Origin of the sequence: Streptomyces stelliscabiei (assembly GCF_014873495.1) — a bacterium.
GTDB lineage: Bacteria > Actinomycetota > Actinomycetes > Streptomycetales > Streptomycetaceae > Streptomyces > Streptomyces bottropensis.
The window spans coordinates 5,616,503-5,731,845 of record NZ_JADBGF010000001.1; the positions used below are offsets into that span (position 1 = coordinate 5,616,503).

Genomic DNA, 115,343 nt, shown 5'->3' on the forward strand with positions numbered 1-115,343 from the left:
CGTCCAGAGCCCATTCGGCGGACTGCGGCTTCCAGCCGAACTGGGCGCACCAGTCCTCCAGCGGTAGGCCCGGAGCGGGAGGTCCCGCCCATACCGTGGGCCAGTGCACTCGCTCGAGTTCCCTCAATTCGTCCGCCAGTTGGGCGGGAGACCGGTTGCTTCTCGCGGTCGCCACTGTTCGTCACCTGCCCGTCGTATTCCTCGAAGACTGTCTCAACGGTGATCCTCGGCGCGGTGGCAGTGCAGTTCGATCCGCGAGTTCGCGAGGTAGGGGCGTTCCTCGGAGCCCATGTCGAGCAACATGGTGAGTTCGATCAGCGGTGATCCCGGGCCGTTCAGCGGCCACAGCGCCAAGCGCTGGGGCCGTGATGCGCTGTTTCGGGGACTGTGCTGCGGCATCACGGGGAAGCCGAGGGAGTTTCCCGCGCCCTGCCACTGAGGGGCTCCCAACTCGGCCGTGATGGCGCCCGCGTAGGCCTGCGAACGCTCGAAGGCCAGCTCGCGCAGCCGTGGGTTCTCGTCGAGGGTCTCCCCTCGAACCGCCCAGACGGTCGAGCTGATGGAGGTGATCGGCTGCCTGGAGGTCCCGTTGCGGACGAAGTGAAAGCGTCCTCCGGGTGCCGTCCGCACGTACTGCCGGTTGCTGTGGAGCCAAAGGGGCACCCAACTGAGGCCCCCGTACCACTGCTTCAGATCCTCCTCGTCCTCCGGCATCGCGGACCAGCGGCCGGGCCAGCCGCTGATCCTGAGCGCGAGCAGTTCGTCGAGCACCTGCCGCGGGCTGCGGCCGGCGATCAGGTGGGCCATGAGGTGCACCTCGTCCTTCGGCGCCCGGCTCCCATCAGAGCTACTGTCCCGGCCAGTTCGGCGGCGGCCCCTGGGTCCAGCCGCTCGGCGGCTGGGGCGGCTGGAGCGGGGGCATCCACTGGGCCTGTGCGGCAGCCGGAGCGTACGGCTGCTGAGGTGACTCGGTGTACGACTGTTGGGGCGCCACGGGGGGCTGTACGGGGGCGTACGGCTGCTGCGGAGCGACATACACCTGATCGGTCGTGATGGCGGGAGCGGGGATGTGCTGCGGCGGTGTGTCGAAGCGGGGCAGCGGCTGCGTGCTCACCCGGTCCAGGAGGACGACGTTGGGGTTGCAGTCGCCGGCGTGCACCTGGACGGCGCCGCCGGGCTGCCGTTCCACCACCAGCAGGTTGAACTCGGCGAGCGACTGGAGCTGCGTGGGTTCGAGGGCGTACTCGTAGACACGTTGCCGCCCGGTCGCCAGGCTCGTGCTGTCACTGTCACCGGTCGTGTGGGTGGTGGACTCGTTCGTGGTGTGGGTGACGCTCGTGGAGGTCCCCGTCGTCTCGCTGTAGCTGCCGCCCGAGTTGGTGGATTCCGACGTCGAGAGCGGGTTGAACCAACCCTGGTAGGTCGTGGAGCTGCTGCTGCCCCAGTTCCGGCCGTAGGTCTCCGAGTGGCTGGTGGTGGTGCCACGGCTGGTGGAGGAACCGATCGTCTTGGCGACGGACGTGTTGACGGTCCGGCCCTCGGTGTCCGTCAGCGAGTGCAGGACGAAGGAGTGGTGGCGGCCCAGGAAGTCGGCGGCGATCGTGGCTTCCTGGTGGTTGCCGAGCCGCATGAAGGCGACCGTTCCGCCGCCGATGAGTTCCTGTCCGGAATCGCGCAAATGCGAGTGCACAAGGGTCAGTTGGGCGCCCCTGCGCTCGCACAGCTGGGCCAGCTGTTCGAGATGGCGTCGCTGGAGGCCCTGCTCGCCGAGCATCACGACGACACACGGAGCCTCCTCCTGGAACGAGGAGAGCCGCCGCATCACACTCTGCAGGGCGAGGTCGGCCAGCAGTTCCGCGCTCGCTGAACCCGCACCGAAGTCCAGGGCGACGCAGGTCAGATAGCCGGGCCCACGCCCCTCACGGGCCGTTCCCAGCTGCTCCAGCGGGTGCACGAAGGACGCCAGCCGGATGAGGCTGTCCCGCATCTGGTCCTTGTTCTTGTCGCTGAACAGATCGTCCGCGATGCGGTTGCGCTCCTCCCTGCTCAGCGCCTTGGCGTCGTCGGCCTCGCCCACAAGGACCCGCAACCCGGCACCGAGCCGCGCCAGGGACACGTCCTCGCCCAGCGCGCCGCACAGTTGGGTGAGGATCCGGGTGTACACGGCACGATCGGACCGGGCCGACTCCGGGCTGTCCCCGTGCATGGCCTCGACCAGCGCCTGCACCAGTTCGTGCGGCGCGAGCCCGCCCACGATGCCGCTCTCCGTCATACGGCTGGGCAGCAGCTGCACATCCACGGGCACGCCGCCCGCCTCGGCGAGCACGGACAGCTCCCGGCACACCAGGGCCTGGGTCAGGTCCAGCACGATCAGCGGCCGCTGGGCCAGCGTTGACGCGCCGAAGACCGTGAGGAAGCCCTCGCGGCCGCGCTGGCTGCCGCCGAAGACGTCCAGGCGCCGGGTGCCCGCTCCGAAAGGCAGCGCGCCCCAGGCGTCCAGACCGGCGATCCACTGCGTCTGCTGGGCCTCGTGGAGCGTCCAGCGCTGGTGCCACGACTGCCAGTCGTGGTGGAAACGTTCCTCCAGCGCCTTCGCCTGGGCGGTGCGGGCACGGGTGGCGGCGGTGTACCGCAGCGAGGCGTAGAGGGCGCGCACCACCAGGATGCCGACGACGACACCGCCGATGGTGAGCATCACCGTGAAGAGCAGGCTCAGCAGGTAGAACACCACGGCGACGACGATGCCGATCCGCAGCGCGGAGCTGATGCGGTCCTTGCGGTCCAGTCGGGCGGCCTGCACACGGTTCTCGTAGCTGCCGTCCAGCTCCGCGCGCTGCGGCTCGGCTTCGACGAACGGCTGACGCAGCGACTCGGGGTCGCGGTAGGTCCAACCGACGCGCTGGCCGGCGTCGAACAGTCTCAGATACGGGCCGAGCGGCCCGGCCTCGGTGTTCTCGATCGTCATGGGAGGGCTCCAGGCCGGTCAGGCGACGAAGGTCTCGATCGCGCGTATGCGCTTGTGCAGCGGCGGATGTGTGGACATGAGGCGCGCCATCGTTCGCTGCTTGCGGATGGCGTCGTCGGCTCCCGCCGCGTGCCACGCGGTGAACACGGAGACCAGGAGGGGGCCGTAGCCGATGAGGCCCGCGAACCGGTCGGCCCGCAGCTCGCCCTGGCGACCGGACCAGGCGAGCAGGAACGGTACGGCGTAGAGGGCCAACGCGGCCGGGAAGGTGAACAGCAGGGCGATGGCCAGTACTCCGAGGAACATCACGAACAGCCCGGCGAGGATCTCGGAGATCGCGGCGAGGACGCGGATCACGAGCCTCAGGGTGCTCATGACGAGCCGGGCGGGCAGAGCGTACCAGTGGCCGAGCAGCCCGGCCCACGCGTGGCCGCCGACATGATGGCCCAGCTCGTGGGCGAGTACGGCGGCCAGTTGCTGGGGCGGGAGGTTGCGCATGGCGCCGCGTGTGACACCGACGATGTGGCCTGCGGCGGCTGAGGCGTTCAGCTCGTCGGTGTCCTCCATCCACAGGTCGTACCGGGATCCGTCGACGCCGGCCCGTTGGGTGACCTCGTACCAGATCGGCTGGAGTACGGCGAGTTCGCTGCCCATGGGCTCGCGCATCTTGAAGTACAGCTTCGCCAGGCCACGCTCGGTCGGCCGGTTGAACACCAGGGCGCCCGATGCCAGCCACGCCACGACGAACGCCACGTCCACACCGCTCGGCATGGACAGCGATATCAGGAACATCACCAGCAGGCTGCCCAGGAAGAGGGGGATGTTGAGCAGCAGGGTGGTCACGGAGGAGGAATCGGCCCCGCGACGGACCTCGGGGGTGCCGGCCGGAGCGTATGCAGGGGGGAACTCGGCACCGGGGGTGCTGGTGGGGACGGGGGAAGGCGCTGGGGGTGGCGGTGCGAAGTGCGTGGGCTGGGGCGCCTGCGGAAGAGGTGGCTGCGGAGCCGCGTACAGCGGGTGGTGGGGAGCCTGGGGCGGCATCTGCGCTGTGCCGTACGGCGGTTGAGACGCGTGTGCGGGCGCCGGATAGTGCTGTTGGGGATGTGGCGGGTGCGGGTACGAGTGGGGTTGCGGATACGGCGGTGGCGCGAACTGCTGAGGTGGAACCGGCTGCTGGGGCGGGACCGCCTGGTAGGGCGGTGGCGCCGGAGGAGGGTGGGCCGGGCCCGGCGCGTACGCCTGCGGGGGCTGGACCGGGGCACTGTACGGCGGCATGGCCTGCGGCGCACCCGGAGCCGGGTACGCGGGCGGTACCTGGTGCGGCTGGCCCTGGGGAGGGTAGCCGTGGGGGAAGTCACCGTGGGGAGGGTGGCCGGGGCCGACCGGCCGGCCCGGTTGGTGCGGATCGACAGGATGGGTCACGTAAGAGGTCCGCCCCTGGGAAGAATGTGGGCCCAAGGGGCGTCCACATATGGACAGTTGGGATATGACCGTCCGAGGGCGGCAGCACGTACGCCTCTGGTGATGGAACTCGCCCCCGTGACCGCCGAAGCGGCAGCCAGTCATTGATTCGCAGCCGAAACATGCTGCACGAAATCGCCCCCCGAGTCCAGTTGCAACCGCGGGAAACGAAGTCACATTTGCAAGGCTTGGCCTGGGCTCCGCACGCCTCTAGGGTATAGGCGCAAGATCGATAACGGGGGAGACGTTGCCAACCGCACTGCTTGCGCACGATTCCGGTCAAGCACAGGATGACGCCCCTTTCTTCACACTGCCGGACATCTCCGGCAACTGGGGTGGTTCGCTCGTTCGCCAGAGTGAAGCCGACGTAGGGGCCGTCTCCCGCGACACCTTCGAGCGGTACGGCAGGAAGCCTGACCCTTCTGACCCTGAGCCCCCGGTCTGGGGCCGCTGTGACGCGGTCCGGTCGCATACGGCCGGGACGCAGCGGTGGATGCGCGCCGATCAGCGGGCGGGAAGGGTCTGCACCCGATGAACACCGCGTCGTACGACGAGACATGGCAGCGCTTCGTCGGTATGGAGGCCTGCCTGCTGCGCGAGGTCCCGCGCCAACGCCGCACGGACGACCGGCTCGACGGTCCAGGCGACGACCTGCACGCCCAACGGCTCGCCGCCCTGGTCTCAGCGCACCACGCACGACGCCCCGACGACCCGACGGGCGGAGCGGTGTTCGTCGGTTGGGCGCGCCGCGCGGCGGACCGGCCCATCGACGTGATGGTCGGAGGGAGCACGCTGCTCGGCGGTCGCGCCGACGCGGAGAGCGGCAGCACGCTGCTACGACTGCCCGCCGGCGCACGCGGGTCGGCCCAGCCGACGGGTACCGCGGCATCCCTGTTCGCCGACTTCCCGCACTGGAGCGCCGTCGCGGGTGTGACCGACGGGCTGCTCGTCGACGCGGAGCCCAACGCCACGGGGAGCGGCGCCGCACGGCAGCGGCCCAGTCTGGAGGACTGCCTCCTGGCGGTCTGGCAGGAGCCTTTCGCCTGGATGGTGTTCGCCGAACCGGTGCCCACCGACGAACTCGACGATCTGACCGGCGACATCGCCGACGCACAACGCCGCGCGATGTCCAAGGCGGACGGCTCGCCCGAGTACGCCATCGCGGCGGCCCGGTTGGAGCGACGCCACAAGGACCTGGCCAAGGCGGCGGCCACCGGACTGTGGCGCATACGGCTGCTGGCCGGCGGCCGTACGTCGGAGGACGCGACCCGTGTCGCCGCGCTCGTCTGCGCGTCGGCGGACCTGGAAGGGCTGCCCTACGCGCTCCGGCCGACCGGGCGGGTCGGGGACCTGCCCACGGTGCTCGGCGGAGCTCTTCCCGCCCCGGAGGAGTACCCCTTCCGTGCCGGATCCGACCTGCTGGCATCCCTGGCCAGGCCGCCCGCCCAGGAGATTCCGGGCGTACGGTTCGCGCTGCGCCCGGAGTTCGACGTCACCCCCGAGACCACCGGCCGTCCGGCCACAGCCGACACCCCGCCTCCGGTCCGGCTCGGTTCGGTGCTCGACCGCAACCGCAGCCCCGTGGGCGACCTGGAACTGACCCGCTCCACCCTCAACCGGCACACCTTCGTGTGCGGGGCGACCGGCGGCGGCAAGTCCCAGACCGTGCGCGGCCTGCTGGAGGCCGCGACCCATGCGGGCATCCCATGGCTGGTGGTGGAGCCGGCCAAGGCCGAGTACCGGTTCATGTCGGCTCGGCTCGGCGACACGAGCGAGGTCGTCGTCATCAAACCCGGCGACCCCGACGCGCTTCCGGCCGGCCTGAACCCCCTGGAGCCCTCGGCCTACGCCAACGGCGAGCACTTCCCCCTCCAGACGCACCTCGACATGGTGCGCGCGCTGTTCCTGGCCTCCTTCGACCCGCAGGAACCGTTCCCGCAGGTCCTGAGTGCCGCGCTGACCCGCTGCTACGAGGACCTGGGCTGGGACCTCACCCTCGGCGAACCGCTCGTCCCCGGCACCGAGCCCCGCTATCCCACCCTCGAGGACCTGGAGCACACGGCCTTGCAGGTCGTGACCGACATCGGCTACGGCAAGGAGGTCGCCGACAACGTCCGGGGTTTTATCAAGATCCGCCTGGCCAGTCTGAGGCTCGGCACGACGGGCCGCTTCCTGGAGGGGGCTCGCCCGCTCGACTTCGGCGAACTCCTGCGGCGCAACGTCGTCTTCGAGATCGAGGACGTCGGCGACGACAAGGACAAGGCGTTCCTGATGGGCACGATCCTCATCCGGCTCGTCGAGCACCTGCGCATGGAACAGCGCGTGACCCGTCGACTGTCCCTCCCCCTGCGGCACTTGAGCGTCTTCGAGGAGGCTCACCGGCTGCTCCGCCGTTCGGAGGAGGGCGGCGCGAGCGCCCACGCGGTGGAGATGTTCGCCGGTCTGCTGGCCGAGATCCGTGCGTACGGCGAGGGCCTGATCATCGCCGACCAGATTCCCTCCAAGCTCCTTCCCGACGTCATCAAGAACACGGCGGCCAAGGTGGTGCACCGCCTCCCGGCCCAGGACGACCGTGAGGCGGTCGGCGCGACCATGAACATCACGGCTGCCCAGTCCGAGTACCTGGTCACCCTGCGGCCGGGCGAGGCCGCTGTCTTCACGGACGGCATGGACTATCCCCTGCTGGTCCGGATGCGGGACGGGACGGATCGCGAGGACGCGGGGGCGATCCGGTCGGCGTCTGCGGCCGCGCTCACCGGGGAGCGCAGCCGCGCGTGCGGCCCCTGCTGCACCCCTGAGCCGTGCACCCTCCGCGACCTGCGCAGGGCGCAGCGGTTGATGGACGTACCCGAGCTCCGGATCGCGCTGTGGGCCGAAATGGCCGTCGCGGCTCACCTGTTGGCTTGGACGACTCCCCTGCCGGGCCAGGCGATGCGGCAGGCCCTCGAACCGTACCGGGCCGGGGAACGCCGCCTCCTCGACTGCGCTGTCGGTCAGGCCGTCGACCGTGCGGTTCACAGCCGTGTGGGCGCGCCCGCGGCGCCGGAGGCGCTGGCCGAGCATGTGGCCGCGATGATGCGGGGTCAGCTCGACGGACAGGATCCGTGTCCGCAGGCGGAGCCTCGTTTCAAGGCGGCGAAGGGTACGAACACCCGGCTCTACTACCACGGGCGTCTCGCGACGCCGTCCGTGCTGGAACGGATCGTCGGGTGTGCGGATCCGTCGTCGGGCTGGTCGGAGCAGTTCGCCCGGGCTCTCGCCTGCTTCGAGCGGGTGCCGAGGCGGACGCGGGGAGAGCGGCCGTCAACAGGGGGCGCGGAGTGATCGCGGACATCGGGGAGTCCAGCACGTGAGCGAGTTTCAGGGGGCCGAGCGTCCGCCCGCACCGGAGATCGCCGCTCCGCAGTCATGGGAGATGGCGGACAGGGACGCACCGACGGAGCCGGAAGACGCGGAGTCATTCCACGACTCGGGCGATGATGCGGCTGGCGACCAGCGACTGGAGCCGATTGAGCCTGCCGAGTCGGCTGAGCCGATTGAGTCCGCTGAGTGGGCCGAGCCGGCCGAGCCTGCTGAGTCCATTGAGCCTGCTGAGTTCGCCGAGCCGACCGAGGCCGCTGAACGGGCCGAGCCGGCCGAGCCTGCTGAGTCCATTGAGCCTGCTGAGTTCGCCGAGCCGACCGAGGCCGCTGAACGGGCCGAGCCGACCGAGGCCGCTGAACGGGCCGAGCCGGCCGAGCCGACCGAGCCGGCCGAGCCGACCGAGCCGGCCGAGCCCGCTGAGTCCGCCGAGCAAATCGAGCCCGTCGAAGCGGTGGAGCCGTGGGAACCCGTTGAGTGGGGGCAGTCGGAGTATCCCGCAGAGTTGGCCGAGGCCCTCTCAGAGTCAGGGGAGGAGCCCGAGGAGTCGTCTGGCGCGGCGCAGGGTTCCTGGGAGTCTGCGGACTCCGGCGAGCAGGACGGCGAAGGCGACGGGGGAAGCCTTGAGTCGGAGGAGCCGGTCGAGCCGGAGGAATCTGCGCAGCCCGTGGAGTCCGAGGAGCCGGATGTCGAAGAGGCCTATGACAGTCCGCAATTGGATGAAAAGTCCACGGGCTCGGTCGGTGCACCGGACCCCCCGCAGTCGGCGGAGGTAGCCGAGCCCACGTCGCCCACCGAGGTCGCACAGCCCGTCGAGTCCGCGGAATCCGCCGAATCGGGCGAGCCCAGCGACGCCGGCGACAAGATCCAGAAGATGGTCGATCGTCCGCCCATCGAGAACATGTACTTCGATGACGGGGAGGAGATCGAAGGGCTGACCTACGGTGACCCGATCAACGAGGCCCCAGAGGGCAAGGTGCCGCTCTTCGACGGCCCGCCCACGCGTGAGCAGACCGCGCAGGGCAGCCTGAACGACTGCGGTGTCATCGCGTCGCTCGGGGCGATCGCGGGGCACCGCCCCGAGGCCATCGAGAACGCCGTCCAGGAGAACCCCGACGGCACCTACACGGTGACCCTCTACGCCACGGAACGCGGAGCGGACGGCACCTGCCGGGCCACCGACCAGCGGATCGAACTCGTCGTCGAGCCGGAACTTCCCGTCGTCGAGGACGATCCCAGTACGCCGGTCTTCGCGCAGATGGAAGGGGCGGCGTGGGCTGCGGTGCTGGAGAAGGCGATGGCCGCAGTCGACCAGACCTGGGACGACGAGCGCACGAACGACTGGGACGCGGAGTGGAAGGCGGACACGGATGTCCCCGACGGTCCCACGCCGGTCGGCTACGAACGGCTCAACCAGGGCACCAGCGTGTGGGAGCAGACCGAAATCCTCGCCCAGCTCACGGGCAGGGACAGCGTCATCCGTGGGTTCCCGCAGGGCGAGGGCGCCGGCCCCGCGCTGGAGGGGTACCTGCAGCAGCAACTCGCGGACAGCAAACCGATCTTGGCCTCGACACGCCTGCTCGACGAGGCCGCAGACGAAGAAGAACTGCCCTACGAGCTGGTTCCGAACCACGTGTACGAGGTGGTCGGGGCGCAGGACGGCATGGTCCACTTGCGGAATCCTTGGGGTGTCAACGATCCGGAGGAGATGTCGACCGAGGAGTTCATCAGGAACTTCAGCGACCAAGGGTGGGGTCTCTTCGGCACGCTCGTCTAGGACATTCGAACAACCGAGGAAACACTCCCACTCGGGGTATTTGGAGAGGAGATACGTATGACGCGGGACAAGTTGGTGATCCGCTCCGGGCAGCTTACGAGGACCGCAGGAGGAAAGGTCGGCGGTGTGAGCAGCACGTCGGCCACCGAGTCGCGACCGGCCCGCGTGAAGCTGGCCGTTGTCGACGCGGACGGCACGGAGCGCAAGGAGCGCCTGGAGCCGAACGACACCTTCCCCGTGGGCTCGGAGATCTGGCGCCTGGTGGACATCACGCACTTCGCCGGCGGCAGGTGGACGGCCGTGGCTGTTCCTGCGGACGCACCCGTCGCGGACACCCCGCCCGAGGATCCCTCCTCTGCGGAGGCCCTCGACGAATGACGTGGACGGAAATGCCGCACGGTGAACTGGTGATCCACTCCGGGCGGGTCACGACCACGGTCGGAGGAGGCTGGATCGGCGGGCTGGTAGTGCCCGCACGACAGGATCGGAACGGGCCGAGGTGCGGCTCGCCATCAGTGGAGGTGGATGGCACCCATAGGGATGCTTCCTGCATGGCAATCGAGGATCTGACGCTCTTGGGCGGCGCCGTCGTTCAGGTGGCTGCGGGAAAGATCGGCGGAATCGGAAGTCTTCCGCGGACGGCCGAGAGGGCGGCTGTGGTGCAGTTGTCCGTCACGCGCACCGGTGGTGACAGGCGATCGGAAAAGCTTTCCGTGGGTGATTCCTTCCCGTTGGGCGAGGAGACGTGGGAGGTCACGGGTGTCAACCACCCCAACGCCACCTCCTGGAACGTCGCTCTGCGCCTGGTGTCCTGGGCCGGGGCATGGGGAGGGAACTGACACAGGAGGACGCGTCCGGATTCCTGGGGCGCGGCCTGGACTTCGCGGACAACTCGGGACGGCTGCAACACTGGTTCGACCTGGCGCGGATGGTCCGGGCCACGGGTGGGTCCAGAGCGATTCGGGAGACATTCTGCTGGGAGAGCCGGACGCGCGTCGCCCGGCTCTGGGGGAGCCAGGACAGCCGGCTGGTCAACGGATTCATGGGCCGGCCCTGGGCGCGGTTGAGTTGCGATGCGCTGGACCGCAGTTGGTGGGTCGTCGCGGAAGGCAGGGTCGAGCTCTCCGAGCCGACCCGGGAACCCGGCGATGCGACAGGACGCGAACTGATCACGAAGACCACTGCCTACGGCTCCCGTCCGAACGAGCGGTACCAAGAGGCGGTCGACCAGCGCATGTTGGTCGTTCGCCTGCACGTCACCCGGCTGTACGGCGCGCTCAGGCCGGAGGACGAGTGGGATGCGGGAGAAGAACCGACCTATTGGTAGGGCGTCGGTCGGCGGCAGATTCCATGACGACGGTGGGGCCGCATGCGTGCATCGCACGACCAGGCGGATTCGCACGACCACGCGGTCATGCCGCGGGGGTCGGACTCGAAGACTCATATGAACACGCAGAGGTGGAGCGGTGACTGGTACGGAAGCAGGATCCGAGGAGCCCGAGTTCTACTTCGCGGACGTCGACGCCTTCGTCTCCGGCTACCTCTCACCGACGATCCGCCGCCGTATCGACGGCTCGTCGGTCACCTGGTGTCCTCAGTGGTGGCAGCACCCCGAGGCCGGCGCCAGGCTCACCGCGCTCTGGCTGGCCTGGGAGCACCTGCGCAGGGAGCCGGCCCTCGGCATGTCGACGTGGTGGCTGTACCACTTCGACCCGCATTTGAGGGTGCTGATGGACACGGACACAGGCCCCTTCGCGGCCTGTTCGCCCGAGGAGGGTCACACGGCGCACCCGTTCGCTCCACTGCCGGTGGACCCGATGCCGACCCCTGAGGCCGATCCCGCTCTGCCTTCCCTCGGCCCGCCACCGACTCTTCCGCCCCCGCCCCCGTTCAGGACCGCGACGTGACCCAGCGCACAGTACTCGGTCACTGAACCAGCACCGCCCGTGCCGCGTCTCACCAGGGGAAACGCATAGGTCGCCACAGGGGAGGCACGCATGGCCATGGTCGGGCTGTTCTGGATCGCCGAGGACGGTGGGGTGTACGTCGGGGCGCAGCCGGAGGGGTTCGGGCCCGGGGTGCGGCTGACGCGGGACTGGGTGGAGGGGCTCGGGACCGGGCAGAGCGCGGTGTGGGGCTGGTCGGAGATCCGGTCGGTCGCCGTGCGGTACGTGCGGATCAGGTCCGCGGCCCGACTGCTCGCCACCACGGCCGTCGACCTCGTGACCAACGCCGTCGTGGGCGGCGGTGAGGCCGCGGCCGCGTTCGAGGTGCACCTGGAGACCGTCGACCGGACGGTCGAACTGAACACGCAGTCCGCCGCCGCCCTCGGCGGCTACGTCCAGTCCGAGTACGACCTCTCCGTCGTGCTGCTGGAGCGCTTCGTGGCGGGTACGGCGGAGGTGGAGACCCTGGCGAACTGGGGCCGCACTTGCGCCGCCGAGGGCACCCCGCGCCGCGAGGAGCGGGAGGCGCTGCTGCGGGAGTGGAGCGGGGGCTGAGCCGCCGACGGGGCTTCGAACCACCGATGGACGCCGAACCGCCGGCGAGCGGAGGGAGGTCGCCGGGTACCCGGTTCCCTCGTCCGCCGTCCCGCATGATGACCACGGGACGCCGAGACACCGGAGGGACACATGACCGCACCGGACACACCGCACGGTGCTCCACGGGACAACACCCGCGACGCCGCACACGACACAACGCGCGGCAACGGTATCTCCGTGACCCACGACCTTGAGGCGGACGACTGGTCGAACGAGGAGACGGCTGCGTACGAGGTGGCGATCGAGGCCCTCAACGGGGCGGTCGGCGCGTACAGCGCGCGGATCGCGGCGGAGGAGGCCAAGGATGTCCCCGACGCCGCCGTCATCGAGGCCGCGCGCGCCGCGCAGGGGCGGCTGGCGAAGGAGCGTGAGCGGCTGCGCCCGGCCGACCGTGAGCAGATCGCCGAGGCCCGTGCCCGCTACGCCCGGCTCGCCCGCGAGATTCCGGCCGGAACTCGCATGACCGACCCGGCCGAACACACGACCCGTCCGGGCGACCGATGACGGAGCCGCCCGCGCATGTGATCGACCCCGCCGAGGTGGCGGCGAGATGGTGGCCGGTGACCTGAACCGCCACGGCGGCTTCGCGGACCCCGGCAGTGACCGCTAACGGCCCACCGGCGTACGCCCCGGCTCATGGCCCAGAACGACATCCTGATGGCCGCCTGCGCCACGCCGACGGCCTGGGCCTGGGTGGCCCAGGCCCAGGCGTACGTCCGGGGGCATGGGCCGCACGTGATCGTCCGTTGTCATGGGGTGCCACAGGCGATGAGCAACCAGGGTGTCGTCTGCCACGCTTCGAGCAACCGGACCGGACCGGGCCCGCCCGAGCCAGAGCCGAAGCCCGAGGCGATACCGGTCCCCCGTGCCCCGCTCCCGGCCGAGCGGCACCACCGCAGGGACCGACCGGCCCCGACCCCAACGGCGCGGCAGATGGCAGCCACCGCCAGGGCCATCCCTGCCCCCGGCCTCGCCCCCGCCCCACCATCGCCCGACGTGAGGTCCGCCACCCCTCTCTCTCCGCCCCCCGACCGGGCGAGGTCGCGGCCCTCCGGGAACCGGCCCGCCCCCGGCCGCCACGCGCCCACCCGCACCCGTCCACAACCCGCAGCCGCCCACCCCGCTGACCTGCCACCCCGCCCCTCCGAACGCCCGGGGACCCCGGTCGCGAATCCCTCCGCCCCCAACGCCCGCCCACGTCGAAGCCGTTGATCGACAGCCGTATGACGGTCCAGCCGCCGACGCGCTACGCGTGAAGACCGAGCGGCGACAGAGGAAGCCCTTTGCTTTACCCTCTTCACACCGAGACCACACAAGGCTGTTGTCATCTCGTTAAGTGATTAGTCCTTGACGCTGAGGTGGTCACCGCGTTGGCTTTCAGCCACATGGGTCGCAGTTGCTGCACCCACGCCCGGAAGGCCCTTGATGTGAACGCCCGTACCACCCGCAATACCCCCGGCACTCGTATACGTCGTCGCACCACCGCTCTGCGCCGCACCGCCACCGCCCTCGCCGCGTCTGCCGCGGCCGTCTCCCTCGCCGCCTGCGGGGTCGTGGACGTCGGGGACAGCGCGGAGGCGAGTCCCACGAAGGGCGACGACATCACGGTGGGCGTGCTGTTCCCCGACAAGGACACCAAGCGGTACGAGCAGTTCGACTACCCCAACATCAAGAAGAAGATCGCCGAGCTCACCGACAACAAGGGCATCACCAAGTACGCCAACGCGGAGAAGGACCCGGAGACCCAGAGCGGCCAGCTGGAACAGATGGTGAAGGACAAGGTCGACATCATCATCGTCGACGCCGTGGACGCCAAGACCATCGCTCCCGCCGTACAGAAGGCCGACGACGCAGGCATCCCCGTCATCGCCTACGACCGCCTGGCCGAGGGCCCGATCGACGGCTATGTCTCCTTCGACAACGAGCTCGTCGGGCAGGTGCAGGGCCGCTCGCTGGTGGAGGACCTGGGCGACAGCGCCGCCAACAAGATCGTCATGATGAACGGGTCCCCCACCGACCCGAACGCCGCCATGTTCAAGGAGGGCGCGCTCTCCGAGCTCCAGGACAAGGTGACGATCGCCGAGACCTTCGACACCAAGGACTGGGACCCGGTCGTCGCGAAGGCGAACATGGAGAAGGCCGTCGCCAAGCTGGGCGTCGACAACATCGACGCCGTCTACGCGGCGAACGACGGAATCGCCGGTGCCGTCATCGACGTGCTGAAGACCGCCGGTGTCACCAAGGTGCCGCCGGTCACCGGGCAGGACGCCGACCTGGACGCCGTGCAGCGGATCCTCACGGGCGACCAGTACATGACCGTGTACAAGTCGTTCCCGACACAGGCCGCCGCAGCCGCCGAGATGGCCGTCGCCAAGGTCCAGGGCCGCTCCATCGAGTTCGACGCCCTCGCCAAGGACAGCGTCGACTCCCCGACCACCAAGAAGATCCCGGCCCAGCTGGTGCCCCCGGTCGCGCTGACCAAGTCGAACATCAAGGACACGGTCGTCGCCGACGGCATCTACACGGTCAAGCAGATCTGCACGTCGGCCTTCAAGGCCAAGTGTGACGCGGTCGGCCTGAAGTAGCCGCCGACCGTCCCCGTCCTCCGGCCCGGCAGGGTCGCCGCCGCCCGTGCTTCGGCCGGCGGTGCTCCTGCCGGGCCGTGGCTTTTCCGGCCTTTTCCCGGGGCCGCCCCTCGCCGGTCGTGCGGTTCTTCCTGGTCCAGGGTGACAGCTTGTCATGTCGTGATCACGGGGGGCGACTGTCGCATGCCTCAGGGCAGTGGGGACACCTGCACGTCGGGTGCGCGCATCGCCGCCGCGCGACGCACGGGACGTATGGAATACGCGGGTTGCGCGGGTTGCGCGGGTTACGTGGGTTACGTGGGTTACGCGGGATATGTGGAACGGGCGAGATCGGTGCCCGCCGCCGCGCTGCCCACCACGACGCGGTCGCCATTCCGGCCTACCGCGACGCGGTCGCCACTCCGGCCCGTGCGGCCCACCGGCCCCGGCGCCGCCCGGCGGACGGCCCTCCTCGGCCCCACGCGCGTACCCGCCCCCTGATCCGGCGCGCCCCCATCTCCCCTATACCGAGCACCTACCGGCAGGACGAGGGCGAGGCCGGCTGCGTCCTGACGGACTACGCGCGCGAGGAGCCGGGAGAGGACTACTGGGTCAGTACCAGGCACCCACCAGGCCACCACCGGCGACTGCTGGGCTGTCACCGGGCCGGTACTCCGTCGGGACAGCCCCGCAGGCCCGCAGGCCCGCCGACCCCTCATGCCACCCGCGTGAACTCGATCGTCACCTCCGGCGGCCCCCCGGCCACCCCCCGGTAGATGCCCTTGTGCGGGGTCACGTCGTCGTAGTCGCGGCCGCGGCCGACGACGACGTGGGACTCGTCGGCGGGGACGCGGTTGGTGGGGTCGTAGCCGGTCCAGTCCCCCGCCCAGTACTCGATCCAGGCGTGGCTCTGGCCGGCGACGGGCCGGTGGAGTTCGGCCTCGCGTTCGGGGTGGAGGTAGCCGGAGACATAGCGGGCGGGCAGGCCGAGGGCGCGGAGCATGCCGAGGGTGAGGTGGGCGATGTCCTGGCAGACGCCGGCCCCCTGCTCCCACGCCTCGGCCGCGCTGGTGTGCACCCCGGTCGCGCCCGGCACGTACGCGACGTGGTCGGCGACCATCGACGACACCGCCGTCGCCGTCCCGTGCACGTCGAGGCCGGCGGACGCCTCCCGCGCCCGGTCCAGCAGTCCGGCCGGGAGCGTCGTACGGCCGGTCGCGGCCAGGTACTCCAGCAGGCGGGAGCCGGCGGTCGCCCGGTGGACCTCGGCCCAGCCGGGCGCGTCCGGCACCGGCTCCGGCGGGGCCGTCTCCACCAGGCTGGTCGCGGTGATCGTCAGGTCGGAGTGGGGCTCGATGAGGTCGAAGCCGGTGACCTGGGTGCCCCAGTAGTCCCAGTACGACCAGGTCGGCGTCGAGGGGTTCACCAGCACCCGGGCGTCCAGGGTGGTCTGGCCCGGCAGCGTCAGCGGGGTCATGCGGACCTCGTTGTGGGAGGAGGCCGCGGGCTGCGCGTACGCGACGCGGGTGATGTGCCGGATGCGCAGGCGCCGGGTCGCCCGTACAGCCGATCCAGGCAGGTCCATCGTGCTCACGCGCCTTCCTGGGCCCACTCGACGGGGCCCTGGTACGGGAAGAACTTCTCGGCCACCGCCTCCGCCGAGGCCATGCACGCCTGCTGCAGATCCCGCAGCAGCGTCGGCAGGCCGGCCTCCAGGGACTCGGAGTCGAGGTATTCGAGGTGGGTGCGCAGGGCGCCGATCGGACGGCGGGCCGGGTCCTGACGGGGACGGCCGAGCGCGGCCAGGCACTCCTCCGCCGTGGTCAGCGCGTGCAGCGCCGAGCGCGGGAAGTCCCGGTCGAGCAGCAGGAACTCGGCGACCTTGGGGCTGTCGCCGAAGCCGCCGTGCACACGCGCGTACGCCTCGTCGGCGCCGCTCGCGCTCAGCAGTGTCGGCCAGTCCGGCGCGTGCGCCGCGTCCAGCACCCGCACCGACAGCAGCCGTACGGTCATGTCCACCCGCTCCAGGCTGCGGCCCAGCACCACGAAACGCCAGCTGTCGTCCCGGCTCATCGTGGAGTCGGCGAGCCCGAAGAAGAGGGCCGCGCGCCGTCGTACCAGCTCCAGATAGGCGTACGGGCCGCCCGTGCGGCGCGCGGCCGTCCGCTGGTCGGCGAGGGCGTGCCAGGTGGAGTTGAGGCACTCCCACATCTCGGAGGAGACGGCCTCGCGGGCACTGCGGGCGTTGAGCCGCGCGGCCCCGAGCGCGCCCTCGATGGAGCCCGTCGAGCCGGCGTCGAAGGCCAGCCGGTCCAGTACCTGCTGCATGTCGCAGTGCAGCTCGGGCGCGTCGACGCCGAGGATCGCGTACAGCGAGCGGCAGGCCGCGTCCTCGTCGCGCCAGGGGTCCTCGAGGAGGCGGTGGAGGTAGGCGTCGAGGATGCGGCCCGTCGCGTCGGCCCGTTCCACGTACCGTCCCGTCCAGGTCAGGGCCTCGGCTATCCGGGAGAGGATCACGTCGTTCACTGCTGCTGCGCCCCTTCCTGCACGAGGGTGCGGGTGCCGTCGGGGCCGAGCTGGCGCGGCGCCTTCTGCGGCAGCGGACCCGGTCCGCCGGTCTCCTCGACGTGCTGCTCGGCCGGCCCCTCGGCGAGCACCCAGGTGTCCTTGGAGCCGCCGCCCTGGCTGGAGTTGACGATGAGGTTGCCCTCCTGGAGGGCGACGCGCGTCAGCCCGCCGGGCAGGACCCACACGTCGCTCCCGTCGTTCACGGCGAAGGGCCGCAGGTCGATGTGGCGCGGGGCCATGCGCTCGCCGGCGAGGGTGGGGGAGGTGGACAGCGCCACCGGCCGCTGCGCGATCCAGCCGCGCGGATCGGCCCGCACGGCCTCCCGGGTGCGCTCCAGCGTCTCCCGGTCGGCCTTCGGACCGATGACGATGCCCTGCCCGCCCGCGCCGTCGACCGGCTTGATCACCAGCTGGTCGATCTGGTCGAGGACGGCCTCCAGCTGCCCGGGTTCGTCCGGCCGGAAGGACTCCACGTTCGGGAGGACGGGTTCCTCTCGGAGGTAGTAGCGGATGAGGTCGGGGACGTAGGTGTAGAGGAGCTTGTCGTCCGCGATGCCGTTGCCCACCGCGTTCGCGAGGGTGACGTTCCCCGCCATCGCCGCGCCCATGATCCCCGGGCAGCCGATCACCGAGTCGGGCCGGAAGTGGAGGGGATCGAGGAAGTCGTCGTCGAGCCGCCGGTATACGACATGGACGGGCATCTCCCCGCGAGTCGTCCGCATCCACACACGGTTCCCCCGGCAGACGAGATCGTGCCCCTCCACCAACTGCACGCCCATCAGCCGGGCCAGCAGGGCGTGTTCGAAGTAGGCGGCGTTGCTGGGGCCGGGGGTGAGGACGACGACCCGCGGGTCCCCGATGCCGCCGGGCGCGGCGGCCCGCAGCGCGGCGAGCAGTCGCTGCGCGTAGCCGTCGACGGGCACGACGTGCTGCTCGGCGAAGAGGGACGGGAACACCCGGGTCATCGCGCGCCGGTTCTCGATGACGTACGACACCCCGGACGGCACCCGGACGTTGTCCTCCAGCACCCGGAAGTCACCCGCCTCGTCCCGTACGAGGTCGATGCCGGCGACATGGATACGGACCCCGCCCGGCGGCTCCACGCCGTGCGCGGCCCGGTGGAAGTGCGGCGAGTTGAGGAGCAGCCGCCAGGGCACGACTCCGTCCTCGAAGGCCCGGCACGGCCCGTACGCGTCCGCGAGGTAGGCCTCCAACGCCCGTACGCGCTGCGCCACTCCGCGCTGGACGAGGTCCCACTCCAGGGCGTCCAGGATGCGCGGCACCAGGTCCAGCGGCCAGGGTCTCTCCTCGCCGGCGAACGCGTACGTCACGCCCCGGTCGGTGAACGCGCGGGCCATCTGGTCCGCCCTGAACCGCAGTTCGCCCGGATCGATGGGCCGGAGCGCCGCCAGCACCGGCTCATAGGCGGTCCTGACCTCACCCGGCCGCTCAAACATCTCGTCCCACGCGTCGGCCAACGCGTAGGCGTCAAATATGTCCGCCATGGCCCGACGGTAAGCGCGCTCCGTAACACCCCGGTCACCGGTGCGTTTCCGCCGGCTTGCGGCGACGATCGCGACCTGCGGAAACGGAGGGTTTGACGTACGGCCGGGCGGGGCAGCCGGGGTTCTGCGATCCGGGAGCACGCGCCCGGCTCCTGCCCGGTGTCGGACGGCGTCCGGGCGACGTCACGCCTTGCCGTGCCCGCCTTGTCATGCCCGCCCGGAACGTGGCCTCGGGCGCGTGCACACCCCTCCCGTCCGCCCCGTCCGCACGAATTTCAGCTTGTTGCAGGGCGCACTGCCTGAGGGGTGGAGATAGTCGGACGCAAGAGCTGTTATCGGGACGTAGGCGTGGCGGAGCCGTGTTGCGGTGCCCGTGCGGGCCGCGCATAGTTGCGCTGCGAACAGGTCGGAACCGGGGGTGAAGTGGGTGATGGCCGGGCACGCGACCGAGGAGCATCCGCACGGGGCCGACCGGCTCTGCGCGGCCGGGGACCGCGTGTACTCCCGAGCCGTACGCCGGGGCCGCGTCCCGCGCGAGGACGCCGACGCCGTCCCCTGCCTCCTCGAACTCGCCCTGCTGCACCCCGACCCCGACGACATGGGCTGGCTGGTGCCCACCTCTCCGCAGGAGGTCATGACCCGGCTGCTGCGCGGCGTCCACGCCGAGGTCAGCGCGAGCCAGGCCCGGATGGGCGCGGCGGTCGACGCCGTCGAGTGGTACGCGGGCCTCGGCAGTTCGCGGGCGCGGTCGTCGGCGGAGAGTACGGCGATCCGGGTGCTCGACGGGCTGGCCCGGATCCGGGCGGCGATCGACGAGGCCACCGACCGCTGCACCGTCGAGGTGCTGACCGTGCAGCCGGGCGGCATCCGGCGCGAGGACGAGCTGCGCGAGGGGCTGCACCGGGCGCTGGCGATGTGCCGCCGTGGGGTGCGGATGCGGGACCTGTACACCCATGTGGCCCGGCACGGGCAGGGCCTGCACAACTACATGGAGCTGATGGGGGAGTCGGCGGAGGCCCGCACCCTGGACGAGGTCGTGGAACGCCTCATCGTCTTCGACCGCACGGTGGCCTTCATCCCCGCCAACACCGACCGCACCATGGCCCTGGAGATCCGCCACCCCGCGCTGGTCGAGTACCTGGTCACGGTCTTCGAACGTCTCTGGCGCCTAGGGGTCCCGCTGGCCGCGTCGCTCCCCTCCACCGGTGTCGCGGGCATCACGCACCGGGAGCGGTCCATCGCGGCGCTGCTGGCGGAGGGTCACCAGGACGCGGTGGTCGCCGAGCGGCTGGGCATCAGCGTCCGCACCTGCCGGGCCCACATCGCCCGCCTCTCCGAACGCCTCGGCGCGGCCAGCCGCACCCAACTGGGCGTCCGCATAGCCGAGGCCGGCCTCGACGGTCCGCCCCGCTCGACCCCACCGGACGACCTGCCTGCCCCCGCTGCCGCCGAGTCGGACACGACTCCTACAGCTCCGTGCCCTCCTGCTTGAGGATGCCGGACTCCGCGATGCGGTAGCCCAGCTGTGCCCGGCTCCCACTGCCCAGCGCCGTCGCCAGCTTGGCGATGTGGGCGCGGCAGGTGCGGACGTTCATGCCGAGGCGGCGGGCGATGGCCTCGTCCACGTGGCCCTCGACGAGCAGCTTGGCGATGGAGTGCTGGATGTCCGTGATGCCGTCGGGTGCCGTCTCGTAGGGTGCGCCGGCGTTCAGTGGGACGGAGCGGCCCCACATGAACTCGAAGACCTTGATCAGATAGCGGACGAGACCGGGGTGGCGCAGCTCCAGGGCGACCTGCCGGTCGTCCCGGGTGGGGATGAAGGCGACGGTCTCGTCGCAGATGATGAGCCGCTCGACGAGTTCGTCGATGGTGCGGTACTCCACCTTGTCGTTGACGAACTGGTCGACATAGGCCTGCGTCTCGGGGCTGTACCGGGCCGTGTGCTGGTAGAGGGTCCGGATCCGCACGCCTCGATCCGTCAGGGCTCTGTCGCGTTCCAGACCTTGCTTGAGGATGTGTTCGAGGCGGCGACCGCTCGGTTGCACCGTGAGCATTTCGACCCGGCATTGGACCGTGGCCAGGTCGAGCGCCGCGTTGATGCGGTCGAGGCCCTCCAACACCGTGATGGCGTGGGTGGCGGCGGTCGCCTGGGCACTCATGGCCATGAACGGCTCGAATGCGTCGGCCAACTGGATGGAGAGCCGTCTGCGGTCGGTGATCTCCTGCTCGATGGGGTTGAGTCGTTGAGCCAGTGCGACCGAGGGTGGAACGGGACGTAGCCAGTTCACGTCGTCAATGTCGGGGTGCAGCAGACCGAATTCCATCAGGCAGGGGGCGGCTTCGACATCGGCGCGCGCAATGCGGCCTGTGCGCAAGGCGGTGGAGTAGACACGGCTGCCCTCCTCGCACAATTCGGTCACCGCATGGGGATGTGTCGCGTTAGTCCTATTTATCACCAAATCTCCACCCCCCAGGGTCCTGAACGTGCAGGAACATGATGCATCGATTGTGTGGCCATGACGTGCCCGAATGAGTCATCGTCGTACCCGACGGGGGAAGAGGGGACCTTCAAGTGAGGACGAAGCCGATTATGCGTAACAAAATGCTTCGCTCGGTGCTTGTCGCCGCCTTCTCCGCCGTTGTGGCCTTCGGGACTCTGAGTGGCCTTGCTGGTGCGAAGGGTGATGACCGGACCGACGGCAGCCGGGGTTCGGTGCACATTTCCGCTGCCGCCAGCGACGAACACGACAGCAGCTGGGGTGTGACGCCCGCACTGCCGGCCGACAGTAGCTGGGGCTGACCGATGACCACTCCTCCCGACGACCGTTCCTTCCGCCGCGAAATGGCCACCGCCTACCGCTCCGGTTGGCACTTCATCGACCTGGCCACCGCCATCCCCCACAGCGGTGACTCGTTGATGGTGACCGTGTTCGGCGAACCGGTGGTGGTGACGCGGGACGAGGACGAGGACATCCGGGCGTACCGGTGTCTGCGGCGACCGCGCGGCGCGCCGCAGCCAGTACGGTGTGCCGTTCGGTACGGGATGGTCTTCGTCAATCTCGACCAGCGCGACCACCGGCTCGCCGAGCCGGAGACACCGGCCTCCACGGCCGTAACAGCCACCCCCCGCAGTGCCTGAAGCGATTCCCCCGTCGTTTCAAATCGCTCAGGCGCTTCCCCCCGGCAGCGGCGTCACCGTGACCTGAACACGGTGACGCCGCTGCAGGCTTACGGGGACATTTCTGGATGTCCGCCGGTATCGGAGCAGGCCCGCTCGCTCGTTCATCTGTCCGAAAAAAGGTCAACCGGCAGCGGACGGTGACCGTCGGGGACGTCAGCCGCGCCCCAGCGCCCCGGTCAGTTCGATCTCGATGACGACGCGGAGCGGGTTCGGCCGCGGCTCCCTGCCGTAGCGCTCCGCGTACCGCCGCTCCGCCTCCGCGACCCGCTCCCGGTCCTCGTACACCCGGCCGAGCCCCTCCAGCGTGGCCCAGCGCGCGCCCTCCAGCTGGCACACCGCCACCCGCGCGCCCCCGGCGCCCGCCGCGCGCACGTGCCGTGCCTTCGCGCTCCCCGTACGGGTGATGACCCGAGCGATCCGGGCCTCGGGGTCGTATGTCACTCCGACGGGCACCACGTGGGGGCTGCCGTCAGCGCGGAGGGTGGTCAGGGTGCAGAGGTGGCGCTCCCGCCAGAAGGCGAGGTACGCGTCATCGGGCTCACCGGGGTCCACTCGATAGGTGCTCACGGCCAGGAATCTAGCGGGGAAACGGGTTACCCGGCCTCCGGGCCTCCGGGAACCTCCGGAACCCTCCCCGGCCCCACCTTGAGTGGAATAGACTCAACTTTGTGTACGTTACTTGAGTCACCCGAGCCGACGACGCCAGGAGGGAAACGCGAACGTGGACGCCGAGCTGACCAACAGGAGCCGGGACGCGATCAACGCGGCCAGCAACCGGGCCGTGTCCGAGGGACACGCCGACTTCACCCCCGCCCACCTGCTGCTGGCTCTGCTCCAGGGGCAGGAGAACGAGAACATCACCGACCTGCTCGCCGCCGTCGACGCCGACCAGGCGGCCGTACGCGCGGGCGCGGAGAAGATCCTCGCCGGTCTGCCCAGCGTGACCGGTGCCACCGTGTCGCCGCCCCAGCCCAACCGCGAGCTGCTCAGCGTGGTCGCCGAGGCCCAGGCCAAGGCGAAGGAACTGGGCGACGAGTACGTCTCCACCGAGCACCTCCTGATCGGCATCGCCGACAAGGGCGGCCAGGCCGGGGACGTACTCTCCCGGCAGGGGGCGAACGCCAGGAAGTTGCAGGAGGCGTTCCAGAAGGCAAGGGGAGGACGCCGGGTGACCACCGCCGATCCGGAGGGCCAGTACAAGGCCCTGGAGAAGTTCGGGACCGATTTCACCGCCGCCGCGCGGGAGGGGAAGCTCGATCCCGTCATCGGCCGTGACCAGGAGATCCGGCGCGTGGTGCAGGTGCTCTCCCGCCGGACCAAGAACAACCCCGTCCTCATCGGTGAGCCCGGCGTCGGCAAGACCGCCGTCGTCGAGGGTCTGGCCCAGCGGATCGTCAAGGGCGACGTGCCCGAGTCGCTGAAGAACAAGCGGCTGGTCTCGCTCGACCTCGGTGCCATGGTCGCCGGGGCCAAGTACCGGGGCGAGTTCGAGGAGCGGCTGAAGACCGTCCTCGCCGAGATCAAGGACTCCGACGGTCAGATCATCACCTTCATCGACGAGCTGCACACGGTGGTCGGCGCGGGCGCCGGCGGTGACTCCGCCATGGACGCCGGCAACATGCTGAAGCCCATGCTGGCCCGCGGCGAGCTGCGCATGGTCGGCGCGACGACCCTCGACGAGTACCGCGAGCGCATCGAGAAGGACCCGGCGCTGGAGCGCCGCTTCCAGCAGGTGCTCGTCGCCGAGCCGACCGTCGAGGACACCATCGCGATCCTGCGCGGCCTCAAGGGCCGCTACGAGGCCCACCACAAGGTCGTGATCGCCGACGCGGCCCTGGTCGCCGCCGCCACCCTCTCCGACCGGTACATCACCTCCCGTTTCCTGCCCGACAAGGCCATCGACCTCGTCGACGAGTCGGCCTCCCGGCTTCGGATGGAGATCGACTCCTCTCCCGTCGAGATCGACGAGCTGCAGCGGTCCGTGGACCGGCTGCGCATGGAGGAGATGGCCCTCGACAAGGAGACCGACGCCGCCTCCCGCGAGCGTCTGGAGCGACTGCGCCGCGACCTCGCCAACAAGGAGGAGGACCTGCGGGGCCTCACCGCCCGCTGGGAGAAGGAGAAGCAGTCCCTCAACGCGGTCGGTGAACTCAAGGAGAAGCTCGACGAGTTGCGCGGCCAGGCCGAACGCGCCCAGCGCGACGGCGACTTCGACACCGCCTCCAAGCTGCTCTACGGCGAGATCCCCACCCTGGAGCGGGCGTTGGAGGAGGCCTCCGAGGCCGAGGAGGAGGCCGCCGCGTCGAAGAACACCATGGTCAAGGACGAGGTCGGCGCCGACGACATCGCGGACGTCGTCGCCTCCTGGACCGGCATCCCGGCCGGCCGCCTGCTGGAGGGCGAGACCCAGAAGCTGCTCCGGATGGAGGACGAGCTGGGCCGACGCCTCATCGGCCAGACCGAGGCCGTACGGGCCGTGTCCGACGCCGTACGCCGCTCCCGCGCCGGCATCGCCGACCCGGACCGCCCCACCGGCTCCTTCGTCTTCCTCGGCCCGACCGGTGTCGGCAAGACCGAGCTGGCCAAGGCCCTCGCCGACTTCCTCTTCGACGACGAGCGGGCCATGATCCGCATCGACATGTCGGAGTACAGCGAGAAGCACAGCGTGGCCCGGCTCGTCGGCGCGCCCCCCGGGTACATCGGCTACGAGGAGGGCGGCCAGCTGACGGAGTCCGTCCGCCGGCGCCCGTACTCGGTCGTGCTGCTGGACGAGGTGGAGAAGGCGCACCCCGAGGTCTTCGACATCCTGCTGCAGGTGCTGGACGACGGCCGGCTCACGGACGGACAGGGCCGTACGGTCGATTTCCGCAACACCATCCTGATCCTCACCTCGAACCTCGGCAGCCAGTACCTGGTCGACCCGGTCACCACCGAGGTGGTGAAGAAGCAGCAGGTCATGGATGTGGTGCGGGCCTCCTTCAAGCCGGAGTTCCTCAACCGCCTCGACGACCTGGTCGTCTTCTCCGCCCTGGACAAGGCGGAACTGAAGCGCATCGCCGCGCTCCAGATCGACCGGCTGTCCAAGCGTCTGGCCGAGCGCCGCCTCACCCTGGAGATCACCCTCGAGGCCCTGACCTGGCTCGCGGACGAGGGCAACGATCCGGCGTACGGCGCCCGCCCGCTGCGCCGCCTCGTCCAGACCGCCATCGGCGACCGGCTGGCCAAGGAGATCCTCTCCGGCGAGGTGAAGGACGGCGACACCGTCCGGGTGGACACCTTCGGGGAGGGCGAGGGGCTGATCGTGGGCCCGGTCCCGTCGATGGAGAAGAAGCCGTGACGGGGGCCGATCGGGGGTACCCGAAAGGTTCCCCGCCACGCTCGTAGCTGAATCCCCCGGCGGATCCGGCCAAGGGCGACGAACCGCGCGGGGCTGGGGTTGCCACCCCCCGCCCCGCATGGGAGAGGATGGCGGAATCCGTACGAAGGGAAAATCACGGTGAGCATCGACCCGTCCTCGATTCCGAACTTCGGGGGCCAGCCCGAGCCGCAGCCCCAAGGGCCGGCGGGCCCCGTCGTTCCGGATCAGGACCTTGTGAAGCAGCTCCTGGACCAGATGGAGCTGAAGTACGTCGTCGACGACGAGGGTGACCTCGCGGCGCCGTGGGAGGAATTCCGCACGTACTTCATGTTCCGTGGCGAGGGTGACCAGCAGGTCTTCTCGGTGCGCACGTTCTACGACCGCCCGCACCAGATCGACGAGAAGCCGTCTCTGCTGGAGACCATCGACGACTGGAACCGCCGCACCCTGTGGCCCAAGGTCTACAGCCACACGCACGACGACGGCACGGTCCGCCTCATCGGCGAGGCCCAGCTGCTGATCGGCACCGGCGTCAGCCTGGAGCACTTCGTCTCGTCGACGGTCAGCTGGGTGCGGGCCGCCATCGAGTTCGACAAGTGGCTCGTCGAGCAGCTCGGCCTGGCCGAGGACGTCGACGAGAAGACCGACGAGGGCGACAAGCCCAAGGACGGCGACGACGACGCCGCGGAGTAGTCGCCGTCGAACGCCCGCAGACCTCCGAGAGCCCGGCCAGGGCGCCCGCCGCACGGCGGTGTGCCAGGGCCGGGCTCTCGCTGTCGGTGCGGACCGTCGGTGCGGGCCGTCGGTGCGGTCGGAACGCGCGTGCCGCGGTCGCGACGACGTCGGGGTCCCTGCCGTCAGAACGCCGACTTCAGCCGCTTCGCCGCCTCCTCCAGCACCTCCGTGCGCTTGCAGAACGCGAACCGCACGAAGGGGGCGCCGGCCTCACGGTGGTCGTAGAAGACCGCGTTGGGGATGGCGACGACACCGGCCCGCTCGGGCAGCGCCCGGCAGAAGGCGAAGCCGTCCGTCTCGCCGAGGGGGCGGATGTCGGTGGTGACGAAGTACGTCCCCGCCGTCCGGAACACCCCGAAACCGGCCTCGGCCAGCCCCGCCGCCAGCACGTCCCGCTTGGCGAGCATGTCCGCCCGGAAGGCCTCGAAGTAGCTGTCCGGAAGCGCGAGGGCCTCGGCGACGGCGTACTGGAACGGCCCGGACGCCACATAGGTGAGGTACTGCTTCGCCGAGCGCACCGCCGTCACCAGCTCGGGCGCGGCCGTCACCCAGCCGACCTTCCACCCCGTGAAGGAGAAGGTCTTGCCCGCGGACCCGATGGTGACGGTCCGCTCCCGCATCCCCGGGAAGGTGGCGAGCGGCAGGTGCTCGGCCCCGTCGAAGACCAGGTGCTCGTACACCTCGTCCGTCACCACCAGCAGATCCCGTTCCACGGCCAGCTCGGCGATCGCGGTCAGCTCCGCGCGGGTGAGGACGGTGCCGGTCGGGTTGTGCGGCGTGTTGATCAGCAGCAGCCGGGTCCGGTCGGTGACCGCGTCCCGCAGCTCGTCCAGGTCCAGCCGGAAGCGCCGGGCCCCGTCCGCGTCGCCGGACCCCTCGGACGGCCGTAGCGTCACCGGTACGCGCGTGCCGCCCGCCATCGCGATGCAGGCCGCGTACGAGTCGTAGTACGGCTCCAGGGCGACCACCTCGTCGCCCGGCTCCAGCAGCCCCAGCAGGGCGGCCGCGATGGCCTCCGTGGCACCCGCCGTGACCAGGACCTCGGTGTCCGGGTCGAACTCCAGCCCGTACCGCCGCCGCTGGTGGTCGACGATCGCGGTCCGCAGCTCGGGGACGCCCGGCCCCGGCGGGTACTGGTTGCCCCGGCCGTCCCGCAGCGCCCGTACGGCGGCCTCGCGGATCTCTTCGGGGCCGTCGGTGTCCGGGAAGCCCTGGCCCAGGTTGATCGACCCGGTCCGCAGGGCGAGCGCCGACATCTCGGCGAAGATCGTCGTCCCGAACTCGGCGAGCCGCCGGTTCAGCGCCGGACGAGGGGTGCGGGCGGAGCGTGCGCTGGAGGTCATGGCCGTCATCCTGCGCCGAACCTCTGGAGTTCCTCAACTCGGCTTTGACCGGTGAGACGGGAGGGCATCCCCACGTCACGCACGGCTCATGGGGGGCCTGCAGGGGGAGTGAAAGGCAGGTGCCGAGATGGAGGTTCTCTTCTTCGTCTTCATGGGCGCGGTCGTTCTGGTCAGCATCGTGTCGAGCCTCGGCCGCGGGGGTTCGCGGCCGGGCCGCCGGCGTTCGCACAGCTGGTGGGCGGACGGCGGGTCGTCCCACCACAGCAGTGGGGGAGGGGTCTCCTGCGGCGGTGGCTCGTCCTGCGGTGGCGGGTCGTCCTGCGGCGGTGGTGGCGGTGGCGGTGGCTGCGGCGGCGGAAGCTGACGGCGGCCGACGGACACGGGTGAAGAGGGGGGTGGGTGACCGTGGACGAAGACATGCAGCTGTGGTTCGTCGTCTGGGCGGCGTTCGGTGTTGTCATTGCGGTGCTTCTCGTGGTGACCCGCAGGCGTTCCGGGCGTCGTGAAGGGCGTCGCAGCTGGTGGGCGGACGGTGGGGGATCGTCCGGTGGTTCGTCCGGTGGTTCGTCCTGTGGGTCGTCGTGCGGGGGCGGGTCCTCCTGCGGCGGTGGCTGCGGCGGCGGCGGGGACTGACCGATGATCGTGGCACTTCTGACGTTCGGCGTCCTGGTGTTCGTCGCGCTCGTGGTGATGGCGGCGATGGCGGTGCCGGTCGTCGTGCTGATCGCGCGAGGCGGTGCCGTTGGTGCGCCCGGCCCGGGCACCGCCCGGGCACCGCGACGCCACGACGGCTGGTGGGCGGGCGACACCCGGTCCGCGTGGCCGGACGGGCGCGGTGACGGGGACAGCCAGGGCGGCGGCGATGGGCAGGGTGATTCGTCGTCGTGCGGCAGTGGCGGTGGCGCGTCCTGTGGGGGAGGCTCATCCTCCTGCGGCGGCGGCGGCAGCGGCGACTGACCGCCGCTGGACGAGGACAAGCTCTGGACTTGCTCAACTCGGCTTTGGGCGGTCCGCGGCGGGGGAATCCCCGCGACACGCGAACGAGTGACACGCAAGTGAGCGAGGCGCCCACGGGGGGCCGCTTCGGGGGACTCGGAAGAAAGAGGGGAGGGTGACGCCATGAACGCGATCGCGGTGATCGGCATCATCCTGGTGGTGGTCTGTGCGGTACTGGCGCTCATCGTGGCCGACAGCCGCCGCAGGACGCGCGCCGCGCGGGCGGGGGCCCGGAGCGGACGGCCGTCCGGCCGGGGCGGCAGCGCCCACCGCAGCGGCGGCCGCGGCGGCAGCGGCTCGTCGAGCGGCAGCGACAACAGCTGGTGGGTGCTGGGGGCGGCGGGCGTCGGCGACAGCGGCTCGTCCCACTCCTCCTCGGACCACGACCGGGGTTCGTCGTCCGGGGGCGGGGGATCGTCCTGCGGCGGCAGCTCCTCCTCGTGCGGCAGCAGCAGCTCGTCGTGCGGCAGCAGCAGCGGCTCGTCCTGCGGCGGGGGGTCCTCCTGCGGCGGCGGGGGCGGATGCGGTGGAGGCAGCTGACACGGGGCAGCTGAGCTCCACGACACGAGGCGCCCGCCGGGAGGACTTCCCGGCGGGCGCTCGCGTGTGTAGGACCGCCCGGACGGGGCAGGCGGGCCCCGGGCGCCCGCGCGGTCCCTGCCGGGCGGCGCACGGGGTAGCACTTCTGTTCACGCCTGAGCACGCCGGTTGGGCCCGGTTGTCCGAAGGGCGCTTGGCGAGGTTCGCGCGCCTGGCTCGATGGGCGCGTGGGGAGCGTGTGGACCGACGGGGCGCACGCCTGGTTGAACAGTTGAGCTGGGCAGCCCTCGGGGGGATGGAAAGCACGCCAAGTTGGGTAAAAACGCTGTGGTTACGCCACAGTTCATGATTCCCTATAAATCGCCAACGCAGCCCCCGGACGTCCCTCCCGGCAGGCCTGACACGGCTGACCGGACCGACTGGGACGTCGTCCTCACCCGACCTGGCTGACCGGGCCACGATTCCCGGCGCCGACCGGGGCGCGCCGGACCCACTCCTCTTCACTTTGCGTCGCTGCGGAGCCGATCCATGCTCACGACCCTGAACACCGCCTACACCGACACGCGCGCGGCAGACCTCGCCTGGGCCCTGGGGCGCGAGCCGTTGCCCGCGCTCGCCACGCTCGATCTCGAACTCAGCGGCGCGAAGCTGCAGTTGCGGCTGCTCGGCGCGTCCCACCAGGTGCTCCTCGAGGAGGAGCGGGGCAGCCACTGTTCGGAGACGGTCGCCTGCATCCCGGGGTCCAGCACGCCCCTACCGCTCGGCGTGGCGAAACGGGTGGGCGACTGGGAGTACGAGTTCGCCGCCCGCGTCGAGGTGCTGTCACCCGGGTCCTTCGCCGGCCGCGCGCAGGAGTTGCTGGCCCTCGTCGCCGACCACCCGCACGGTCTGGCCGGTGTCTTCCCCGGCAGCCCGCACGCCTTCACGGCGATGCTCGCGCAGCGGTACGAGGGACAGGTGCACTGGCGTACGTGGCACGCGTATCCCCAGGACGGGCAGTTGGTGGCCACGAGAACGAGGGTGGGGGTCAGGGTGTCGGTGACGCTGTGAGGGGCGCCCAGTAACCCGGGGGTGCGGGTGGGTCGGCGGGTGCGGGTCCGTCGGGGCTTCTCGCGCAGCTCCCCGCGCCCCTGAAAGGCAGGGCTGCGCCCTGGGCTTTCAGGCCCGCGGGGCCGTGGTCTTTGAAGCCCGCAGGGCCGTGGTCTTTCAGGCCCGCGGGGGCCGTGTCTTTCAGGGGCGCGGGGAACTGCGCGACCAGCCCCCACGCACTCGCACCCGCCACACCACCCGAACGCCCGAGCGATCAGGCACCCGGCCCAGCGTCGCAGACCACCCGTGTGGGTGACCCAGCGGAGCGTGACCGTGACGGTAGCGTGCCAGGAGTGATCGAGCCGCACGCCCCCGCACCCCCCGGCGCCCCTCCCCCCTGGCGCGGCGACGGAGGCCCGGGCGCCCAGGCGTGGTTACCGGTCCGCCCGGGAGTCGGCCGCTTCCTCGTCCTCGCCGGTGTCTTCGTCTGCGCCGCCTGCGGACTCGTGTACGAACTGGAACTCGTCGCCCTCGCCTCGTACCTGATCGGCGACTCGGTCACCCAGGCCTCCGTGGTCCTCTCGGTCATGGTCTTCGCCATGGGGATCGGCTCCCTCGCCGCCAAACGCCTCCGCCCCCGCGCCGCCCTCGGCTTCGGCGCCATCGAGGCCGCCCTCGCCCTGGTCGGCGGCTGCAGCGCCCTCGTGCTGTACGCGGCGTTCGCCTGGACCGGCGACTGGGGCGGCATGTGGGCGAGCGGCTCCCGCTACCTCCTCGTCGCGTTCTCCCTGGCCATCGGCCTGCTGATCGGCGCCGAGGTCCCGCTGCTGATGGAGCTGATCCAGCGCATCCGCCGCCAGGACGCGGCCGGCACGGTCGCCGACCTCTTCGCGGCCGACTACGTGGGCGCGCTGGTCGGCGGCCTCGCCTTCCCCTTCCTCCTGCTGCCCTGGCTCGGCCAGCTGACCGGCGCCCTGCTCACCGGCACGATCAACGTCCTGGTCGGCGGCGCCCTCGTCCTCGGCCTGTTCCGCCACGACATGTCCCGCCGCGACCGCCGGCTGCTGCTGGTCACCAACCTCGCCGTCCTCGGCCTGCTCGCCACCGCCGCCGTACACGTGGACGACTTCGAGCGCGCGGCCCGGCGCGCGGTGTACGGCGGCGACGTACGGGTCGCGCTGCAGACCGACGTCCAGGAGGTCGTCCTCACCGGCGGCAGGGACGGCCGGCCGCTCGCGCTCTTCCTCGACGGCCGCCTGCGCATCAGCGGCCGCGACGAGCAGCGCTACCACCGGGCCCTCGTCCACCCGGCCATGAACGCCGGGCCCCACGCCCGCGTCCTCGTCCTCGGCGGCGGTGACGGCCTCGCCGCCCGTGAAGTGCTTCGCCACGACGGCGTACGCCGGGTGGACATCGTCGAACTCGACCCGGGAGTGGTGCGCCTGGCGCGCACGGACCCCGCGCTCTCCGCCCTCAACAGCCGCGCCTACGCCGACGACCGCGTCCGTGTCACCGCCCAGGACTCCTTCGCCTGGCTGCGCGCCGCCCGCCCGGTGCGGCCGTACGACGTCGTGATCGCGGACCTCCCTGATCCCGGCATCACGGCGAGCACGAAGCTCTACTCGCAGGAGTTCTACGGCCTGGCCCGTGCGGTCCTGGCCCCGGACGGCCGCATGGTGGTGCACGCGGGCCCGGTGTCGTCGCGGCGCAAGGTCTTCTGGACGGTCGACGCGACCGTGCGCGCCGCCGGCCTGCGCACCGCGCCCTACCAGGTCACCGCCGCCGCCCCGGGCTTCGTCACCGGCCCCGACCGCACGGCCCACACCTCCCGCGCCCCCCACGACTGGGGTTTCGTGCTCGCGACCCGGCCCGACGCGGGCCGCCGCCCGCCACCGGACCCCGGCACCGGGGCCAGGCGACTCGACGCCCCCGACCGGATGGCGGATCTGCCGCCGTCGACGCTGGTGCACCCCAGGTACGTCGGCTGAGGCAGTCGAGGTGTGCGGGGCAGGTGCGCCATGCGGGCCGCGTGGGGCGGAACACGGGCGAGAACGCGTATGTACGGGTGCGGTGCCGTGCCACCTGGGTAGGCTCGGTTTCCATGGAGCATGAGGTGTTCGTTCCGGTTCCCGTCGGCCGCCTCCGGGAGGCGCTGTCCGACCCCGAACGGGTGGCCCGAGCCGTCCCCGGGCTCCAGCAGGAGGCGGCCGCCCCACCCGTCGCCGGCCGCGTGAAGGTACGCGTCGCCGGCCACACCATCACCTATCGCGGCACCCTCCGCGTCACCGCCCGGGACGACGGTTCCTACGCCGTGGAGGGCGACGCCACCGAGGCCCGGGGCTCCGGCGCGGTGAAGCTCACCCTCACCCTCCGCCTCACCCCGGCCACCGAGGGCACCACCCTCGTCTGCGCCGGTACGGCCACCGCCGACGGCCGTATCACCGAACTCCCGGCCGACTCGGTGTCCTCGGCGATGACACGGCTGCTGGGGAGGTTCGCGGAGAATTTGGCGACGACGACCGGGACCGACACCAAGACCGAGGCCGACACCGGGACCGGCACCGAGGTCGAGGCCGACACCGGGACTGACACCGAGGTCGAGGCCGACACCGGGACTGACACCGGCACCGAGGGCGAGGCCGACACCGGGACCGAGGCCGGCACCGGCGCCGAGACTGAACCCAGGCCCACGGCCGACGCCGCCGCAGAAACCGGGCCCCCGCCCCCCGTCGAGCCCGAGCCCGAGCCCCCCGCCTCCGTCTTCGAGACCGAGGTCCCGCCCTCGCCCCTGGAACCCTTCGACGAGGGGGACTTCGTCGCCGGGGGCGAACCGCCGGCGGAGGCCGCGCACGCCCGCCGGACGATGATCGGCCGGAGCGCCGAGGAGGTGGACCACGCGCCGCCTCGCGGCCGTTACGCCCCGGTCCCCGCCCCCGAGCCCGTCTCCGCGAGCGCCACCCTCCGCTGGGCGGCCCCCGCGGCGGCCTTCGCCGTGGCCTCGGCCATCATCGTCAGCCGGGCCCTGCGCAAGCGCCGCTGACGACACCCGCCGTGGGCGACCAACTCGGCGGCGGGGTGGGCCAGTAGGGTCGAGGGGTGAGTAGCGAAGAGATCACGTTGGCCGCGGGTGACGCGACGGTGGTGCTGGCGCCGGGAAACGGCGGCCGGGTGGCGGGCCTGCGGGTCGCCGGGGCCGAACTGCTGCGGCAGGGCGAGCGGTTCGGGTGCTTCCCGATGGTGCCGTGGTGCGGACGCCTCCGCGACGGACGGTTCCGCGACGGCGGCAGCGTGCGGCAGATGCCCCGCAACGCCCCGCCCCACGCCATCCACGGCACCACCCGTGAGGGAGCCTGGCGCGTCGCGAGCCACAGCGGCACCGAGGCCGTCCTCACCTACGACCTGGTCGAGCCGTGGCCCTACCCCGGCCGCGTCACCCAGGTGGTCACCCTCACCCCGGACGCCCTCACCCTCACCATGTCCGTGGAGGCGCACGACTCCTCCTTCCCGGCCCAGATCGGCTGGCACCCCTGGTTCAACCGGAGCCTGGCCGACGGCGGCGAGGACGTACGGGTCGACTTCACCCCCGCCTGGCAGGAGGAGCGCGGCGCGGACCACCTGCCCACCGGCAACCGCGTCGACCCCCGGCCCGGCCCCTGGGACGACTGCTTCGGCATGCCGGACGGCGTGGACGTCACCCTCACCTGGCCGGAGCGCCTGGAACTGAAGGTCGCCTCCCGCGAGGAATGGGTCGTGGTCTACGACGAGCAGGCGGAAGCCGTGTGCGTCGAACCCCAGACCGGCCCGCCGGACGGCCTCAACACCCACCCCCGCCTCGTCACCCCCATCGACCCCCTCGAAGCCACGACCACCTGGACCTGGCGCCGCCTGTGAGCGGGGCGCGGGGCCGTACGGCGGGCGGACAGGTCCGCACAGGTCCGTACGGCGGGCGGACAGGTCCGCACAGGTCCGTACGGCGGGCGGACAGGTCGCCTTTAAGCTGACTGCCATGACTGACGTGGACGTACGTGGATCTTTGCTGCAGCAGATCAAGGACAAGGCCGTGGTGCACGGCAGGGTGACCCTGTCGTCGGGTCTGGAGGCGGACTACTACGTCGACCTGCGCCGCGTCACCCTCGACGGCGAGGCCGCCCCGCTGGTCGGTCAGGTGCTGCTCGACCTGACCGCCGACCTCGACTTCGACGCGGTCGGCGGTCTCACGATGGGCGCCGACCCCGTCGCCGGCGCGATGCTGCACGCGGCCGCCGCGCGGGGCCGCAGGCTGGACGCGTTCGTCGTCCGCAAGGCGGCCAAGGCACACGGGCTGCAGCGCCGCGTCGAGGGGCCGGAGATCAGCGGCCGTCGCGTCCTCGTCGTCGAGGACACCTCCACCACCGGCGGCTCCCCGCTGGCCGCCGTCGAGGCCGTCCGCGAGGCCGGGGCCGAGGTCGTCGCCGTCGCCACCATCGTCGACCGGGCGACCGGCGCCGCCGAGAAGATCGAGAAGGGTGCCGGGGTCCCGTACCTCTTCGCGTTCTCGAAGGACGAGCTGGGCCTGGACTGACGACGGCCGGTACCGGGGGGAACGCCCGAGGTCAGGGGTTACCGAAGAGTTCTGGACGCCCTGACCGGAGCATCGGGTCCCGTCTGGAAGGATGGGGCCGACGATGACGTCGCAACCCTAGGTCAGGGCTCGTAAGCACAACGCCACCCGCACATACAAGGAGCGGACCATGCCCATCGCAACCCCCGAGGTCTACAACGAGATGCTCGACCGGGCGAAGGCAGGCAAGTTCGCCTACCCGGCCATCAACGTGACCTCGACCCAGACGCTGCACGCCGCGCTGCGCGGCTTCGCGGAGGCGGAGAGCGACGGCATCGTCCAGATCTCGACCGGCGGTGCCGAGTTCCTGGGCGGCCAGTACAGCAAGGACATGGTGACGGGCTCCGTCGCCCTGGCCGAGTTCGCGCACATCGTGGCCGAGAAGTACCCGGTCACGGTCGCGCTGCACACGGACCACTGCCCGAAGGACAAGCTGGACGGCTACGTACGTCCGCTGATCGCCGTGTCGGAGGAGCGGGTCAAGGCCGGTCGCAACCCGCTGTTCCAGTCCCACATGTGGGACGGCTCGGCGGAGACCCTCGCCGACAACCTCTCCATCGCGCAGGAGCTGCTCGCCCGCGCCGCCGCCGCGAAGATCATCCTTGAGGTCGAGATCACCCCGACCGGTGGCGAGGAGGACGGCGTCTCCCACGAGATCAACGACTCCCTCTACACGACGGTCGACGACGCGATCCGTACGGCCGAGGCGCTGGGCCTGGGCGAGAAGGGCCGCTACCTGCTGGCCGCGTCCTTCGGCAACGTCCACGGTGTCTACAAGCCGGGCAACGTCGTCCTGCGCCCCGACCTCCTCAAGGAGCTGAACGAGGGCGTGGCCTCCCGCTTCGGCAAGGAGTCCCCGTTCGACTTCGTCTTCCACGGCGGCTCCGGCTCCACCGAGGAGGAGATCCGCACGGCCCTGGAGAACGGCGTCGTCAAGATGAACATCGACACCGACACCCAGTACGCCTTCACGCGTCCGGTGGCGGCCCACATGTTCCAGAACTACGACGGCGTCCTGAAGATCGACGGCGAGGTCGGCAACAAGAAGACGTACGACCCCCGCACCTGGGGCAAGCTCGCGGAGGCGTCGATGGCGGCCCGCGTCGTCGAGGCCTGCGGCAACCTGCGTTCCGCCGGCACGAAGATCAAGTAGCCGACGGGGACCGGGCGGCCCCGCCGCCGCCCGGTCCGGGGCTCCGGCCGCGTGCCACCGCACCGGCCCGTACCCGCCCGCAGCCGCGCACGCGACTGCGGGCGGTGTCGTCCCCGGCCCGCCCCGGCCCGTACCCCCGTCACTCGGCTGCCGCCGGGCCCGTTCATGCTCCGCACCTGGCCCGAACGGCCCCCGCGCGGCATGATTCCCTCCATGGCCGACGTACGTCTTGCCTCCGCCCAGGGCAAGTGGATCCTGCTGACCACGGTGCTCGGCTCCAGCATGGCCCTGCTGGACTCGACGGTCGTCAACGTCGCGCTCCCGCGCATCGGCCTCGACCTGGACGCCGACCTCGCTGCCCTCCAGTGGACCGTCAACGCGTACATGCTCACGCTCGCCGGACTGATCCTCCTCGGCGGCGCGCTGGGCGACCGTTTCGGCCGCCGTAAGGTGTTCGTGGTGGGCGTGGTGTGGTTCGCCGCGGCCTCACTCCTGTGCGGCCTCGCCCCGAACGTAGGCGTGCTCATCGCCGCCCGCGCCCTCCAGGGCGTCGGCGGGGCCCTCCTCACCCCCGGTTCGCTCGCCCTCATCCAGGCGTCGTTCCACCGCGACGACCGCGCGAAGGCGGTCGGCCTGTGGTCCGGCTTCGGCGGCATCGGCGCGGCCGTCGGCCCGTTCCTGGGCGGCTGGCTGGTGGACGGCCCCGGCTGGCGCTGGGTCTTCCTCCTGAACGTCCCCCTGGCCCTCCTCTGCGTCCCGGTCGCCTTCCGCCACGTACCGGAGTCGGGGGACGGCCGTGCCCATGACCGGGGCTTCGACATCCTGGGGGCCGTACTCGGCGCCGCGTCCCTGGCGTTCCTCACGTACGCGCTGATCGAGGCCAGGGAGGGCACGCTCGCGGTCGCGGTCACCGCACTCGCCGGCGTGGCGACGGCCGTGGCCTTCGTCCACGTCGAGCGCCACCGGCCGGACCCCATGATGCCGCCGCAGATGTTCGCGTCCCGCCAGTTCACGGCGGTCAACATCGTCACCCTGTTCGTGTACGCGGCCTTCGGCGGTTTCTTCTTCCTCGTCGCCCTCCAGCTCCAGGTGGTCGCCGGGTACTCCGCCCTCGGCGCCGGCACGGCCCTGCTGCCCATCACCGTCCTGATGCTGCTGCTCTCCGCCCGCGCGGGCGCCCTCGGCGAACGCATCGGCCCCCGCATCCCCCTCACCGTCGGCCCCCTGCTGTGCACGGCGGGCGTCCTGCTGATGCTGCGGGTGGGCCCCGACGCCGAGTACGCCACCGATGTCCTGCCCGCCCTCCTGGTGATGGGCCTCGGCATGGTCACCCTCGTGGCCCCGCTGACCGCGACCGTCCTCGCCTCGGTCACCACCGACCACGCCGGTATCGCCAGCGGCATCAACAACGCCGCCGCCCGGGCCGCGGGTCTGCTGGCCGTGGCCGCGCTCCCGCTGATCGCCGGCATGGGCCCGGAGGCCTACCGCTCGCCCACTCAGTTCGACAACGCGTTCGACAAGGCCATGCTCGCCTGCGCCTTGGCCCTCCTGGCCGCCGCGGCCCTGGCCTACTCCGCGGTCCGCCGCCCCGCCCCCGACTGCCACCACCCCGAATGCCGCACCCACGGCTGCGTGACGGCCCCACCACTGGAGGGCCGACACAAGGGCGAGGCGACGACGGAGTAGCGGGCGGGGGTGGGGGCGCCGGGGCGAGGGGTGTTGTGCGGGTGCGGATGCGCGTCCGGATGGTCCGGGGCCGGAGTCCGGGTGCGGGTGGGTGTGCGGGTCTGGATGTGGTCCGGGTCTGGATGTGGTCCGGGTCCGGAGGGGGCGTCCGGGGTCCGTATGTGGTCCGGGTCCGGAGTCCGGGTGCGGGCTGTTGTGGCTGGTCACAGGATTCCCGGCGCTTCTCTCGGCTCAGGGGCGCGCCCGTGCTTTTCAGGGGCGCGGGGAACTGCGCGAGCAACCCCGCACAACCCGCACCCACCCACCCACCCGCACCCACCCACCCGCACCCACCCACCCGCACCCACCCACAACCCTCCCCGACCCGTAGGCCCCCAGGGGCAGGGGCACAGAAGGGGGTCGAAGGGGCGCAGCCCCTGGGGATGGGACGGGTAGGGGCGGCGGGGGCGAGAAAACCCGCCCCGACATCCGGCGGCCGCACCCCACCCCCCACCTCGACCCCACCCGACGTACCCCACCCCCCACATGGGCCAGACTGGAACCCATGACGATTCACGAGAACCTCCTCGGCGGCCCACCCCCCACGCACCTCCCCGACGACCCGGAACCCCGCGAGCTCCTCGCGAACGGCACACCCCCGGCCGACGTCGCCGCCAAGTACCCCACCTCCTCCCTCGCCTGGGCCCAGCTCGCCGACGAGGCGTACGAGCGGGGCAGCGTCGTGGAGTCGTACGCCTACGCCCGTACGGGCTACCACCGCGGCCTGGACGCCCTGCGCCGCAGCGGCTGGAAGGGCCACGGCCCCGTCCCCTGGGAGCACGAGCCGAACCGCGGCTTCCTGCGCGCCCTGCACGCCCTGTCCCGCGCCGCGGGCGACATCGGCGAGCAGGAGGAGTACGAGCGCTGCTCCCAGTTCCTGAAGGACTCCTCCCCGACGGCGGCCCAGACCCTGAGCTGAGGCACGAGCCGAGGCGTGGGACGGGCATCGGCCGAGGCATGAGCCGAGGCATCAGCTGAGGCACTGAGCCGTTCGAAGGACTGTTCGTGCAGGTCCGCCTGGTGTGACCAGGCGGACCTTGCGGTGCGGGGGTGGTATCACCGACCATGCCGGTGGGGACCGGGGCCCCCGTGTCGGAATTCGGCAGGGGCGGACCGCTACCCGGAGTACATATCAGGAGACAGCGATGTCCCTTCCGGCTCAGCCCCACGAGGCTTCGGAGCCCGAGACCCCGCATCTCGACTTCCAGGGCACCACCCCGTACGAGGACTACGTCCAGGCGGACGTGCTCACCCACCTCCAGCACCCCCTCTCCGACGACCCCGGCGAGATGGTCTTCCTGGTCACCACCCAGGTCATGGAGCTGTGGTTCACCGTCATCGTGCACGAGTGGGAGACCGCGACCGCCGCGATCCGGGGCGACGACGTGGCGAGGGCGAAGGACGCCCTGAAGCGTTCCGTCCGCGAACTGGAGGCCCTGACCGCCTCCTGGAAGCCCCTCGGCCAGCTCACCCCCGCCCAGTTCAACTCCTACCGCGCCGCCCTCGGCGAGGGCTCCGGCTTCCAGTCGGCGATGTACCGCCGGATGGAGTTCCTGCTCGGCGAGAAGTCCGCCTCCATGCTCGTCCCGCACCGGGGTGCCCCCCGCGTCCACGCCGAGCTGGAGAAGGCGCTGCACGAGCCGAGCCTCTACGACGAGGTCCTGCGACTCCTGGCCCGCCGCGGCCACGCGATCCCCGAGTCCGTCGTGAGCCGGGACGTCTCCCAGCGCTACGAGCCGTCCCCCGAGGTCGAGGCGGTGTGGACCGAGCTGTACTCCGGCGACCCGGATCACGAACTCGCCCGCCTCGGCGAGGCGCTGACCGACGTCGCCGAACTCGTCTGGCGCTGGCGCAACGACCACCTCGTCGCCACCCGCCGCGCGATGGGCTCCAAGGCCGGCACGGGCGGCTCCGCCGGCGTGGCCTGGCTGGAGAAGCGCGCCCGGAAGAACGTCTTCCCCGAGCTGTGGACGGCGCGCTCCCATGTCTGACATCACCGCACCCAGCACTGAACTGGCCTCCCTGGCAGCGGAGTTCGACGCGGCCGACGAACTGGCCGCCCTGCGCGCCCGCTTCGTCCTCGACGACGCCGTGTACCTCGACGGCAACTCGCTCGGCGCGCTGCCGGCGTCGGTCCCCGGCCGGCTCGCGGACGTCGTCCACCGTGAGTGGGGCGAGATGCGCATCCGTTCGTGGGACGAGAGCGGCTGGTGGACCGCGCCCGAGCGGATCGGCGACCGTATCGCCCCGCTGGTGGGCGCGGCGCCGGGCCAGATCGTGGTCGGCGACTCCACGAGCGTCAACGTCTTCAAGGCGGTCGTGGCGGCGGTGCGGATGGCGGACGAGGGCTCCGGCTCCGGTGACGGGCGCCGCGACGAGATCCTGGTCGACGCGACCACGTTCCCGACGGACGGCTACCTGGCCGAGTCGGCGGCCCGGATGACCGGCCGCACCCTGCGCCCGGTGACCCCGGCGGAGGTTCCGGCCGCCCTCGGCGACCGTACGGCCGCCGTCCTGCTCAACCACGTCGACTACCGCTCGGGCCGCCTCCACGACCTCCCCGCCCTGACGGCGGCGGTCCACGAGGCCGGCGCCTACGCGGTCTGGGACCTGTGCCACAGCGCGGGCGCCCTCCCCGTGGACCTCGACGAACACGGGGTCGACCTCGCGGTCGGCTGCACCTACAAGTACCTCAACGGCGGCCCGGGTTCCCCGGCCTACCTCTACGTCCGCCGGGACCTGCAGCCCCGCTTCGACTCACCCCTGCCCGGCTGGACCTCCCACGCCGCCCCCTTCGCCATGGACCCGGCCTACCAGCCGGCGGCCGGGGCTCCGCGAGGCCGGGTCGGCACGCCCGACATCCTGTCGATGCTCGCTCTGGAGGCGGCACTCGACGTCTGGGACGGGGGCGGTGACGGCGGTTCCGCCGGGGCCGGGGTGACGATCGAGTCGGTCCGCGCCAAGTCCCTCGCCCTGACGGACTTCTTCCTGCGCTGCGTGTCGGCGTACGTCCCCGAGGGCCGGGTCGAGTCCATCACGCCGGTCGCCCACGCGGAGCGCGGCAGCCAGATCGCCCTGCGCTGCGACGACGCCGGTGACGTCATGAAGCGCCTCATCCACCAGGGCGTCATCGGCGACTTCCGCCACCCCGACGTCCTCCGCTTCGGCTTCACCCCTCTCTACGTCACCTTCGCGGACACGGAGCGGGCGGCCCGGGTATTGGGCGAGACGCTGGGGGAGATGGGGTAGCGCGGGCGGTTCGGCGTCCCAGCGGCGGGGGCTCTGCCGCTGGGACGCCGGGCGGCTGGGGGGCGGGGTGGCGGGCCGCTGTGGCGCCGACGCGAGCCGCTGGGGTGCCGGGGGCGCTGGGGGAGGGAGGCCGGGCGCCGGGGTCGTCGGCGGTCCGTCGGCGGGTGCTGTCCTGGCCGTCCCGGGTGTTCCGACCGTCCCGGGTGTTCCGCCCGTCCTGCGGTCCGAACTCCGACCTCGACACCCGGCTCGCCCTCGACCCCGAGCGTCCCCGCCGTCCGCGGAGGCTGCCGTCGTTCCGCCGGGACGGCGGCGCGGGTGCGGGCTCAGGTCCGCCGGTCGGTGTCGGTGGTGAGGGGCGGCGCGGCGGCACCCGGTCGCGCCGGTGCGCGTCGGTGGGCGTCGGTGGCCGAACCCGCCCCCGCCCCGGGGCCGAACCCGCCCCGCCTCCGCCCCGCCTCCGCCCAGCCCCCGGCACGGACCCCGCTCCGACCCGCCCCTCGGCCGTCCCGCCTCACCGCGCCCCCGCCCCGCCGCGACCCCTGACCCGGCGTCACATCCCGGTGTCGACGCACGTCACGGGCCTGATACCGTCCCCGCCAACGGCAGGCGCCCCTTTCCCCGGCACCCGCCCACCCAAACCCTTCCAAATCCGTTTCACCCGAGAGGTTGGCGCATGCCGGACGACGACGCCGCAGCCCGCGATGCCGCCGAAGAGGCATCCGCCTTCTCGCACCCCCCGGTCGCCCCCGACGCCACGGCGGCCTACGGCGACCACCCCGACCAGGTGATCGACTTCTACGCCCCCCGCACCTCCGACACGGGCATCGGGACCATGGGCATAGGTGCCGGCGCACCCTCCGGGTCCGGCGCGGCCACGGGCCCCGCCCCCGTGATCGTGGTCCTGCACGGCGGCGCCTGGCGGGCCCCCTACGACCGCCACCACATCACCCCCTTCGCGGACTTCCTCGCCCGCCACGGCTTCGCGGTGGCCAACATCGAGTACCGGCGAGGAAGCTCGCTCCCCGCCCGGACCGGCCTCAACGGCACCCCCGCTCCGGCCGCGGGCCGCTGGCCGGAGACGTTCGACGACATCGCCGCCGCCCTCGACGCCCTGCCGGACCTCGTCCGCGTGGCCCTGCCCCAGGCGGACCCCCGCCGCATGGTCGTCACCGGCCACTCCGCCGGCGGCCACCTCGCCCTGTGGGCCGCGGCCCGCCACATGCTTCCGCCCGACGCACCGTGGCGCACCTCCCGCCCCGCCCCGCTCCGCGGAGTCGTCGCCCTGGCCCCCATCGCCGACTTCGCCGTGGCCGAGAAGCTGGACGTCTGCGGCGGTGCGGCCACCCAACTCCTGGGTGGTCAGGGCAAGTTCGCCGAACGTCGCCCCTATGCCGACCCCGCGCTCCTCCTCCCGACCGGCATCGCCACCACGCTGGTGCAGGGCCGCTCCGACATCGTCGTACCCGAGGCCGTCGCCGAGGCGTACGCCGACGCCGCGGCCAGGGCGGGCGAGGTCGTGGGCCTGACGCTGCTGGAGGACGTGGGCCACTTCCCCCTCATCGACCCGGCGGCGGACGCGTGCGCGGTGGTGGTGGAGGAGATCGCCCAACTGGCCTGGTGAACGGGGTCCGAGGCGGCCCCGCCCCGGCCCGGGGCGCCATGCTCACCCCTCCCCGCTGATACCCGTAATACCTGAGAGCTACATCGCAGGTGAGCTCCCCGGCGGGACGCCGACGACGGCCCTCGTTCCATAACTTCCTTGCCAGGGCGGCCCGATGGACGGGCGGTCCGGCAGGGAAGGGATGGGTGACATGGGGGTCGCGACATGGCCGGAGGCAGATCACCTGCCACCCACGGAACCACGCCCCACGGTGCGGCCACCGCGACCGTCCCCCACACCGAAGGGCCTTCGGCGCCTCGCTTCCCGGCTCCGACCGTCGTGGTCGTCCCGGCTGCGCCGCACGCTGCTCGCCCTCCTGGTGGCGACGGCCGTGGTCGCCCCGGTCTCCGCCGCGGCCAGACCGCGGATCCCGGCTCCACCCCCGGCTCCGCTCGCCCCGCCGACCCCGACGACACTCCGGTCGACGTACGAGGCCAACCGTGCGAACGCCGCGGAGGCGGCCCGCATGGCCGACGCCCACGGGGACCGCAGCCGAGCAGCGACCGACCGGTGGCTCGCCGCACCCACCCGCAGGCTCCTGATGTTCGACGGCCGAGGCCCCGGCCAGGCCGTGGAGGTCCTGGGCGACCTGCTGAAGGCCGACCACCTGGCGGTCCTGGTCCCGGGCTCGGACACGAGCCTGGACACCTACGACCGCTTCCACAGAGCCGCGCAGGCCCTGCACGACCGCACGGGCCCGGACACAGCGGTGATCGCCTGGCTCGGCTACGAAACCCCGGGGACGATCAGCACGACGGTCCTCACCCCCACCCGAGCCGAACAGGCGGCCCCGCACCTGCGCTCGTTCCTGCGCGAACTGCGCGCCCTGGTGGGCGACTCCGCCGGCCTCACCGTCCTGTGCCACTCCTACGGCACGGTCGTGTGCGCCCGCGCCGTCACCGGTCTCGACGACGTCGACGACGTCGCCCTGATCGGCAGCCCCGGCACGGGCGCGGACAGCGCGGCCGGCCTGCGCACCTCGGCACGCGTATGGGCGGCCCGAGGTACGGAGGACTGGATCGGCACGGTCCCCCACACCCGGGCCGACCTCTTCGGCACGACCGTCGGCTTCGGCCCCGACCCCACGTCCTCCTCCTTCGGCGCCCGCGTGTTCACCGCGGGCGAGGCCGGCCACAGCGGCTACTTCACCCCCGGTTCCACCTCCCTCGAGAACCTCGCCCACATCACCCTGGGCGCCCGCGCGGAGGTCTCCCGTGCGTGACCGCACTCTCAGGCCCACGGCTCTGCGTACGGCCGCCCGCCGGGCCGTCCGGCACATCGACGCCGCCACCCCACCCCACCGGGACCGCGCGGTGGACGCCCTGCGGGCCCTCGCGATACTCGGCATCATCCTGGGCCACTGGCTGGTCACCGCCCTGGTCGCGGACGGCAACACGCTCCACACCACCAGTCCGCTCCAGCACATGCCCCAACTGGCCCCCGTCTCCTGGATCTTCCAGACCCTCGCCGTCTTCTTCCTGGTGGGCGGCCATGTAGCCACCAAGAGCCACACCTCGGCCCGGGCACGTGGCATCCCCTACATCCCGTGGCTGCGCGCCCGCCTGACCCGTCTGTTCATGCCGGTCGCCGCCCTTCTGGCCCTCTGGACGGTGGTCACGATCGCGCTCCTGGCCACGGGCACCCGCATGGACACGGTCGAGACCCTGCTGAAACTGGCCCTGTCCCCGCTGTGGTTCCTTCTGGTCTTCGCCGCCCTGACGGCGGCGACGCCCTTGCTGATCCGTCTCAACCCGCTCTGGCCCCTGGCCGTCGTCCTCCATGTGGATCTCATTCGTTTCGGCCTCGGCGGCCCGCAGGGTCTCGGCTGGATCAACCTGGCAGCGGGCTGGCTGGTCCCCTACACGCTGGGCGCGGCCTGGACCCGGGGCGAGCTGGAGCGCCGGCGGGCGGGCTGGGCCCTGTTGGTGTCCGGCACTGCGGGGACGGCGGGGCTGATCATCTGGGCCGGCTACCCGGCGTCCATGGTCGGCGTCCCCGGCGCACGGATCTCCAACCTGAACCCGCCCACCCTGGCCGCCGTCACCTTCGGCCTGGCCCAGTGCGGTCTGGCGCTCCTGCTGCGCGGCGCCCTCCGCCGCACCCTGCGACGGCGGCCGGCGGCCTGGGCCGCCGTGGCGGTCGTCAACCTCTCGGCGATGACCCTGTTCCTCTGGCACCAGACGGCGATGATGGCGACGACCGCCACCGGCCTGACGGCAGGCCGACTGCCGGGCCTGCACACCCTCCCCGACGACCTCGGCTGGGTGGTCGCCCGTCTCGCCTGGCTGCCGGTGTTCGCCCTGGCACTGCTGCTCTGCCGGGCGGCCTTCCACAGCTACGAGAACCGCCGTCCCCGTACCCGCGAGGGCACCCGCGTGGTGCGCGTCCAGCGGCGGCCCGACGGCACACGGCCGTCGAGGAATGCGGAGACCGAGGCGGTTCCTCATGCCTAGGGTGGTGCGGATGAACGCGGTGGAGAAGCGGCTGACCAGCGGCCTACGGGTGCTGCGCGAGGACCTGTGGGACGGCACGCTCCACCCGCTGCCCCCGTCGGTCTGGCTTCGTTGGCTGCCGCACGGCATGGTCTTCCTGGTCGCCTTCGGCACCACGTTGGCCGGCGCCGACCACATGGTCGACCGATACCAACTGGGCTCGGAGTACGGCCTGTTGTGCGCGGCCACGCAGGGAGTGGCGGTGTCGCTCGCGCTGTGGTGGCCCGTCCCGGCGTGGTGGCTGTCGACCACGGTCATGGTCGTTGCGGCCTTGGGCGCCCGCGTCCTCGATGCGGCGGCGGACGAGCCCTTCTGGCCGTGGAGCGGGCCCGGGATCTTCGCGCACGCCATGGTGCTGTTCCTGCTCGCGCTGCGGCTGCCCACCCGTGTGACCGCCGAGGTGCTGGCCCTCACCGCACTGGTCACGTACGTCCTTCAGGAAGTCGTCGGCGGTCGCAACCACGAGCCGTCGGGCGCGCTGTCGATGGCGATGTTCGCGGGCGTCACCCTCCTCGGCGGGGCTCTGCGCGGCCGCCGCGAGGCCCGTAGCCAACTCGTCGAGCAGACGAGCATCACCGCCGAGGAGCGGGCCCGCCGCACCGTGCTGGAGGAGCGCAGCCGCATCGCGCGCGAGCTGCACGACGTGGTCGCCCACCACATGTCGGTGATCTCCATCCAGGCCCAGGTCGCCCCGTACCTGGTGGAGAACCCGTCCGAGGAACTGAAGGAGAACCTCCACGGCATCCGGCAGAACGCGCTGGAGGCCCTCACCGAACTCCGCCGCGTCCTCGGCGTTCTGCGCTCCGAGTACCCACCGGGCGTCGGCCCCGACGATCCGCACGCGATAGCGGGTGTCACCGAGGGCATCGCCCCGCACGCCCCGCAGCCCACCCTGGACCGTCTCGACGCGCTCATCGACAACACCCGCGCGGCGGGACTCGCGGTCGTCACCGAGATCCACGGACAGGTGCGTCCGCTGCCGCCGGGCGTGGAGCTGTCGGCGTACCGGATCGTGCAGGAGGCGCTCAGCAACGCCCTGCGCCACGCGCCCGGTTCCACCGTCCGTGTGGAGCTCACCCATTTCCCGCGCGGTCTGCAGGTACGGGTGATCAATTCCCGTCCCGCCCGCAAGGCCCCACCGTCCCCCGGCGCCGGCCACGGGCTTCTCGGTATGCGTGAGCGCGCCGCGATGCTCGGTGGCACCCTCACGGCGGCCGAGACCTCCCACGGCGGCTTCGCCGTCGTGGCCTTCCTTCCCCGCGACGGCGACCCCGGCGGCCGGCTCTCACAGCCGACACCGGACACGACAGGAGACACGAGTCCATGACGAGCAGCACCATCCGTGTACTGATCGCCGACGACCAGCAGATGGTCCGGCAGGGCTTCTCGGTGCTGCTCAACACCCAGCCCGACATCGACGTGGTCGGCCAGGCGGTGCACGGCCTCGACGCGATCGACAAGGTCGCCGAACTCACCCCGGACGTCGTCCTGATGGACATCCGCATGCCCGAGCTGGGCGGCATCGAGGCCACCCGTCGCATCACCACCGAGCGCCCGGACATCAGAGTCCTCGTCCTCACCACCTTCGACCTGGACGAGTACGTGTACGAGGCGCTGCGCGCCGGCGCGTCCGGCTTCCTCCTCAAGGACGCCTCGGCCGACCAGCTCGCCGAGGCGGTACGGGTCGTCGCGGCGGGGGACGCCCTCCTCGCACCGGGCATCACCCGCCGTCTCATCGCCGAGTTCTCCCGTCTCGGCACCACACCCCGCGCCCCGCTCAAGGCCCGCGTCGGCGACCTGACCGAGCGGGAGACCGAGGTGCTCACCCTGATCGCGCAGGGCCTGTCCAACGCCGAGATCGCCCAGCGCCTCGTCGTCGCCGAACAGACCGTGAAGACCCACGTGGGCCGCATCCTGGTCAAGCTGGGCCTCCGCGACCGCACCCAGGCGGCGGTCTTCGCCTACGAATCGGGCCTGGTGCGCCCCACGGGTTACTGAGCCGTGAGGGCAGGACGGCGCGGAACGGCTCTCCGGCCCGTCCCCCCGGGCGACCCGTAGTACCTGAGACGGACCTGGGCAGACCCTCCTCACTGGTGACGACGGCACACCCGCCCTCCGCCTACCGTTTTCATCGTGACCGAGACGACCCAGATGCAGACGATGCCCTCACGCGGCGGGGGCAGCCCGAGCAGCCCGGAGTTCCGGGTGGCGATGGACGCGTGGCGCAGGCTGCGGCAGGACCTGTTCCACGACGGGTTCGCCTACCGGCCGATGGCCCCGATGAAGATGGACGGCCTGTTCACCAGCCGGCTCTCCGGCCGCGTGCGTGACTACGTGGCCTGGGCTCCGCACGCGGTCGTGGTGGTGGCCGGCCTGCTCTCGATGGCCATCGCCGCCTCCGCCAGTGACGCAGGCGGACTCGGCGCGATGGTGGCTGCCGGTTTCGCTCTGCTTCCGGTCCTGCTGACCATGATCAGACCCGTGGCGGCCTTCTGGGTGTCCCTGATCGCGGCCCCCTTGACCGCGGTGGGCAGCGGTCTGTGGGACGACTGGCCGTGGACGGCCGGCAGCTTCGCGACGCACCTTGTGGTGATGACGGTGGTGGCCCTGCGCACGCGGCCGCGCGTGGCCGCCTGGATGTGGTGTCTGACCGCGGCGTACGGGGCGTTCCTGGAGACCATCCTCGGTGACAGCCACTACGCGTCGAACAACACGGTCCCGCTGCTCGTCGTCTCCGCCATGTCCTTGCTGGCGGCCTCCGCGCTGACCATACGCCGCACGGCCCAGCGCGAGGTGACCGCCCAGCAGACGGTGACCGAGCACGAGCGCTCCCGGCGCACCCTCCTGGAGGAGCGCACCACGATCGCCCGCGAGCTGCACGACGTGGTCGCCCACCACATGTCCGTCGTCGCCATCCAGGCCGAGGCCGCGCCCTACCGCGTGGAGAACCCGCCGCCCGAGCTGGAGCAGGCCTTCGCCACCATCCGGGAGAACGCGGTGGCTGCGCTGACCGAGCTGCGCCGCGTGCTCGGAGTGGTGCGCGCCGAGGACTACGAGGCCCCGGACGCACCGCAGCCCACCCTCGCCGACCTCGACGGCCTGCTCGCCAACGTGCGGGAGGCGGGTCTCACGGTCGACAAGGCGGTCACCGGAGCGGTCCGTGAACTCCCGCAGGGCGTGGAGCTGTCCGCCTATCGCATCGTGCAGGAGGCCCTCAGCAACACCCTGCGGCACGCGCCGGGCGCGGCGGCCCGTGTGGAGATCGGCTATGTCCTGGGCGGACTGGGCCTGCGCATAGTCAACGGCGCGTCCCCCGAGGTGAGCCTGGTGAAGTCCACGCACGGCACCGGCCACGGCCTCACCGGCATGCGCGAGCGCGTCACGATGCTGAACGGCGAGATGACGACGGGTGAGACGGCGGACGGGGGCTACGAGGTGACGGTGTTCCTGCCGGTGTCCAGTGTGAGCGAGACCGACGCATGACGATTCGCGTGCTGATCGCCGACGACCAGATGATGGTCCGCGAGGGCTTCTCGGTGCTGCTCGGTGCGATGCCGGACATCGAGGTGGTCGGCGAGGCGGTGAACGGCCGGGAGGCGGTCGACCGGGTCCGGGAGCTGTCGCCGGACGTCGTCCTGATGGACATCCGGATGCCCGAGCTGAACGGCATCGAGGCCACCCGGGAGATCGTGGCGTCCAACGGCGGGGCGAAGGTGCTGGTCCTGACCACGTTCGATCTCGACGAGTACGTGTACCAGGCGCTGCGCGCGGGAGCCTCCGGCTTCCTCCTCAAGGACGCCTCCGCCCGCCAACTGGCCGACGGGGTGCGCGTGGTGGCCGCCGGGGAGGCGCTCCTCGCCCCGTCCGTGACCAAGCGACTGATCACGGAGTTCTCCAAGCTGGTCCAGGCCCCCCGCCCCTCCGCGGCCACCCAGCTGGCGTACGGCGAACTCACCGACCGCGAGACGGAGGTCCTGGTCCTCATCGCGCAGGGCCTGTCCAACCTGGAGATAGCCGAGCGCCTGGTGGTCGCCGAGTCCACGATCAAGACCCATGTGAGCCGGGTCCTGGTCAAGCTGGGCCTGCGGGACCGTACGCAGGCGGCGGTGTTCGCGTACGAGGCGAGACTGGTCACGCCGGGCTGAGAGAACCCTTGCCGGCAGGACACCCCTGGTCAGAACGGGGGAACCGGGCTAGCGTCGCTCCATGGCAGCTGCTTCGGACCTTGCTTTCGACCCGTGGGACCCCGACTTCGTGGCCGATCCGTACCCGGCCTACGCGGAGCTGCGGGCCCGGGGCCGGGTGCGGTACTTCGAGCCCACGAACCAGTGGCTCGTCCCGCACCACGCGGACGTCTCGGCGTTGCTGCGGGACCGGCGGCTCGGGCGGACGTACCAGCACAGGTTCACGCACGAGGACTTCGGCCGGAGTGCCCCGCCTGCGGAGCACGAGCCGTTCCACACGCTGAACGACCACGGGATGCTCGACCTGGAGCCCCCGGACCACACACGGATCCGGCGGCTGGTGTCGAAGGCGTTCACCCCGCGCACGGTGGAGCAGCTGAAGCCGTACGTGGAGGGGCTGGCCGGTGAGCTGGTGGCCGGGCTGGTCGAGGCCGGCGGGGGCGACCTGCTGACGGACGTCGCGGAGCCGCTGCCGGTGGCGGTGATCGCCGAGATGCTCGGCATCCCCGAGTCGGACCGGGCGCAGCTGCGGCCGTGGTCGGCGGACATCTGCGGCATGTACGAGCTGAGCCCTTCGGACGAGACGGCGAAGCGGGCGGTGCGGGCGTCGGTGGAGTTCTCGGAGTTCCTGCGGGAGCTGATCGCGCACCGCAGGGTCGAGCCGGGCGAGGACCTCATCTCGGGCCTGATCGCCGCGTACGACCAGGGAGACCGTCTCACCGAGCAGGAGATGATCTCCACCTGTGTGCTGCTGCTGAACGCGGGCCACGAGGCGACGGTGAACGCCACGGTGAACGGCTGGTGGGCGCTGTTCCGCAACCCGGAGCAGTTGGCGGCCCTGCGCGCGGACCACTCGCTGGTGCCGACGGCGGTGGAGGAGCTGATGCGGTACGACACTCCGCTGCAGCTGTTCGAGCGGTGGGTGCTGGACGACATCGAGATCGACGGGACGACGGTTCCACGAGGCGCGGAGATCGCGATGCTGTTCGGCTCGGCGAATCATGACCCGTCCGTGTTCGCGGCCCCCGAGAAGCTGGACCTCACCCGCCAGGAGAACCCGCACATCTCCTTCAGCGCGGGCATCCACTACTGCATCGGCGCCCCCCTCGCCCGTATCGAACTGGCCGCCTCGATGACGGCCCTCCTGAGGAAGGCCCCGACGCTCGCCCTCGCCACCGAGCCGACCCGAAAGCCGAACTTCGTGATCCGGGGCCTGGACGGCCTGACCGTCGAGATCTGAGAAACCCCCACCGCCAGACTCCGTCCCGGACCCTCACCGCCGGACCCCGGCCTCCGGCTCCCGCACCGGTCCAGACCCCGGCCCCCGCTCCGGAACCGGCCCCCGCTCCGAACCCGGTCACGCATCTGGACCTGGCCCGGGACCTGGTCCTGGTCCAGGTCCCGGACCCGACCGCGACTTCGATCCGGCACCCGACCGCCCTCGCCGAGCCCACAGCCAAGCGATCGCCAGGCAGACGGCGGCCGGGAGAGCGGCTCCGGTCAGGGCGGCGAAGGGGAGTTCGGTGGCGAGGACGGTGTAGTCCGTGCCCTCGCCCTCGAAGCCTCCCCCGAGGTGGCGTCGCGTACGGTCGGAGGTGCTCCAGGCGAGCGTCGCGGCCACCGCGCCCGCCGCCGACAGCGCGCACCCGCCACACCCCGCGACGCTCTGCCGATCCAACCCGCGCCCCTTGCCCGCCCACCCGCTGCTCCGGGTTGCCCCGGCCGGTCCATGACCGAAGGGACGCGCCTTCTCCCGCCCTGGTTCTCCCGGCCGGCGGCACGTGCTCCCAGCACCGCGCGGCGCACGACTCCACCCGCCCCGAAGCCGTATGAGCGACCCCCGCCCGGTGAAGCCGCCCGCGCCGCCCCGCCCCACCGCCTCCGGCACCCTCAGCTGCTGAGATCCCGCCGCCGCAGCCCGGCCAGACCCCCGGCGACCAGCAGCACCGCGACCCCGGTCAGGGCCAGCACCGGCGTCCACTCCATCTCCCCGCCCGGCAGCTTCGGGAGGTGACCGAAGGGGGAGAGGTCGAGGACGGCGCGGGGGGCGTCGAGCGCGGGGCCGATCCAGCCGATGAGGAGAACGGCTCCGGCGAGGCCCCACGCCGCCGGTGCCGCTCGGGGCGTGAGCCCGTACAGCAGGACGGCGGCGCCGCCGATGACCCACACCCCGGCGACCTGGACGAGGCAGCCGCCCAGGATCGGACCGGCCCCCTTGCCGTGGCCGAGGGCGAAGCCGAGACCGGCGAGAAGCATGATCCAGACGGTTCCGCCGAAGGCGACGGCCAGATGCCCGGCGGCCCAGCGGACCCGGCCCACCGCGTTGGCGAGCAGCGGTTCGGCGCGGCCGGAGGTCTCCTCGCCGTGCAGGCGCAGCACGGTGGCGACGACGTACAGCGCGGCGATCAGCCCGAGCATGCTGATCATCGAGGCGAGGAACGCGTCGGTCAGACCGGACCGGCCGCCCATGCGCTCGAAGATCTCGCGGGCGCCTTCGTTGTCACCGACGAAGTCGGCCGCGCCCTCGGCCAGCCCGCCGTAGACGAGCCCGGCGAGGAAGAAGCCGACGCTCCAGCCGAGGACGCTGCCGCGTTGCAGCCGCCAGGCCAGCGCGCCGGCCGTGCCCAGTCGGCCGGCCGCGGGTCCCGGACGGGTCGGCAGGAAGCTCATGCCGACGTCGCGGCGCCCGGCGAGTTCGTACGCCACCGCGCCCTGGAGCGCCGTCGCCGCCACGAACAGCAGCAGCACCCACCATCGCTCCTCCGCGAACGAACGCTCGTTCTCCAGCCACCCCAGCGGCGACACCCACGTCAAGAAAGACGAACCTTCGTTCGCGGAAGCATCGCCGGCCGCCCGGAGCACGAACGCCCCGCCCAGCACCCCCGCCGTCAGCCCCCGCGCCAGCCGGGCGCTCTCCGTAAGTTGCGCGACCACCGCCGCCATCGTCGCGAACACCATCCCGACGCCCGCGATCCCCAGCCCGAAGGCGGCCGCGCCCACCGCCCCCTGTCCGGACAGGCCGAGCGTGACGAGTGCCGCCAGGCCGCCGTTCGCGACGGCCGCCGTGAGCAGGGCGGCCGTCAGCGGCGCCCGCCGGCCGACCATGCCCGACGCGATCAGTTCCTGCCGACCGCTCTCCTCCTCGTCGCGGGTGTGGCGGATGACGACGAGGAGGCTCATCACGGCGGCGAGGAGAGCGGCGTAGACGCCGACGCGCCAGGCGGTCAGGGCGCCGAGGGAGTCGTCGAAGACGGGGCCGACCAGGGCGCGCAGCGACGCGTTCGTGGTCATCTGACGCATGAGGTCGGCGCGTTCGGCGGCGGTGCCGTACAGGCTGCGCAGGCTGTTCGGCATGGACAGGACCATCAGCCCGGTCACCGCGACCCAGACCGGGACCATCACACGGTCGCGCCGCAGGGCGAACCGCACCAGGGTTCCTGTGCCGGCCAGTGGCCGGGCCCCGCCGGACCGGGCGGCGAACGGGGTGGCGGATGCGGACGGTTCGCCGCGCTCGCCCGGTCCCGTGGGGTCGGCCGGTTCGGTGGTGACGGCGGTCATCGCGTGACCGCCTCCTCCCGGGTGCCCCGCGTGTCGTCCTGGTAGTGCCGCAGGAACAGTTCCTCCAGGGTCGGGGGAGTGGAGGTCAGGGACCGTACGCCGGAGTCGGTCAGGGAGCGGAGGACGGCGTCGAGCTTGTCGGTGTCGACCTGGAGGTGGACGCGATGGCCCCGCACGTCGAGGTCGTGGACGCCGGGGAGGCCGGCCAGGCCGCTCGGTGGACCGGCGAGTTCGGCGGTGACGGTGGTGCGGGTGAGGTGGCGCAGTTCGGTGAGGGAGCCGCTCTCGACGGTGACGCCCTTGCGGATGATGCTCACCCGGTCGCACAACTCCTCGACCTCGCTGAGGATGTGGGACGACAGCAGGACCGTACGGCCCCGGTCGCGCTCCTCCCGTACGCACCGCTGGAAGACCTCCTCCATCAGCGGGTCCAGGCCCGAGGTCGGCTCGTCCAGGATGAGGAGGTCCACGTCGGAGGCGAAGGCGGCGACGAGGGCGACCTTCTGGCGGTTGCCCTTGGAGTAGGTGCGGCCCTTCTTGGTCGGGTCCAGCTCGAACCGCTCGACCAGCTCCGCGCGGCGCCCCGCGTCCAGCCCGCCCCGCAGCCTCCCGTAGAGGTCGATGACCTCGCCGCCGGACAGGTTCCGCCACAGGGTCACGTCGCCGGGGACGTACGCGATGCGGCGGTGCACCTCGACGGCGTCCGCCCACGGGTCGCGGCCCAGGACCCGTACGGCGCCGGAGTCGGCGCGGAGCAGGCCGAGCAGGACGCGGATGGCGGTGGACTTCCCGGCGCCGTTCGGGCCGAGGAAGCCGTGGACCTCGCCGGTCTCGACGGTCAGGTCGAGGCCGTCCAGCGCGTGGGTCCGTCCGAAGGACTTGTGGAGTCCGGATACCTCAAGTGCGGGAAGGGCCTTCGTCATGTTCAGAACGTACGCTTACTTCAGAAATTTGTGAAGTTAAGGAAGGGTGTGAATGGCCGGTAGGCTGGCCGTGCTGTCTGACCAGGGGAGATCAGATACCGCGAGGACGACGACCGGCGAGGGAGTGACCAGGGATGACGGACCCGAAGGCCGGAGCAGGGACTGGAGCGGAGAGCGGAGCGGAAGCCGGAGCGAAAGCCGCTGTGGGGGTCGGGTCGGAGGGCCTGGGGCTGGGGCGGGACGTCGAGTCGGTCTCCCGTTTCGTCGAGAACTTCGCGGCGCAGCTCGTCGAGGCCGGGGTTCCCCGCATGCCGGCCCGGGTCTTCGCCGCGCTCCTCGCCTCCGACACCGGCGCGCTGACCTCGGTCGAGCTGGGCGAACAGTTGCGGATCAGTCCGGCGGCCGTGTCCGGAGCCGTCCGCTACCTCGCCCAGGTGCACCTGGTGTCCCGTGAGCGCGAGCCCGGTTCGCGCCGCGAGCGCTACCGCGTCCACAGCGACCAGTGGTACGAGGCTCTCACCAACCGCGAGGCCATCATCAAGCGCTGGGAGGAGTCGTTGCGCGAGGGCGTGGCCAGCCTGGGCGCCGACACCCCGGCGGGGCGCCGGCTCGCCGAGACCCTCGCCTTCTTCGAGTTCGTCGAGACCGAGGTCGAGGCCATGATGCGGCGCTGGCGCGCCCGCCGCGACGAGCTGTTCCCCCGGGGCTGACCGGCGCGGCCGGGAGAGGACTGCTACCCGTCCGCCTTCTCGGCGCCCGTCTCCGTACGGCTCGCCAGACGCTCGTAGCGCTGCCTCGCCGCCTGGGGGGTCTGGAGTCCGAGGCCGAAGGCGATCTCCGGCCAGGTCATGCCGCGCCCCCGGGCCATGTCGAGAAGGCCGACCTCCAGCTCGTCCATCTCGCCACGGGCGAGGGGGACGAGGGTCAGGGCGGCGGTGATGTCGGCGCGGTCGACCTCGGCTTCGCCGTCGTCGAGGAGGGCGGCCCCGCTGAGCAGGTACGAGACCAGCCTGATCGCCTCCTGGGGATGGAGGACGTGCGGGTGGACCTGGCGACGGCGCTGCTCGTCCGTGGTCGCGTGCCGCTCGGCGATGCGGAACAGGGAGGTGTGGACGCGTTGGGCCCGCGCCTCGTCCGCGCTCGGGGGTGAGAAGGGGTCGCTGGGCTGCGGAGGTGTCGACGGCATGCGAACAGCCTGTAATGCAAACAACTTGTTGTCAACGGATTATTGTCCGGCGCGGCCGCGGCGACGTCCGCCTCACCCTGCACCTGCCCGCTGGCCCGCTGGCCCGCTGCCCGCTGCCCGCTGCCCCCTGCCCCCGCCCTCGCGCCCCTGCCCCCGCCCCCGCGTCAGCGCCGCCCGCCGAACTCCCACAGATGAACCTCGACGTCCGCGTACCGCTCCCCGGCGAGTACGGCGCGCGCCGCGTCCCCGTCCGGGGCCCGGACCAGCGCGGCCGTACCCAGCCAGGCCGTGCCGTCGTCGGACAGGAGCGGCCCGTACGCGATCAGCTCGTCCCGCCACGCGGCCGGTACGACGAGATCCGCCGCGCCGCCCGAACCGGGGCCGGTGCCGGGACCGAGGCCGAGCACCAGGTACCGGTTGCCCCCGCTCCGGCCGCCCGGGAACTCCCACATCGTGCGGCCCAGCAGATTCCGCCACCGCCGCAGCAGCACGTCCCGGAACACACCGGCCTGCTGGTTGGGCTCGTCGAACGCGAAGGCCCGCGCCGCGGCGGAATCCGGCAGGTCGACGATGTGTACACTCCCGGACGGCGTCTCGCCGTCCTCCGCGAAGGTCGGGCCCCGGGCGATCAGCTCCTTCGCGTACCCGTCCATGTAGGACCAGTGCGCCTGGACCAACTCCTCGCGCAGATCGAGGGAACCGGGGCGGTCGCGGTGATAGCAGAGGAACTCCATGGCCGAAGCCTCGCCTCCCGCCGACGCCACCTCAAGAGGATTTTGGGTCGCACCCTCGGCGGGGGGCGAGGGCGGAAGACAACCCGCCGACAACCCGCCGACAACCCGGCAGGAGTAACAACAGGAACTGCGAATGGTCCGCGCGGATGAATGCGGATTAATGTGGGGAGGTCATCTCCCAGCGGGATGCCACGTGCCGGAACCCCGGCTCGATTACGGCGAGCCGGGGTTTCCGCTGGTGCGACGAGGCCTTCAGACCTCCGTTTTCCGGGGTCAGTGGTGTCCGTTGTTGATCACGCGGAAGCTGCCCACGATCGCCAGATTCTGCAGCTGCTGCTGTCCGGCCACCGAGTGGCTGGAGCTGCGCGGGCCGACCGTGGCGACGGGAGCGCCGTTGTCACAGGTGACCCCGTTGTAGAACTCGACGGTCCGGTCGCTTTCGTTCCGGATGTTGAAGCTGGTGCTGTTGAGCGGCGGGACGATCAGGCTGTTCACATTGACCACGGCGATGCAGGAACCCGGGTCGGCGGAGTAGGACCGCTCGTTGATGTAGATCCGTCCCTCTTCCCGGTTGTCACCCCGGCCCTCACTCCGGCCCTCACCGCGGCCCTCGCCCCTCTTGCCGCCCCAGTTCTCCTTGCCCCCGGGGTCGGAGGAGGCGTTCGAGCCGGCCTCGGTGCCGGTGCCGTTGCCGCCGCGGGGGGCGACGGGGGCCGCGTCCTGGACGAGCGAGGTGGTCTTCGGGGCGGACTCCAGAGCGGAGCTGGCGTACGTGACACCTGTGGCGGCCGCGACTGCCACGCCGACGGAGGCGGCGATCACCGTGACTTTACGAGTGCGCAATGCACTTCCCCTTCTCTTCGTTCTCGTCGACAGGACCTGCCGACGAGAACGAACGTAATGACGGCCAATTCGGCTGTCATTTCGAGAGGGCCGGGGACGGGGGCGAATACAGGGCTGAACGGCCGCATGAATTGTCGCCCCGGAGAGTGACGATCGGCGCGCCTGACGACCCATCAAAATATGGCAATGAGCTGGTACTTTGAAGCGAGGGAAGCCATTGTTCGAAACACGCTGACGCGTCGTCACCCTCTTGGAGGCGCCGAGAGCGGACCGCACTCTGAGGAGCCGTCAGGTCGCTCCACCGCCCGCACAGCTGACGGTCACTCAACATGCCTCGGGGCGCTGCGAATGCGCCGTGCGCCCCGTCGCGTGAATTCCGGCCGGGTAAGTGATCGACAACGGCGTGTCGCACGCTTTCAGGGGCCTCGCCTGCACTATCGTGATCGGCCCTCCGGCGTGCATCCGGCGTGCATCCGGCGTGCATCCGGCGTGCATCGGGCGTGCGTCGGGCGGGCGCCGAGACCTGAACGACGCGCACCGCCCGGCACTCGCCCCGCATCACCCCGGCAGGGTCAGCCCCCACGCCCCCTCCCGCACCGTCCAGGTCCGCGTCCGCACCGGCCCCGCCACCAGGGAATCCGCCCGGTAGCGGAAATCCGCGCCGGACACCGTCACCCGGTGGCCGACCGCGTGCAGCGGGGCCGCCTCGGCGCCCACCGACACCGGCCGGATCTCGATGTCGGCGCCGCCGTCCGTGCCCGGCGTGATCGACACCGCCTCCACGGGCTGGTCGAGGTCGACGAGCAGCACGCCGTCCACCTCCACCCGCAGCCGCGAGGGCCCGGCACCGCCCCCCGCGGCGACCCGTATGCGGGCCGGTCGCAGCGGACGGGACAGCCGGGCGGGCCGCGTCGGCCGCGTCGACAACGTACGGGCGAGGGACTGCGGCCAGGCGCGCAGCCAGTGGGGGCCGAGCGAGGACCCGTCGTCGGCGGGCCCGCCTTCCGCCCCCGGCACCCGGTCCGCTCCCGAGCCCGCCCCCGCCCTCGGGCCCGCCCCTCTGCCCGGACGCGAGCCCGGCCCCGTTCCCGTGCCGGTACCCGGGCCGGTGTCGGCGGCCGCGGTCCCCGCCGTTCCCGCCGTCCGGTCGGGCGAGGACGCTGAGGAGGGCGGATACGGCGAGGACGGCGGATACGGCGGGGACTGCGGGGACACACCCGGCAGAACCGGTATGCGCAGGGTGCCCAGCACCACCCCGTCGCTGTCGTCGACGAGCAGATCCAGCCGACGCTCGACGCCGTCGAGGGCGGCGCGGGCCGCCGCGACCGCGCCGGTGGGCACGCCGAGGGAGTGGGCCAGGCCCAGGGCGGAGCCCACGGGGACCAGGGAGAGGGCGCACGCCCCCAGCTCCCGCCGGCGGTGCAGCAGAGCCACCGCCCGCAGCAGCGCGCGGTCGTCGCCGACCACCACCGGCCGCCGTGAGCCACGTCGTGCGAGCGCCCGCGCGAATTCCTCGGGCCCCTCCGGAAGACACACTTTCGTACTCGCCGCACCCGCGCTGAGCACGTCTTTCGCGATCCGTACGGCCTCGCCGTCCGTGCGACGGGCGAGGGGGTCGATGACCACGAGGAGCTGGTCGGGAGTCACCACCTCGGTCCTGCCTCGCTTCCTCGGGTAGCATCTTTGTGCAAGAGCCCCTTGCGCTATTGCGCCAGGGGCTTGGTCTATTCCGGGGCATCCGGGTCCGACAGGTGCGACCAACGGCGGTCGCGGTGCACGCGGCGGTAATGAGCCACCGCGTACGCCCCCGACCTTGGACATGCCCCGCCCGGAAGGGGTGTACGCGCGTGCCCGCACTTGTGCTGCTCGGTGCTCAGTGGGGTGACGAAGGCAAGGGAAAGGCGACGGACCTGCTAGGTGGGTCTGTCGACTATGTGGTGCGCTACCAGGGCGGCAACAACGCCGGCCACACGGTAGTCGTGGGCGACCAGAAGTACGCCCTCCACCTTCTCCCTTCCGGGATCCTCACTCCGGAGTGCACTCCGGTCATCGGAAACGGTGTCGTCGTCGACCCGTCGGTCCTGCTCTCCGAGCTGAGCGGTCTGAACGAGCGCGGCGTCGACACGTCCAAGCTCCTGCTCAGCGGCAACGCCCACATCATCACGCCGTACAACGTGACCCTCGACAAGGTCACCGAGCGCTTCCTCGGCAAGCGCAAGATCGGCACGACGGGGCGGGGCATCGGCCCGACCTACGCGGACAAGATCAACCGCGTCGGTATCCGCGTCCAGGACCTCTACGACGAGTCGATCCTGACGCAGAAGGTCGAGGCGGCCCTCGACGTCAAGAACCAGGTCCTCACCAAGCTCTTCAACCGCCGGGCCATCTCCACCGACCAGGTCGTCGAGGAACTGCTCGTCTACGCGGACAAGCTCGCCCCGTACGTCACCGACACGGTCCTGGTCCTCAACCAGGCCTTGGAGGACGACAAGGTCGTCCTCTTCGAGGGCGGTCAGGGCACGCTCCTGGACATCGACCACGGGACGTATCCCTTCGTGACGTCGTCCAACCCCACCGCGGGCGGCGCCTGCACGGGCGCGGGTGTCGGTCCGACGAAGATCAGCCGGGTCATCGGCATCCTCAAGGCGTACACGACCCGGGTCGGCGCGGGTCCGTTCCCGACCGAGCTGTTCGACGAGGACGGCGAGGCGCTGCGCCGCATCGGCCACGAGCGGGGCGTCACCACCGGCCGTGACCGTCGCTGCGGCTGGTTCGACGCGGTGATCGCCCGCTACGCGACCCGTGTGAACGGCCTGACGGACTTCTTCCTCACCAAGCTCGACGTCCTCACCGGCTGGGAGCAGATCCCGGTCTGCGTCGCGTACGAGATCGACGGCAAGCGCGTCGAGGAACTGCCGTACTCGCAGTCCGACTTCCACCACGCGAAGCCGATCTACGAGAACCTGCCCGGCTGGTCCGAGGACATCACGTCGGCGAAGTCCTTCTCCGACCTCCCGAAGAACGCCCAGGCGTACGTGAAGGCGCTGGAGGAGATGTCCGGCGCGCCGATCTCCGCGATCGGTGTCGGTCCGGGCCGCGACGAGACGATCGAGATCAACTCGTTCATCTGACGGTTCACGGGCGACCCACCTCGGGCCGGGCACGCACACGCGTGCCCGGCCCGCTGTGTTCCGGCCGATGCGGCCGATGCGGCTGATCCGGCTGATCCGGCCGATCCGGCGGGTCGGTCTGGCCGGGCCACGTGCACGTGCCGGGCATATCCTGAAATGGCGCGCGATCCGCGCACGTCACACGGCCGGAGAGAAGGTGAGTGCGATGCGCGTTCTGTTCAAGGCACGCTTCGACACCGAGAAGTCGAACGAGGCCATCCGCAACGGCACCCTCGGGAAGCTGATGCAGGCCGCCATGGAGCAGGTCAAGCCGGAGGCGGCCTACTTCACCACCGACAACGGGCAGCGGACCTGCTACATGGTCTTCGACATGCAGGACAGCTCCGAGATGCCGGCGATCGCCGAACCGTTCTTCCTCGACATGGGCGCCGACGTCACGTACACCCCGGTCATGAACCCCGAGGACCTGCAGAAGGGCCTCTCGGCACTGGGACGCTGAGCCATCGATCGGTCGATCGCCGGACCTCAGCTGAACACGATCATCGATCCCTGCGCCAGACTCCGGGTCGCCGCCGCGTGCAGGCCCAGCCAGACGTGCCGTTCGCGGGCGAACGGGCTGGGGTCGTAGGGGGCCGGAACGGCCGGCTCCTCCAACTCCGTGGGCGCGAGCGGTGCCTCGGGGCGCGCCGGTGGGTTCGCCGGGTCGATGCCGATGGCCGGCGCCACGAACTCCAGCTCCCGCAGCAGTCCCTGGGACGAACCCAGGGGGCCGCCGCCGGCGAGGAGTTCGTCGCTGGAGAGGGGCTGCGGGAAGTCGACCGGGACATAGGCGCCGGCGTGGTCGTAGTGCCAGACCAGGTGGGACTGCTGGGCCGTGGTCTCGAACATCTCCAGCAACTGCTCGTAGTCGCCGCCCAGCGCGTCCACCGGGGTCACCTCCAGGCCGCACACCTGGAGCAGATACGCGCGGCGCAGGAAGTGCAGCGCGTCGTAGTCGAAGCCGGCGACCGGGGCGACCTCGCCGGTCAGCCCCGGCATGTACTGGTACACCGGGACCGGTGGCAGCCCGGCCTCACCCAGCAGCTTGTTGTAGAGCGCGAGTTCCTCGGCGAAGGGATTGTCGGGCGTGTGGCACAGCACGTCGACGAGCGGGACCAACCAGAGGTCACAGGCCAAAAGAGAGCTCCTCGGTCATCCGGCACGCACACGGACGGTAGGGACGCGTTCGCGCACGGCGCACAGTGGTCAGGGAAGCGTAGTCGCTGGACGCGTCTTCAGTCCCCTGCGTGCAGGTCCCATACCCACACTCCGCCCACCCACTTACCCGGTCGCCCCACCAGCTTGTCCACGGCCTCGCGCAACCGCTCGTCGTACGGCTGCGGACGCAGGACCAGGGCGCCCGCGTGCCAGTACGCGAAGTCCTTGCGGGCCTGCGCCCGCCAGTTCTCCCCGATCGCCGGGACCTTGCCGGTGTAGCGGACGTCACGCAGCAGGTTGGAGGTGTGGCGGGGGGCCGCGCCGTAGATGCCGACGCGGTCCTCGCCGAAGGGGCCGTTGAAGTAGCCGCCGGGCATCCGGAAGCCGAAGTGGGCCGTGCTCTGCCAGCGCAGGGCCTCCGCGTTGCCCGGGTCCGGCAGCGGCACGGGCACCAGGGTCTGCCCGGCCCCGGTGTCGACGTACGACGTCCAGGTGCCGTCCGCGATGAACGCCGGCACCTCGGCGCGCTCGACGGACGTCAGCGGGGCCGGGACGATCGGCAGCAGGGCCAGGGTGACCGCCAGGAAGCCGACGTACCGGGTGCCGAGGCTCGGCACGGCGGCGAGCCGCGCGCAGGCGAGCGCCAGCAGCATGCCGAGGACCGGGGCGCAGATCATCGCCACCCGGCCCTCGATGACCGACTCCAGCAGCGGCTTCTCTGCGAGCAGTGCCCACGGGCCGGGCAGCACGAGGTCCGTTCGCGGGAGGCGGATCTCGGGGCCGAGGGAGAGCACGGCGGCGGCGACCGCCGTGCAGGCCAGCGCCTTCACCAGGGCGCGGTCCCACAGGCGTACGACGATGCCGAGCGCCAGGAGGGCCAGCGGCCAGCCGTAGAAGGCGTTCTGTTCGGTGGGGTTGAGGGAGAGGGCCTCCGCCCGTTCCTTGTCGCCCGCGAGGGAGCGTTCGGCGAAGGAGAGGAGCGCGAGCGGGCTGTTGCCGGAGTTGCTGCCGTGCGCGATGTTGCCGTAGCTCTGCGGGCCGAGGAACTGCCAGCTGAGCGGGAGGGCGACGAGGGGGAGCACGACGAGGACCGCGATGCCGAGGCCCTGGAGCAGCGGGCGCCAGGCGTCGCGGGCCACGTCCCGCCGCAGGAGCCCGTACGCGACGGCGAACAGCAGCATGCCCATCGCGGCGAGGAGGAGGGCCTCCTCGCCGAGGAAGATCTGGTAGGCGGTCATCAGGCCGAGGACGACCCCGTCCCGCTGGGTCCGGGCGCCCGTGCACAGGCGCAGTGCCCGGTCGATGATCAGCGGGATCATGAACAGGACGACGAAGTTCGGGTGCGCGTTGGCGTGGCTGACCATCGGCGGCGCGAAGGCGGCGAGGGCCGCTCCGGCGAAGGCCGCGCCCCGGTGCCGTTCGACCCGTTTGACGATCAGCCAGTACCAGGCGCCGGCCGTGGCGGCCAGGCCGAGGGTCATCACCAGGGCCAGAGTGATGGCCGGTCCCAGGGCGAGGGTGACGGGGGCGAGGGGGACCGACAGGCCCAGCATGACCGTGTTGGCCATCAGGTTCACGCCGTCGGGGAAGCCCTGGAAGGTGGTGAAGAGGGGGTTGCGGAGATGGACGAGGTTGTCGGCCGTGACCGCGAAGAACCACTCCCACTGGTTCTGGTCCTGGAGGGAGTCGGGCAGGTAACGGCCGTTCGGGTCGCGCCAGCGGCCGATGTGCAGGGCCACCGCCATCACCAGGAAGAGGGCGACGGCGAGGACGTCGGCCCGGCGGACCGAACGGGCCCGCAGGAGGGCGAGTTCACCGAGGACACGGGCGTAGTCGCCCGGCCGGATCTTCGAGCCCGGCTGGTGGGACCAGCGGACGGGGACCTCGACGACGGGCCAGCCGCTGCGGCGGTAGTACCGCAGGATCTCCACGTCGATGCCGAACCCGTCGAGCCGGGAGGCGGCGAACGCCTCGCGGGCGCGGTCGCCGTCGAACAGCTTGAAACCGCACTGGGTGTCGCGGATGCCGGGCACCGCGACCCCGCGTATGAGCAGGTTCCCGGCCCGCCCGAGCGCCTCGCGCAGCCGGTGCTGGTGGCGGTCGATGGTCGCGCCCGGCGCCTCGCGCGAGCCGATCGCGGCCGTGTACCCGTCGGAGAGCGCCTTGTCGAGCCGCTCCAACTCCTCGATGGGTGCGGCGAGATCGGCGTCGGTGAGCAGGACCCGGCGGCCGTGCGAGGCGAGGACACCGAGCCGCAGGGCGTGGCCCTTGCCCCGGTTGCGGGGCCCGCCGGAGACGAGCTGGACCCGGGCGTCGCGGGCGGTGACGGCCGCCACGACCTCGGCCGTGCCGTCCGTCGACCCGTCGTCGACGACGATGACCTCCCAGCGGGCCGCGGCCTCGGTGGCCGCGAGGTGGGCGATGATCGCGTCGAGGGTGGGGGCGAGGCGGTCCTCCTCGTTGTACGCGGGGACGACGACGGAGAGGTCGACGCTCAGCTGCCCGCCGCCCGCCTTCGGGGTCGTGCTCATCCGTCCGCCAGGCGTTCCACCAGCGTCAGGGACCGCTCGTCGTAACCGGCGATGATCTCCTGCGCGGTCTGCGCGTCCCGGCGGGTGAGGGCGTCGACGAGGTCGGTGTGGTCGGCCCACAGCCGCCCCTTGAGGTCGTCCGTCCAGTCGTTTCCCTGACGCAGGTGCTGGACCGCGCCGACCCAGGACCGGACGCGCAGCCGGTGCAGGAAGTCGGTGAGGTACGGGTTGCCGAACAGGGCGCTCAGCTCGCGCCAGAACCGCAGGTCGTAGCCGATCAGGATGTCCAGGTCCCCGGCGGTCGCGGCGCGCCGCGCCTCCTCGCCGCGTCGCCGGACCCCGGCGAGGGCGGCGGCCGTGCGGGGGTCGACCTTGCGGTCGCCGAGCCGCCGGAACATGCCGTCGGTGACCAGGATGCGGGCCTCGACCATGTTCCGGTAGTCGGCCAGGGAGTACGCGTGGACCTCGAAGCCCCGGTGCTGCACGGCGTCCAGCAGCCCCTGCGCGGACAGGTCCACCAGCGCCTCGCGCACGGGCGTCGCCGAGACGCCGTACTGCTCGGCGATCTCCTTGACCGTGAACTCCTGCCCCGGCTTCAGCCGTCCGGCCAGCACCTCGTCACGGAGCGCGTCCGCGAGCTGTTGCCGCAGGGTGCTACGGGTCACGGCGCCATTGCCGCCGCCGGTGCCGGTGCCGGGCATCGTGGTCTGGGTCCCCCATCCGCGTACGCGTACGCATTCTGTGCGTGCTCTCTGCGTTCTCTTACGAGCACGTCACCTTACGCGTTCGGGTTACGGGGAGGAGTTTTCGCCCTTCTGCTCACACTGCGCTCGGCACCGGGGACGACGACGGCCTCAGACCGTGTGTTCGTCCGCCACCGAGAGGGCCGCGTCGAGGGCGGCGAGCCCCTCCTTGGCCTCGGTCTCCGTGATGTTGCAGGGAGGCACGACGTGGGTGCGGTTCATGTTGATGAAGGGCCACAGACCGTTCGCCTTGGCGGCGGCGCCGAAGGCGAGCATGGGGGCGTTCGCCTCACCGGCCGCGTTGTAGGGGACGAGGGGTTCGCGGGTCTCCTTGTTCCTCACCAGCTCCAGCGCCCAGAACATGCCCGTGCCGCGCACCTCGCCGACGCAGGGGTGGCGCTCGGCGAGTTCGCGCAGGGCGGGCTCGACGACCGAGCGGCCGACGGTGGCCGCGTTGGTGACGACGCCCTCCTCCTCCATGACGTTGATCGTCGCGACGGCGGCGGCGCAGGCCAGCGGGTGCCCCGAGTACGTGAGACCGCCGGGGTAGGGGCGCCGGGCGAACGTCTCGGCGATGGCGGGGGAGATGGCGACGCCGCCGAGGGGGACGTAACCGGAGTTCACGCCCTTGGCGAAGGTCATCAGGTCGGGTACGACGTCGAAGAGGTCGGCGGCGAACCAGGTGCCCGTGCGCCCGAAGCCCGCCATGACCTCGTCCAGGACGAACACGATCCCGTACTTGTCGCACAGCTCACGGACCCCGGCCAGATAGCCCGGCGGCGGGACCATGATCCCGGCCGTGCCCGGGATCGTCTCCAGGATGATCGCGGCGATGGTCGACGGCCCCTCGAAGGTGATCGTCGTCTCCAGGTGCTCCAGCGCGCGGGCGCACTCCTGCTCCTGCGTCTCCGCGTGGAAACGGGTGCGGTAGAGGAACGGCGCCCAGAAGTGCACGACCCCTGCCGTGCCGGTGTCGGAGGCCCAGCGGCGCGGGTCGCCCGTGAGGTTCACGGCCTGCTGGGTGCCTCCGTGGTACGAGCGGTAGGCGGCCAGCACCTTGGGGCGGCCGGTGTGCAGCCGGGCCATGCGGACGGCGTGCTCGACGGCGTCGGCGCCGCCGTTGGTGAAGAAGATCTTGTCCAGGTCGCCGGGGGTGCGCTCGGCGATCAGCCGGGCCGCCTCCGAGCGGGCCTCGACGGCGAACGCCGGGGCGAAGGTCGTCATCGTCGCGGCCTGCTCCTGGATCGCGGCGACGACCTTCGGGTGCTGGTAGCCGATGTTCGTGTAGACGAGGCCGCTGGTGAAGTCGAGGTAGCGCCTGCCGTCGTAGTCCCAGAAGTACGAGCCCTCCGCGCCGGCGACGGCGAGCGGGTCGATGAGTTCCTGCGCGGACCAGGAGTGGAAGACGTGCGCGCGGTCCGCGGCCTTCACCGCGGCGCCGGCCTGGGGGTTCGGCTGAGGGGTCATGGGGGCGAGGGTAGGGGGCGGGGAGGGCGAGGGGGTATTGGCGACGTGTATGGGCCGGGGCGCCGGCGCGCGACACAGTGTCGCCCTCTTCGCCGGCCCTCGTGCGCGGGTGGGTGGGGGCTTCTCGCGCGGGTTCCCCGCGCCCCTCAAAAGCGGGGGCTGCGCCCCACGCTTTTCCCCGCCGCCTCCCGCGCGCCGGGCTTTCAGGCCCGCAGGGGCCTGTGTCTTTCAGGGGCGCGGGGAACTGCGCGAGAAGCCCCACCGGGCCGCGGCCGGCACATGACCCGTCGTCATTGACAGGAGGCTGTCGAAATGACAGCATGTTGTCAATAAGGGTCGAGGTACTTCAGGAGGAGCCATGACCGATCGCAAGGCTGTTCATCTCGCCGTGTACGACACCTACGCCGACTGGGAGACCGGCCACACGACCGCCTGGCTCGCCCGGGCCGGACGGCAGATCCGTACCGTCGGGCCGACCCCCGAACCCGTGCGGACGATCGCCGGCGTACGCATCCAGCCGGACGGCGTCCTCGACGACCTGCGCCCGGGGGACAGCTCGCTGCTCATCCTCACCGGCGCCGATCTCTGGGACACCGGAGACGACCTGGCCCCGTTCGCCCGGAAGGCGCGGGAGTTCCTGGAGGCCGGCGTCCCGGTCGCGGCGATCTGCGGAGCGACCGCCGGGCTCGCGCGGGAGGGACTGCTGGACGACCGGGCCCACACCAGCGCGGCCCCCTTCTACCTGGCCGCCACCGGCTACAAGGGCGGCGAGCGGTACGTCGAGGCGGACGCCGTCACCGACGGGCCGCTCGTCACCGCGGGCCCCACCGAACCCGTCGCCCTCGCCCGCGAGGTCTTCCGCCTCCTCGGCGTCTACGAGGGCGAGGTCCTCGACGCCTGGTACCGCCTCTTCCACGACTCGGACGCGGAGGCGTACGCCGTCCTGGAGGCGGCGGGACGATGAGCCGCGACCAGCAGGACCTCCTCAGCCGTGCGGCCGTCGGGACCTTCCGGCTGAACGGGCAGTTCCTCTCCGTGGCCGAGGAGCTGGCACGCCCGGCCGGGCTGACGGCCGCCTGGTGGCAGGTGCTGGGCGCGGTGCTGCCCGAGCCGCTGCCGGTCGCCGGGGTCGCCAGGACCATGGGCATCACCCGGCAGAGCGTCCAGCGGGTCGCCGACCTCCTCGTCGGCCGGGGCCTCGCCGAGTACGTCCCGAACCCGGCCCACCGCCGCGCCAAACTCCTCGCCCCCACCCCCGCCGGCCGTGCCGCGATCGAGCGGATCGAACCCGGCCACGCGACCCTGGCCGCCCGTCTCGCGGAGGCGCTGGGCGAGGAGGAGTTCGCGGAGGCCGTACGGCTGCTCGAACGGCTGTCGGGTGTGCTGGACGGGCTCGCGACCTCACCGAAGGCCGACGCGGCTCCGGCCGCTGTTACGGAACCGTAGACACCGCTCCATCCGCCTCCCCGTGCCGCCGCACTACGATCGGTCCGTTGCGCACGTACGCGACGTACCCGTACGTACGCGTACACATATGCAGGGGGAGACGGGGGGACGGTGGCCATGGAGAAGCTCGGGCCCGGGGATCCGCAACGTATCGGGGCGTACCGGCTGCTGGCGCGGCTGGGGTCGGGCGGCATGGGGAACGTGTACCTGGCCCGGTCCGAGCGCGGCCGTACCGTCGCCGTGAAACTGGTGCGGCAGGAGCTGGCGGAACAGGAGGAGTTCCGGGCCCGGTTCCGGCAGGAGGTGCAGGCCGCACGGCAGGTGGGCGGGTACTGGACCGCGCCGGTGCTGGACGCGGACACCGAGGCGGGCATCCCGTGGGTCGCCACCGGCTACGTCGCCGGACCGTCCCTGCAGTCCGTGGTCGGACGCGATCACGGGGCGCTGCCCGAGCGGTCCGTACGGATCCTCGCGGCGGGCCTCGCGCACGCGCTGGAGGACATCCACGCGGCGGGCCTCATCCACCGCGACCTCAAGCCGTCCAACGTGCTGGTGACCATCGACGGGCCGCGCGTCATCGACTTCGGCATCGCGCGGGCGCTGGAGACCGTCACGGACGGCGGGCTCACGCGCACCGGCGCGCTCGTCGGCTCGCCGGGCTTCATGGCTCCCGAACAGGTGCGCGGCGACCGCATCACCCCGGCCTGCGACGTCTTCTGCCTCGGCTCCGTCCTCGCCTACGCCGCCACCGGCAACCTCCCCTTCGGCGCCGCCAACTCCGGTGTCCACGCCCTGATGTTCCGCATCGCCGAGGAGGAACCGGATCTGGAGGGGCTGCCGGAGGGCCTGTACGACATCGTCCGCGAGTGTCTGCGCAAGGACCCCGCCGCCCGCCCGACCCTCGCCCAGATCCTGCAGCGCACCGGCGCCGAGGACACCGTCTTCGCGGGCCGGTCGCGGGATCCCTGGCTGCCGAGCGCCCTGGTGGCCCAACTGGGGCGCCACGCGGTCCAGTTGCTGGACGCCGAGGACCCGGAGGAGCCGTCGGGCGGTACGGGGGCGCCGGAGTCCGCGGCGGCCGAGGGCGGGGCGGGAGGGCCGGCGGACGGTGGTGGTCCGGGGGCGCCCGATCCCGCCGGGCAGCCGGCCGGGGCCGCTGCCCCGACACCGGCCCCGGCCGTTCCCGCGACCCCGGCCCCGACCGCTCCCGCGCTCCCGCCGTCGACCCCGCCCGTGTACCCGCTGGGCGCACCCGACGCTCCGTACGGCGGGTCCGCCGCCGCGTCCCCCGGCTCCGGCGGGGCGGCGACCCCGCCCGGCCATCCGGCCGCCGCCCCCGAGGCGGCCGGTCCGCCCTCGCCGGGCGCGCCGGGCGCCGCGCCCCTGGACCGGATGCCGACGCAGATCGCGGGGACGGGGGCCGGTGCGCAGCCGCCACCGCCCAGCGCCCCGCCGGGCCCCGCGCCCGCCGGGTACGGCTTCCCGCAGCAGTACACCCAGCAACCCGCCGGCGGGTACGGGCAGCAGCCCGCCGCCCCCGGCTACGGCTACCCGCAGAGCGCGCCGTACGGGGCGTACGGGCAGGGGCCCTACGGCGGCGGGCAGGGTGCCGGTGCGGCAGCGGGGCTCGGCCCGACCCCGCCGTACGGACCGAACCCCGTCTACGGGCCCGGACCCGGGACGCCCCCGGCCGTGCAGCCCGAGCCGCAGCGCGGCAGCCGGCGCTCCTCCGTGCTCCTCGTCGCCGTCGCGCTGGTCGTCGCGCTCGGTGCGGGCGGCTCGGTGTACGCGTTGATGACGAAGGACGACGACGGGGGCAAGGAGAACGACGCGAAGGGCGGGCCGACGACGAGCGCGCCCGAGACGCCGGGGCCGTCGTCGCCCGAGCCGACGGATCCGGGGACCTCCCCCGAGGAGACCACCGAGTCGCCCGACGCAGGGACGGTCCCGGAGGGCTTCGTCGGCACCTGGAACGCCAGCATCGGCGGTTCCGGGGGCGACACCCGGCAACTCGTCATCCAGCAGGGCGAGGTCGGCGACACGGTGCTGTCCCTGACGGCGGACGGGCCGCTCGAAGGCGGCGGCACGTACCACTGCGTGTTCGAGGCGGCGCTGACGGAGGAGCCGGGGGACGACGGTCCGCTCCGGATCGGGCCCTCCACCGTCTCCACCGGCGAACCGGCCACGTCCTGCTCCCCGGGCGCGGCGACCACGGTCACCCTGCTGCCCGACGGCCGGCTGCGCCGCGTCGACACGGCGGGCAAGTCGGTCACCTACACGAAGGCGGACTGAGCGGCCCGTCGCCCGGGGCTCCGGCTCGGTGCGTTGTCGGGTGCGGGCCCGGTGGGGTTTCTCGCGCAGTTCCCCGCGCCCCTGAAAAGCAGGGGCTGCGCCCGCCGCTTTTCAGGCCCGCAGGGCCTGGGTCTTCAGGGGCGCGGGGAACTGCGCGACCAGCCCCTACTCACCCGCACCCGACAACGCACCGACCCACCTCGCACCCCACCCGCCCCGGCTCCGCCGCTACCGCTACCGTGCCTCCGGCGGCCGCTGCCGAGGCATGTTCGGCCGCGCCCCCGGCGGCATCGGCACCCGCCCGTTCCCATTCACCTCGGGACGCCCCACGCTCCCCCCGGCCTGCACACCGAGCGGAGCCGACCCCGTCCGGAACTCCACCATCCAGTCCGCCGTCTCCGCCCGCACCAGCTCCGTCACGTCCTCCGAGAACCGCCGCAGCACCCCGAGGCACCGCTCCGCGGCCTCCCCGGCCGTCCCCTCCGCAGGCCCCAGCACCTCCCGCGCGCTCTCGGACGCCCAGTCGAACCGCAGCATCTGCAGCCGTCGCTGCACCGCCTGGGCCGTGGCGACGTCCCGCATCCATCCGGACGTGACGCCGAAGAACCGGTCCACCCCGACACACGCCACACAGGACAGCAGCGCGAGATACCCCCAGGGAGCCACCCCGCCCACCGCCCCCGTGAGGTCGAGCAGCGGCAGGGCGGCCCCGGCGAGCGCCCCGGCCGCCGCCCCGATCCGCAGGACCCGCGCCGCCACCCGTTTCCACACCCGGTCCGCGAGATACCACGCCGCGGTCTCCAGCGCCGCCCGCTCGACCCAGTGGTACAGCTCCTCCAGCCGCTCCGCCGGCGCCCCCCAGTCCCCCTGCGGAAACGGCCGCCCGGCCAGATCCCCCGCCCACGGCCCGGCCGCCGACGTCCACGGCTCCGCCCACAGCCCGGACCCCTCACCCCGCCCGTCCTGGGTTCCCCCCTCGGGCTGCATCTCCGGCTGGCTCACCAGGCACTCCCTACGTACGTACGGCGCTCACGCACCACCCTGACGCGGCCGGACCCTTCCTACCGCCCAATGGGTGGCGAAGATGGTGTTTTCACCGCTTATCCCCTGGAAGATGCCCTTGATCAGATATACGAATCCCCGCCGACTCACTCGAAAGAGTGGCGCGGCACAGGCCGTGCCGACCACGTAGGCTCGTGACGACCGTAAGAACGTGAACGGCGACGTCCGTTCGTACTCGTGCGAGGGAGCTGAACGTGATCCCCGGTGGTGGCCAGCCCAACATGCAGCAGCTGCTCCAGCAGGCCCAGAAGATGCAGCAGGACCTGGCGAGGGCACAGGAGGAGCTCGCGCGGACGGAGGTCGACGGCCAGGCGGGCGGCGGCCTGGTGCGTGCCACCGTCACCGGCTCCGGCGAACTGCGCGGCCTGAAGATCGACCCCAAGGCGGTGGACCCGGAGGACACCGAGACCCTCGCCGACCTGATCGTCGCGGCCGTCCAGGCGGCCAACGAGAACGCCCAGACCCTCCAGCAGCAGAAACTGGGCCCCCTCGCCCAGGGTCTGGGCGGTGGTGGCGCGGGCATTCCCGGCCTGCCCTTCTGAGCGCCTCCGCGACCCCCTCCGACCCCATCCGTGCCCGGTACCGCCTTCCTCGGAGCGGCGGCGGCCGACTACGGTACGTACTGAAAGACATCAGGAAGGACGGCAGTCCGTGTACGAAGGCGTGGTCCAGGACCTCATCGACGAGCTGGGGCGGCTGCCCGGCGTCGGTCCCAAGAGCGCGCAGCGGATCGCCTTCCACATCCTGCAGGCGGAGCCGACGGACGTACGGCGCCTCGCGCACGCCCTCCTCGAAGTGAAGGCGAAGGTCCGTTTCTGCGCGACCTGCGGCAATGTCGCGCAGGAGGAGCTGTGCAACATCTGCCGCGACCCCCGCCGCGACCCGACGGTCATCTGTGTCGTCGAGGAGCCCAAGGACGTCGTCGCGATCGAACGCACCCGCGAGTTCCGGGGCCGGTACCACGTCCTCGGGGGCGCGATCAGCCCGATCGAGGGCGTCGGCCCCGACGACCTGCGCATACGGGAGCTGCTGGCCCGCCTGGCCGACGGTACGGTCACCGAGCTGATCCTGGCCACGGACCCCAATCTCGAAGGCGAGGCCACGGCCACGTACCTCGCCCGCATGATCAAACCCATGGGCCTCAAGGTCACCCGCCTGGCCAGCGGCCTCCCGGTGGGCGGCGACCTGGAATACGCGGACGAGGTGACCCTCGGCCGCGCCTTCGAGGGGAGACGATTGCTGGATGTCTGACGCCACGCTGCACGCGACGGACCTGAACCCGGACGACTTCGCGGTCCAGATCGCGGACCAGATCGAGAGCTTCCTGGTCGCCGTCACCGAGGTGGCCAAGGGCGACGAGCCGGACTCGGCCGTCCCCTTCCTCCTGCTGGAGGTGTCCCAGCTGCTCCTGGCCGGCGGCCGTCTCGGCGCGCACGAGGACATCGTGCCCGACGAGCGCTACGAGCCCGACCCGGGCCCCGAGACGGACGTCGACGAGCTGCGCGAACGTCTCGCCCTGATGCTGGAGCCGGTCGACATCTACTCCGAGGTCTTCGACCCCTACGAGCCCCGCAAGGCGCCGGTCCCCGCCCGGATCTCCGACGACCTCGCCGACGTCATCGCCGACCTCCGCCACGGCATGGCCCACTACCGCGCCGGCCGCACCAGCGAGGCCCTGTGGTGGTGGCAGTTCTCCTACTTCTCCAACTGGGGCTCCACCGCCTCGGCGACCCTGCGGGCCCTGCAGTCCCTGGTCGCCCACGTCCGCCTCAACCAGCCCCTCGCCGAGCTGGACGGCCTCGACACCGACCAGGAACTGATGGGTGACGAGACCCTGGAGTTCGAGGCGGGCCAGGTCATGGCGGAGGAGATCGCGGGGCCGCTGGGGCTGCGGAAGGTCAAGTAGCCCGGAGACCGACCGGGTCCCGTCCGGCGCCGGACGGGACCCGATCACGTCCCCGTGTCCGTGGAAGGACTCCTGCACGTGTGAGTACCGGCGGTAGCGTAGGAACCGTCGTCGTTCCACTCCCTTTCGCGCCCTCCCGACAGGAACCGGACCCAGTGACGTGACCGTTCTCCTGCTCCTTCTCGCCGCCGTGGCCGTGACCGCCGCGGTGCTGGGCCCCCGCACCCTGCTGACGGCGAGGTGGCCCGAGCGGGAACCCGTGGTCGCGCTGTGGGCGTGGCAGTGCCTGGTGGCGGCGGCGCTGCTGAGCTGCCTCGCGGCGCTGGTGCTGGGCGCCGCGGCCGTGTTCGAGACGGTCCGCACGCGCGCCTTCGCGCCCGCGCCCCCGGCCGTGACCGCCGCGTACGACCTCACCGCCGCACCGCCCTGGACGGCCGTACTGACGCTGGCGCTGGCCCTCGGGGCGGCGTGGAGCGGTGCGATGCTGGCCCGGGAACTGGTCGAGGCCCGGCGCCGCCGGCACCTGCGCCGGGCGCATCTGCGCGAGCGCGCCCCCGACCTGCCGGCGGGTCTGCCACAGACGAAGGGGCCGCTGCTGGTCCTGGAGGACGAGTACCCGGACGCGTGGCTGATGCCGGGCGCCCCGCCCCAACTGGTCGTCACCACCGGCGCGTTGGGCAAGCTGAGCGACCGCCAGCTGGACGCCGTGCTCGCCCACGAACTCGGTCACGCCCGCGCCCGCCACGACTGGCTGCTCCACCTCTCCACCGCCCTCGCCACGGGCTTCCCGCGCGTCCCCCTCTTCGCCCACTTCGCCGACCAGACCCACCGCCTGGTCGAACTCGCCGCCGACGACACGGCCTCCCGCCGCTGCGGGCACCTCACCACCGCCCTGGCCCTCATCGAACTCAACCAGCACCGGGGCGTGTTGAGCTGCTCCAACACCCGCCGCCTGCTGGGCGACCGGGTCGAGCGGCTGCTGGAGCCGCCGCCCCGCCTGGACCGCACCCGCCGCGCGGCCACCACCACGGCCGCCGCGCTCCTCGCCCTCCTCCCGCTCCTCATCGCGTTCGCGCCGGCGCTGGGGACGCTCTAGCCGGTCCGCTGGTCGGTCCGCTGGTCCGTCTGCTGCTCCTGGAGGAAGTCCAGGAGCACGGCGGTGAGTTCGGCGGGGGCGTCCTCCTGGACGAGGTGCCCCGCACCGGCGATCGGCTCGAAGCGCGCGCCGGGGACGAGACCGGCCAGCTGCCGCCCCTTCGCCAGCGGAATCCACCCGTCCTCCTCGCCCCAGCACACCAGCGCCGGGATGTCGATCTCCCCGTACCGCCCCTGGATCTCGTCCGTGTGGGCCTGGTCCGCCTGGGCGATCTGCCGGTAGAAGGCGGGCTGCCCGTGTTCGCCGAGCCACGGCTGGACGAGCCGGTCGAGGACGGTCGGGTGCAGGCCGGGGCCGCCGGTGGAGGCGACGTACTCCCGCACGAGGGCCCGGTGCAGTGCGGGCGGCAGCTGTTCGAAGACCTCCGCATGGCGGCCCAGCAGCCGGAACGAGGGCGTCCCCCAGGGGGCGAGCGCCACCGGGTCGACGAGGGCGAGCGCGCGGTAGCGGGCCCCGTGCAGCAGGTGGGCCCGCAGGGAGACGGCCCCGCCGAAGTCGTGCGCGACCACGAAGGGCTCCTCCAGCCCCCAGTGCGCCAGCAGTTCGGCGAAGACCCGTCCCTGCGCGGCCAGGGACACGTCCTGGCCGGTGTGCATGTCCGACTCCCCGTACCCGGGCATGTCCCACACGAACACCTGGTACCGGTCGGTGTCGGCCAGCGCCTGGGCGATGCCGCGCCAGACGTAGGAGGAGAAGGGGGTGCCGTGGCAGAGTACGACCGGTTCCTGCCCGGCCTCCCCGATCGTGCCCCACCGCACGGCCCCCGACGCACTACGGAAAGTCTCAGTCAGCAGCACTTCGCTCATGGCTGTCTGTTACCCCACGGAACGCCGTCGTCACTGCGGCGAGCAGTGACTCCGGTTCCACGTACGGAGTTTGAGGCGTCGGCTCGTAGTGCCGACGCAGCGGATAGGTGTTGCCGTCACGACCGGCCCGGCGTCCCCACCGGTTGTTTTCACCAGCCTGCCCGCGGGCCGGCGCTCGCTCACCCGGTGACCGAACCGTCACCCTCCGTGCTTTGGGTGATCCCTGGCCGCCCCCTGTACGTCTCCTGCACGGCCCCTAACCGGCGTCACGCGAATCTGGAGTCACTTCCACCGCACACGAAGCGGAGGCAGTAACACCCCAACTTCGCACAGGAGATCGCGATGACCCGCAAGAACCGCATACGCGCCGCCATCGTCACCGCCACCGCTCTCGTCACCGCCGCCACGGTCACCGCCGGAGTCGGCATGGCCGGCGCGGAGGCCGCGCCGAAGAAGCCCTCCAAGAAGGAGATCGCGGCCCTCTTCGACGGCTGGAACAAGACGCTGCGGACGGGCGACTCCAAGAAGGTGGCGGACCGCTACGCGAAGGACGCGGTGCTCCTGCCGACCGTCTCCAACAAGATCCGCACCGACCGCGCCGGCATCGTCGACTACTTCAACCACTTCCTGGAGAACAAGCCGGTCGGCAAGAAGACCAAGACGATCATCAACGTCCTGGACGCCGACTCGGCCATCGACACCGGCTCGTACTACTTCATCCTCACCGACCCCAAGACCGGTGAGAAGCGGCGCGTCGACGCCCGCTACACCTACGAGTACGAGAAGCGCAACGGCGTGTGGAAGATCGTGAACCACCACTCGTCGATGATGCCCGAGGGCTGATCGGCAGCCATCCCCAGTCGTGGCTGGGCCATACCCCCCGGCTCAGCCACCCCCGTGTCGCGCCGCCCGCAGTGTGAGCGCGACGCACAACCCGCCCCCGGGTGAGTCCTTGAGGGCCACGGTCCCGTTGTCGTCGGTGACGAGTTGCTTGACGACGGCGAGACCGAGGCCCGAACCGCCCCTCCCGGTGAGGCCCTGACCGCGCCAGAAGCGGTCGAAGGCGCGGGACTTCTCGGCGTCCGACATACCGGGCCCCTCGTCCAGCACCGACAGCACCACCTCGTCGCCCCGGCTCTCCACCAGGACCGTGATGGTCGCACCGTCCGGCGAGACCTCCAGGGCGTTCGAAAGCACGTTGTCCAGGACCTGGTCCAGATGACCGGGACTGGCCAGCACAAGCGGCCGGCCGTCGGCACTCCCCCTGAGCGTGATGGTGACTCCGCGCTCGTCGGCGGCCGGTCTCCACACGTCGAGACGTTCCCGGATGACCTCCCGCAGGGACAGCGGTTCCGCCGCCGTCACCTTCGCCTCGGCCCGCGCCAGCACCAGCAGGCCGTTGACGAGGCGGCTCATCCGGACCACCTCGGCGGTGGCCTGCTCCACGTCCTCCCGGACGAACTCGTCGTCCGTGCCGTCCGCGATGTTGTCCAAGGACAGCCGCAACGCCGTGAGCGGGGTGCGGAGTTGATGGGAGGCGTCGGCGACGAAGATGCGCTGCGAGGCGATCAGCGTGTCCAGACGCTCGCCCGCCTGGTTCAGCGTTCGCGCCAGGGTCTGTGTCTCCTGGGGGCCCGTCACGGGGGAGCGGGCCGTCAGGTCCCCGTCGCTCATCTTGCTCGCCATCTCGTTGAGCTGGCGGAGAGGGGCGGTCAGTCGCCGGGCGGCGAAGACACCGATGATCGCGGCGGCCAGCAGGACCACGACGGCCAGCGCCGCCCGGAAACCCCAGATGGTCCAGAGGCGGTAGGTGAGGTGGTCGGTCGAGAACATGATCCGGACGGCCCCGACGACCTTCTCCGTGTCGGTCCTCCCGTCCGGCGAACGCTCGAAGGCGGGGGCCGTGACCACCAGGTTGTCGCCCCAGATGAAGTCGGAGCCCCAGTCGACCGTGCTCCGGCCGTGCTCCAGAGCCCTGGCCAGCGCCGCGTCCGCCGTCGGCTCCTCCAGCCTCTCCGGCGCACACCTGTCGGTCGCGGTGACCTCGACCTTCTCCTCGTCGGCCGGGTACGCCCCCGCCAGCTGCGCCAGGGCCTCGCAGGAGGCGGTGTCGCCCACGCCGAGCAGCCGGGCCATCGTCTCGGCCTCGCGCTGTACGGCTTCGCTGGCGTCGTCCCGCAGCTGATCCGTGAGTGTGAACGCCACCGGCACGGTGAACAGGGCGATCGCCACAGCCACCAGGAGCACGTAGCTGCGGATGAGCTGACGGATCATGACGTGCCGTCGCCCTCACGGGTACCGCCGGTCGGCGCGGTCTCCTCGTTCACCATCAGCCGGAACCCCACCCCCCGTACCGCCTCGATCGTGATCGCCCCGGCCAGCTTGCGCCGCAGCGCCGCCACGTGGACGTCGAGCGTCTTCGTCGGCCCGAACCAGTTCGCGTCCCAGACCGCCTCCATGATCTGCTCGCGCGACATCAGGGCGCCCGGCTCCTCGGTGAGGAAGGCCAGGAGGTCGTACTCCTTGGGGGCGAGCCCCACCTCCGTGCCGTCGAGGTGCACGCGCGCGGCCTTGCGGTCGACGGTGAGGCGGGGGCCGTAGCGGTCGGGGCCGGCGGCGGGCGCGTCGGCGGCGCGCGGCTGCACCCGGCGCATCACCGCCCTTATCCGGGCGATCACCTCGCGGACCCCGAACGGCTTGGAGACGTAGTCGTCGGCGCCCAGCTCCAGGCCGACCACGCGGTCCGTCTCGTCGCTGCGGGCGCTGATCACGATGATCGGCACCTGGCTGCGGTCCCGCAGGGCCTTGCACACGTCTAGGCCGTCGGTGTCGGGCAGACCGAGATCCAGGAGGACGACGTCGTACGGTTCGCCGTACGACAGCGCGGCCCCGCCCGTGTTGACCCACTCCACCTCGAAGCCGTACCGCAGGAGTCCTCGTCGCAGGGACTCGGCGACCGGCTCGTCGTCTTCCACCAGAAGTACGCGCACGGCCACGACCTTAGTGCTTGAAAGTTGCCGTTCCGTCGTCGCGGGGCCCCTCGGTGTGACTCCAGGCACTTTTCCCCGTCCGCGCCGACTGTTCGGTGCCGACCTGGGCAGAGACGTTCCCGGAGCGGCCGAAGGTCCGGGCGAGAAGCCGGGGTGAAACCGGTGGAAGGTCCGGAGAAAACCCAGGTGATCACAGGGTGAGCGGGACATCTCACCATGCGGTACCAGGGAAGGGATGTTCGGCCGCTCGTTAGACTGAGCCGACCGCCGCAGCACGTTCGACGACGCGGGAACGACGTAGGAACCGCGTACGAGTACGTGTGCATGTGCGGAAATTAGGGACTGAAACGGAGCGAGGAGCGCACGTGGGCCTTGTCGTGCAGAAGTACGGAGGCTCCTCCGTAGCCGATGCCGAGGGCATCAAGCGCGTCGCCAAGCGGATCGTGGAAGCGAAGAAGAACGGCCACCAGGTGGTCGTCGTCGTTTCCGCGATGGGCGACACGACGGACGAGCTGATCGATCTCGCCGAGCAGGTGTCACCCATGCCTGCCGGGCGTGAGTTCGACATGCTGCTGACCGCCGGAGAGCGTATCTCCATGGCGCTGCTGGCCATGGCGATCAAAAACCTGGGTCACGAGGCCCAGTCGTTCACCGGCAGCCAGGCGGGCGTCATCACCGACTCCGTCCACAACAAAGCCCGGATCATCGACGTCACGCCGGGGCGCATCCGGACCGCGCTGGACGAGGGCAACATCGCCATCGTCGCCGGGTTCCAGGGCGTCAGCGCGGACAAGAAGGACATCACCACCCTCGGCCGCGGCGGGTCGGACACGACCGCCGTCGCGCTGGCCGCCGCGCTGGAGGCCGAGGTCTGTGAGATCTACACCGACGTCGACGGCGTCTTCACCGCCGACCCGCGGGTCGTGAAGAAGGCGAAGAAGATCGACTGGATCTCCTCCGAGGACATGCTCGAACTGGCGGCGTCCGGTTCGAAGGTGCTGCTCCACCGCTGTGTCGAGTACGCCCGCCGCTACAACATCCCGATCCACGTCCGCTCGTCCTTCTCCGGACTGCCGGGCACCTGGGTCAGCAACGAGAAGCCAGAGTCGCAAGGGGACCACAAGGTGGAGCACGCCATCATCTCCGGAGTCGCCCACGACGTCTCCGAGGCCAAGGTCACGGTCGTCGGCGTCCCGGACAAGCCGGGCGAGGCCGCCGCGATCTTCCGCGCCATCGCGGACGCCGAGGTCAACATCGACATGGTCGTGCAGAACGTGTCCGCCGTGACGACCGGTCTGACGGACATCTCCTTCACCCTTCCCAAGACGGAGGGCCGCAAGGCCATCGACGCCCTGGAGAAGAACAAGGCGGGCATCGGCTTCGACTCGCTGCGCTACGACGACCAGATCGGCAAGATCTCCCTGGTCGGCGCGGGTATGAAGACCAACCCGGGCGTCACCGCCTCCTTCTTCGAGGCCCTCAGCGACGCCGGCGTGAACATCGAGCTGATCTCGACCTCCGAGATCCGTATCTCGGTCGTCACCCGCGCCGACGACGTCCCCGAGGCCGTGCGCGCCGTGCACACCGCCTTCGGACTCGACTCCGACAGCGACGAGGCCGTCGTCTACGGGGGTACCGGGCGCTGATGGCCCTCATCCACGGAGGCGGCGGTCGTTGATGGCTGTCGATGCCGGGCGCTCCGGCAGGCCGACGCTGGCGGTCGTGGGCGCGACCGGTGCCGTCGGCACCGTCATGCTCCAGATCCTGTCCCACCGGGCCGACATCTGGGGCGAGATCCGTCTGATCGCCTCCCCGCGCTCGGCCGGCCGCAAGCTGGCCGTGCGCGGGGAGCAGGTCGAGGTGGTGGCGCTGTCGGAAGAGGTTTTCGACGGGGTCGACGTCGCCCTGTTCGACGTACCCGACGAGGTCGCGGCGCACTGGGCGCCGATCGCCGCCGCCAAGGGCGCGGTCGTGGTGGACAACTCGGGCGCCTTCCGGATGGACCCGGAGGTGCCCCTCGTCGTCCCCGAGGTCAACGCGCACGCCGCCCGTGTCCGGCCGCGCGGGATCATCGCCAACCCCAACTGCACGACCCTCTCCATGATCGTGGCGCTCGGCGCGCTGCACGCCGAGTTCGGGCTGCGCGAGCTGGTGGCCTCCTCGTACCAGGCGGTCAGCGGCGCGGGACGGGCGGGCGTGCAGACGCTGCGGCAGCAGATCGCCCTGGTCGCCGGTACGGAACTGGGGACCGCCCCCGGTGACGTACGGCGGGCGGTGGGCGACGACACCGGGCCGTTCCCCGAGCCCGTGGCGCTGAACGTGGTGCCGTGGGCCGGGTCGTTGCGCGCGGACGGCTGGTCCTCGGAGGAGATGAAGGTCCGGGACGAGTCCCGCAAGATCCTCGGCCTGCCGAAGCTGCCGGTCGCCGTGACCTGTGTACGGGTGCCGGTCGTCACCGCGCACTCCCTCACCCTGCACGCCCGCTTCGAGAGCCAGGTCACGGTCGCCAAGGCCCGCGAGATCCTCGCCACGGCCCCCGGGGTCGTCCTCTACGACGATCCGGGCGCGGGGGAGTTCCCCACCCCCGCGGACGTGGTCGGCACCGACCCGACCTGGGTCGGGCGCGTACGCCGGGCCCTGGACGACCCGACGGCCCTGGAACTGTTCGTCTGCGGCGACAACCTGCGCAAGGGCTCCGCCCTGAACGCCGCGCAGATCGCGGAGCTGGTGGCGAAGGGCGCCTAGCCGGGCCCCCGGCCCTCACCTCCTCTCCCCCCCCCGGGCCCAGGGGCCGTTGTCGGCGGTGGCGTGTAAGTTCTTCGAGTCGGCGGTTCGGCGGACGGAGAATTTCCGGCCGTGCCGTCGTCGGTTTCCGGGTTGATTCAGGCCTCCCGGTGATCGAGGATTTTTTCTCCCCGTCCACCGCAACCGCGCGGCGGACGGGGAGCGTCTTTCACGGGCGCCCTTCGGCGGGGCTGGGCGCCGACACTCTGGCTTAGGGGAAGAGCTGGTACGCATGAGGGCGTTCGACGTGCTGTCCGGTGTTCGGCGGGCCGTACCGGCAGCTGAGCACAGCGTGCCGTCGGGCGCGTCTGCCGCACCGGCCCGCGCATGGGTCACGCGGACACGTGTGCGATCTGACGCAAAAGAGATGGCTGCCACGTACAACCCCGACGGGGGGTCGCGGGTCCAACTGACGTGGCAGAGGTACTCGAATTCACCGCGGCACAGACGAGGGGCACCGCCCTTCGTCCACCCCGCCGTCCCCGCTTGCCCGGTTCGGCCGGCGGCATGCCGGTGATCGCGCCGATGCCCGCGGCGCGGCCGACCCGCATACCCAACCAACGCGACGGCGCGGACGACACGTCGACGGTGCCGGCCTCCGGCACTACCGTCGACCATCTCACCGAGACCTACCGCGCCCACTACCGCTCGCTTCTCGGGCTCGCGGCGCTCCTCCTCGACGACACCGCCTCCTGCGAGGACGTGGTCCAGGAGGCCTTCATCCGCGTGCACTCGGCGCGCAAGCGTGTCCGCGAGCCGGAGAAGACGCTCGCCTATCTGCGCCAGACGGTCGTGAACCTCTCGCGCTCCGCCCTGCGCCGCCGCATCCTCGGTCTGAAGCTGCTGTCGAAGCCGATGCCCGACATGGCGAGCGCGGAGGAGGGCGCGTACGACCTGCTGGAGCGCGACTCCCTCATCAAGGCGATGAAGGGCCTGCAGCGCCGCCAGCGCGAGGTCCTCGTGCTGCGCTACTTCGCCGACATGACCGAGGCCCAGGTCGCCGAGACCCTCGGCATATCGCTCGGCTCGGTCAAGGCGTACGGCTCCCGGGGCATCGCGGCACTGCGCGTCGCCATGGAGGCGCCGGCATGAGCACGCACGGCAAGGGCGACGGACCCGACAGGCGCGACGGGCCGGACGGCCGCGACGGACGGGACGAACTCGGCGCCCGCAGGCGCGCCTCGTGGGGGCGCCGGGACGACGACGAACGCGCCGCGGAGCGCGGGGAGGCACCCGCGCGAGAGCGCGGGGAAGCACGCGCTGAGCGCGGGCAGGACGGGCGCGTCGGGGGGCGCGGGCTCGAAGAGCACGAAGAAACGCAATCGCACGCTGGGAACGGAACTGTGAATCACGGCCCCGAAGAACAAGGCCCCCACCCCAAGGGCCGGCATCTCGAAGGCCGCGCTCCGGACGACCCGCCGGTGGTGGACTCGGCCGGGGCCTCGCGGGATGAGGATGCGCGGTCCGAGGGCCGGGCCGCGGATGACCAGCCTTCGGATGACCGGCCTTCGGAAGAGCAGCCCTCGGAAGAGCAGCCTTCGGACGGCTCCCGTTCGGGGAGTACTCCAGGGAGTACGTCGGAGAGTACGAAGGACTCGGGCGCGGACCTCTCGGCCGACGGTTCCGCCCGCGCGGCCGAGCCGGGGGCCGACGACTCGCTCCTGAGCGCCCTGCGGTGGGGCGGCCTCGGCTCCGGCGGCTCGGGGCCAGACGGCCCGGAGCCGAAGGTGACCGGCGGATTCGAGCCGGACGACGAGCTGGTGCTGCGCAATCTGCTGCAGCAGGCGGTGTCGGAGATCGAGCCCAGGGACGGCACGCTGGAGCATCTGCGGCGGGCGGTACCGGCGAGGCGGGCGCGCAAGCGGCAGGCCGTCGTCGGCATGGCGGCCGCCGCGCTCTTCATCGGCACGGCGATCCCCGCCCTGATCCACGTCTCCAACTCGCCCGGCTCCAACCTCGACACCACCATCACCGGCAACGGCTCGCACACGCAGGGCAGCGACGGCGACACCAAGGGGCAGACCGGCGGACAGAATGCCTCGGGCGGCACCTCCGGCGGCTCCAAGGACTCCGGCAAGGGCAGCGGCAAGGGCAAGGACGACAAGGGCAAGGGCGAAGCCAACGGCACCGTGGGCGGCGCCCAGCCGTCGCCCACGAGCGCTGCCTCGTCCTTGTGCACGTCGGCCCAGCTCGGCGGTGGCGGCAGCGTGGGCGCACCGGACTCCAGCGGCGCCGTCTACGGCTCGTTCCGCGTGTCCAACGTCTCCGGCACGAGCTGTACGGTCACCGGTTCGGGCAGTGTGGGTGCCGCCCCGCAGGGCGCCGCGGACTCCTCGAAGATCACCGTGGCGACCCATGTCACCGGGGACGCGGCGACCGGACTGCCCGACCCGTCGCTGTCCCTGACGCAGCTGACGCTGGCGCCGGGCACGGCGTACGAGGTGCGGTTCGCCTGGGTGCCTTCGGAGCCCTGCCCCACCAGCAGTGGCGGTACGACCGACGGCGGCGGCACCGGTGGCCCGGATCCGTCACCGGACCCGACGCCCACGGGGGAGGCGACCCCGGGCACCACCACCGACGGCACCAACTCCGTCTCCACGCAGCTCCTCACCGAGGACGGCACCATCGACGGCAGCGTCGTCGTCTCGCACACCACCGCGGGCGGTATCGCCACCTTCACGACGGGCGTCGGCAACGCCTGCGCGGGCGTGCTCTACTACACGGGCCTGCTGGCGGGCGCCTGACCTGACCGTACGGCCACCGGAGGAGCACCGCCGCCGAACCGCGCGGTGCTCGCCGGGGACGGCGGTGCGGTGGTCCCGTGGTCCGATGCGTGGCGGTACGCCGGTTCCAGCGGTACGCCGGTCCCGCTCGGCCGGTCTTGCACGGCCGGTCCTACTTGGCCGGTTCGGCTTCCCGCGTGAGGGCTTCGTCCGCGCGGGCCTCGTCCGGGTCGTCCCCGGTCGTCTCGACGAGGCCCAGCTCCGCGTCCCGGATGAACTCGACCTCGCGGCGGACCAGCCGGAACCACATGAAGACGACGAAGCCGGCGAAGACGAACCACTCGCCGGTGTAGCCGAGGTTCTGGAAGGCCTTGAGGTCGAGCCCGGTGTCCTGCGGGGCGGTCGCGGGCACGGCCTTCATGCCCGCGTCGGCCTTGTCGAGCGTGATCCAGGCGTCGTACAGGTCGTCCGGCACGAGGTTGACCAGCGCCGCCGCGCTGATCGCCGAGGTCTGCCCGGCCGGGAGCCCGCCCTGGACGGGTACGCCGTTCGACCCCGGGGTCTCGGACGCCTGCAGCGAACCGGTGACGGTGACCTCGCCGGAGGGCGCGGCCGGGGCGCGGCCGGCCTTCGCGGCGCCGGGCAGCCAGCCCCGTACGACGGGCAGCGCCTTGCCGCCGTCGGTGCGCAGCAGCGTCAGCACGTAGAAGCCGTTCCGGCCGTCCAGTTCACGGTTCGGCACGAGAAGCTGCTTGCCGTACCGTCCGGTGACGGTGGCCAGTGCGCCCGAGGTCTCCTTGTCCACCGGCAGCAGTTCCGCCAGCGGGCGTGCCGGGGCCCGGTCCGCCGGGTCGATCCGCTCGGTGGCCGCGCGATGGTCCTGCATCCGGTCCTCGAAGCGGCTCAGCTGCCACGACCCCATGAACACACAGAAGGGGATGGCGAGCAGCACGAAGACGTTGATCCCCCACCATCGGGGCGTCAGCAGAAACCGGTACACGCCTTCCACCGTACGGTGCCCGCGCCGGTCGCCGGGCTGCGGGGTCGGCCCCCGCGGCCCGCGGTGTCGCCCGCCTCAGTACCGCTCGACGAGGTGCTCACGCCCGGCCGGCGGCTCGTACGGCTCGGGCCAGAAGTCGGTGACGGCCGCTATCCGGCCCTCACCGTCCCCCGTGAAGAAGGAGATCGCGTACATCTCCTCCAGCCCGACCGTGACGTGCGTCCAGCTGACGACCTGCCCCGGTTCCGCGACGATCCGCTCGATCCGCGCGTGCCAGTCGCCCGGATACTCCCGGTTGAACTCCACGTACCGATCCCTGCCGCGTATCCGCTCCCGCGTCTGCGGCAGCTCGTACACGACGTCCTCGGCCAGCGTCTCGGCGAACGCGGTCCAGTCCCGGCCCTCGGCGGTGGCCCAGAAGCGCTCGACGGCCCGGCGCAGACCGGTGTCTGTGGTCGTTGAAGTCATGGGGCGAGTCTGCACCCGACCACTGACAACCGGCCCGGCCGAACCCCTCCCGAGGCGGTCGCGATGCGAAGTTATCCACAGGCTGGGGGCCTCGGCGGCACATTGTCGTGCGGGCGGGGCAATATGGGGCCATGACTGAGAGCAACGGGGCCACCCCGCAGCAGCAGAGCGGATCCATGCCCGACTGGGAGAAGCGGTTCCGGGCGCCGAGGGTGTCCCTGCCCGACTGGGCGGAGGACGCGCCGCACCGCTCGCTGTTCGTCTCCAACGCCACGGGCACGTACGAGTTGTACGCGTGGGACCGCGCCACCGACGAGCAGCGCCAGGTCACGAACCGGGCCAACGGCACGACGGACGGCGTGCTCTCGCCCGACGGCGAGTGGATCTGGTGGTTCGACGACAAGGACGGCGACGAGTTCGGCGTCTGGCGCCGTCAGCCGTTCCACGGCGGCCCGGACGAGGAGGGCGCCCCGGGCCTGGATCCGTCGTACCCGGCGGGCCTGGCCCTCGGCCGCGACGGCCGCACGGCGATCGTCGGCCGCTCCACCGACGAGGACGGTTCCACGATCCATCTGTCTCGGCAGGGCGAGGCCCCCGTCGAGATCTACCGCCACCGCGAGTCGGCCGGCGTCGGAGACCTCTCGCACGACGGCTCGCTGATCGCGATCGAGCACACCGAGCACGGCGACGCGATGCACTCGGCGCTGCGCGTGGTCCGCCCGGACGGCACGATGGTCGCCGAGCTGGACGACACCAAGGGCGGCACGATCGAACTGGGCCTGGAGGTGCTGGGCTTCGCCCCCGTGGTCGGTGACACCCGGCTGCTCATCGGCCACCAGCGGGGCGGCCGTTGGGAACCCCTCGTGTGGGACGTGTCCTCGGGCGAGGAGACCGACCTCGGCCTCTCCGGACGGCTGGAGGGCGACCTGAGCGCCGAGTGGTACCCGGACGGCTCCGCCCTGCTCGTCGCCCACAGCTTCGAGGCCCGCAGCGAGCTGTTCCGCTACGACCTGGCCTCCCGTGCCCTGGAGCGCGTGGACACGCCGCGCGGCACCGTCTCCGGGGCCTCGGCCCGCCCCGACGGCAGCGTCGAGTACCTGTGGTCCTCCGCCGCCGAGCCGCCGGTCGTCCGCTCCACCACGGGCGAGGTCGTCCTCGACCCGCCGGGGCTGAAGTCCCCCGGCTCGGTGCCGGTGGAGGACGTCTGGGTGGACACACCCGGCGGCCGCGTCCACGCCCTGGTCCAGCGCCCGGCCGGGGCCGACGGCCCGTATCCGACCGTCTTCGACATCCACGGCGGCCCGACCTGGCACGACAGCGACGCCTTCGCGGCGGGACCTGCCGCCTGGCTGGATCACGGATACGCGGTCATCCGTATCAACTACCGGGGCTCCACCGGGTACGGCCGTGCCTGGACCGACGCCCTCAAGCACCGGGTCGGCCTCATCGAACTGGAGGACATCGCGGCGGTCCGCGAGTGGGCGGTGACCTCCGGTTTCGCCGACCCGGAGCGGCTCGTCCTCACCGGCGGCTCCTGGGGCGGCTACCTCACCCTCCTCGGCCTCGGCACCGAGCCGGACGCCTGGACCCTCGGCATCGCCGCCGTCCCCGTCGCGGACTACGTCACCGCGTACCACGACGAGATGGAGGCGCTCAAGGCCATGGACCGCACCCTCCTGGGCGGTACGCCCGAGGAGGTCCCCGAGCGCTTCGAGGCCTCGTCACCCCTGACGTACGTCGACGCGGTGAAGGCCCCCGTCTACATCTCCGCGGGTGTCAACGACCCCCGCTGCCCCATCCGCCAGATCGACAACTACGTCGACCGGCTGGCCGGCCGGGGCGCCGTCCACGAGGTGTACCGCTACGACGCCGGCCACGGCTCCCTGGTCGTCGACGAACGCATCAAACAGATCCGCCTGGAACTGGAATTCGCCGAACGCCACCTGGGGGCGCGCACCTGACGGCCCCGGCACCTCGGCCCCCCCGCGCCCCCGAAGGGCGCGGGGCCACGGCCCCTCACGCGGCCGCCAACACCTCCTCCTTCTCCTCCTGATGGACCTCCTCAGCGGCCGCCAGCAACGCCACGAGCGTGGCCCGGGCCCGGGCCACCCGTGAGCGCACCGTGCCGATGGGGCATCCCGTCAGGCCGGCCGCGTCCTCGTAGGACAGTCCCAGCATCTGGGTGAGGACGAACGCCTCCCGCCGCTCCTCGGGCAGCGCGCCCAGCAGATCGGTGAGCGCCACGCCGTCGTCGAAGCCGGGCAGTCCGCGCGGCTGGGCGTGCTCGACGGCGAGGCGCCAGTCCGGTACGTCGGACAGCCGGGGCCGGGCCGCCGCGTGCCGGAAGCTGTCGGTCACCGCCCGCCGGGCGATGGACAGCAGCCACGTACGGGCGGAGCAGCGCCCCTCGAACCGGTGCAGGCTGCCGAGCGCCCGCAGGAAGGTGTCCTGGGCGAGGTCGTCCACCGCCTGAGGGTCGGCGCAGAGGTGGGCGACGAACCGCTGGACGTCACGGTGCAGCGCGCCCACGAACCGCTCGACGGCCTCCGGGTCCCCACCACGGGCGGCCAGCGCCCAGGCGGTTATGGACTCGTCGGTCGTGGACCGGGAGGCCTGCGGGACCGACGCGGGCAGGGGAGTAAGGGTGATCACCTGGTGTCCTTCTCGGGTCATCCGGGATCCGGACCACCGACACGGGCAGGGGCACGGGGGCGCACACGGTGAGACAGCCGTACACGCGGTCGCCGAGGCAGCCGTTCCGTTCGAGAGGAGCGGGTGACGGTCGGAGAGCGTGTGGGAGAGCGTGTCGGGGAGCGTGTGTGCGCGTACGTGGGCACGCGTCCGGCGGTCCGGTGAGGAAGGGGGGCGGCCGTACGGCACGCGCGGAGGCGGGCGGTGTACGGCCGAAGCCCGAAGCGTGAGCCGTGTGTCGGCCGCCTCGGGGCACCGGCTGTCGTCAGATGACAGCGGTCCCGGCGGGTGGACCCCGAGAGGTGATCGCGTGGACGAGAAGGAGGCGGCGCGGCGAACGGTCCGCACGGCCGCGGCGCACCCGTGGGCGAGGCCGCTCCGCGGCGAGGGGCAGCGCGAGCGACAGGCGCAGGGGTGCGGCCAGCCAGCCGGCCACGGTCCGCAGCAGCCCGAAGGCCGCGCGTTCGCCGTACGCCAGCCACAGCCCGCACAGCAGTGCCGCGAGCAGGTGCGCGGCGAGCATGCCGGACGAGGACGCGTACAGGGACGCGAGCGAGGACATGAGCGAGGAGGAGGACGCGGACGAGCCGTCCAGGAGGTACCCGGTGTGGTCCACATGACCCAGGTGACCGGCCGTACCCATGGGGACCGTGTGAGTCAGGTGGGCGGAACCCATGTCCATGAGGTCCGCCGAGCCCGTGGAGCCCATCCCGCTCATCGAACTCATCGCGTCCGTGCGGCCGTCGACGGCCGTCGTGGTGGACGACTGTGCCTGTTCGAAGCCCCAGTGGAGGGCTGTCTGGGCGGCGACCACGACGGACGTGATCAGGGGGAGTCCGCGCTCACGTCCGGCCAGGCACCAGCCGACGGCCCCGGTCAGGACCGCCCCGGCGGCCATCGCCCACCAGGGGACATGGCTGCCGGACATCAGCACGTGGCCGAGGGCGGCGAGCAGCACACAGACGGCCGCGAACATCGCGGCGCGTGTCGTGCGCGAACCCCACCCTGCGGTCATGGCGCCCCATCCTCGCATCCGGACACCGCCGTCACCCCGTCCCTCTTGAGTACGGATTTCCACCCGCCGTCGCACTCACACCGCCAACTGTGATCCGGATCACTGAGGAACGGGTCGTGTGCATGGGGCAGTCTTCTGGTCGTGGGGACCCCTTCGCAGCACAACAGCCGTACCGGGCCGGACGGACAGGCAGGTCCGGCCGACCCGTCCGACCCGTCCGACCCGGCGGTGACCACCGGCCGGGCCGCGACGACGGCCGGTGCGGGTGTGTCGCCCGGCCAGGGCAGGCCGTCCGCTCCGGGCACGCCGCCGGGCCCGCCCGGTGCGGGCCGGCAACTCGCCCCGGGCGGGAGCGCGCGGGGCCGGACGGCCGCCGGCTCGGGCGCGCACATGGTCGTCTGCGGGGACGACGGGCTGGCCCACCGGCTGGCCGCCGAACTGCGGACCGTGTACGGGGAACAGGTGACGCTCGTCGTGCCGCCCACCGCGCGGATCGCGCGGCGGCCGGTCGTCGGGCGGGCCCGGACCGCCGCCGCGTTCCTCGACCGGATGACGGCGGCGGTCAACCGGGCCACGGGCGCCGCCGATCCGACGGCCGCCGACCGCACCGCCGAGGCCCGCGCCCGCGACGGCGGCGAACACGTCCTGGAGGCGGGCGAGGCCACCGAGGCCGTGCTCGCCGAGGCCGGGGTGGAGCGGGCCGCCGCGCTGGCGCTCGTCTACGACGACGACGAGACCAACATCCGCGCGGCCCTCACCGCCCGGCGCCTCAACCCCCGCCTGCGGCTGGTCCTGCGGCTCTACAACCGCCGCCTGGGGCAGTACATCGAGGAACTGCTCGACCAGGCCTCGGCGTTGGCGGCGGGCGGCGGCGAGGCCGACGGGGTCGACGGGTTCGGCGCCTCCACGACCGTCCTCTCCGACGCCGACACCGCCGCCCCCGCGCTGGCCGCGACCGCCGTCGCCGGGACCAGCAAGGTCGTACAGACGGACGGGCTGATGCTGCGGGCCGTGGAACGCCCGCCCGGCCGCGGCGGCCAGAGCCCGGGCGGCCTCTGCACGCTCGCCCTTCTGTCGGCCACCACCAACGACCCGGCCGGAACCGAGGGTTCCGAGGGCAGCGGGGCACGCGGCCCCCAACTCCTGCCCGACGAGAGGGCGGTGGCGGAGGCGACGGGACGCGGAACCGTCGTGCTCGACACCGTGCGTTACGCGGGACCCGCGCTGCCGCCCGGCCGGGCGGGCGGCGGGCCGCTCGGGGCCTTCGGGCCGCTGCTCTCGCGGCGGCTGCGGTTGTCCCTGGCCGGCATGATCGCGTGCGTCTTCGCGCTCGCCGTCGCACAGATGGTGATCACCGGGGAGCATCCGCTCCAGGCGACGTACGCGACCCTTCTCGATCTCTTCGGGATCGCCGACCCGGCGACCGACCAGAGCGACTCCCGCCAGATCCTGCAACTCCTGTCCGGCCTCATGGGTTTACTCCTGCTGCCCGTGCTCCTGGCCGCCGTCCTGGAGGCCCTCGGCACCTTCCGCAGCGGCACCGCCCTGCGCAAGCCGCCGCGCGGCCTCTCCGGGCACGTCGTCCTCCTCGGCCTCGGCAAGATCGGCACCCGCGTCCTGGCCCGCCTGCGCGAGCTGCACATCCCGGTCGTGTGCGTCGAGGAGGACCCGGAGGCGCGCGGGCTCGCGGAGGCCCGACGCCTGCGGGTGCCGGTGATCCTCGGCGACGTGACCCAGGAGGGCGTCCTGGAGGCCGCCAAGATCCACCGCGCGCACGCCCTCCTCGCCGTGACCAGCTCCGACACGACGAACCTCGAAGCCGGCCTGTACGCCCGTTCCGTACGCCCCGACCTGCGTGTCGTCCTGCGCCTCTACGACGACGACTTCGCCACCGCCGTCTACCGCACCCTGCGCGCCGCCCACCCGGGTGCTCTCACCCGCAGCCGCAGCGTCTCCCACCTCGCCGCGCCCGCCTTCGCCGGAGCGATGATGGGCCGCCAGATCCTGGGCGCGATCCCGGTGGAACGCCGCGTCCTCCTCTTCGCCGCCGTCGAGGTCCGCGGCCACCCCCGCCTGGAGGGCCGGACCATGGCGGAGGCCTTCCGGGCGGGCGCCTGGCGCGTACTGGCCCTCGACACGGCCGCCCCCGGGGAGCCGGGCACCGAACGAACGCCGGGCGCGGCCGGATCGGGCCTGGTCTGGGACCTCCCGCCCACGTACGTCCTCCGGGCCGAGGACCGTGTGGTGCTGGCGGCGACGCGGCGGGGGCTGGCGGAGTTGCTGGGAAGGCGGGCGGGAGTGGGGGCGTAGGTTCTTGGGCCGTCGGTCGGGTGCGGGAAGCCCCCACTCACCCGCAGACGACCCCGTGCGCGTCCCCCACGTCCCACGCCGGAAACGGATCGTCGAAGCCGAGCCCGGACAGAATCTCGCGCTCCGTCATCACGCACCCGGCGAGAGCCGACCGCAGCGCATCCCCCCGCAACCCCGTCCCGATGAACACCAACTCCTGCGCGAACGGGGCCTCTTCGTCCTGCGCCGCAGTCGGTTCGAAACGGGCCACCGACCCCGCCTGGGACCACAACCCGATGACCCCCGGCCGCCCGGCGAGCGTGAAGAACCCCTTGGACCGCAGCACCTGCCCGAACGCACCGCTGTCGAGCCCCTCGGTCACGAAGTCCCACAACCGCCCGGGATGGAAGGGCCGTTCGGCGCGGAAGACCGTCGACGAGATGCCGTACTCCTCGGTCTCCGGCACATGGTCCCCGTTCAGCTCCCGCACCCACCCCGGCGCCTGCTGCGCCCGTTCGAGGTCGAACGCCCCCGTGCCGAGCACCTCCGCGACCCGCACCCGGCCATGGCCGGCCGGCACGATCCGCGCGGCCGGATTGAGCCGGGCCAGCGTCGCCGCGAGCCGCTCGGCGGCCGCCGCGTGCACGAGGTCGAGCTTGTTCAGGACGATCACATCGGCGAACTCCACCTGGTCCATCAGCAGGTCGCTCACGGTCCGCTCGTCGTCCTCGTACTGGTCGAGCCCCCGCGCCACCAACTCGTCCCCACCCGCCAGCTCCGGCAGGAAGTTCACCGCGTCCACCACCGTGACCATGGTGTCGAGCCGGGCGAGATCCCCGAGCGTGGCCCCGTCGTCGCGTGCGAAGGCGAAGGTCGCGGCGACGGGCATCGGCTCGGAGATCCCCGAACTCTCGATGAGGAGATAGTCGAAACGTCCCTCCCGCGCCAGCCGGTCCACCTCCTCCAGCAGATCGTCGCGCAGGGTGCAGCAGATGCACCCGTTGGTCATCTCGACCAGCCGCTCCTCCGTGCGCGACAGTGCCGCCTCGCCGCCGCGCACGAGGGCGGCGTCGATGTTGACCTCGCTCATGTCGTTGACGATGACCGCCACGCGGAGCCCCTCGCGGTTGGCGAGGACATGGTTGAGCAGGGTGGTCTTGCCCGCCCCGAGGAACCCGGAGAGGACGGTGACGGGCAGCCGTTCGTACGCCATGGCCGTGCCCTCAGCCCTCGGGGTGCAGCAGCCCGCGCTCGTACGCCTTCAGCAGCCGCTGCGGTACGAGGTGGGTGGCGCCGTCGACCGTGAACGGCACGAGCGGCGGCGTGCTCGCCTTCCACTGGGCGCGACGGTGACGGGTGTTGCTGCGGGACATCTTCCGCTTGGGTACGGCCATGGGGTCCTCCTTCACGGGCTTCACAGGTGACGGATCGGACGCTACATGAAAATGGATCCCATTACTAAAAAGGGTCTTCGTGGTCTGCGCCACGGCCCCCGGCGCCCAGGGCCGTGAGCAACCCCGCCGCGGGCGCCGTATGGGAGGAAGCGGACCGAACCGGCCCCGCCCGGCCCAGCCGTTCCCCTACGGAGGTACCGTCCCCCGTGGCCACCACCAAGGAAGAAGCCCAAGCCCCCCAGCGCGGTCGGCATCTCGACCCGCCGCTCGTCCTCACCATGCTGCTGGTCCTGGCGGTCGTGGCGCAGCGCCCGCTGCGTGGTCTGCTGTCCGCGCCCGTGACGCAGAGCTGGATGACGGTCTTCGTGGCGGTGGTCGTGCAGGCCCTGCCGTTCCTGGTCGTCGGAGTGCTGCTCTCGGCGGCCATCGCGGTGTTCGTGCCGGCCTCGTTCTTCGCCCGCGCGCTGCCGAAACGGCCCGCGCTGGCGGTACCGGCGGCGGGCATGGCCGGTGTCGTCCTTCCGGGGTGCGAGTGCGCCTCCGTGCCGGTGGCGGGCGCCCTCGTACGCCGGGGCGTCACACCCGCGGCCGCGCTCGCCTTCCTTCTGTCCGCCCCCGCGATCAACCCGATCGTGCTGACCGCGACCGCCGTGGCCTTCCCGGGCAACCCCGAGATGGTGCTGGCCAGGTTCGTGGCGAGTCTGCTGGTGGCCTGCACCATGGGCTGGCTGTGGCAACGGCTGGGTCGCGGCGAGTGGATGCGCCCGCCGGAGCGGCCGTCCTACGAGGGCCAGAGCAAGGGCGCCGCCTTCTGGGGCTCGGTGCGGCACGACGTGATGCACGCCGGCGGGTTCCTCGTCGTCGGCGCGATGGCGGCGGCCACCCTCAAGGCGGCCGTCCCGGCGAGCTGGCTGAACGCCGCCGCCGACAACCCGGTCGTCGCGATCCTCGCCCTGGCGGTCCTGGCCGTCCTGCTCTCCATCTGCTCCGAGGCGGACGCGTTCGTGGCGGCCTCCCTGACCCAGTTCTCCCTGACCTCCCGGCTGGCCTTCCTGGTCGTCGGCCCGATGATCGACCTGAAACTCTTCGCCATGCAGACCGCCACCTTCGGCCGCGCCTTCGCGCTCCGCTTCGCCCCCGCCACCTTCGCCCTCGCGATCCTGGTGTCGGCCCTCGTCGGGGCGGTGCTCCTGTGAACCGTCAGGCCCAGACCGTCATCCTCTTCCTCACCGGCGGGGCTCTCCTCCACGCGGGCTTCACCGATCTCTACCTCCGCTACGTCAAGGCCGGCCTGCGCCCCCTCCTCATCGGCGCCGGCGTCGTCCTCATGGCCGCCGCCGTCGCCACGGTCCTGTACGAACGCCGGGCCCGGCGCCAGGGCGACGAGCAGCACACCCCTCACGAACCCCGGGTGTCCTGGCTGCTGGTCCTGCCGCTCCTCGCCCTCGTCCTGGTGGCCCCGCCCGCCGCGGGGTCCTACACCGCGATGCGCACCGGCGCCGCACTCCAGCAGCAGCCCTGGGGCTACCCCGCCCTCCCCGCCGACGGCCCCCTCCGGCTGAGCGTCGCCGACTACGCCGGCCGCGCGGTCTACGACAAGGGCCGCGCCCTCTCCGGCCGCACGCTCAAGATCGCCGGGTTCCTCGCGCTCGACGGCTCCGGTCACCCGTATCTCGTCCGCATGGCCCTCAACTGCTGCGCCGCCGACGCCCAGCCGGTCAAGATCGCCCTCACCGGCGAACTCCCGGCCGTCCTCCAGCCCGACACCTGGGTCGAGGTCACCGGCACCTACACGCCGAAGCGGACCAGGGACCCCCTCAACGGCACCGCCGTCCCGTACCTCACCGTCACGGCCACCAGGCCGGTCAAGGCACCCCAGGACCCGTACGACGAGGCCTGGAACGGCTGACGTCGGCGGCACGCGGGCATGAAAGGGCCCGGTCGCTGGCGACGGGGGATGCACCAGCGACCGGGCTATGGCCAAGGCTAACAAGGCTGCTCGTCGGACGGGAGCAGACTGCTCGACTGGGTTGACGAGTTGTGATCGGTATCACGTGGGCGGCGTGCCTGGCCAAACGTTCGTTAGGCATCGAGAACGCGCCGCTCACACGTGTGGTCAGCCACCCCCGCACGGCGGTTCGTACCCCAACCGTGGCAGATACTCCTCCCACTTCTCCCGCGTCAGCACCCCCCGTGTCGTCGAGCAGATGTGCCGTACGGCGTCGTCCACGTCCAGATTCCACAACCGCACGGTGTCGGCGCCGCTGGACACCCCGAGCATGTGACGGTCGGGGCTGAAGGAGAGGAAGTGGCCCGTCCTGGCGTTGGGGCTCATCGACTGACCGATGGGGGAGGCGTCGGCGGGGCTGGTGACATCCCAGAGGCGGACGGTGCTGTCGTTGCCGCCGCTGGCCAGGGTCCGCCCGTCCGGGCTGAAGGTCAGCGACACGATCGCCTCGGTGTGACCGATGAGCGGGGGGCCCAGCCGTGTCACCGCGCGGGGGTCGGAGACGTCCCAGAGCCTGACCTTGTCGTCACCGCCACCACTGGCCAGCGTCCTGCCGTCCGGGCTGTAGACGAGGTCGCTGACCGCGCCGCGGTGGGCGGTGAGGGGGCCGTCGAGCCGGGTGGACCGGGTCGGGTCGGCCACGTTCCACACCCGGATGGTGCCGTCCGCGCTGCCGCTGGCGAGGCTGCGGCCGTCCGGGCTGAAGACGAGAGCGAGGATGTACCCCTTGTGGCCGGTGAGGGGCTTGCCGAGCGGGACGACGTGGGACGGGTCGCGGACGTCCCACAACCGCACGTCGTGGTCGCCGTAGGAGGTGGCCAGGACGCGCCCGTCCGGGCTGTAGGCCTGCGCGTCGGTGTACCGGATACGCAGCGCGAGGGGCGAGCCGCGCAGGACCGGGTGGGCGGGGTCGCCGACGTCCCACAGATACAGCGCCCGGTTCCCGGCGACGATCGAGAGCGTGCGGCCGTCGGGAGAGAACGTCAGGGAGCGGTTGCCGCCGTCCTTGAGGGTGAACGCCTTCCCCAGCAGCACGGGCCGAGCGGGCTCCGCCACGTTCCACAGCCGGATCCGGCCGTCACGCCCGGCGGTGGCCAGCACCTTCCCGTCCGGCCGGAACACCCCGTTGCGCCCGACCATGTCCGAGGTCGGCACCGACCACAGCGGCACCTTGCTGTCACCGCTCCCGGTGGCGAGCGTCCGGCCGTCCGGGCTGAACCCCAGGGCGAACATCTCGCCGCTGGCCCCGGCGAGCGGCTCGCCGACCTGCGACGCGAACGCCGGGTCGGCGACGTTCCACAGGCTCGCCGTGCTGTCCGCGCTGGCGGCGGCGAGGAGCCGGCCGTCGGGACTGAAGGCCACGGACCAGATGGGGCCGGTGTGCCCGGTGAGGGGCGCGCCGAGCGCGTCCGCCCGCCGGGGGTCGGCCACGTCCCAGAGCCGGACCGTGTTGTCCGCGCTGCCACTGGCCAGCGTCCGCCCGTCGGGCCCGAAGGCCAGCGAGTGCACCAGACCCGTATGGCCCCGGAGCACCCTGCCGAAGGCCGCGGGAGCACGCGGATCGGCCACGTCCCAGAGCCGGATCGTGTTGTCGTCGCCCCCGGTCGCCAGCGTCCTCCCGTCCGGACCGAACGCCACGGCGCGCACGGGAGCGCTGTGCCCGGTGAGCGGCGCGCCGAGCGCCCTCGCGCGCGCCGGATCGCTCACATCCCACAGCCGTACGGTCTCGTCCTCGCCGACGGACGCCAGCGTTCTGCCGTCCGGGCTGAACGCGACCAGGAAGATCGTGCCGTCGTGCCCGGTCGGAGGGGCACCCAGTTTCCGGGGAGCGCGGGCATCGGAGATGTCCCACAGCCGGATGGTGCCGTCGTCGCCGGCGCTGGCGAGCGTACGGCCGTCCGGCGCGAAGACCGCGCTGCTCACCCAGCTGCCGTGCCCGGTGAGGGGCTTGCCGAGGGCCTTGGGCCGGGACGCGTCCGCCACGTCCCAGAGCCGTACGGTCCGGTCGTAGCTGGCGGTGGCCAGGTGCCTCCCGTCGGGGCTGAACGAGGTGAGGTAGACGGCGCCGTCGTGGCCGAGGAGCGGGGTGGCCAGGGGCGCGTTGACGATCGAGACCAGCCGGCTGTCGGTGCCCTCGTCGTCGGTCCGCAGTGTGTGCGCCACCAGGTCGAGCTGGGCGGAGAGCGAGGGGTCCGAGTACTGGACGCGATCCGCCTGGGCGACCACCTGTTCGAACACGGCGTCGTCGCGCTGCTGCCACGCGACCACCGCCGAGCCGACGGCCACCAGCGCGAACGCCACCAGCGCGGCCACGGCACTCCGCCTGATCCGGACCGTGCGCCGGCGCAGCCGTACCGAGGCGGCCAGGAACTCCACCGCGCTCCGGGTCAGGTAGGTGCCACCGGCGTCCCCGGCGCCCTCAAGACCCCCGGCGCCCTCAGCACCCCCGGTCCCCCCGGCTTCGGTGGACTTCGCCCAGGTGTGCGCCTGTTCGAGCCGCGAGCCCCGGTAGAGCAGAGCGGAGTCGCGCTCGGAGTCCTCCCAGGCCCGGCCGTCCTCCTCCAGCCGCTGGCGCAGCAGATGGTCGTTGCGCCCCTCGTCGATCCACCCCCGCAACCGGGGCCAGGCGTGCAGCAGCGCCTCGTGGGTGATCTCCACGGTCTCGGCGTCGAGCGTCAGCAGCCGCGCGCGGACCATGGCCTCCAGCGACTCCTCGGTCTTCACCGGGTCCGCCGCCCCGTCCGCGAGCTGCCGTCGCGTGCCCCGACGCCGCGTTGCGTGCGTGTCCTCGTTGAGCCGGACCAGCCGTAGCAACAGCAGCCGCGCGGCCGTACGGGCGGCCGGGTCCAGCCCGGCCCAGGCCCGCTCGGCGGTCGCCGCGACGGCGCCCTGGATACCGCCGGCGGCCCGGTACCCGGCCAGCGTCAGCCGCCCCGCCTTCCGCCGCTGCCATGTGACGAGCAGGGCGTGCGACAGCAGAGGCAGTACGCCGGCGTCGTGCGCCCCGCGCGGCCCGTCCGCGCTCACCTCCCGCACGATCAGCTCCGCGAGCCCTGGTTCGAGCTCCAGCCCCACGGCCTTGGCCGGCCCCGTCACCGCCTCCCGCAGCTCCGCCGCCGTCAACGGCCCCAGCACCATGTGCCGGTGCTGCAACGCGTCCGCCAGCTCCGGATGCCCGAGACACTGCTCGTAGAAGTCCGCGCGCACCCCGAGCACCACGACCGCGGGCGCCGCCCCGCCCGCATCCACACCCGCCTCCCCGGGCGTGCACGCGGCACCGAGCAGGTGGACGAACATCCGCCGATCCGCCTCGTCGGCGGACAGGGTGAAGGTTTCCTCGAACTGGTCGACGATCAGAACCAGCCGGGTGGGAGCGGGTGTGCCGGCCGAGGAGGAGCCCCCACCGCCGATGCCGGACGCTCCCCGCCCCCGCGCCTCCGACGCCCGCGCCAGCGCCGACGCCCGCGCCCCGACAGCCTCCCGCACCGCGTCGGCGAACATCGCCGTACCGGGCTCGTACGCGGCGGACACCACCTGCCCCAACTCCGGTATCCGACGGACCAGCTCACCGACCGGATCGGCGCCCGGCACGAGCCGGAGCACCTCACTCGCCCGTCCGTCGGCACCGTCGAGGGCGCCGCCGCGCACCGCGGGCACGAGCCCGGCATGCAGCAGGGAGGACTTCCCGGCGCCCGAGGCCCCCACGAGTACGACCAGTCCACCGGTACGCTCCGCCGCCCGCAGCTGCTCCACGAGCGCGTCGGTGCTCCGCTCCCGCCCGAAGAACCAACGGGCGTCCTGCTGCCGGTACGAGGCCAGCCCCCGGTACGGGCAGACACCGCCGGGAGGCAGCTCGTCCACGGGCCCGGCCCCGGCTGCGGCGGGCGCGGCGCCCGCACCGGCCGGACGCTCGCCGACGGGATCGGCCAGGGCCCGCTCCCACAGCCGCTGCCACTGGGCCATGTCGTACAGCCCCTTGGACACCGGGACGGTCCGCGCGCGCCGGGCCTCGGGGATCAGGACGTGCAGCACGGCGGCGAGGGCGGCGAACTGCGCGGGCACGTTCCTGGCCCGCCGCCAGTCACTGATCCGCTGGGCGGACACCCGCACGGGCCGCCCGCGTTCGTCGACCCGCTGCAGCCGGACGACCGACTCGGAAACCCTCTTGAGGGGAGGATTGCCCGCTTCCCTGTACAGCAGCGCGAGACGTTCCGCGAAGGCCGTGCGTGCCCCTGAGTCACGACTCAAGGCATCCACCCCTTACCTTCCCCCGGCACTCCGACATCGCTGGGACATCCGGACCGGAAAACTCACTCTACGCACCTGACCTGCGGCAATGCTGAGACCAGCCCCTCAGGCCGCTCCTCCCCGGCGACCCCGAATGGCAGGATCAAGGCCGAGCGGCGACACCGCGCACACGGCCCCCGGCATAGCACCCGCAAAGACGCCCCATCATGCCGCACACCCCCGGACGGCCCCGTCGACGCCCCCGCTCACCCCGACTCGATCCGCGTCCCCGACCCGGATCGACCCCCCGCGCCGTCCGGCACCGGTCCCCACGAGGGGAGGGACCGGTGCCGGACGCGCTGTGCGCTCCCGGGCTCTCCGGCGGGCCGAGACGGCAAGCGGTCGTCTCCGCATCTCAGAACGGCGTCTCAGGCAGTGCCTGTTCGCGCAGCTCGGAGTGGGTGGGACGGTTGCGTCGTCGCGGGTTGGGCGACGGTGATTGCGGTGGGTCCCCGCTGTCTTCGAAGCTGTGGGTGTCGCACCGGCCGGGGTGATCGAGGACTCCGGCAGCGCCTGGTGACGACTCCCGCCCTGTGCCTGTGTACCGGGCATCCGTGTGCCCTGGCGGGGGCGGGAGAGCCGGCGCGACCGGGAGCGACTCATACGGACCACGATGAGAAGGAAGACACGACATGAGCAGGGACAGCAGGGACAGCGGGAACAGCGGGAACAGCGGGAACAGCGGGAACAGCGGGAACAGCGGGAACAGCGGGAACAGCGAGAACAGTGGGAACAGCGGGAACAGCCACGCACGCCGTCGTCCGGGCCGCCGTACGGCCGTCGCCACCGGGCTCGTCCTCGCCCTCGGGTTCGGTGTCTCGACGCAGGCGGTGGCGCAGGCCACCGCCCCCGTCCCCGCCTCCGCCCAGGCATCCGCGAAGGCGTCCGCCCCGGTGCGGTCGATCACTGGCTTCAACGGTGACGCGGTGACCGAGGTCGCCGACTTCTACGGCGCGTACATCGACGCCAAGGACGCCCCCCGGGGCCCGGACAAGGCACTGGCGAAGGCGCTGCGCGCCCACTACCTGACGCCCGCGTTCGCCAGGAAGCTGACGGCCTGGGAGAAGAAGCACAAGGTGGACGGGCTCCTGCGTGCCAAGAACGTCCCGACGCGGTGGAAGGTGAGCGAGGGCCGCAAGGGCCTGGAGGTCGTCGTCACCCTGACCTTCGGCGGCGCCGGGGAATCACCGACGACGAAGACCCGGTTCGTCGTGGAGCGGGATCTGATCGACGGCATCAAGAGCATCCGCACCACGAGCACCGCCCCCGAGAAGACATCCGCCGCGGTGCGGTCGGTCAGTGGCAGGACGGGTGACTCGGTGACCCAGGTCGCCGACTTCTACGGCGCGTACGTCGACGCGACGGAGGCCTACCCGCGCCCGGACAAGGCACTGGCGAAGGCGCTGCGCGCCCACTACCTGACGCCCACCCTCGCCAAGAAGGTGACGGCCTGGGAGAAGAAGCACAGGATGGACGGGGTGCTCCGAGCCCGGAACGTGCCGGTGGACTGGACGGTGACCGGGGACGGCGAAAGCCGTGAGATCGCCGTCACCCACAGCTTCGGCGGTGGGGAGTCGCCGACGACGACCACCCACCTCGCCCTGAAGGCGGACGCGTTCAACGGCATCACCGACATCCGCACCACGAAGGCCCACTGACGACGCATCCGCTCAGCGAGGGTTCGTCGAGGCGTCAGCCACCGCTCTCCGCCGCCAGGTTGGCGGCGGGGATCGGGACCCAGCGACCGGGTGGGTGGGAGACGCGGTCGTACCGGTAGCCCGGCAGCCCCTTGGTACCGGTGGTGCGGAAGGGCCGGCCGTCGTCGTCGATGCGTACCGTGCCGGTACGGCCCTGTGAGGACCAGGCGAGGTTGAGGTACCAGTCGCAGTCGCAGGACTCGTTCAGCGCGGAGACCACCAGGACTTCGGGCTCCTGCAAGGACACCCGGTAGGGGAAGTCGATCGCGGGGATCGCCTTTCCCGCCCCGTCGTCGCCGGGCATCGAACGGGCCTGGGGCCGCTGTGCGTCGAGGTCCACGTCGAAGAAGCGGGGGATGAGGGCGGCGCCGCAGCCCTCGCTCAAGGAGTAGAGGCTGCCCTGGCCGGCGGCGGGGGCGGCGCGGCTGACCACACGCACGTACAGGGCTTCCAGTACGACGGCGGCGGAGCCGCGTCCCTGCACCGTGATCCGCACGGTCGTGGGGCCACCGTGCACCGCCCGCTGGGAGGTGGCCCACGCCGCGATGTCCTCCGGGTGCGGGGGCGGCGGGACCTGTTGCGGAGGCTTGGCGAGGACATAGTCCTCGCCGCACCCGTTGAGTCCGCGCGTGTGTGAGTCGGCCGTCCAGGTCAGAGGGGCCACGTGCGGGGCCGCGCCGGCGCTCGCGCGGTTCGGCTCGCGGTTGCCCTGGTGCGTGGCCGAGGCGGAGGGGGGCCCGTCGGCGGAGGTGGTGAGACCGAGGAGGGCGGAGAGGAGCGAGGCCGCCAGCGTCATCGATCGCCAGGCTCGCCGTCCAGGGCGCCCGCCTTGGAGCCGAGGCGGGGGCAGTGAGGCCGACCCGGGGCGCCGGCCGGCCGGCGAGATCGGCTCGGGAGCCTCCACGACCGACCCGCTGCCGCTCGCAGGAACGGCCGATGCGGCGACATCGCTCACAGGCGGGACCGAGGCCGCCGCGCTCGTGGTGGCGTGGGGCGCTGGTGCCTGCCGGGCAGAGGTCGAGCGTGACCGTTGCCGCGGGGCGGCGGCCAGGATCCACAGGCGGTACAGCTCCATGCGTTCCGCGGGGGAGGCACCGCAGAGCGCGGCGAACCGCTCGATGCCGGCGAAGTCCTGCGGAACCGCCTCTCCGGCGCAGTAGCGGTGCAAGGTGGAGGCGTGCATGCCCAGGGGTCGGGCCAGCGCCGCGTAACTGCGGTCGGTGCGCTCCTTCAGACGCGTCAGGAGCAACGCGAACTCCGCTACGTCGTCGTGGATCGAATCCATGAAATCCGTACTCGTATCCGCTCGTCGGCCCCTGCGGGCCTGTCCCGATGGGGCACGGCACCCACGCGCTTCCCCTTGTCTGCACGTCCATACGCCCGGGACGGTTCCAGCGTTGCAAGGCGTGACCTTGATCACGACCATCCGCAGAACCCCGCCCCGTCCCCGAGACCGGGCCAACCGCCCTCCAGACCGCGCCGAGCGGACCCGTCACCGCCCAGAGGGGCACGCCGACGCACCCCACAACCAGCCGCATCCGCCAGCCAGGCAACCCAACCTGAGGTGACTGCTGACCCCGGTTCTCACCAAGCGCTTCGAACCGCGCCGACGACTCGTCTCTCCACACCTCTCGGCAACGCCAGAGGGCCCTCACCGATCCGGTAAGGGCCCTCTGACCTGATACTTAGCTGTCGGGGTGGCGGGATTTGAACCCACGACCTCTTCGTCCCGAATAGAGAGGGCCGGGAAGGGGGTTCTCGCTCGCCACCCCCTGTGACCTGCGTCGTAACCGGGGTTAATCGCAGGTCAGGGGCTGTTGGTTCAAGGAAACGCGTGGGCCTCTGGACTTCTCGGATACTTCTCCGACACCCCAGAATGACCCCTGGGTGTCGGCGGTCCACACCCAGCTCACACCCGGAATCGCGAGAGGTGCGTGAGAAGTACTCGCCGGCGAGAGCGTAGCAACGAAGAAGCGGCCTCACTGGGTGAGGCCGCTCTTGCCGGGACTGTGAGGGGGCCAACCAACCAGCCCGGCAGACTTCGAGGGGGGTGTGCGCCCCGATCCGAGATCGGGGGTGGCTCCATGTCTAACGCGCTTTCCATAGCTCAGTCATTCACTCGTTCGCGTGAACGAATGTTCTAGTGATGGCACCCTGCGTCGCCCTGCGGCACGGCCATGAAGCCGCAAGGTCGCTGCTCGTGTCACGTGCAGCTCGCGCCCCTGATCCCGTATGCCCCCTGGGTCGCCGTCCATGCTGATCAAGATCGGAAAAAGCCTGTTGTCACCAGGCTGACATATGATCACGCAGCTCAGAGCGTGTGTCGAGTGCTCAGCAATCTGCCCGACGACCCGTGGCTCCTCCAGCAACGCGAGCGCGTAGGCAGGTGCATCCAACAGGCCCGGCTGCATCACAACCTCACCCAGGACGCGGTGTACCTGGCGGTTCCTCTGAACCGCAGCTACTACCAAGACATCGAAGCCGGCCGCGCGAACCCATCCCTGGACACCCTGAACGGAATCGCACGCGCCATCGGCGTACAACTGGCCGATCTGGTGCGGTGAGTCCGCCGCCGCCTCGGGGGACGTAGCGGCGGACTCACCCAGGCCGCCTCCAGCGCGAGGCAGCCACCCACACGCCAGGCGTTTCCGGGCGCCGGCGCGAGGGGGTCTCAGGACCAGCGGATCGGCGGCCGGACGTACGGGTACTGGTGCGGCACCCCGTCCTTCTTGTGGCCGATCGGATGGTTGCAGTGCACGCCGCTCGTGGGATGCGTCTCCCAGCAGTAGCCGTGACCGTTCGGGCCCGCCTTGTACGGCTCACGGGCCGGGCGGGACGAGGTCTGCTTACTCACGGCTGCACCCCCACCGAGTCGTCCGCCGCCACCGCGGCCCGCGCCTGCCGTTCCAGCCGCTGCACCAACTCAGGGCGGCACAGGTCGCCCTCATGCCGCGGAGGCGCCAGCCAGTACGTTCCCGGCGGCGTGACCCGCCGTATGTGAGGGACGCCCATGTAGGTGCCCTCGCCGAGGCAGGGAGCGTCGTCGCCCCCGTCCCAGACGATTCCGGCATGCCACTGGATCAGTGGGTAGTACGGGTGGCCGTGCGAGTACGTGTCGTGGATGACCGCGCCTCCCAGCCGGTCCGGCAGCTCGGCCGCCACCATCGCCGGGTCGCTGGTGCCGAGGGCGGCGTGGACGAGGCGTTCGGGGAGACGTACGACGCTGAACCGGACGCCGAGGGGGAGGAGGGCCACGCCGCGCTCTGCCCATTCGCTCTCAGCCTGCCTGCGTTTGTCGGGCGGGAGGGCTCGGGTCAGCCAGCCCGTGATGTAACCGTCGAGCGTGGCTCTGTCCATGGCTCTGGCCCTTCCGCGAATCCGGTGATCTGTCCCACACCGGGACCGTAGAGCGCGGTACAAAGGAGTGGGGCACGCAAAGTGCGTGGCTTGTACCGGGGGCGCCCAGTGGACACTTCCAACATCGGCCGCCGAATCGCCTATTGGCGCGACGGGCGCGGCTACACCCAGGCCGACTTCGGCCGCCTCATGGGCCAGTCCAAGCGGTGGGTCCAGGATCTCGAAGGCGGTCATCGCCAGCAGGACCCACGACTGTCGGTCCTGATCCGCGCGGCCGACGTACTGCGTGTCCCCTTGGAGCAGCTCTTGTCCGACAGTCCACCCCCTCCACGGCCGGGCAGCGGCCCGCCCGCCGAGGCCCTCGCCGTCATCGATGCCCTGTACGCCGCCGTTGGCGACGACCCCGTGCCCACCCCCACTGCCCTGCGCCGACGGCTTGTCTACTGCTGCGAGGCGTTCCAGGCGTGCCACTACGCCACCCTCGCCCGCGAACTGCCGGCCCTGATCTCCGGCGCCGCCCGGGCCGTACACGCCGCGCCCGCGGGGACCCAGTCCGACGCGCAGGGAACTCTGTCTCGCGTCTACCAGCTGGTCACGTCGTACCTGCATAAGTACGGATCCACCACGGCGATTCAGGCGGCGCTGGCCGCCGACCGCGCCCTGGCCGCAGCCGAACGGTCTGGGGATCCCGTCCAGATAGGGGCCGCAGCGCGACGAGTCACGAAGAGCCTGGTCCACCAGCAGCGGCCCGAAGCAGCCGTAGAGTTCGCGACCACCTCAGCCCGCCGCCTGGAGGCCGGGCTCACGGACCGCGGGCCGCTCGGCCTGTCCACGCTCGGCATGCTGTACCTGTCCGCCGCCCACGCCGCGTCCTCTCAGGAGCGGACCACCGCCCGGGTCCGCGCCGCCACCGCATACGTGGACGAGGCCGACGACGTCGCCGACAGGCAAGGCGGCGACCTGGACGAGGACTACACGATGTTCGGGCCGACCAACGTGGGCCTGCACCGAGTAGACATGCTGGTCCGTTTCGAGGACGGCTGGTCCGCGCTCGAGGCCGCCGACGACCTGGAACCGGAGGACCTCGACGGGCTGAGCCGCGAGCGGCAGGCCGGACACCACATCGCCATGGCACGCGCTTCGCTCTTGACACGCCGTAAAGAAGAAGCTGCGGCAGAGCTGCTGGAGGCCGACCGCCTCGCGCCGGAAGACGTCCGGGGCAGGCCGGACACGGTCAAGTTGGTGAAGGACGTCGTCGGCGTTACGCCCACCCCTAGCGGGGAGTTGCGCGTGCTGGCCGAGCGCTGTGGACTGCGCGCATGACCCGAGTGCTCTACCTCATCGCCTGTGCCGCCGGACCCACCCAGTACGTCGACGAAGGTGTCCGCGCCGCCCAGGCCGACGGCTGGGACGTGTGCCTCATCCTCACCCCGTCGGCAGCCAGCTGGTGGGAGCCGCGCATGGAGGAGCTGGTCGCGCTGACAGGGCACCCGGTGCGGTCGCGGTACAAGCTGCCGTGGGAGTCGGACGCGTTGCCGAAGGCGTCCGCGATACTGGTTGCGCCGATGTCGTGTACAACGCTGAACAAGTGGGGCGCGGGGATCGCGGACACTGTGGCGATCGGTATCCCGTCGGAGGCCGTGCACATGGGCGTACCGGTAGCGGCGGTGCCGTACTTCAACCAGGCCCAGGGCGCGCAGCCGGCGGTAGCGCGGTCGATCGCTGCGCTGAGAGAGCAAGGCGTTCTCGTCCTCGACGGCCCGGAAGGATACACGCCGCACCCTCCCAAGCAAGGGGACCCCAAGGGGTTCCCGTGGGAGCGGGCACTGGCTGGGGTACGACGGGCAGCGGCCTCCTCAGCGTGAGCGGATGAATGTTCCAGCGTGACCGCTGTCGGTCCGGACTCGTACGCTGGCCGTATGCCCACCGACCTCCCGTGCCGTGGTTCCGTGCGGTCCGCGGCAGACCTCAACAACCGGATCCGCACCCTGATGCTCGGGGCCGGCGGCTACCTCCGGCCCCACGAACGCGCCGAGTACGAGCAGCTCGTCACCGCCTGGGCCCTCGCCGACGCAGCCGAACGACGCCCCCACCCCACCTACGCCGAAGCCGCCTGACCGACCGGCCGACAGCCAGCCCCTCAGTCGAAAATCCAACGCCGCCGCTTAGGATCCCCTCCCGTGAGCGACATCGAATACCCGAGCGACCTGATCAACCTCGAGACGACAGCCTGGCAAGAGATCCAGGCCGGCCGCCTCACCCTCACCACCGCCGGTGCCGTCCAGAGCGCCATCACCGCCTTCGCCACCGAGACCGGCCTCGACCGCTACACCGTCGAGATGGGCCTCAAGAAGACCGTCCGGCACACCGCACCAGCAGCCTGACCCACGCCAGGCCTCCGGTCACGAAGGCCCACAGACCGCCTCAGGGCGCCGCGTCGACAGGACGTACTCACGCTCCCCGACCTGGAAAGCCTGACGCGCACGTTCCAGCAGCTCCACATCGTCCTCGCAGCGGCGGTAGATCTGCTTCAGCGCGCGGTCGGCATTCGGGTACGGGCGGTACGACATCAGCGTCTCCTCGGATCAGCTACACGATCACAAACCACAACGCTGTCCCCGGACATGACGAAACGGCCCTCGCCCTCCCGAAGGAGAGCGAGGGCCGCGGGCGTACGGTCAGTCGTCTACGCGTACCGGCAGGAAGGCCCGGAGCTGGTCGGTGTAGGGCATGACCGCCCTGCCGTTCCTGCTCTTGGTGACCAACCTGCGGTTCGCCAGCGCGTTGACATCTCGGGGCACCGTGCGTGATCCCTTGCCCGCGTAGTCGCGTGCCAGACGCGGGGTGAGCTCCGGGATCTCGGCGGTTGGCGTCATGACGCCCCATGGCAGGTCCAGGACCAGGCGGCGCTGGCGCATGCACGCCAGCGTCTCGGACCCATCGAACTGTGCGTGCACGAAGTTCTGCCAGGTGACCATCATCTGCTGCCCCCGGATGGCCTCGATCTGCTCACGCAGGCCGTCAACGAAGCCCTGCAGGCCATACCGGATGAAGCCAGTGATGTCGTACGGCTTGCGGCTGGTCATCGCCAGCTGCCGGTAGTACTCGGTCCGCGTGCGGTTGTAGTGGTCGGACAGCACGTGCGCGGCCACAGTCGGTGCCCCTGCTGCCAACAGCAGCTGGAACTCCATGAGCCGCGCCGTCCGCCCATTGCCATTGCCGAAGGGGTGGATCCAGGCCAGGTAGAGATGAGCCAGGATCGCCGAGATCAGAGCGACCGGCTTACGCAGTGGATCCTCGATCTCGGACAGGCCGTTCAGCCACCCACACAGCTGGTCCAGCAGGTCGTCACACTCGTCCCATGGTGCGCCACGGTAGATGGAGCCCACGAGGACACTGTCCGTGCGCACTTCGCCCGGGACAACCCCCTCCTCAGGAGGCAGGTCTTTCAGGACGATCGCGTTGAACTGTTTGATGCGCTCAGGCGTCAGCGTGAGCGGCCGCCCCTCGACGACATCCTTGATGATGAGGTTGTAGCCCTCGACGATGTTGTCGACCTCCTGCCCCAGGTACTGCTGAGAAGGGGGCAGCACCAGCTCATGCTCGATTCGCTTGTGGACCTCCTCCTCGGACAGGGTGTTGCCCTCGATCTGCGTGGTCGCGTGTACGCCTTTCGTCAGGTACACGAGGTTCAGCTTGCGGGCCACGGCCGGCTGCAGCGGCACGCCTGAGATGTGCTCGCACTTGGAGATGGCCTCGCCCAGCAGCATCCAGCTGACGTGGTCCAGGTCCTTCAGGTTGAGCTGAAACGTGATCCATGGATGCGTGCCTCTGTATGTCCGTCCCATTGACCCCTCCGGCGCCCACAAAGTCCCAGTTCACATCAGGTGTGCTCCTAACATGCCCTGGTTTTTGTCCGTTGTACTGGCAGCGTACAGCGCTGCTAGTGGGCCGCAAGACGACGCCCGGCCAGTTCAGGTAAACCTTCCTACAAACACGGTCGGCCCCGCCCTCCCGTAGGGAGAGCGGGGCCATTGGTTGTTCACGCGAATCGTCGTCGGGGCTCGAGCGCCACCGCGAGTGGCGACTCCGGCTGGGGATCACCCCCGCCGTCCGGTGCACCGTCACGGCGGCACACGAGTGCGTCCTCGTCCCAGGCCGGCGCCTGCAGGCTGTACCCATCCGGGCAGTCAGGACCAGCCGGACCACGCTCGCCCGGCTCCCCCCGCTCACCCTTCTCACCCTGGACACCCGCTGGCCCGGGCTCGCCCTGGACGCCCGGCGGCCCTGCAGGACCGGCCGGCCCCTCGGCACCGGACTCACCCGGCGACCCCGCCTCACCGTCCGCGCCGTCGCGGCCGTTCTGCCCCGGCGACCCCGAGGCCCCCGGCGCACCAGGCTCACCCGGCAGCCCCGCCTCCCCCCGCTGCCCCGGAACCCCTTGGGGACCCGGTATCGGCACCGGCACCCGGGCGCGCGCGGGCAGATCGTTGACCGCTTCGGACGGGTCCGGGGCCACCGGCGTCTCTCCGCCGGCCTTCACCTGCGTACGCAACGCCCGGACATCGGACGCCAGCGTGGACACCGCCTGACCCCGGAGGTCGGCCTCGGCGGCGGCCTCGGTGGCGCGGCTCGCCTGGGCGTCCATCCGCCCCCAGATGATGACGACCGCCCCGGACAGAGCGATCAGCCAGCACAGCAGGGCAAGCGGCCGCCACCTCCGCGCAAGAGCCTGCTCGGTGCGGGTCACGGTTGGCCTCCCAGTTGGACGACGAGGGCGCGGAGCCGGGCGATCTCGGCCTGGTCGGCGGCACGCAGCGCGGACTGCTCGGCCGCGCTGGCGGCCATCGTGCTGATCGTCGTGGTCTGCGTGTTGATCGTGGCGGCCTGCTCGGTGACCTTCTTGTCGAGCCGGTCCCGCTCTTCCTGCAGGTTGTCGGTCAGCGAGCTGTAGCCGGTGAGGGCGTTCTCGCCCTTCTTCCCCAGGTACGTCACCAGGCCACCGACGACCGCGGCAACGCCAACGAGCAGGCTGCCGATGGTGGTGACGTCCAAAGAGACTCCTTACGGAAGGGGGCGCCGGCTGCTGGCGACGACGGTCTCCGTCAGCCCGGGCCCGGTGGTGGTACCGCCGCTCGCGACGATCGCGGTGAGCAGCGCGGCCACAGCCGCCAGCCCGCCGATCGAGAACGCCTGGCCCCAATCGACGTCGATCAGGCCGAGGCCGTCGCCGCCCAGGAGCGCGAGGACGGCTTGGGCAAACGTGCGGACCATCCGCTCGAGGGTGGCCTTCCAGAAGGCTCTGTTCGTCATGCTGTTCCTCTCGTCAGGGCAGGCCAGAGAACGCCTCTGACCTGGGGTGTCATAGGGCGCGTAATAAAATCGCGCGGAAAGTTAAGGTCGGGCCGGGCCGTCTACAGACGGCAGATGCCGGCCATCACGCGGTACAGGTGTCCGGGCCCGAAGCGCAGGCAGCAGCAGCCCGGACACACCAGCCGTACCAACAGCCTCACTTCGCGGGGAGCTTCAGCACCTGGCCGGGCTGCAGCTCGTCCGGGTCGACGTCCGGGTTGAGGTCGGCGATCTCCTGCCACCGCCCGCCCTTGCCCAGCTCGTGCGCCGCGATCCCCCACAGCGTGTCCCCGGAGACCACCGTGTACGACCGCGCCGTACCCGGCGACCAGGACGCCTTGTGCTTCAGCCGCTCCGAGATCCGCGCCTCGACGTCCACCCAGTCCAGACCGCGCGGGTCAACCTTCCCGACCTGCCACTCCAGATGCCGGATCACACTGCGCACCGTCCACCCGTGCTCCCGGCACAGCGCCGCCCCGGTACGGACGATCGCCTCGACCTGCTCCGGGGGCCACGGGTCCCGGCCGTCGCCGAGGTTCTCGCACTCGAAGCCGTAGTAGTGCCGGTTGCCGTCGGTGTTGTTCTCGTTCGCCGTCGGCAGCGCCTTCTCCGCGATGACCGCGCGCAGCACGTCGTCGTCTCCGAGGCCGGCGTGGTTGGCGCGGCCGTAGCCGACGAGATGCACCCGGCCGTCCTTCGTGATGACGCCGTGGCACAGCGGCCCGGGCAGACCCTCGTAACCGTCCCGGCAGATCCGCACGGTCTTGGCGCTGCCGGAGGTCACGGTGTGGTGGATCATCACGCCGTGAACGGGCCCCCACGGGCCGATGCGGTTGCGGTTGTGGTCACGCCAGTCGCCGACCTCGACGACCGTCAGGCCCTCGTTCTTCAGCGCGGCCAGGAACGTGGCTGGCGCCAGAGGCGGCGCCATCAGGAGGCCTCGGCCGGGGTGAAGTCCAGGTAGTACGCCTGGCCCGGCTCGAAGCTCACGGCCGGGTTGTCGACCTGGATGGTGAGGCTTCCGGTCGGAGTGGTCTTGGCGTACCGCTGGTCCTCCGGGGTCTCCGCGTCGTACATGGCCATGAACTCGTAGTTGCGGGTGACCTGATCCTCCTGAGGCCCCCACTTCTTGTGGGTCTCGAAGGTGCAGCGGAACTTAGCGCGGACGGGCATGGGTGCCTCCTGGGCATGCGAAAAGCCCCGGCCAGACGGCGCGGGGCTGAGAGGTGGGGTGGCCATCGGGGAGCTATGCGGGAGGCTCCTCGACGGGGTGGATGACGAGCTTGAACTCGGCGAGGGTGACCGTCTGCGGGCTGGACGCGTTGTGGCGAACCATCAGCCCGAGCGGTACCTGCGGGTCGACGAAGAGGCCCCAGCCCTTGGCGCGGTACTGCCCGCCGGGGGTGGCGACGTGGTCCTCGGTGCACGTGGAGTCGTAGCCGCCTGCCACGTCGAGCGGGTCGCGGACGATGCGGGAGCGGACCTCGGTGTAGCCGCCGGCCTCCCAGTAGACGAGGCCGTGCACGGTGCCCCAGCCGGGGATACCGGCTGGCCAGCCTGGCCACACCAGACCGGAGCGGGGCTGGGTCTGCCAACTGCTGGCCGGGACCCGGTAGGCGTCGGGCTGCAGCGGGTTGTGCATGTTCCACGGGTCGTACGACTCGGTGTCGTACGGGAACCGCAGCAGGTGGTACTGGCCGTCGGCGGGTACGACTTGCGGGACGTCGACCTTGAGAGAGACGACGCGGACGCCAGGCACACAGACCTCCAGGAATGACGAAGGCCCCGGCCTGGTGGCGCGGGGCGGCGGGTGGTGCGGTGTGGTCAGAGGGGGGTCTGCTCGACGTGGTGGCGGGTGGCCGTGACGCCGGTGACGCCGGGCACCGCCGCCAGGCGCTCACTCACGGCGGTGACGATGTCGGCCTCGGAGACGGGCAGGTCACCGCCCGCGAACTGGAAGGTGACGGTGGCGCGGGAGCCGTCGGTGTTGCGGGCCTGCACCTCGACGTAGGGGTATTCCATGGGGTCCCTTCTAGGCTGCGGCTTCGTAGCGGCCCTGATGCCACATCACGTCGTCGGCCGCGAGCGACGCGAACGGGGCGACCGAGTCCCAGAACGGCGCGGCGGCGGTGCCCGGTGTGGCCAGCTGCCGCAGTGATCCGTTGGCGTGGTTCGCTGTGGAGCACTGCCCTGTTCCCTGCTGGTTCAGGGAGGCGGACTCGTCCCGCCATACGACCCACTGCCCGCGGTGCCCGGACCAGGTGGCAGCAGGTGCGGCGGGCAGGGAGAAGTAGTAGTTGGCGGCCGAGCCGCCGTTGCCGTAGGTCGTGGTGCTGCCCATGGTGAGGCGCTGCAGATAGTCGACCGTGCGACCGATCTTCATGTAGCGGGCGACGATCGTGCCGTTGCCGATCGCGGGCGCTGTGCCGGACTCGGCCCCCCAGACGAACGTGCCGGAGTAGTCGGTCCATGCGCCGAAGAAGGTGTTGAACTGGTCGCGGATCTCCTGGTTGAGCAGGGCCGCGGTCACGACCTCGCCCACCACCCAGGTCCGTGGTGCGAATGTCACGGGCTGACCTCCTCGGCGAGCGGGTCGACGGCGTCGGACGGCGGGATCCCCCACGAGACGGGGTCGTCGGGGTGCCACCAGTTCCGCAGGTGCGGCAACTCGTCGGCGACCAGCGCCTCGACGGCGGCCACGTCGTGGGGGAAGACGAGGGCGAGCCAGCCGTAGCCGCACTCGGTGCACGCCATCCGGGGGTCGGCCGGGGTGACGACCTGCGCGGAGCCGCACGGGCAGTCGGCCAACCACCTGTTGTGGTTGATCCGCGCGTACGCCTTCTGCCCGATCACGAACCCGTCGGGCGGGCGGACCCGGCGCTGGACGCGTTCCTCGTACCAGCGGAACACCCGCTCGGCCGGAGCCACCAGCGCCCAGGCGTCCGGGCGCTGAGGGTGGGACGGCAGGTAGAACGTCTCCGCCCGGACCACGGCAATCACATGACCTCCTAGTAGGCGAGGCGGGTCGTCGACCCGAGGACGGAGTACACGGCGTCGTCCAGCACCCACACGCTGTCGGTCGCGCTCTTGCTGGTGTGGAACTGGATCTTGTGGCTGGTGTCCTTGATGACCTCGGTGTAGCCCTCGACGGTCACCCGCATCGACGAGGCCGGCGCCTGCGCGGGCAGGTCGGTGACGGAGAAATAGGAGCCGATGTCCGCGTCGAGGATGTCCAGGTAGGTGGACATCGTGAACGCCTCGACCGGTACCTCCCGCAACTCCGTCGGCGGGTCCGCGTACCGGGACACCAGCCACGCAGCCGCGTCCAGGACGCTCAGGTCGCTGGTCTTCAGAACGTTCAGCTGCTGCGGCTTCTCCCCGTAGACGAGCACGGAGGCCGGGGCCGTCACCCGTTGCGTCGCCCCGCCCGGCCTGCTGGCCTCGACGATGTTGACCATCTTCTGATCATCGTCGGATGCCTCGACCTCGTCGGTGTCGAGGTCCGCGTACGAGATCGTGAACACCTCGGAGGCCGGGCTCGGGTTGTAGCGGATGTCCCGCGACTGCAGAGCCAGCCCGTACCAGTCGCGCTCGGCGAACAGCTTCGCCGCCTCGGTCGCCTCCACCTCCCGCATCCTCACCAGCGCGTTGGACCCGGCCGCTCCCTGGGAGGCGATCGGATCGAACGTGCTGCCCCACACCGTCACGGAGTTCACGCCGCCGTACCGGGCCAGCCGTTCCACGCGCACGTCGGCGTCCTCGCCCGCGAACGCCGTGGTCCCGGCCTCGTAGCGCAGCGCCTCCATGGTCGTGATGTCCGAGGTGCCGGCGTGGGTGACGGCGACGTGGGCGATCTGCCCGCTGAAGAGACGGCTCCCCCGAAAGCCGCCGACGTTCAGGAACCGGATGCCGCTCATGGCCGGGGGGTTGGCCAGCGTGATCGCCGCGAGAGCGCCGTCGACCCGCAGCGACTTGTTGCCGCTGACACCGATCATGTCGAGCATGACGTGATGCCAGGCGCCGTCAGCCACAGCGGCAGTGGAGTTGAACACCGTGAGGGCGGAGCCGGTGTCGGTGTACTCCATGGCCAGGTTGCCGCTGCTGTTCACCGTGAGGACCACCTGGTTGTCCAGGCCCGCGGAGTAGAAGCCGAGGATCGCCCGGCTCACTGTGCTCGTCTTGATCCAGCACTCAAAGATCATCTGATTCGCGCCGGACGCCGCCTCGAACACGGAGCCCAGATCCGCCACCAGATACTTGCCCGCAGACGAGGACGCCGGGGTGAACGTCGGCGCGCCCTCGCCCGTCTCGGGCAGGCCCTCGCCGCCGAACTCCAGCGTGCCGCCGCTGCTGACCTGGGTGAGGGCGAGCGCCCCGCAGCTGCCGCCGGAGATGTCGCCCGCCGCCGTGGAGTCGGCCGGCTCGGACAGCGGGTAGTACGCCGACAGCGTGCCGGGAATCCCGGCGGTGTCCTGGTGAAGGATCTCCTCGGCGTACACCGACCGCAGCGCGGGCGCGGAGCTGAGGCGCTTGAGCATGTCCGAGCAGGTGATGACCACCTTCGAGCCGAGGCCCTTCCACCGCACCGGCCACTCGTTGACCACGCCCCAGAAGCGGGGCCGGATCTCGGCGCCGATCAGGTCCCACTCGATGTAGCCGGACGTGCCGCCGGTGCGGGTGGTGGGGAAGTCGAGGGCGTGCTGCTGCGAGGTGACCCAGGCCGGGGTGGCCAGGGTCCGGCGGGTCGTCCAGATGAACCCGTCCCCGCTGGTCTCCCAGTACACGGTGCCGGCCGACTCCCGTACCCGCAGCCATGCGTGGTCGATCGCCGAGTACGTCAGGTTCGTCGGGGTGCCGTCCGAGAACCCGACCTGGGACATCGCGGCGAGGACTCCGGTGAGGGCGTCGTACCGCCAGCCGATCCGGGTGCCGGACGTGGTGGACAGAACCCACATCGAGGCGGCGCAGTTCGACGAGCCGTTCGCGGCGGGCACGGTCGTGAGCTTGGCCGTGACCTTGCTGGCGGCGAGCGTCCACTGCCGGACGCTGGTGAAGTTGGTGTCGACTCCGGGGGCGATCGTGATCCGCAGCCGGCCCTCGGCGGTCTCCTGCCCGGCGCTGCCGGTGTTCGTCGTCCACAGCGTGGAGTTCACGCGGCCGTCGTCGAAGGTGTCCCCCAGCATGGCCATCGGGTAGGGCGCCGACCCGGACAGGGTCGGCATGACCGCGGCCGAGACGCGGATCGGTGCCAGCTTCCGAACGTAGGGGTAGTACGCCGAGGAGGCGTTGCCGGGGGTGAGCGCCCCGTCCTGGTTGTCCAGGAACAGGGTCGCTGTCCCGACCTGCGTTTCGCTCAGTTCGTCGGACGCACCGCGAGTGATGCTGACGCCCTGGACCTCGTCGACCCGGGTGGTGATGTCCGTCCACGTGATGGTGGTGGGCGCCTGCACCAGGCCGCCCCACCCCATTTCCACCAGCAGCGGCATCCGATCACCCCACTCCGAGAGAGACGTTGATGCCGTGTGCGCGCTTCAGCTGCAGCAGCTGGCGCTGCAGCTCGCGGGCGATCGCGACCGGGTCCGAGGTGCCGGACACGTTGATGTCCACCTGCACCCGCTGCATGCCGGACCCGCCCGCGACGGCCGGACGCCCGGCCACCGCAGCGATGCCCGGCGCCGCCCGCCCCGTCATGCGGCCGGCCATGGTGTCCATGGCGCGGTCGATGAACGGCATGCCCTGCAGCACACCGACGCCGACACCGCGGGCGGTGTTGATGCCGTCGGGGATCATCGCCTTGGCGGGCGAGCTGATACCGAGCGCCTTGCGCAGCGCCTTCTGCATGCCCTTGGCGATCTTCACCATGAGGGCTTCGATGCCCTTCTGCTGCGACGCCAGCCCGGCGAGGAACCCTTTGCCCGCGTTCTTGCCGGAGTCGTACAGCGCGTCGGCCCCCTTGCGGCCGAGCTTTTCCGCCTCGTCGTTGATCTTGTACTGGGTGGAGTTGATCTGGTTGAACGTGGCCTTGTCCGCCCCAGCCAACGCGCTCGCGTAGGCGTAGCCCTGCTCCGGCCCCATCTCCAGGATCTCGCGCAGCATGGTCTTGTTGAGGCCGCGCTTCGCCAGCTCGGAGATGTAGCGGGAGAACTGCTTCATCTTCTCCAGGCGGGAGGCGAGCTTGCCCTTGATGCCGCCAGCGGTCACCTCCTCCTCGCCGCCGAACATCCCGCCGAGCGAGGCGCCTTGCTTGGCCTTGACCCGGGTCGACTCGGCGAAGTCCTTCGCGGCCTTGATCTTGGCGGCGATCTTGTCGCGCTGGCCCGCCAAGTCCAGCAGCTTCTTGGTCTGCCGGTTGACCATCGCGACCAGGCGGTTGTCCTTCTTCCCGTCGAACGCGGCCCAGATGTCCTTGGCCAGGTCTTTCGCGGTGGACTTGATCTTGTCCTTGCTGCCGGTCATCCCGGCGATCAGCCCCTTGCCGAGGTCGGCCATCAGGGCCTTGGCCTTCTTCGACGGCGAGGAGATCTGCAGCTCCTCCCGCATGCCGGCGAGGACGTCGGCCGCCAGCCGACGGGCTGCCGCCTTCACCACCGAGGAGCCGCCGGCCATGCCTGAGGCGAGGCCCTGCGCGGCAGCCGCCCCGGCCCCGCCCACTCCGCCGGCGAGTGACCCCGCGCCGACCTTGCCGTCGTTGATCGCCCGCAGCAGGGGCAGGTTCCGCGCCGTCTGGTAGGCGTTGACCACGAACTCTTTCGCCGACAGCCACGGCGCGAACACGCTGTCCGAGGTGCCGGTGCCCGGTCCCTCGACCAGGCCGCCACCTGCGTAGCCCTTGCCCCGGTGCGCAAAGCCCGTGCCGGTGAACAGGCCGCCGGTCGCGCCGGTGATGTCGTGCTGGCTGCGGCCCGTCAGGTACTTCTTCTGGTACTCGGTGACGTACCGGGTCGTCCGCTTGGTGAAGATCGTGATCGACTTGTCGTGCAGCTGCGCGACGGCCGCCGCCACATTGCGCACGTCCGACAGCGCCTTGCCCGCCTTGGCGGTGACGGTGACCGATCCGTCCGGCAGACGCTTCACCTTGTAGCCGAAGCTCTCCAGGACCGCCTCGCCGCTCTTGGAGAGCGCCTTCAGGGTCACCGACTTGGAGCCCGGGGTCTTGTTCACTGCCGAGTTGAACCGCTTGAGGTCCGCCTCAGCGTCCTCGGTCTGCAGCTCGACCTTCGCCTTCTTCAGGTCCTTGATGTTCAGGATCTGGTCGGCGAGCTGCTTGGCCTCCCTCTTGGTCAGGCCCATCGCCTGGGCGTTCTTGATGAACTCCG

The 115,343-nt window shown here is 71.6% G+C and carries 105 protein-coding genes (2 of these 105 running past the window's edge); 58 read left to right on the forward strand and 47 right to left on the reverse strand.

The genetic code is table 11. The features are described from left to right. The 4 genes from H4687_RS24730 to H4687_RS24745 form a co-directional block, all read right to left on the reverse strand. A protein-coding gene (locus H4687_RS24730; RefSeq protein WP_233443517.1) for a hypothetical protein crosses the window boundary here: on the reverse strand, positions 1–109 show its start. The gene continues 431 nt to the left of window position 1, outside the view; only the first 109 of its 540 coding nucleotides appear in the window; the start codon lies at positions 107–109; the stop codon falls past the left edge of the window. A gap of 104 nt (positions 110–213) precedes the next feature. After that, the gene (locus H4687_RS24735) at positions 214–807 is read right to left on the reverse strand and encodes a hypothetical protein (protein ID WP_046919834.1); all 594 of its coding nucleotides are present in this window, start codon (positions 805–807) and stop codon (positions 214–216) included. 40 nt (positions 808–847) lie between these two features. Then, positions 848–2,965 (reverse strand): hypothetical protein, encoded by a 2,118-nt coding sequence (locus tag H4687_RS24740; protein WP_078907378.1) that lies wholly within the window; start codon positions 2,963–2,965, stop codon positions 848–850. 18 nt (positions 2,966–2,983) lie between these two features. Next, positions 2,984–3,808: a M48 family metalloprotease gene (locus H4687_RS24745; protein WP_046919835.1), complete on the reverse strand. Its 825-nt coding sequence runs from the start codon at positions 3,806–3,808 to the stop codon at positions 2,984–2,986. A gap of 1,149 nt (positions 3,809–4,957) precedes the next feature. Between H4687_RS24745 and H4687_RS24750 the strand changes: the two genes are divergently transcribed. From H4687_RS24750 to H4687_RS24790, 9 genes are all read left to right on the forward strand, one after another. After that, the gene (locus H4687_RS24750) at positions 4,958–7,750 is read left to right on the forward strand and encodes an ATP-binding protein (protein WP_046916018.1); all 2,793 of its coding nucleotides are present in this window, start codon (positions 4,958–4,960) and stop codon (positions 7,748–7,750) included. A 25-nt stretch (positions 7,751–7,775) separates the two neighbouring features. After that, positions 7,776–9,563 carry a hypothetical protein gene (locus H4687_RS24755; RefSeq protein WP_050398806.1) on the forward strand — a complete coding sequence of 596 codons (1,788 nt, stop codon included), beginning with the start codon at positions 7,776–7,778 and terminating at the stop codon, positions 9,561–9,563. 57 nt (positions 9,564–9,620) lie between these two features. Beyond that, positions 9,621–9,941 carry a DUF6406 domain-containing protein gene (locus H4687_RS24760; RefSeq protein WP_046916019.1) on the forward strand — a complete coding sequence of 107 codons (321 nt, stop codon included), beginning with the start codon at positions 9,621–9,623 and terminating at the stop codon, positions 9,939–9,941. 173 nt (positions 9,942–10,114) lie between these two features. After that, positions 10,115–10,402: a DUF6406 domain-containing protein gene (locus H4687_RS24765; protein WP_046916020.1), complete on the forward strand. Its 288-nt coding sequence runs from the start codon at positions 10,115–10,117 to the stop codon at positions 10,400–10,402. Then, entirely contained in the window at positions 10,387–10,890 is a 504-nt protein-coding gene (locus H4687_RS24770) for a pyridoxamine 5'-phosphate oxidase family protein (protein WP_050398804.1), read from the forward strand. The genes H4687_RS24765 and H4687_RS24770 overlap by 16 nt, the downstream gene beginning before the upstream one ends. Positions 10,891–11,029: 139 nt before the next feature. Continuing rightward, the gene (locus tag H4687_RS24775) at positions 11,030–11,470 is read left to right on the forward strand and encodes a DUF4913 domain-containing protein (RefSeq protein ID WP_078907377.1); all 441 of its coding nucleotides are present in this window, start codon (positions 11,030–11,032) and stop codon (positions 11,468–11,470) included. 90 nt (positions 11,471–11,560) lie between these two features. After that, entirely contained in the window at positions 11,561–12,064 is a 504-nt protein-coding gene (locus tag H4687_RS24780) for a hypothetical protein (RefSeq protein ID WP_046916021.1), read from the forward strand. 219 nt (positions 12,065–12,283) lie between these two features. Then, positions 12,284–12,610, forward strand: coding sequence for a hypothetical protein (locus H4687_RS24785; RefSeq protein WP_233443516.1), 327 nt, complete (start codon positions 12,284–12,286; stop codon positions 12,608–12,610). 923 nt (positions 12,611–13,533) lie between these two features. Continuing rightward, positions 13,534–14,691, forward strand: a complete 1,158-nt coding sequence (locus H4687_RS24790; RefSeq protein ID WP_046916975.1) for a sugar ABC transporter substrate-binding protein — start codon at positions 13,534–13,536, stop codon at positions 14,689–14,691. 694 nt (positions 14,692–15,385) lie between these two features. On the opposite strand, the gene H4687_RS24795 is transcribed toward H4687_RS24790, so the two are convergent. From H4687_RS24795 to H4687_RS24805, 3 genes are read right to left on the reverse strand one after another with little or no spacing between them, the layout of a single operon-like run. After that, the gene (locus H4687_RS24795) at positions 15,386–16,255 is read right to left on the reverse strand and encodes a transglutaminase family protein (protein ID WP_046916978.1); all 870 of its coding nucleotides are present in this window, start codon (positions 16,253–16,255) and stop codon (positions 15,386–15,388) included. A gap of 5 nt (positions 16,256–16,260) precedes the next feature. Continuing rightward, positions 16,261–17,196 (reverse strand): alpha-E domain-containing protein, encoded by a 936-nt coding sequence (locus H4687_RS24800; RefSeq protein ID WP_046916974.1) that lies wholly within the window; start codon positions 17,194–17,196, stop codon positions 16,261–16,263. Continuing rightward, positions 17,193–18,743, reverse strand: a complete 1,551-nt coding sequence (locus H4687_RS24805) for a circularly permuted type 2 ATP-grasp protein (RefSeq protein ID WP_046916973.1) — start codon at positions 18,741–18,743, stop codon at positions 17,193–17,195. The genes H4687_RS24800 and H4687_RS24805 overlap by 4 nt, the downstream gene beginning before the upstream one ends. A 430-nt stretch (positions 18,744–19,173) precedes the next feature. Here H4687_RS24805 and H4687_RS24810 point away from each other — a divergent pair, with 430 nt between their 5' ends. After that, entirely contained in the window at positions 19,174–20,235 is a 1,062-nt protein-coding gene (locus H4687_RS24810; protein WP_046916977.1) for a helix-turn-helix transcriptional regulator, read from the forward strand. Here H4687_RS24810 and H4687_RS24815 read toward each other — a convergent pair. Next, on the reverse strand, positions 20,210–21,163 hold the full coding sequence (locus H4687_RS24815) for a helix-turn-helix transcriptional regulator (protein ID WP_078907375.1): 954 nt from the start codon (positions 21,161–21,163) through the stop codon (positions 20,210–20,212). The genes H4687_RS24810 and H4687_RS24815 overlap by 26 nt on opposite strands. A 383-nt stretch (positions 21,164–21,546) precedes the next feature. Here H4687_RS24815 and H4687_RS24820 point away from each other — a divergent pair, with 383 nt between their 5' ends. Further along, complete coding sequence (locus tag H4687_RS24820; protein ID WP_013001918.1) at positions 21,547–21,882, forward strand: Rieske (2Fe-2S) protein; 336 nt, start codon at positions 21,547–21,549, stop codon at positions 21,880–21,882. A gap of 195 nt (positions 21,883–22,077) precedes the next feature. Here the strand turns inward: H4687_RS24820 and H4687_RS24825 are convergent, their stop codons facing one another. Further along, a complete protein-coding gene (locus H4687_RS24825) occupies positions 22,078–22,491 on the reverse strand; it encodes a pyridoxamine 5'-phosphate oxidase family protein (protein ID WP_179860063.1) in 414 nt (137 codons plus the stop codon). Positions 22,492–22,645: 154 nt separating this feature from the next. Between H4687_RS24825 and clpB the strand changes: the two genes are divergently transcribed. Both clpB and H4687_RS24835 read left to right on the forward strand, forming a co-directional pair. Next, positions 22,646–25,261: an ATP-dependent chaperone ClpB gene (gene clpB, locus H4687_RS24830; protein WP_046916970.1), complete on the forward strand. Its 2,616-nt coding sequence runs from the start codon at positions 22,646–22,648 to the stop codon at positions 25,259–25,261. A gap of 159 nt (positions 25,262–25,420) precedes the next feature. Beyond that, positions 25,421–25,975, forward strand: a complete 555-nt coding sequence (locus H4687_RS24835) for a YbjN domain-containing protein (protein WP_046916969.1) — start codon at positions 25,421–25,423, stop codon at positions 25,973–25,975. 164 nt (positions 25,976–26,139) lie between these two features. Here H4687_RS24835 and H4687_RS24840 read toward each other — a convergent pair whose 3' ends face one another. Then, entirely contained in the window at positions 26,140–27,369 is a 1,230-nt protein-coding gene (locus tag H4687_RS24840; RefSeq protein WP_046916968.1) for a pyridoxal phosphate-dependent aminotransferase, read from the reverse strand. A 627-nt stretch (positions 27,370–27,996) separates the two neighbouring features. Here H4687_RS24840 and H4687_RS24845 point away from each other — a divergent pair. The 20 genes from H4687_RS24845 (at position 27,997) to H4687_RS24940 (ending at position 50,231) form a co-directional block, all read left to right on the forward strand. After that, the gene (locus H4687_RS24845; protein ID WP_046916966.1) at positions 27,997–28,317 is read left to right on the forward strand and encodes a hypothetical protein; all 321 of its coding nucleotides are present in this window, start codon (positions 27,997–27,999) and stop codon (positions 28,315–28,317) included. A gap of 162 nt (positions 28,318–28,479) precedes the next feature. Continuing rightward, on the forward strand, positions 28,480–28,896 hold the full coding sequence (locus H4687_RS24850) for a hypothetical protein (protein WP_063778538.1): 417 nt from the start codon (positions 28,480–28,482) through the stop codon (positions 28,894–28,896). A gap of 528 nt (positions 28,897–29,424) precedes the next feature. After that, positions 29,425–29,946 (forward strand): DUF2617 family protein, encoded by a 522-nt coding sequence (locus H4687_RS24855; protein ID WP_046916965.1) that lies wholly within the window; start codon positions 29,425–29,427, stop codon positions 29,944–29,946. Between the two features lie 332 nt (positions 29,947–30,278). Next, entirely contained in the window at positions 30,279–31,913 is a 1,635-nt protein-coding gene (locus H4687_RS24860; protein ID WP_050398803.1) for a polyamine aminopropyltransferase, read from the forward strand. 113 nt (positions 31,914–32,026) lie between these two features. Further along, the gene (locus tag H4687_RS24865) at positions 32,027–32,965 is read left to right on the forward strand and encodes an SRPBCC family protein (protein ID WP_225966811.1); all 939 of its coding nucleotides are present in this window, start codon (positions 32,027–32,029) and stop codon (positions 32,963–32,965) included. 56 nt (positions 32,966–33,021) lie between these two features. Next, a complete protein-coding gene (locus H4687_RS24870; protein WP_046919942.1) occupies positions 33,022–33,816 on the forward strand; it encodes an aldose epimerase family protein in 795 nt (264 codons plus the stop codon). Between the two features lie 115 nt (positions 33,817–33,931). Beyond that, positions 33,932–34,486, forward strand: a complete 555-nt coding sequence (gene pyrE / locus H4687_RS24875; protein ID WP_013001905.1) for an orotate phosphoribosyltransferase — start codon at positions 33,932–33,934, stop codon at positions 34,484–34,486. A gap of 169 nt (positions 34,487–34,655) precedes the next feature. Further along, positions 34,656–35,678 (forward strand): class II fructose-bisphosphate aldolase, encoded by a 1,023-nt coding sequence (fbaA, locus tag H4687_RS24880; RefSeq protein ID WP_005483728.1) that lies wholly within the window; start codon positions 34,656–34,658, stop codon positions 35,676–35,678. Between the two features lie 213 nt (positions 35,679–35,891). Then, positions 35,892–37,364 carry an MFS transporter gene (locus H4687_RS24885; RefSeq protein ID WP_050398801.1) on the forward strand — a complete coding sequence of 491 codons (1,473 nt, stop codon included), beginning with the start codon at positions 35,892–35,894 and terminating at the stop codon, positions 37,362–37,364. 544 nt (positions 37,365–37,908) lie between these two features. Further along, positions 37,909–38,322: a DUF3151 domain-containing protein gene (locus tag H4687_RS24890; protein WP_005483731.1), complete on the forward strand. Its 414-nt coding sequence runs from the start codon at positions 37,909–37,911 to the stop codon at positions 38,320–38,322. 226 nt (positions 38,323–38,548) lie between these two features. After that, the gene (locus tag H4687_RS24895) at positions 38,549–39,394 is read left to right on the forward strand and encodes a tryptophan 2,3-dioxygenase family protein (protein ID WP_005483732.1); all 846 of its coding nucleotides are present in this window, start codon (positions 38,549–38,551) and stop codon (positions 39,392–39,394) included. Continuing rightward, on the forward strand, positions 39,387–40,652 hold the full coding sequence (kynU, locus tag H4687_RS24900) for a kynureninase (RefSeq protein ID WP_046919830.1): 1,266 nt from the start codon (positions 39,387–39,389) through the stop codon (positions 40,650–40,652). Before H4687_RS24895 ends, kynU begins: the two co-directional genes overlap by 8 nt. 676 nt (positions 40,653–41,328) lie before the next feature. Beyond that, a complete protein-coding gene (locus H4687_RS24905) occupies positions 41,329–42,276 on the forward strand; it encodes an alpha/beta hydrolase (RefSeq protein WP_046914343.1) in 948 nt (315 codons plus the stop codon). Between the two features lie 358 nt (positions 42,277–42,634). Beyond that, positions 42,635–43,537: an alpha/beta hydrolase gene (locus H4687_RS24910; protein ID WP_306459054.1), complete on the forward strand. Its 903-nt coding sequence runs from the start codon at positions 42,635–42,637 to the stop codon at positions 43,535–43,537. Next, a complete protein-coding gene (locus H4687_RS24915) occupies positions 43,530–44,768 on the forward strand; it encodes an acyltransferase family protein (protein WP_046914342.1) in 1,239 nt (412 codons plus the stop codon). The genes H4687_RS24910 and H4687_RS24915 overlap by 8 nt, the downstream gene beginning before the upstream one ends. 10 nt (positions 44,769–44,778) lie before the next feature. Further along, a complete protein-coding gene (locus H4687_RS24920) occupies positions 44,779–46,134 on the forward strand; it encodes a sensor histidine kinase (RefSeq protein WP_078907056.1) in 1,356 nt (451 codons plus the stop codon). Further along, positions 46,131–46,805 (forward strand): response regulator, encoded by a 675-nt coding sequence (locus tag H4687_RS24925; protein ID WP_005483741.1) that lies wholly within the window; start codon positions 46,131–46,133, stop codon positions 46,803–46,805. Before H4687_RS24920 ends, H4687_RS24925 begins: the two co-directional genes overlap by 4 nt. Before the next feature lie 135 nt (positions 46,806–46,940). Then, a complete protein-coding gene (locus H4687_RS24930; RefSeq protein WP_192781715.1) occupies positions 46,941–48,290 on the forward strand; it encodes a sensor histidine kinase in 1,350 nt (449 codons plus the stop codon). Next, the gene (locus H4687_RS24935; protein ID WP_046914340.1) at positions 48,287–48,952 is read left to right on the forward strand and encodes a response regulator; all 666 of its coding nucleotides are present in this window, start codon (positions 48,287–48,289) and stop codon (positions 48,950–48,952) included. The genes H4687_RS24930 and H4687_RS24935 overlap by 4 nt, the downstream gene beginning before the upstream one ends. Before the next feature lie 61 nt (positions 48,953–49,013). Continuing rightward, complete coding sequence (locus H4687_RS24940; RefSeq protein ID WP_046914339.1) at positions 49,014–50,231, forward strand: cytochrome P450; 1,218 nt, start codon at positions 49,014–49,016, stop codon at positions 50,229–50,231. Positions 50,232–50,881: 650 nt separating this feature from the next. On the opposite strand, the gene H4687_RS24945 is transcribed toward H4687_RS24940, so the two are convergent. Further along, on the reverse strand, positions 50,882–52,549 hold the full coding sequence (locus tag H4687_RS24945) for an ABC transporter permease (protein WP_046920074.1): 1,668 nt from the start codon (positions 52,547–52,549) through the stop codon (positions 50,882–50,884). Then, a complete protein-coding gene (locus H4687_RS24950; RefSeq protein WP_046920073.1) occupies positions 52,546–53,472 on the reverse strand; it encodes an ABC transporter ATP-binding protein in 927 nt (308 codons plus the stop codon). Before H4687_RS24950 ends, H4687_RS24945 begins: the two co-directional genes overlap by 4 nt. A gap of 134 nt (positions 53,473–53,606) precedes the next feature. Between H4687_RS24950 and H4687_RS24955 the strand changes: the two genes are divergently transcribed. Next, the gene (locus H4687_RS24955; protein ID WP_046920072.1) at positions 53,607–54,182 is read left to right on the forward strand and encodes a GbsR/MarR family transcriptional regulator; all 576 of its coding nucleotides are present in this window, start codon (positions 53,607–53,609) and stop codon (positions 54,180–54,182) included. Positions 54,183–54,205: 23 nt separating this feature from the next. Here the strand turns inward: H4687_RS24955 and H4687_RS24960 are convergent, their stop codons facing one another. The 4 genes from H4687_RS24960 to H4687_RS24975 form a co-directional block, all read right to left on the reverse strand. Beyond that, the gene (locus H4687_RS24960; protein WP_046920071.1) at positions 54,206–54,658 is read right to left on the reverse strand and encodes a hypothetical protein; all 453 of its coding nucleotides are present in this window, start codon (positions 54,656–54,658) and stop codon (positions 54,206–54,208) included. A gap of 164 nt (positions 54,659–54,822) precedes the next feature. Further along, on the reverse strand, positions 54,823–55,392 hold the full coding sequence (locus tag H4687_RS24965) for a YciI family protein (protein WP_050398026.1): 570 nt from the start codon (positions 55,390–55,392) through the stop codon (positions 54,823–54,825). 273 nt (positions 55,393–55,665) lie between these two features. Continuing rightward, positions 55,666–56,235 (reverse strand): hypothetical protein, encoded by a 570-nt coding sequence (locus tag H4687_RS24970; RefSeq protein WP_225966813.1) that lies wholly within the window; start codon positions 56,233–56,235, stop codon positions 55,666–55,668. Positions 56,236–56,793: 558 nt separating this feature from the next. Beyond that, positions 56,794–57,885, reverse strand: coding sequence for a diacylglycerol kinase family protein (locus H4687_RS24975; RefSeq protein ID WP_050398027.1), 1,092 nt, complete (start codon positions 57,883–57,885; stop codon positions 56,794–56,796). A 197-nt stretch (positions 57,886–58,082) separates the two neighbouring features. Between H4687_RS24975 and H4687_RS24980 the strand changes: the two genes are divergently transcribed. Beyond that, the gene (locus tag H4687_RS24980) at positions 58,083–59,366 is read left to right on the forward strand and encodes an adenylosuccinate synthase (RefSeq protein ID WP_046918153.1); all 1,284 of its coding nucleotides are present in this window, start codon (positions 58,083–58,085) and stop codon (positions 59,364–59,366) included. Positions 59,367–59,571: 205 nt separating this feature from the next. After that, a complete protein-coding gene (locus H4687_RS24985; protein WP_046918158.1) occupies positions 59,572–59,865 on the forward strand; it encodes a DUF3303 family protein in 294 nt (97 codons plus the stop codon). A gap of 26 nt (positions 59,866–59,891) precedes the next feature. Here the strand turns inward: H4687_RS24985 and H4687_RS24990 are convergent, their stop codons facing one another. The 4 genes from H4687_RS24990 to H4687_RS25005 form a co-directional block, all read right to left on the reverse strand. Further along, complete coding sequence (locus H4687_RS24990; RefSeq protein WP_046918154.1) at positions 59,892–60,542, reverse strand: hypothetical protein; 651 nt, start codon at positions 60,540–60,542, stop codon at positions 59,892–59,894. 98 nt (positions 60,543–60,640) lie between these two features. Then, positions 60,641–63,094 (reverse strand): dolichyl-phosphate beta-glucosyltransferase, encoded by a 2,454-nt coding sequence (locus H4687_RS24995; RefSeq protein ID WP_046918155.1) that lies wholly within the window; start codon positions 63,092–63,094, stop codon positions 60,641–60,643. Next, entirely contained in the window at positions 63,091–63,795 is a 705-nt protein-coding gene (locus H4687_RS25000) for a GntR family transcriptional regulator (RefSeq protein WP_005483766.1), read from the reverse strand. The genes H4687_RS24995 and H4687_RS25000 overlap by 4 nt, the downstream gene beginning before the upstream one ends. Before the next feature lie 153 nt (positions 63,796–63,948). Continuing rightward, on the reverse strand, positions 63,949–65,304 hold the full coding sequence (locus H4687_RS25005; RefSeq protein WP_046918156.1) for an aspartate aminotransferase family protein: 1,356 nt from the start codon (positions 65,302–65,304) through the stop codon (positions 63,949–63,951). 358 nt (positions 65,305–65,662) lie between these two features. Between H4687_RS25005 and H4687_RS25010 the strand changes: the two genes are divergently transcribed. The 3 genes from H4687_RS25010 (at position 65,663) to H4687_RS25020 (ending at position 69,042) form a co-directional block, all read left to right on the forward strand. Beyond that, the gene (locus H4687_RS25010) at positions 65,663–66,268 is read left to right on the forward strand and encodes a DJ-1/PfpI family protein (RefSeq protein ID WP_046919944.1); all 606 of its coding nucleotides are present in this window, start codon (positions 65,663–65,665) and stop codon (positions 66,266–66,268) included. Further along, complete coding sequence (locus tag H4687_RS25015) at positions 66,265–66,750, forward strand: MarR family winged helix-turn-helix transcriptional regulator (RefSeq protein WP_046919945.1); 486 nt, start codon at positions 66,265–66,267, stop codon at positions 66,748–66,750. Before H4687_RS25010 ends, H4687_RS25015 begins: the two co-directional genes overlap by 4 nt. A gap of 117 nt (positions 66,751–66,867) precedes the next feature. Further along, a complete protein-coding gene (locus tag H4687_RS25020; RefSeq protein WP_050398028.1) occupies positions 66,868–69,042 on the forward strand; it encodes a serine/threonine-protein kinase in 2,175 nt (724 codons plus the stop codon). A gap of 234 nt (positions 69,043–69,276) precedes the next feature. On the opposite strand, the gene H4687_RS25025 is transcribed toward H4687_RS25020, so the two are convergent. Further along, positions 69,277–70,044, reverse strand: a complete 768-nt coding sequence (locus tag H4687_RS25025; protein WP_097249670.1) for an SLATT domain-containing protein — start codon at positions 70,042–70,044, stop codon at positions 69,277–69,279. Positions 70,045–70,298: 254 nt separating this feature from the next. On the opposite strand from H4687_RS25025, the gene H4687_RS25030 reads away from it, so the two are divergent. From H4687_RS25030 to H4687_RS25045, 4 genes are all read left to right on the forward strand, one after another. Next, positions 70,299–70,646, forward strand: coding sequence for a YbaB/EbfC family nucleoid-associated protein (locus tag H4687_RS25030; protein ID WP_028796424.1), 348 nt, complete (start codon positions 70,299–70,301; stop codon positions 70,644–70,646). Between the two features lie 109 nt (positions 70,647–70,755). Continuing rightward, positions 70,756–71,355, forward strand: a complete 600-nt coding sequence (gene recR, locus H4687_RS25035; RefSeq protein WP_046913257.1) for a recombination mediator RecR — start codon at positions 70,756–70,758, stop codon at positions 71,353–71,355. Continuing rightward, positions 71,348–72,010, forward strand: a complete 663-nt coding sequence (locus H4687_RS25040) for a DUF5063 domain-containing protein (protein WP_046913256.1) — start codon at positions 71,348–71,350, stop codon at positions 72,008–72,010. Before recR ends, H4687_RS25040 begins: the two co-directional genes overlap by 8 nt. A gap of 160 nt (positions 72,011–72,170) precedes the next feature. Beyond that, positions 72,171–73,106 carry a M56 family metallopeptidase gene (locus H4687_RS25045; RefSeq protein WP_005483778.1) on the forward strand — a complete coding sequence of 312 codons (936 nt, stop codon included), beginning with the start codon at positions 72,171–72,173 and terminating at the stop codon, positions 73,104–73,106. Here H4687_RS25045 and H4687_RS25050 read toward each other — a convergent pair. After that, positions 73,103–73,972: an alpha/beta fold hydrolase gene (locus H4687_RS25050; RefSeq protein ID WP_046913255.1), complete on the reverse strand. Its 870-nt coding sequence runs from the start codon at positions 73,970–73,972 to the stop codon at positions 73,103–73,105. The two genes, H4687_RS25045 and H4687_RS25050, sit on opposite strands and share 4 nt — an antisense overlap. 342 nt (positions 73,973–74,314) lie before the next feature. Here H4687_RS25050 and H4687_RS25055 point away from each other — a divergent pair, with 342 nt between their 5' ends. After that, positions 74,315–74,815 carry an SgcJ/EcaC family oxidoreductase gene (locus tag H4687_RS25055; RefSeq protein WP_046913254.1) on the forward strand — a complete coding sequence of 167 codons (501 nt, stop codon included), beginning with the start codon at positions 74,315–74,317 and terminating at the stop codon, positions 74,813–74,815. Positions 74,816–74,857: 42 nt separating this feature from the next. Here the strand turns inward: H4687_RS25055 and H4687_RS25060 are convergent, their stop codons facing one another. Together H4687_RS25060 and H4687_RS25065 are read right to left on the reverse strand one after the other, a co-directional pair. After that, positions 74,858–76,246: a HAMP domain-containing sensor histidine kinase gene (locus tag H4687_RS25060; RefSeq protein WP_046913253.1), complete on the reverse strand. Its 1,389-nt coding sequence runs from the start codon at positions 76,244–76,246 to the stop codon at positions 74,858–74,860. Next, positions 76,243–76,962, reverse strand: coding sequence for a response regulator transcription factor (locus H4687_RS25065; protein ID WP_179860060.1), 720 nt, complete (start codon positions 76,960–76,962; stop codon positions 76,243–76,245). Before H4687_RS25065 ends, H4687_RS25060 begins: the two co-directional genes overlap by 4 nt. Before the next feature lie 365 nt (positions 76,963–77,327). Here H4687_RS25065 and H4687_RS25070 point away from each other — a divergent pair, with 365 nt between their 5' ends. From H4687_RS25070 to H4687_RS25085, 4 genes are all read left to right on the forward strand, one after another. Then, complete coding sequence (locus H4687_RS25070; RefSeq protein ID WP_005483785.1) at positions 77,328–78,608, forward strand: aspartate kinase; 1,281 nt, start codon at positions 77,328–77,330, stop codon at positions 78,606–78,608. 31 nt (positions 78,609–78,639) lie between these two features. Beyond that, complete coding sequence (locus H4687_RS25075) at positions 78,640–79,707, forward strand: aspartate-semialdehyde dehydrogenase (RefSeq protein ID WP_046913251.1); 1,068 nt, start codon at positions 78,640–78,642, stop codon at positions 79,705–79,707. A gap of 453 nt (positions 79,708–80,160) precedes the next feature. Next, entirely contained in the window at positions 80,161–80,838 is a 678-nt protein-coding gene (locus H4687_RS25080; RefSeq protein ID WP_078907053.1) for a SigE family RNA polymerase sigma factor, read from the forward strand. 635 nt (positions 80,839–81,473) lie between these two features. Then, positions 81,474–82,490, forward strand: a complete 1,017-nt coding sequence (locus tag H4687_RS25085) for a hypothetical protein (RefSeq protein ID WP_046913250.1) — start codon at positions 81,474–81,476, stop codon at positions 82,488–82,490. A gap of 151 nt (positions 82,491–82,641) precedes the next feature. On the opposite strand, the gene H4687_RS25090 is transcribed toward H4687_RS25085, so the two are convergent. Further along, the gene (locus tag H4687_RS25090; protein WP_046913249.1) at positions 82,642–83,469 is read right to left on the reverse strand and encodes an SURF1 family protein; all 828 of its coding nucleotides are present in this window, start codon (positions 83,467–83,469) and stop codon (positions 82,642–82,644) included. A gap of 75 nt (positions 83,470–83,544) precedes the next feature. Beyond that, positions 83,545–83,937, reverse strand: coding sequence for a nuclear transport factor 2 family protein (locus tag H4687_RS25095; protein WP_046913248.1), 393 nt, complete (start codon positions 83,935–83,937; stop codon positions 83,545–83,547). 131 nt (positions 83,938–84,068) lie between these two features. Between H4687_RS25095 and H4687_RS25100 the strand changes: the two genes are divergently transcribed. Beyond that, entirely contained in the window at positions 84,069–85,898 is a 1,830-nt protein-coding gene (locus tag H4687_RS25100; protein WP_078907055.1) for a S9 family peptidase, read from the forward strand. Between the two features lie 55 nt (positions 85,899–85,953). Here H4687_RS25100 and H4687_RS25105 read toward each other — a convergent pair whose 3' ends face one another. Together H4687_RS25105 and H4687_RS25110 are read right to left on the reverse strand one after the other, a co-directional pair. Then, positions 85,954–86,610, reverse strand: coding sequence for a sigma-70 family RNA polymerase sigma factor (locus H4687_RS25105; RefSeq protein WP_225966815.1), 657 nt, complete (start codon positions 86,608–86,610; stop codon positions 85,954–85,956). A 283-nt stretch (positions 86,611–86,893) separates the two neighbouring features. Then, positions 86,894–87,643 (reverse strand): hypothetical protein, encoded by a 750-nt coding sequence (locus tag H4687_RS25110; RefSeq protein ID WP_046913245.1) that lies wholly within the window; start codon positions 87,641–87,643, stop codon positions 86,894–86,896. Positions 87,644–88,033: 390 nt separating this feature from the next. On the opposite strand from H4687_RS25110, the gene H4687_RS25115 reads away from it, so the two are divergent. Next, positions 88,034–89,953 carry an NAD(P)-binding protein gene (locus H4687_RS25115; protein ID WP_046913258.1) on the forward strand — a complete coding sequence of 640 codons (1,920 nt, stop codon included), beginning with the start codon at positions 88,034–88,036 and terminating at the stop codon, positions 89,951–89,953. A gap of 37 nt (positions 89,954–89,990) precedes the next feature. Here H4687_RS25115 and H4687_RS25120 read toward each other — a convergent pair whose 3' ends face one another. Both H4687_RS25120 and rpmF read right to left on the reverse strand, forming a co-directional pair. Further along, positions 89,991–91,145, reverse strand: coding sequence for a GTP-binding protein (locus tag H4687_RS25120; protein ID WP_046913244.1), 1,155 nt, complete (start codon positions 91,143–91,145; stop codon positions 89,991–89,993). A 10-nt stretch (positions 91,146–91,155) separates the two neighbouring features. Then, positions 91,156–91,326, reverse strand: a complete 171-nt coding sequence (gene rpmF / locus H4687_RS25125; protein ID WP_046913243.1) for a 50S ribosomal protein L32 — start codon at positions 91,324–91,326, stop codon at positions 91,156–91,158. Positions 91,327–91,532: 206 nt separating this feature from the next. Here rpmF and H4687_RS25130 point away from each other — a divergent pair, with 206 nt between their 5' ends. Together H4687_RS25130 and H4687_RS25135 are read left to right on the forward strand one after the other, a co-directional pair. Next, positions 91,533–92,522 (forward strand): permease, encoded by a 990-nt coding sequence (locus tag H4687_RS25130; RefSeq protein WP_046913242.1) that lies wholly within the window; start codon positions 91,533–91,535, stop codon positions 92,520–92,522. Further along, positions 92,519–93,235 carry a TIGR03943 family putative permease subunit gene (locus H4687_RS25135; protein ID WP_046913241.1) on the forward strand — a complete coding sequence of 239 codons (717 nt, stop codon included), beginning with the start codon at positions 92,519–92,521 and terminating at the stop codon, positions 93,233–93,235. Before H4687_RS25130 ends, H4687_RS25135 begins: the two co-directional genes overlap by 4 nt. Positions 93,236–93,442: 207 nt before the next feature. Here H4687_RS25135 and H4687_RS25140 read toward each other — a convergent pair whose 3' ends face one another. Next, positions 93,443–97,591: a WD40 repeat domain-containing protein gene (locus H4687_RS25140; protein ID WP_046913240.1), complete on the reverse strand. Its 4,149-nt coding sequence runs from the start codon at positions 97,589–97,591 to the stop codon at positions 93,443–93,445. Positions 97,592–98,253: 662 nt separating this feature from the next. Here H4687_RS25140 and H4687_RS25145 point away from each other — a divergent pair. Then, the gene (locus H4687_RS25145) at positions 98,254–99,279 is read left to right on the forward strand and encodes a hypothetical protein (protein WP_046913655.1); all 1,026 of its coding nucleotides are present in this window, start codon (positions 98,254–98,256) and stop codon (positions 99,277–99,279) included. A gap of 34 nt (positions 99,280–99,313) precedes the next feature. Here the strand turns inward: H4687_RS25145 and H4687_RS25150 are convergent, their stop codons facing one another. Continuing rightward, on the reverse strand, positions 99,314–100,603 hold the full coding sequence (locus tag H4687_RS25150) for a transcriptional regulator (RefSeq protein WP_046913656.1): 1,290 nt from the start codon (positions 100,601–100,603) through the stop codon (positions 99,314–99,316). A gap of 1,042 nt (positions 100,604–101,645) precedes the next feature. Between H4687_RS25150 and H4687_RS48110 the strand changes: the two genes are divergently transcribed. Further along, complete coding sequence (locus H4687_RS48110; RefSeq protein ID WP_050399494.1) at positions 101,646–101,882, forward strand: helix-turn-helix domain-containing protein; 237 nt, start codon at positions 101,646–101,648, stop codon at positions 101,880–101,882. 107 nt (positions 101,883–101,989) lie between these two features. On the opposite strand, the gene H4687_RS25160 is transcribed toward H4687_RS48110, so the two are convergent. Together H4687_RS25160 and H4687_RS25165 are read right to left on the reverse strand one after the other, a co-directional pair. Next, the gene (locus tag H4687_RS25160; protein WP_046913657.1) at positions 101,990–102,172 is read right to left on the reverse strand and encodes a hypothetical protein; all 183 of its coding nucleotides are present in this window, start codon (positions 102,170–102,172) and stop codon (positions 101,990–101,992) included. After that, complete coding sequence (locus tag H4687_RS25165; RefSeq protein WP_050399495.1) at positions 102,169–102,675, reverse strand: hypothetical protein; 507 nt, start codon at positions 102,673–102,675, stop codon at positions 102,169–102,171. Before H4687_RS25165 ends, H4687_RS25160 begins: the two co-directional genes overlap by 4 nt. Before the next feature lie 108 nt (positions 102,676–102,783). Between H4687_RS25165 and H4687_RS25170 the strand changes: the two genes are divergently transcribed. The 4 genes from H4687_RS25170 to H4687_RS25185 all read left to right on the forward strand — a co-directional run bounded on the left by H4687_RS25170 (position 102,784) and on the right by H4687_RS25185 (position 105,059). Continuing rightward, positions 102,784–103,998, forward strand: coding sequence for a helix-turn-helix domain-containing protein (locus tag H4687_RS25170; protein ID WP_046913664.1), 1,215 nt, complete (start codon positions 102,784–102,786; stop codon positions 103,996–103,998). Continuing rightward, entirely contained in the window at positions 103,995–104,540 is a 546-nt protein-coding gene (locus tag H4687_RS25175) for a flavoprotein (protein ID WP_046913658.1), read from the forward strand. The genes H4687_RS25170 and H4687_RS25175 overlap by 4 nt, the downstream gene beginning before the upstream one ends. Before the next feature lie 54 nt (positions 104,541–104,594). Then, positions 104,595–104,792 (forward strand): hypothetical protein, encoded by a 198-nt coding sequence (locus tag H4687_RS25180; protein WP_046913659.1) that lies wholly within the window; start codon positions 104,595–104,597, stop codon positions 104,790–104,792. A 63-nt stretch (positions 104,793–104,855) separates the two neighbouring features. Then, entirely contained in the window at positions 104,856–105,059 is a 204-nt protein-coding gene (locus tag H4687_RS25185; RefSeq protein WP_046913660.1) for a hypothetical protein, read from the forward strand. Positions 105,060–105,077: 18 nt separating this feature from the next. Here H4687_RS25185 and H4687_RS25190 read toward each other — a convergent pair whose 3' ends face one another. From H4687_RS25190 to H4687_RS25250, 13 genes are all read right to left on the reverse strand, one after another. Next, the gene (locus H4687_RS25190; protein WP_159026081.1) at positions 105,078–105,245 is read right to left on the reverse strand and encodes a hypothetical protein; all 168 of its coding nucleotides are present in this window, start codon (positions 105,243–105,245) and stop codon (positions 105,078–105,080) included. A gap of 108 nt (positions 105,246–105,353) precedes the next feature. Further along, positions 105,354–106,523 (reverse strand): Fic family protein, encoded by a 1,170-nt coding sequence (locus tag H4687_RS25195; RefSeq protein WP_046913661.1) that lies wholly within the window; start codon positions 106,521–106,523, stop codon positions 105,354–105,356. Positions 106,524–106,717: 194 nt separating this feature from the next. Then, the gene (locus tag H4687_RS25200) at positions 106,718–107,425 is read right to left on the reverse strand and encodes a collagen-like protein (RefSeq protein WP_050399496.1); all 708 of its coding nucleotides are present in this window, start codon (positions 107,423–107,425) and stop codon (positions 106,718–106,720) included. After that, complete coding sequence (locus tag H4687_RS25205; RefSeq protein ID WP_046914935.1) at positions 107,422–107,730, reverse strand: hypothetical protein; 309 nt, start codon at positions 107,728–107,730, stop codon at positions 107,422–107,424. The genes H4687_RS25200 and H4687_RS25205 overlap by 4 nt, the downstream gene beginning before the upstream one ends. A 9-nt stretch (positions 107,731–107,739) precedes the next feature. Further along, the gene (locus H4687_RS25210) at positions 107,740–107,988 is read right to left on the reverse strand and encodes a holin (RefSeq protein ID WP_046914934.1); all 249 of its coding nucleotides are present in this window, start codon (positions 107,986–107,988) and stop codon (positions 107,740–107,742) included. Between the two features lie 196 nt (positions 107,989–108,184). Then, complete coding sequence (locus H4687_RS25215; RefSeq protein WP_192781716.1) at positions 108,185–108,958, reverse strand: peptidoglycan recognition protein family protein; 774 nt, start codon at positions 108,956–108,958, stop codon at positions 108,185–108,187. Then, complete coding sequence (locus H4687_RS25220; RefSeq protein WP_046914933.1) at positions 108,958–109,200, reverse strand: hypothetical protein; 243 nt, start codon at positions 109,198–109,200, stop codon at positions 108,958–108,960. Before H4687_RS25220 ends, H4687_RS25215 begins: the two co-directional genes overlap by 1 nt. 73 nt (positions 109,201–109,273) lie before the next feature. Then, positions 109,274–109,786 carry a hypothetical protein gene (locus H4687_RS25225; RefSeq protein WP_046914932.1) on the reverse strand — a complete coding sequence of 171 codons (513 nt, stop codon included), beginning with the start codon at positions 109,784–109,786 and terminating at the stop codon, positions 109,274–109,276. Positions 109,787–109,851: 65 nt separating this feature from the next. Then, complete coding sequence (locus tag H4687_RS25230) at positions 109,852–110,049, reverse strand: hypothetical protein (protein ID WP_046914931.1); 198 nt, start codon at positions 110,047–110,049, stop codon at positions 109,852–109,854. 10 nt (positions 110,050–110,059) lie between these two features. Continuing rightward, complete coding sequence (locus H4687_RS25235; protein ID WP_046914930.1) at positions 110,060–110,596, reverse strand: hypothetical protein; 537 nt, start codon at positions 110,594–110,596, stop codon at positions 110,060–110,062. Beyond that, positions 110,593–111,027: a hypothetical protein gene (locus H4687_RS25240; RefSeq protein WP_159026138.1), complete on the reverse strand. Its 435-nt coding sequence runs from the start codon at positions 111,025–111,027 to the stop codon at positions 110,593–110,595. Before H4687_RS25240 ends, H4687_RS25235 begins: the two co-directional genes overlap by 4 nt. An 8-nt stretch (positions 111,028–111,035) precedes the next feature. Beyond that, complete coding sequence (locus H4687_RS25245) at positions 111,036–113,513, reverse strand: LamG-like jellyroll fold domain-containing protein (protein ID WP_046914928.1); 2,478 nt, start codon at positions 113,511–113,513, stop codon at positions 111,036–111,038. 4 nt (positions 113,514–113,517) lie between these two features. Further along, positions 113,518–115,343, reverse strand: the final stretch of a protein-coding gene (locus tag H4687_RS25250) for a hypothetical protein (RefSeq protein WP_046914927.1). The gene runs 1,993 nt beyond the window's last position; 1,826 of the gene's 3,819 nt are visible here — the last part of the coding sequence; the start codon falls outside the window, past its right edge; the stop codon is at positions 113,518–113,520.

What these genes read in the sequence shown, in the direction of transcription:
- H4687_RS25165 (WP_050399495.1), bottom strand. Translation starts at nt 102,675, where the DNA reads ATGGACAGAGCCACGCTCGACGGTTACATCACGGGCTGGCTGACCCGA.
- H4687_RS24770 (WP_050398804.1), top strand. Translation starts at nt 10,387, where the DNA reads ATGGGGAGGGAACTGACACAGGAGGACGCGTCCGGATTCCTGGGGCGC.
- H4687_RS24855 (WP_046916965.1), top strand. Translation starts at nt 29,425, where the DNA reads ATGCTCACGACCCTGAACACCGCCTACACCGACACGCGCGCGGCAGAC.
- H4687_RS24735 (WP_046919834.1), bottom strand. Translation starts at nt 807, where the DNA reads ATGGCCCACCTGATCGCCGGCCGCAGCCCGCGGCAGGTGCTCGACGAA.
- H4687_RS24935 (WP_046914340.1), top strand. Translation starts at nt 48,287, where the DNA reads ATGACGATTCGCGTGCTGATCGCCGACGACCAGATGATGGTCCGCGAG.
- H4687_RS25220 (WP_046914933.1), bottom strand. Translation starts at nt 109,200, where the DNA reads ATGCCCGTCCGCGCTAAGTTCCGCTGCACCTTCGAGACCCACAAGAAG.
- H4687_RS24950 (WP_046920073.1), bottom strand. Translation starts at nt 53,472, where the DNA reads ATGACGAAGGCCCTTCCCGCACTTGAGGTATCCGGACTCCACAAGTCC.
- H4687_RS24965 (WP_050398026.1), bottom strand. Translation starts at nt 55,392, where the DNA reads ATGGAGTTCCTCTGCTATCACCGCGACCGCCCCGGTTCCCTCGATCTG.
- H4687_RS24850 (WP_063778538.1), top strand. Translation starts at nt 28,480, where the DNA reads ATGAACGCGATCGCGGTGATCGGCATCATCCTGGTGGTGGTCTGTGCG.
- H4687_RS24845 (WP_046916966.1), top strand. Translation starts at nt 27,997, where the DNA reads ATGATCGTGGCACTTCTGACGTTCGGCGTCCTGGTGTTCGTCGCGCTC.
- pyrE (WP_013001905.1), top strand. Translation starts at nt 33,932, where the DNA reads ATGACTGACGTGGACGTACGTGGATCTTTGCTGCAGCAGATCAAGGAC.
- H4687_RS24985 (WP_046918158.1), top strand. Translation starts at nt 59,572, where the DNA reads ATGCGCGTTCTGTTCAAGGCACGCTTCGACACCGAGAAGTCGAACGAG.
- H4687_RS25010 (WP_046919944.1), top strand. Translation starts at nt 65,663, where the DNA reads ATGACCGATCGCAAGGCTGTTCATCTCGCCGTGTACGACACCTACGCC.
- H4687_RS25175 (WP_046913658.1), top strand. Translation starts at nt 103,995, where the DNA reads ATGACCCGAGTGCTCTACCTCATCGCCTGTGCCGCCGGACCCACCCAG.
- H4687_RS25105 (WP_225966815.1), bottom strand. Translation starts at nt 86,610, where the DNA reads ATGACCCGAGAAGGACACCAGGTGATCACCCTTACTCCCCTGCCCGCG.
- H4687_RS25120 (WP_046913244.1), bottom strand. Translation starts at nt 91,145, where the DNA reads ATGGCGTACGAACGGCTGCCCGTCACCGTCCTCTCCGGGTTCCTCGGG.
- H4687_RS24820 (WP_013001918.1), top strand. Translation starts at nt 21,547, where the DNA reads ATGACCACTCCTCCCGACGACCGTTCCTTCCGCCGCGAAATGGCCACC.
- H4687_RS25000 (WP_005483766.1), bottom strand. Translation starts at nt 63,795, where the DNA reads ATGCCCGGCACCGGCACCGGCGGCGGCAATGGCGCCGTGACCCGTAGC.
- H4687_RS25215 (WP_192781716.1), bottom strand. Translation starts at nt 108,958, where the DNA reads ATGGCGCCGCCTCTGGCGCCAGCCACGTTCCTGGCCGCGCTGAAGAAC.
- H4687_RS24750 (WP_046916018.1), top strand. Translation starts at nt 4,958, where the DNA reads ATGAACACCGCGTCGTACGACGAGACATGGCAGCGCTTCGTCGGTATG.
- H4687_RS24780 (WP_046916021.1), top strand. Translation starts at nt 11,561, where the DNA reads ATGGCCATGGTCGGGCTGTTCTGGATCGCCGAGGACGGTGGGGTGTAC.
- H4687_RS24865 (WP_225966811.1), top strand. Translation starts at nt 32,027, where the DNA reads ATGGAGCATGAGGTGTTCGTTCCGGTTCCCGTCGGCCGCCTCCGGGAG.
- H4687_RS24940 (WP_046914339.1), top strand. Translation starts at nt 49,014, where the DNA reads ATGGCAGCTGCTTCGGACCTTGCTTTCGACCCGTGGGACCCCGACTTC.
- H4687_RS25050 (WP_046913255.1), bottom strand. Translation starts at nt 73,972, where the DNA reads ATGAGCGAAGTGCTGCTGACTGAGACTTTCCGTAGTGCGTCGGGGGCC.
- H4687_RS25245 (WP_046914928.1), bottom strand. Translation starts at nt 113,513, where the DNA reads ATGCCGCTGCTGGTGGAAATGGGGTGGGGCGGCCTGGTGCAGGCGCCC.
- H4687_RS25060 (WP_046913253.1), bottom strand. Translation starts at nt 76,246, where the DNA reads ATGATCCGTCAGCTCATCCGCAGCTACGTGCTCCTGGTGGCTGTGGCG.
- H4687_RS25020 (WP_050398028.1), top strand. Translation starts at nt 66,868, where the DNA reads ATGGAGAAGCTCGGGCCCGGGGATCCGCAACGTATCGGGGCGTACCGG.
- H4687_RS25180 (WP_046913659.1), top strand. Translation starts at nt 104,595, where the DNA reads ATGCCCACCGACCTCCCGTGCCGTGGTTCCGTGCGGTCCGCGGCAGAC.
- kynU (WP_046919830.1), top strand. Translation starts at nt 39,387, where the DNA reads ATGTCTGACATCACCGCACCCAGCACTGAACTGGCCTCCCTGGCAGCG.
- H4687_RS25210 (WP_046914934.1), bottom strand. Translation starts at nt 107,988, where the DNA reads ATGACGAACAGAGCCTTCTGGAAGGCCACCCTCGAGCGGATGGTCCGC.
- H4687_RS25110 (WP_046913245.1), bottom strand. Translation starts at nt 87,643, where the DNA reads ATGACCGCAGGGTGGGGTTCGCGCACGACACGCGCCGCGATGTTCGCG.
- H4687_RS25230 (WP_046914931.1), bottom strand. Translation starts at nt 110,049, where the DNA reads ATGGAATACCCCTACGTCGAGGTGCAGGCCCGCAACACCGACGGCTCC.
- H4687_RS25040 (WP_046913256.1), top strand. Translation starts at nt 71,348, where the DNA reads ATGTCTGACGCCACGCTGCACGCGACGGACCTGAACCCGGACGACTTC.
- H4687_RS24840 (WP_046916968.1), bottom strand. Translation starts at nt 27,369, where the DNA reads ATGACGGCCATGACCTCCAGCGCACGCTCCGCCCGCACCCCTCGTCCG.
- H4687_RS24810 (WP_046916977.1), top strand. Translation starts at nt 19,174, where the DNA reads ATGGCCGGGCACGCGACCGAGGAGCATCCGCACGGGGCCGACCGGCTC.
- H4687_RS24920 (WP_078907056.1), top strand. Translation starts at nt 44,779, where the DNA reads ATGAACGCGGTGGAGAAGCGGCTGACCAGCGGCCTACGGGTGCTGCGC.
- fbaA (WP_005483728.1), top strand. Translation starts at nt 34,656, where the DNA reads ATGCCCATCGCAACCCCCGAGGTCTACAACGAGATGCTCGACCGGGCG.
- H4687_RS24805 (WP_046916973.1), bottom strand. Translation starts at nt 18,743, where the DNA reads ATGGCGGACATATTTGACGCCTACGCGTTGGCCGACGCGTGGGACGAG.
- H4687_RS24760 (WP_046916019.1), top strand. Translation starts at nt 9,621, where the DNA reads ATGACGCGGGACAAGTTGGTGATCCGCTCCGGGCAGCTTACGAGGACC.
- H4687_RS24925 (WP_005483741.1), top strand. Translation starts at nt 46,131, where the DNA reads ATGACGAGCAGCACCATCCGTGTACTGATCGCCGACGACCAGCAGATG.
- H4687_RS25095 (WP_046913248.1), bottom strand. Translation starts at nt 83,937, where the DNA reads ATGACTTCAACGACCACAGACACCGGTCTGCGCCGGGCCGTCGAGCGC.
- H4687_RS24895 (WP_005483732.1), top strand. Translation starts at nt 38,549, where the DNA reads ATGTCCCTTCCGGCTCAGCCCCACGAGGCTTCGGAGCCCGAGACCCCG.
- H4687_RS24765 (WP_046916020.1), top strand. Translation starts at nt 10,115, where the DNA reads ATGGCAATCGAGGATCTGACGCTCTTGGGCGGCGCCGTCGTTCAGGTG.
- H4687_RS24795 (WP_046916978.1), bottom strand. Translation starts at nt 16,255, where the DNA reads ATGGACCTGCCTGGATCGGCTGTACGGGCGACCCGGCGCCTGCGCATC.
- H4687_RS24905 (WP_046914343.1), top strand. Translation starts at nt 41,329, where the DNA reads ATGCCGGACGACGACGCCGCAGCCCGCGATGCCGCCGAAGAGGCATCC.
- H4687_RS25055 (WP_046913254.1), top strand. Translation starts at nt 74,315, where the DNA reads ATGACCCGCAAGAACCGCATACGCGCCGCCATCGTCACCGCCACCGCT.
- H4687_RS25015 (WP_046919945.1), top strand. Translation starts at nt 66,265, where the DNA reads ATGAGCCGCGACCAGCAGGACCTCCTCAGCCGTGCGGCCGTCGGGACC.
- H4687_RS25100 (WP_078907055.1), top strand. Translation starts at nt 84,069, where the DNA reads ATGACTGAGAGCAACGGGGCCACCCCGCAGCAGCAGAGCGGATCCATG.
- H4687_RS25005 (WP_046918156.1), bottom strand. Translation starts at nt 65,304, where the DNA reads ATGACCCCTCAGCCGAACCCCCAGGCCGGCGCCGCGGTGAAGGCCGCG.
- H4687_RS24885 (WP_050398801.1), top strand. Translation starts at nt 35,892, where the DNA reads ATGGCCGACGTACGTCTTGCCTCCGCCCAGGGCAAGTGGATCCTGCTG.
- H4687_RS25115 (WP_046913258.1), top strand. Translation starts at nt 88,034, where the DNA reads ATGGTCGTCTGCGGGGACGACGGGCTGGCCCACCGGCTGGCCGCCGAA.
- H4687_RS25145 (WP_046913655.1), top strand. Translation starts at nt 98,254, where the DNA reads ATGAGCAGGGACAGCAGGGACAGCGGGAACAGCGGGAACAGCGGGAAC.
- H4687_RS24945 (WP_046920074.1), bottom strand. Translation starts at nt 52,549, where the DNA reads ATGACCGCCGTCACCACCGAACCGGCCGACCCCACGGGACCGGGCGAG.
- rpmF (WP_046913243.1), bottom strand. Translation starts at nt 91,326, where the DNA reads ATGGCCGTACCCAAGCGGAAGATGTCCCGCAGCAACACCCGTCACCGT.
- H4687_RS24960 (WP_046920071.1), bottom strand. Translation starts at nt 54,658, where the DNA reads ATGCCGTCGACACCTCCGCAGCCCAGCGACCCCTTCTCACCCCCGAGC.
- H4687_RS25150 (WP_046913656.1), bottom strand. Translation starts at nt 100,603, where the DNA reads ATGGATTCGATCCACGACGACGTAGCGGAGTTCGCGTTGCTCCTGACG.
- H4687_RS25190 (WP_159026081.1), bottom strand. Translation starts at nt 105,245, where the DNA reads ATGTCGTACCGCCCGTACCCGAATGCCGACCGCGCGCTGAAGCAGATC.
- H4687_RS24955 (WP_046920072.1), top strand. Translation starts at nt 53,607, where the DNA reads ATGACGGACCCGAAGGCCGGAGCAGGGACTGGAGCGGAGAGCGGAGCG.
- H4687_RS24995 (WP_046918155.1), bottom strand. Translation starts at nt 63,094, where the DNA reads ATGAGCACGACCCCGAAGGCGGGCGGCGGGCAGCTGAGCGTCGACCTC.
- H4687_RS24740 (WP_078907378.1), bottom strand. Translation starts at nt 2,965, where the DNA reads ATGACGATCGAGAACACCGAGGCCGGGCCGCTCGGCCCGTATCTGAGA.
- H4687_RS25195 (WP_046913661.1), bottom strand. Translation starts at nt 106,523, where the DNA reads ATGGGACGGACATACAGAGGCACGCATCCATGGATCACGTTTCAGCTC.
- H4687_RS25075 (WP_046913251.1), top strand. Translation starts at nt 78,640, where the DNA reads ATGGCTGTCGATGCCGGGCGCTCCGGCAGGCCGACGCTGGCGGTCGTG.
- H4687_RS24890 (WP_005483731.1), top strand. Translation starts at nt 37,909, where the DNA reads ATGACGATTCACGAGAACCTCCTCGGCGGCCCACCCCCCACGCACCTC.